Below are 110,066 nucleotides of genomic sequence, written 5' to 3' on the forward strand. Positions count from 1 at the left end.
GGTCAGCAGCCCGCCGCCGAGGAGGGAGCCCAGGTCGGCGGAGCGGGAGACCAGGAAGAGGCCCGCGCCGACGACGACCACGGCCAGGAGCGCGGAGGCGACGGTCAGCGGGACGTCGTAGCGGATCGACGCGCCCCGCACGTCGAAGCCCATCATCGCTATGAAGTGCATCACCCAGATGCCGGTCCCGCCGATGGACAGGGCCGCGCCGATGAGCCAGAGTGCGCGTGAGCCGCCTTGGGCCCCGCGCGCCCGCGCGGCGAGCAGCAGACCCAGCAGGGAGCCGATGCTCGACATGACGTACGAGGCGACCGGAGTGGCGAGCCCGTAGGCGAAATGGTCGATGGGGGACATGTCAGGCTCCTGGCGGAAGCGGAGGAATGGAACGTGCCAGAACAAGCCGGGATCGCCGGAGTTCGTGACGGCAGGGGAGATCGTTCGGCGGTGATTGACTGACCGGCCAATCACCGCGAGGGGTGCTCACCTTACAGTTGTCTCGTTCCGAAAGGCCATAATGGGGTTATTGCGAATGTCTTAACCGATCACTTCGAGTACGTTCCGTTCACCTCACGTGAGATCCACAGGAAGGAGGCGGGCCCGATGGCACCGCCCGTCGATCGAGGCCTGGAGGCGCTGCCCCCGATCTGGCCGGAAGACCGCTACGAGGTGGTCTGCGAACGCGACGACCCGCCCGGTGCCACCCGTGACCGCTACCGTTTCCCGCAGTACGCGGTGCGTTCGGCCCGCGAGCTGGAGACCGCCGGGCTCGCCCGGAGGGTGCGCGTGGTCAGGCTGACGGACGGGGTGGTGATCTACGACCGGGTCGAGGGCGTCGAGCTGTCCGCCGACCGCTGGTGACCGGCCGATCGGCCGTCCGCACGCCCGCCTGGCCCCGGAGGGCTGTCGAGCGGTCAGTCGCGGCGAGTACTGTCGGACGGTGATGAGTGATGACACTCGGCGGGTGGGCGTGGGAGCGGACGAATCGGTGACGAGCCCGGGGGGCACGGGGGGCACGGGGGGCGCGGGGGGCGGCGGGCCTTTCGAGGGACGGGCGAGGATGCTCGCCGGGCTGGTCGAGGCCAGCCACCTGAGCGCGCTGGAGCAACTGCCCGGCCTCATCGCGGAACACGCCGCCCACGCCGGCCTGCACGACGTGCTGATCTACCTGGCCGACCTCCAGCAGGACGTGCTCCGGCTGGTAACCGGCAAGGGGCTCGCCGCCGGTGCCGGCGCGGAGCCGGAGACGGCCGAGCTGCGGATCGACGGGACGCTGGCGGGACGCGCCTTCCAGGAGGTGCGCGTGCTGGCCGGCCCCGGCCCCGCCCCGGGAGGCGAGGAGTACCCGTGGTGGGTGCCGCTGCTGGACGGCACCGAACGCCTCGGGGTGCTGCGCGTCAGCGCCCGTCCCGGGAACGAGCACGCCCAGGAGGACATGCGGCACCTGGCGTCGATCTCCGCGCTGCTGCTGGCGAGCAAACGCCAGAACAGCGACTCCTACGCCCGGATGGTGCGGACCCGGCCGATGAACGTGGCCGCCGAGATGCAGTGGAACCTGCTGCCGGCGCCGATCTTCGCCAACGAGGACGTGGTGATCGGGGCCGCGCTGGAGCCGGCGTACGAGCTCGGTGGCGACGCCTTCGACTACGCGCTGGCCGGTGAGACCGTCCACCTGGCGGTCTTCGACGCGATGGGCCATGACGCCTCGGCCGGGCTGACCGCCAACCTCGCGGTGGCGGCCTGCCGCAACCACCGCCGCCAGGGGGCCGGCCTGGTCGAGGTCAGCATGGGGATCGAGAAGGTCCTGGTGGCCGAGTTCGGCGCGGCCAACCGCTTCGCCACGGCCGTCCTGGCCAACCTGAACCTGCGCACCGGCGTGTTCAGCTGGGTCAACCGCGGCCACCACCCGCCGGTGGTGATCAGGAACGGGCGCTGGGTCACCACCCTGCACTGCCCTCCCGCCCACCCGGTGGGCCTGGACCTGGACCTGCCCGTGACCCAGTGCAGGGAGCAGCTGGAGCCCGGCGACCGCGTCCTCATCTACACCGACGGTATGACCGAGGCCCGCAACCGGAAGGGCGAGGAGTTCGGCCTGGAGCGTTTCATCGACTTCATCATCCGCTACAACGCCGACGGCCTGCCGGTGCCCGAGACCCTGCGCCGCCTGGTGCGCAACATCCTCAAGTACCACGACGGCATGCTCCAGGACGACGCCACGGTGCTGCTGGTGGAGTGGCGCGGCGGGTCCCAGGACAGGCTGCACCTGTAGGGGCGAGGGGGTCCCACGTGCGGGGCCGGGCGTGTGAGGCCGAGCGTGCAGGGCCGCGGCGTCCCACGTGTGCCCGGGGCGGGGCCGGGTTCGGAGGGTCAGGCGTCCCACGTGTGCCCGGGGGGGCGGGGGGGGGGGGGGGGGGCCCCCCCCCCCCCCCGGGGGGGGGGGGGGGGGGGGGGGGGCGGCCGCGGGGCGCGCCGCCCCCCACCCGGGGGCGGGCGCGGGGCCCCGCAGCGGCCGGGGGGGGGGGGGGGGGGGGGGGCCGGGGGGGCCGGGCCGGGGGGGCCGGGGGGGGGGGGGGGGGGGGCGGGGCCCCGGACCACGCTCAGGGGGTGGCGGGCGGGTAGGGGCTCTCGCCGTCCCGGATCGCCGCGAACATCCGGTCCGCGTACGCGGACACGGCACGGTGCAGGCCGTGGCCGTAACTCACCCGGGCCACCCCGAGCTCCGCGAGCTCGGCGAGCGACGGCGTGCCGGGACGGAACAGGATGTTGACCGGCCCGTCGATCCGGCCGGTCAGCTCACGGATGATCCCGGCCTCGGACGCGAAGATCGGGTAGACGCAGTCGGCGCCGGCCTCCAGGTACAGGCGGCCCCGCCGTACCGCCTCGGCCAGGCGCTCCTCGTCGCTCCCGGTGCCGTTCATGAAGACGTCGACCCGCGCGTTGATCACCAGGTCCGTCCCGGCGTCCTCGGCCGCGGCCCGGACGGCACGCAGGAGGCCGGCCTGCTCGTCGGCGTCGATCGACGCGCCGGTGGCGGGGTCGGAGTCCTCCAGGTTGCATCCCGAGGCCCCGGCGGCGGCGAGCCGCCTCACCAGCTCGGCGGGCTCCAGCCGGTAGCCGCGCTCCACGTCGGCGGTGACGGGCAGGGACACCGCCCGGCTGATCCTGGCCACGGCGGCCAGCATCTCCTCGGGTGGCGCCTGCTCGCCGTCGTCGTACCCGAGCACCGGGGCGATCGCCGCGCTGCCGGTGGCGATCGCCGGAAAGCCCGCGGCCTCGACGGCGCGGGCCGACGCCGCGTCCCAGACGTTGGGCAGCACCAGGGGGCGGCCCGGCACGTGCAGCGCGCGCAGCGCGGCGGCCTTCCCGGCGGTCTTCGCGGCGGTCTTCGCGGCGGCGGCCGCCAGGGCCGGGCCGCCGGCCTCATCGTTGATCGAAACGGTCATGACGACGACCCTAGGGGAAGGAACGGGCCGGCCTGAGAGCCGATCCGGCACCTGCCGACCGGGCCATTTCCTACGGAGGACCGGACCGCTTCGCACAGGGAACGGGCTTGTCCACGGGGCCGGTCCACCCACGGGAGGGACCTGTTCGCGGGACCGGTCCACCCCGTCGTGCCGGAGCGGACCGGATCATGCGGCCGTGCCGTGCCGTGCGGTGCCATGCCGTGCCATGCCGTGCCGTGCGGTGCTGTGCCGTGCCGGACCGCTCGTGAGGCGGGGACGTCCGGCAGGTGACAGCGAAGGACCCTCCACCCCTGGGGGGATGAAGGGTTCCTTCGAGGCTCTCCGGGCTCTCCGGGCGGTCAGGCGCTCTTGCGGCGCTGGGCGCGCAGGATCGCCAGGCGCTCGTTGAGCACCTCTTCCAAATCCTCGATCGTGCGGCGCTCCAGCAGCATGTCCCAGTGCGTCCGCGGGGGCTTGGCCTTCTTGGCCTCCGGCAGCTCGCCGTCCACCCGCAGGGCGGTCGCGCCGCACATGCGGCACTCCCAGGTCGCCGGGATCTCGGCCTCGGCGGCGAGCGGAACGTCGAATCGATGGCCCTTCGGGCAGGTGTAGGACACCTCCTGGCGCGGAGCCAGATCGGTGTTGCGGTCGTTCTCGTAGCTGGTCGCTCCGAGCCGGGTCCCGCGTAGCGCACGCTCGCCCATGTCTGAATGCCTCCTGAGGGCCCCGTCGTAGGGGTTCGTCTCCCACGGCGTACAACGCTTGGTACCGTGTGTGGATTCCCACAGACGGGGTGATCCAATCGCACGTTCTTGACCCGGTCTGCGGAGGGGCCCTTTCCGAGGGTGTTCTCAGATGCGTTCCGGCACCTCGTTGCCGGCCGCCCGGATGGCCTTGGGCAGGTCGATGAGGGCGAGCAGCACCAGCCCGAGCACGAAGAAGATCACCAAAGAGATGATTCCCAGGCGGTAGCTGTCGGTCAGCTGGAGCGCCAGGCCGAGGGTGAACGAGCCGAGGAACGTCGCCCCCTTGTCGCTGATCTCGTACAGGCTGTAGTACTCCGCCTCCTTGCCCCTCGGGATCACGTGGGAGAACAGCGACCGCGACAGGGCCTGGGTGCCGCCCATCACGATCGCGATGGCGAAGCCCAGCCCGAAGAACGCCGCCGCCGACCCCCGGGGCAGGAAGTAGGCCACGGCCACCACGACGATCCAGGCCACCAGCGCCACCATCACGACCCGCTTGGCCCCGTAGGAGGCGGCGAGGCGGCCGAGCAGCAGCGCCCCGAAGAACGCCACGAACTGCACCATCAGGATCGCCGCGATCCGCACCGTCTGGTCGAGCCCGAGCTCCTTGTCGGCGTAGGTGGCGGAGAAGGAGATGACGGTCTGCACGCCGTCGTTGTAGATCAGGTACGCGACCAGGAAGCCCAGGGTCAGCGGGTAGCGCCGCAGCTCCCTGATCGTGCGGCCCAGCTCCCGGAGGCTGACCGCCACGGCCCGGCCGGCCGTCTCGGCGCCCGCGGGCGCGGCCCGCCGGTTGCGCAGCCGCAGCAGCGGGATGATCGTGAACCCGCCCCACCACAGGCCCGCGGACGACAGGGCGATGCGCACGGCGTCGCCCTCGGTGATGCCGAAGGACTCGTGGTAGAGGAACAGGCCCAGGTGGACGGCGAGCAGCAGGCCGCCGCCGAGGTAGCCGAACCCCCACCCCCTGGCGGAGACCCTGTCGCGCTCGTTCGCCGTGGCGATCTCCGGCAGGAACGAGTTGTAGATCACGAACGCGGCGGCGAAGGCGACGCTGGAGACGAGGAACAGCGCGCCGCCCAGCAGGTAGCGCCCGTCGGCGACGAACCAGAAGCACAGCGTGGCACCGGCGCCGAGGTAGGCGAACAGGCCCAGCAGCTCCTTCTTGCGGCCGGTGTGGTCGGCCAGCGCGCCCACGATCGGCATCAGGAGGATCTGCAGGATCGCCGCGACCCCCACCACGAAGGAGTAGTAGGCGCTGGGCCGCACGTCGAACCCGAGCACGTCCACGTACGGGCGTCCCTGGGCGGCGGTCTCGGCGATCGTCGTCAGGTACGGGCCGAGGAAGACCGTCAGGACGGTGGTCGGGAAGGCGGAGTTCGCCCAGTCGTAGAAGTACCAGCCGCGCTGCTCCCGGCGGCGGGAGGCCGGGCTCTCCTCGACGGCCTGTGCTGAGGTCATGGGGGGTCCTCGGTTCGCTGGCGGGGGACGGGACGGGGGTCGCACAAGAGGCGGGACGAGCGGCAGGAGCGGTGAGAGCGGGGGTGGGGAGGCCCGGGGGCGGGGTCGTTCACGCGGCGAGGCTGCCGGGATACCACTGGCCCCGGGAGGCCAGCACGTCGCGCAGCCCGGAGATGTCGTCGGTCATCAGGCCGTCCACCCCCAGGTCGAGCAGGCGCCGCATCGCCGTCGTGTCGTTGACGGTCCACACGTGGACCTGCATGCCGAGCGCGTGCGCCGTGCGGATCAGGGAGGGCGTGGTGATCCGCAGGCCGCGGAAGCCCACCGGGACCTGCGCGCACGGTATCCCGGCGCGGGTCAGGCGGGCGAGCAGGCGGCCGTACCCGGAGGTGGTGGCCGCGGCGCGCAGGGTCGCCACGCCGCGCGGCCCCAGCGCGGAGCACACGTCGCGGCCGATCGCGGCGCGGGCCCGCTGGAGGCGTTCCTCGGAGAAGGAGGTCAGGCAGATCCGGTCGTGGGAGGAGGTCCTGCGGATCGCCTCGGCGAGCGGGGCGACGGCCGCCGCCTCCTTGACGTCGATGTTGAAGCGCGCCTCGGGCCAGGCCCCCAGCAGGTCCTCCATCAGGGGAATCTCGTCCACGCCGCCGATCCGCGCCTGGCGCACCGCCCGGTACGGCAGCTCGGCGATCCGGCCCCGGCGGTCGGTCACCCGGTCCAGGGTGTGGTCGTGGAAGGCCAGGAGCACCCCGTCGGCGGTGGCGTGCGCGTCGGTCTCCAGGTACGTGTAACCGAGCCTGACGGCACGCTCGAAGGCGGCGAAGGTGTTCTCCCTGCCCTCGGAGGCGCCGCCCCGGTGGGCGAACGCCAGCGGGCCGGGATGGTCGAGGAAGGCGTAACGGCGCTGCACGTGCAGGAGTATGCCCCCTGCGGGCCGGGCACGTCATCGCGCCCAGGTGAACGTTTGGGTCACAAGCTCCGAAACACGACCTGGACGTTCCCTTTGCCCTGGCCTGTATGGGGCCGGGAATGATGAGAGGACCTGGGCGTCCACGGCGGGCTCCGCCGTGGGGCCGGTGCGGTTTTCCGGGGGCACGGCGACGCCGGGGCCGGGATCCGTGGGAACGGAGACCACGCATGAGCAGAGCACACGACCGGACGAGGCTGGCGAGCACGGCGGGCTACCTCGACGACCGCCTCGGCGCGGGCAACTTCGTCAAGCGGAACATCCGGAAGGTCTTCCCCGACCACTGGTCGTTCCTGCTGGGGGAGATCCCGCTCTACTCGTTCATCATCCTGCTGCTGACCGGGACGTTCCTGACGCTCTTCTTCAAGGCCAGCATGCTGGAGATCCCCTACCAGGGGGCCTACGAGCCGCTGCGGGGCGTCCTGATGTCGGAGGCGTACGCCTCGTCGCTGGAGATCAGCTTCAACGTGCGCGGCGGCCTGCTGATGCGCCAGATGCACCACTGGGCGGCCCTGATGTTCATCGGCGGCATGATGATCCACATGCTCCGGGTCTTCTTCACCGGCGCCTACCGCAAGCCGCGCGAGATCAACTGGCTGATCGGGGTGGCGCTGCTGGCGCTGTCGCTGTTCGAGGGCCTGACCGGCTACTCCCTGCTGGACGACCTGCTGTCGGGAGCGGGCCTGCGGATCACCGCGGGCGTGGCGCAGTCGCTGCCGCTGGTCGGCACCTGGCTCACGTTCTTCCTGATCGGCGGCGAGTACCCCGGGGACGACGTGATCGGCCGGTTCTACACGATCCACATCCTGCTCCTGCCGGGCGTCCTGCTGGCGCTGATCACCGCGCACATGATGCTGACCTGGGTGCTCAAGCACACCCAGATGCCGGGCAAGGGCCGCACCAACGACAACGTGGTGGGCGGGCCGTTCCACCCGTCCTTCCTCGGCAAGTCCGGCGCGTACTTCATGTTCACCTTCGGGATCATCGCGCTGCTGGGCACCTTCGCCCAGATCAACCCGGTCTGGCTGTTCGGCCCCTACACCCCCTCGGCCATCGGCGCCGGGTCCCAGCCCGACTTCTACCTGGCGTTCCTCGACGGGTCGCTCCGCCTGACGCCCGGCTGGGAGATCAACTTCCTGGGCTTCACGCTGCCGATGAGCGTGATCCTCCCGGCGCTCGCCCCGATGGGCATCATCCTGGCGGGCCTGGCCCTCTACCCCTACGCCGAACGCTGGGTCACCGGCGACAGCCGCGAGCACCACATCGCCGAGCGTCCCCGCGACAACCCGCACCGCACCGCGATCGGCATGTCGGCGGTCACCTTCTACGGCGTCCTGTGGCTGATGGCCTCCAACGACGTGATCTCCGCCTACTTCCGCCTCTCGCTGAACACGATGATCGTCATCGGCCGGGTGCTGGTCTTCGCAGGGCCCGCCCTGGCGTACTACGTCACCTACCGCATCTGCCTGGGCCTGCAGCGCAGGGACGCGGCGAACCTGAGCCACGGCGTGGAGACGGGCGTCATCCGGCGCCGGCCCACGGGCGAGTACATCGAGGTGCACGTCCCGCCCAACGAGTCCATCGAGGCCCACATCAGGGGCAAGCAGCCGGTGCCGATGCTCGCCGGGGTCTCCGAGGACGACGGCGGCGCCAGGGCCGCCGGCGACGGGGCAGGGGACGACGAGGGGCCCGGCGGCACGGGGGTGCCGTCAGGGCGGGGGCACGGCCGGATCGCCAGGCTCCGCGCCCTGATGAGCAGGACCTACGGCGGCGAGAAGGTGCCGCTGGACGGCGAGAACGGCCACTCAGGGAACGGCCACGGCGACCGTCCCGGGGAGGGGTACGTCTCCGGGGAGCCCGGCACGGAGGGGAGCGAGGGGCAGGCGGCCATCGGCTCCGGCACCGGGAAGAGGCGGCCCCCGATCGGCTGAGCGGTCATGGCCGGGTCCTCAAGCCGGGCTCCGGCAGTGCTCCGGCCGGGTCCTCAAGCCGGGCTCCGGCGGTGCTCCGGCGGTGCTCCGGCGGTGCTCCGTGGTGCCCCGGCGGTGCCCCGGCCGGCCTCACTCCGCCGGTGCCCCCTTGCCCGCCCACTCCTGGCGGCGGGCCTCCGCCACCGCGATCGCCGCCGCGACCGCGACGTTGAACGAGCCCACCCGGCCGACCTGCGGGATGTAGCAGACGCCGTCGGCGGCCTCCAGCAGCGCGGGGGAGCAGCCGTGGTCCTCGCTGCCGACCACCAGGCAGACGTCGCCCTCCAGCCGGGCCTGCGACAGCGGGACCGCGTCACCGGTCAGTTCCACCGCCACCACGGTGAACCCGTCCTCCTTGGCGGCCCGCAGGGCCTCCAGCACCGGGACCGGCTGCTCCCACGCCACCAGCCGGTCGGTGCCCAGCGCGGTCTTCTGCGCCTTGGGATTGGTCGGCGGGGTGGCGTTGCCCGCCAGCCAGATCCGCTCCACGCCGAAGGCCGCGGCCGTGCGGAAGATGGAGCCGATGTTGAACGGGCCGGTCACCGACTCCACGATCAGCGCCAGCCGCCCCTCGGTGTTCCTTCGCCAGCCGCGGTTGAGGCGCTTGACATCGGTCGGGCGCAGCTGCCTGCGCGGATTCGCCGTCATCGGTCGTTCACCGTTCCTCGCCGTTCGTCGTCGTTGCTCGTCGTTCACCGTCGTCGCGCGCGGCCGTCCCGGGGCGCCCACGGGGCCGTCCCGGGGCCGTGGTCACCGTTCCGCACCGGCCTCCACCCGCAGGACGCGGTACGACGAGCGGGAGGCCACCCGCTCGGCGGGCCAGCCCCGCTCGTTCAGCCAGCGCTGCAGCGAGTCCGACCCCAGGTGCTTCTGGACCACCAGGTGGGCGACGCCGTCCGGGGTCAGACGCGACAGCCAGCGGGTCAGCATCTCGTGCATGGCCGTCTTGCCGATCCGGATCGCCGGATTGGACCAGATGGCGGAGAAGCGCACCTGCGGAGGCACCTCGTCGACGTGCAGCGACCTTACTTTGTCAAGGCCGACGGCCCGCGCGTTGCGAGCACAGAGATCCACGGACCTGCGGTTGACGTCCACCGCCCAGACGGTCGCCCCGGGAGCGCGCGAGGCCATCGTCAGCGCGATCGGCCCGTAGCCGCAGCCCAGGTCGAGCAGGTCGCCGTCCGCCGGGGGCGCGGGGACGCTCTCCAGCAGGATCCGCGTGCCCTGGTCGACGCGCTCGGCGGAGAACACCCCGCTGTCGGTCTCCAGCCTCAGGTGAAGGTCGGGGAGCACGAGCGTGACCGAGCCGGGCCGGCCGGCCGTCTCGGGACGCTCCTCGAAGTAATGGGCCACGGCGTAGAACGTTACCAACGGCCGGGAGCGGCTCAGGGCAGCCGCGACCCCAGCAGCAGCGCCGCCCCCGCGGTCACCAGCCCGGCCAGGATCGCCGCCACCACGAACCACTGGGTGATCTCCTGGCTGACCGTCCGGTACCCCAGCGAGGTGCCGATCTGCTCGTAGACCTGCCGCAGCTGGCTGCCCGACTCCGCCTCGTAGGCCCGGCCGCCCGTCCCGTCCGACAGGCTCTGCAGGGTGGCCTTGTTCACCGGCACCTGCACGTCGCGTCCCTCGATCGAGACGGTCCCCTCCTGGGTCCCGTACGCGATCGTGGAGACCGGCACCCGCACGCTCTTCGCCGACTCGATGGCCTCGGTCACCGAACGGCCCGAGGTGTTGTCCCCGTCGGAGAGCAGCACGATCGCGGCGGGCGGCGGGTCGGTCACCGCCCGCTGGTCGAAGGAGCGCAGGGCCTCCAGGGAGCTGAACACCGCCTCGCCGATCGCGGTGCCCGCCCGGGTGGTCAGGGTGCCCAGGGAGGTCACCACGGCCTCGTGGTCGGTGGTGGGGGAGACCACGACCGAGGAGGAGCGGGCGAAGGCGACCAGTCCGACGTTGAAGCGCTCCGGCAGGTCGGAGACGAACTTCTGCGCCGCCTCCCTGGCGGCGGCGATCCGGTTCGGCCGTACGTCGTCGGCCTCCATGGACAGCGAGACGTCCAGCGCGATGATGATCGTCGCGCGGTCGCGGGGGACGCGCACCGAGTCGGCGGGACGGGCCGCGCCCACGATCAGCAGGATCATCATGACGAGGAACAGCGCGGGCGCCACGTGCCGCCTCCAGCCCGGCGCCGACGGCGTCACCAGGTCCAGCAGCGGCAGGTTGGTGAAGCGCAGCGCGTAGCGGCGCCGGGAGAACTGGGCCGCCACGTACCCCGCCACGAGCAGGGCCAGCGCGGCGAACAACCAGAGCCATACCGGAGAGAGAAAGGTCACCGTGTCGCTCCCGACCTCGGGGGCCGATGGGTCACGTGCGCCATGCGCCGCTGCCGAAGGACGAACTGGGCGATGTCGACGACCCAGTCGCGGTCGGTGCGCAGCACCAGGTGGGCCACCCCGCAGCGGCGCAGCGCCACCTGGTTGGCGTCCCGCTGCGCGGCGGCGGCCTCCGCGTACGCCCGGCGGATCCTGGGGGTGAGGTGCACCTGGCGGCTCCGCCCGGACTCCGGGTCGGTCAGGTTGACCAGGCCCACCGCCGGCAGCTCCAGCTCGCGAGGGTCGATCACCTCGACGGCCAGCACCTGGTGGTGGGCGGCGAGCCGCCGGATCGGCCGCTCCCAGGGTTTCTCCAGGCCCGCGTCCAGGGTCGGCGCGGCGTCGAGGAAGTCGGAGACGACCACCCGCAGGCCGCGCCGGCGCCGCGCCGAGGCCAGCACCTCGATCGCCTCCGCCAGATCGGGGGCGTCCGCGACGATCCGGCCCCTGGGGGCCTCCGTCAGGGAGTGCAGCAGGCCGTACAGGGCGGGCCGGCCGCCCCGGGCGGGCATCCGGTGGATGTACTCGTCGTGCAGCACGTAGGCGCCGAAGCGGTTGCCGATCCGGCCCGACAGGAAACCGATCGCCCCGACGGCGGCCACGACCAGGTCCCGCTTCTCCATGCCCGAGGTGCCGAAGTCCATGCTGGGCGACAGGTCCGCCAGGGCCCAGGTCTCCAGCTCCCGGTCGGCGATCAGGTCCCGTACGTGCGGGACGGTCGTGCGGGCGGTCACCGCCCAGTCCATCCGCCGGATGTCGTCCTCGCCGGGGACATACCCCCGGCTGTCGCCGAACTCGCTCCCGGGACCGGGCAGGAACCCCTGGTAGGAGCCCTGCATGAGGCCGTCCAGGCGGCGGACGATGGTGAGCTCGAGGCGGCGCAGCGCATGGATGGAGGTGTGGGGCGCGTTCCCGCGGTGGTGCTCGGGAGGGGTCACCGGGGGCCCTGGTTCCAGACGACCAGGGGCGGCGGCACGGCCGTCAGGATCTGGCGGACCACGTCCTCGGGGTCGATCCCGTCGGCCAGGGCGTCGAAGGTGAGCATCAGCCGGTGGGACATCACGTCCACCGCCACGTCGCGGATGTCGTCGGGGAGGAGGTAGTCGCGGCCGCGCAGCAGGGCCAGGCCGCGTCCCGCCGCGACCAGGCCGAGGGTGGCCCGGGGGCTGACGCCGATCTCGATGTTCTCCTCCAGGTCGGCCAGGCCGTACTCGGCGGGGGAGCGGGTGGCCATCACGAGCCTGACCACGTAGTCGGCGACGAGCTGGTGGACCGAGACCTGGTCGGCCATCGTCTGCAGCGCGGCCAGCCGCTCGGGATCGAGCACCGGGCGGGGGGTGGGCGGGGTCACGCTCATCCGGTGCAGGATCTCCAGCTCCTCGTGGGCGTTGGGGTGGGTGACGCGGACCTTGAACAGGAACCGGTCGCGCTGGACCTCCGGCAGGGGGTAGACGCCCTCGGACTCGATCGGGTTCTGGGTGGCCAGCACGATGAACGGCCTGGGCAGCGGATGGGTCTGCCCGGCGAGGGTCACCTGCCGCTCCGCCATCACCTCCAGCAGCGCCGACTGGACCTTGGCCGGGGCCCGGTTGATCTCGTCGGCGAGCAGGAAGTTCACGAACACCGGGCCGAGCTCGACGTCGAAGGCCTCGCGGGAGGGGTGGTAGACCCGGGTTCCCACGATGTCGCTGGGGACCAGGTCGGGGGTGAACTGGATGCGGGCGAACGCTCCGCCGACCACGGTGGCCAGCGTCGAGGCGGCCAGGGTCTTGGCGACCCCCGGAACGCCTTCCAGCAGGCAGTGCCCCCGGGCCAGGAGCGCGACGAGCAGACGCTCCACCATGTGGTCCTGCCCCACGATGACCCGCCGGACCTCGGTCAGGGCGTCGCGCAGCAGTCCGGTGTCGGTATCGCTCGGCAGTTCTTCGGCGACGGTCATGCCGGTATTCCATCAAATGAAATGACCGTTCGCACGGCGGCTCCGCCTGGCGTTCCCCGGCGGCGTGCCCGGCGCGTCCTCGGGGGGTCGCCGCGGGGCGGGGGGGCGGGCGGGGGCCGCCCGGCGCGGCCGTTCCCGCGCCGATCCGTGCCGTCGCGCCGGTGTGCTTTCATGTCAGACGTGGCCACTCCGCTGCAGTACGGCGACCCGCCCCGGCTGGGGCCCTTCCTCCTGCAGGCCCGGCTGCGCGTGGGACCGGCGGGGCTGGTCTACCTGGGGCTGGCGCCCGACGGCCGGGCGGTCTCGGTCGCGGTGCTGACCAGGGGGGCCGCGCTCGACCCGGCGGCCAGGGACCGCTTCGTCACCGGTGTCCGCGACGCGATGGCCAGCCGTTCGGGCGTGCGAGGCTGGGTGGCCAGGGCCGCGCGCGGGCGTACCGCGGTGGCCGACGCGTTGCCGCAGGTGCTGGCCATGGACGGCGGGAACGCCCCCTGGGTGGCCACCCCGTACGAGCCGGAGCGGGCGGGGGCCGAGTGGTTCCTGGAACCCGTGCTGGTCAGCGGCACGCTGATCGGGGAACGGCACGGACCGGACTTCGCCCCGCACTGGGTGGGCGACCGCTCGCCCGCGCTGCCACCGCCACCGCAGAGCGCGCCGCCCCCGACCGAGACGCGCCGGTCGGTGATCGTGGCCGCGGTGGCGCTGGCCGCGCTGCTGGTGCTGCTGGCCGTGATGATGTGGCTCCTGCTGCGCGGGGAGGAGGAGTTCGAGCAGCCGCCGAGGCCGTTGCCGCCCACCGTCTTCGTGCCGACCCCGCCGCCGGTGCCGTCGCAGACCCCGCCCGGCCGGCCCACCACGTCGCCGTCGCCCAGCCAGAGCGGGACCGGCACCCCGGGGCCGGACGACGGCGAGGGCGACGAGGAGGATCCCATCTAGGGTCGCGTTCCCGGTGATGCCGGGGCCGGTACGCCCCCCGAGGGCCGTGCTGGTTGTGCGGGCCGTGCGGGCCGTGAAGGCCCTGAGGGCAGCAGCAGTGCCGGCAGGGCGGCGAGGGCCAGCAGCGCGACGGCCCACCAGTAGGCGTGCCGGAACGCGCCGGCCCGCTCGGCGGCGCCCACCATGCCTGCCGCGCCTGCCGCGCCCGCCGCGTCTCCGGTGGCCGATGCCAGCACCACCGGCAGCAGCGCCGTGCCGAGCGAGACCCCGACCTGGGAGACGATGTTCAGCAGGGTGCTGCCGGAGGGCACGTCGTCGGCGGGCAGGTCGCGGGTCGCGGCCGTGCTGACCGGCATCATCACCATGCCGACCCCGGCCCCCATGACCAGCATCGCCCCGCACAGCGACCAGTAGGACGTGTCCGGTCCGAGCAGGGCGGTGAACGACGACAGGCCGAGCACGGCCAGCGCGACGCCGGAGACGACCACCAGCCGGGGGGAGACCCGGTCGACGCGCCGGGTGGCGATCTGCATGGAGAGGCCGACGGCGACGGCCAGCGGCACGCCCAGCAGGCCGGCCTGGGCGGCGCCGAGCTCCCGGACCGTCTGGTAGTACATCGGCGTCAGCAGCATCGACCCGAAGTAGCCGCAGGGGAAGAGGGTCATGGTGGCCAGGCCCGCGGCGAAGGTGCGCTCGCGAAACAGGCGCAGGCGCAGCAGCGGGTCGCGTGCGGTCAGGCCGCGGGCGACGAACCCGGCGCAGAGCAGCACTCCCGCGACGATCGGCGCCGACGCCCCGGGCGCGGTCAGGTCGCCGCGCTCGCCGCCGGTGGACAGGCCGTGGATGAGCAGGGCCAGCCCCGGCGAGAGCATCAGCAGGCCGGGCACGTCCAGCCTCCGGGTCCGCCGTGGCTCGCCGGGCGGCAGCAGGCGTACCGCGAGCAGCAGCGCCACCGCGCCGACGGGCAGGTTGACCAGGAAGATCCAGTGCCAGGAGGCGGCGTCGATGAGCCAGCCTCCCAGCACCGGCCCGCTCACCGGCCCGATCAGGACCGGGATGCCGAGCACGGCCATCGTCCTGCCCATCCGTTCCCGCTCGGAGGCGCGGATGACCATCGCCATGCCGACCGGCATCAGCAGGCCGCCGCCGAGTCCCTGCAGCACCCGGAACAGCACCAGGGTCTCGATGCTCCAGGCGAGCGAGGCCAGGGCCGAGCCGAGGGTGAACAGGACCAGCGCGGTGAGGTAGACGCCCTTGGCGCCGAAGCGGTCCATGCTCCAGGCCGCCGCGGGGACGACGGCGACGAGGGCGAGGGTGTAGCCGGTGGCCACCCACTGGACGGTGGCGAGCGATGCGCCGAACGCCGTCGCCAGCGGGTGCACGGCGACGTTGACGATGGTGATGTCCAGCACGGACATGATCGAGCCGACGACGACGACCAGCAGGGTCCCGGCCGGGCCCGGGGCGGTCGCGGCGCCCCGGGCCCGGCCGGCGGGCGCGCTCGTCCCGCCGTCATTCGCGGTACGGGCGCTCATCGGGCCGTCACTCGCCGTACGGGTGCTCGGCGCGGGCGGCGCGCAGGGCGCGCCCCCACCACAGGAGCTGGTCGAGCATGTTCTTGGCGGCGTCCTCGCACACGGCCGCGTCCAGCGGCCTGCCGTCCTCGCCCAGCCCGGACCAGGGCCCGTGCAGGCTGACCGAGTCGCGTACGGTCATGGCGTGCAGCTCGGCGAAGACCTGCCGGAGCTGTTCGACCGCGCGCAGCCCGCCGCCCACGCCGCCGTAGGAGACGAAGCCGATCGGCTTGGCCTGCCACTGGGTGAAGTGCCAGTCGACGAGGTTCTTCAGCGAGGCCGGGAAGCTGTGGTTGTACTCCGGGGTGACGATCACGAACGCCTCGGCGGCGGCCAGCCGGGGGGTGACCTCGGCCAGGGCGGCCTGGGTCGCGGGGGCCGGGTCGGGCAGGCCGTCCCAGTCGGGCATGGACACCGGAAGGTCCAGGGTGGCGACGTCGACGACGTCCAGGACGAGGTCGGTGCGCTGTTCCGCCTGGCGGACGAACCACTCGGCGACCGACGGGCCGACGCGGCCCCCTCGGGCGCTCCCGACGATGACGGCGACCCGCAGGGCGGCCTCACGGGTGGTCGCGGGTCCGGTGACGTGGGCGGTTTCGGACATGGGTGTCTCCCCGAATCTGGTGTGGTGATGCGGCCGTTCGCGGCGCGCTCCGCTAAGATACAACGATGGTTGCACTAATAACAACGTGCGTTGTAAAAAGCGGTGGCGTACGGGAAGGGGGGCGGGAACGATGACCGGCTCGGGGTCCAAGGAGTCCAAAGGGTCCAGGGGGTCTGCGGAGTCCACCGGGCCCACCGGACCCAAGGGGTCTGCGGGGTCTGCGGAGGCCGTGGGGTTCGCGGGGTCTGCGGCGGAGGCGGTGGGGGCGGCGGAGGCGGTGGTCCGGCCTCGGCGGGGCCGGGCGGACAAGGCGGCGGCGATCGTGCGGGCGGGATGCGAGGTCTTCGGGCGGGACGGCTACACCCGGGCCACCGTCGACGTGATCGCCGCGCAGGCCGGCGCCTCGACCCGTACCCTCTACAACCACTTCCCGGGAGGGAAGGAGGAGCTGTTCCGCTCGGTCATGCAGTGGAGCGCGAGCCGGGTCAGGGAGGAGCAGCTCGCGCGGCTGCGCAGGTACCTGGACCTGGAGCGCCCGCCCCGCCACGAGGACCTGGAACGCGACCTGCTCGCCCTGGCCCGTTCGTGGGTCGATCTGATGGCGGACTCCCGCGACCACTTCTCGCTGGTGCGGCACGTCTACGCGGAGGCCGGGCACATTCCGGCCGAGGCCCTGGAGGCCTGGCAGGAGGCCGGGCCCCGCCCGGTCATGCGCGGGGTGACCGAGGCCATGACCGCGCTGGCCGGGCACGGCCTGATCGACGCGCACGGCGACCCCGCCCAGGCCGGCGAGCACTTCATGGCGCTGGTCACGACCGACGTCGCGCCCCGGTCCTACTGGGGGCTGAGCCCGCTTCCGAGGGAGGAGACCGACCGGCTGACCGCCTCCGGGGTGCGGGCCTTCCTGCGGGCGTACGGCGCGACGAAGGGAGGCCTGCCGGCCTGAGCCCGGGACGGGCGCACCCTGTGACGAGGTCCCGCGAGGGTGCAGGGGGTGAAGGGGGTGCAGGGGGTGTCGTGGCGGTCCGGTCGCCGTCGCGCGGCCCGGTCCCGTGACGGCGGACGGGAGAGTTGTACCTACTGGTATGTACACTCGTCGTATGAGCGCGCCGGAGGACCTGATCGCCAGCACCCGCGAGCTGCTGTGGGAGCGCGGCTACGTGGGCACCAGCCCCCGGGCCATCCAGCAGCGGGCCGGGGTCGGCCAGGGCAGCATGTACCACCACTTCACCGGAAAGCCGGATCTGGCGCTGGCCGCGATCGGCCGTACCGCCGAGGAGCTGCGGGCCGCGGCCGAGGACCGGCTCGCCGGTCCAGGGACGGCGGTCGAGCGGATCACCGCGTATCTGCGGCGCGAGCGCGACGTCCTGCGGGGCTGCCCGATCGGCCGCCTCACCCAGGACCCGGACGTGGTCGCCGACCCGGCGCTGCGCCGCCCCGTCGAGGAGACCTTCGCCTGGCTGCGCGACCGGCTCGCCGGGATCCTGGCCGAGGGCCGGGACCGGGGCGAGCTGCCGGCCGGGCTCGATCCGGTCGCCACGGCCTGTGCCGTCGTGGCGGTGCTCCAGGGCGGCTACGTGCTGGCCCGCGCGGCCGACTCCGCCGAACCGTTCACCCAGGCCGTCGACGGCGTGCTGGGGCTGCTCGCCGCCCACACCCGTCCGGCCTGACCCTGTTCCGGGCGTGTCCCTGACCTGGGCCTGTTCTGGACCTTGGCCTGTTTCTGTCCCAGCCCCGGGCCGGGACATAGGCCTGGAACGGGAGCGGGCACACCCGTGCATCCCACCCCTCGCCCTCCGGCGACGAGACGAAGGCGGTCACGTTCCCATGTACGCCGAGCAGTACGAGATCACCCTGCCCGCCGACTACGACATGCGGATCATCCGCGAACGGGTCGCCCGCTCGGGCCACCTGCTGGACGACCGCGCGGGGCTGGGCCTGAAGGCCTACCTGATCCGCGAACGCGGCACCGACGGCTCCCCGGTCAACCAGTACACCCCCTTCTACCTGTGGAACGACGCGGCCGCGATGGCCCACTTCCTGGTCGGCGGCGGTGGCTTCCAGAACATCGTCCGAGACTTCGGCCGCCCGGCCGTCCACCACTGGACGGGCCTGGCCGCCGTGGCCGGGCCCGCCCGCGCCACGGTCCCGGCGGCCGCCTCGCGCCGCGTCACCGAGCTCCCGGCCGACCCCGACCCGGACGGTACCGGCCTGGGCCTGGCCGCCCGGATCGCCGGGGAGATCGAGCGGCTGGAGACCCTCGCGCGGCGCGAGGACGTGCACACCGCCGCCCTCGTCCTCGATCCCCGGGACTGGCGGCTGCTGCGGTTCACGCTGTGGCGGGACGCGGTGCCCGGCGACGAGGACGCCACCGAGCGGTACGAGGTGCTGCACCTGTCGGCACCCGGCCTGGCCGGCCTGGCCGGCCTGGCCGATAGGAGGCCTTTCACGGGGTAGAGGGGCGCCCGTGAGCGAACTGACGCAGAGCGACCCGGCCGAGCCCGGCATCGTGCGCCGGCGCCGGGGGAGGGGGTTCGGCTACCACCACCCCAACGGGACGAAGGTGCGCGACCGCCGTACCCTCGACCGGATCAGGGCTCTGGCCCTGCCGCCGGCCTGGACCGACGTGTGGATCTGCCGGTCGCGCGACGGCCACATCCAGGCGGTCGGCACCGACGCGGCCGGGCGCAGGCAGTACCGCTACCACGACCGGTGGCGCGAGGAGCAGGACCGGGCGAAGTTCGAACGGGTGCGGCGGATGGCCGAGCGGCTGCCCAAGTTCAGGGAGCGGGTGGCCGAGCACCTGGAGCAGGACGGGCCGACCCGCGAGCGGGTGCTCGCCGCCGCCGCGCGGATGCTCGACATCGGGTTCTTCCGGGTCGGCGGGGAGGCGTACGAGTCGTTCGGGCTGGCCACGCTCAGGATGGAGCACGTCACCTGCTCGGCGGGCCGCGTCTCGTGCGCCTACCCGGCCAAGAGCGGCAGGTTCCGTGAGGTGGAGATCGTCGACGCGGACGTGTGCGAGGTGATCACCGAGCTGCACGGCGCCGCGGAGGAGGGGGAGCTGCTGCGCTACCGGGACGGCTCCCGCTGGGTCGACGTGCGCAGCGACGACATCAACGCCTACCTGCGCGAGACGCTCGACGTCGAGACCTCCGCCAAGGACTTCAGGACCTGGCACGCCACGGTGCTGGCCGCCGTGGGCCTGGCCGTCTCGGTGCGGGCCCGCTCCAGGACGGGCAGGATACGCGCGGTCAACCGGGTGATCGCCGAGGTGGCCGGGTACCTGGGCAACACCCCGGCGGTGGCGCGCGCCTCCTACGTGGACCCGCGAGTGATCGAGGCCTACCACCGGGGCCGCACCGTCGCCCGGGCGCTGGGACGGCTGGGCGCCGAGAGCGGTTTCGGGCAGCTCGCCACGCACGGCGCCATGGAGCGGGCCGTGCTGTCCCTGCTGCGCGGGCGCTGAGCGCCCGTCCGGCGCACACGGACGCCGGGGCACGCGGGTGCCGGGAGCCCGGCCGGCGTCGCGCGGAGGCCGGGAGCATGATCGGCGATCGGGCGGGCATGAGGTCGCTGAGATCGTGACCCGCCACGAGAGAGGTGATCGGACGATGCCGGCACGTGAGGAGCTCCCGAGTACCCTGGAGCGGTCGCCGAAGAAGGCGCAGGAGACGTGGATCAAGGCCCATGACGCCGCGGTGGAGACCTACGGCGAGGGGGAGCGGGCCCACCGCACGGCGTTCTCGGCGCTCAAGCACTCCTTCGAGAAGATCGGCGACCACTGGGAGCCCAAGGAGAGCAAGGGCCCCTCGGACGCCCGCGCCGCCCAGACCAGGCCCACGTCGGGCAGGACCGCCGAGGGGGTGGACGCCAACGCCTCCAAACAGCACCTGTACGAGGTGGCCAGGCGCCTGGAGGTCAAGGGGCGCTCCACCATGACCAAGCAGGAGCTGGTCGCGGCCATCCAGAAGGCCAACCGGCGGGCCACGGCCAAGGCCCGCTGACGGTCGGGACGACCCGCCCGGCTCGCACATCCGGAGCCGGGCGGCCTTCCGGTTCGGGAGAAACCGTCGGTCAAGGCCGCCCGATTTTTCTTCAGAAAAGGTATGAATACGAATACAGCGGGCACGCGATCCTCAACCTGAGCCGTTGGTATTCGAGCCGTTCTCACCCAATTGGATCGCCATGCCTCTTAAGAGCAACGTCATCCCGATCATCCACTGGTCCCGCCGCTCGTCCTGCCTCAACGAGGATCCCGAGCTCTTCTTCCCCGTGTCCTACGAGGGACCCGGGCGGGAGCAGTACGAACGGGCCAGGGCCGTGTGCCGCCGTTGCCCGGTGCGGGGACGCTGCCTTGAGTACGCGATGAACACCCAGCAGATGGACGGCGTGTGGGGTGGTACCACTCCCGAGGAGCGCAGGACCGCCATGGCCGGGTCGAGGCGCCGGAGGGCCAGCAGGTAGTTCCCCGGTCCGCCGCCGACAGCGGCGCCGTGGCCTGCCGGTGGTCTCGCGCCATCGAGGGGCCGCGACCGGCTGATGCCGATCACGTCTCCTGCCACGCCTCACGGCATCGATCACGCGGTACACCGGGAGAAGGCGTCAGCCGATCTCCAGCGTCGTCTGCCCGTCCACCTCCGCGCCTGCCGTCCCCTTCGCGTCCTTCCCCGTGTCCCCTCCGCTCGTCGTGTCCTGCCCCTCCGCGTCCCACCCGGCCGGGCCGCCGACGAGTTCGCGGAACCGGGAGGCGTTGCGCTGGGAGTTGTCCGCGCAGCAGTTGTTGAACAGGACGTGGGTGACCTTCGCCCGGCCCGCGAGCTCCCCGACCCTGGCCGCCCACCGTTCGAGCTCGTCCTCGGAGTACAGGTACAGGAACCGCTCGTCGATGTTCTTGCTGGTCCACTTCTCGGAGTGCCCGTGCAGCCGTACCACGGCGAGATCGGAGGTCGCGGCGAGGACCGGCGGCATCGACGAGGCGTGCCCCTGCGGCATGTCGACCCCCACGTACGGGAGATCGTGCTCGGCCAGGAAGGCCAGGGTCTCCTCGCGGTTGTCCTCGTCCATCCAGGTGTGGTTGCGGAACTCCACGCTGATCCGCATCGGCGCGCAGCGCCGGGCGCACTCCAGGATGTAGCGCCTGGGGCCCTCGCCGACCGGGAACCACGGCGGGAACTGGAAGAGCACCGCTCCCAGCCTGCCCGAGGCGTGCAGCGGCTCCAGCGTCTCCAGGAAGCGCCGCCACACCTCCTCGGTGATCTCCGGCGGCACGTCCTTGAGGTAGAGGTTGCGCTGCGGGGGCGCCCCCAGCTTCTCCTTCAGGTCCTTGTAGAGCGCGGCCGGACGGGTGGGGTGCCCGGTGAGCAGGGAGAACGCCTTGATGTCGAAGGTGAATCCGGGAGGGGTGCGGTCCCGCCAGCCCCGCACGGTGCCCAGCGACGGCGGGTGGTAGTAGGTGGCGTCCACCTCGACCACCGGGAACCTCGACGCGTAGTAGGCCAGGCGTTTCGCCGGGTTCGAGGCGCCCTCGGGATACCAGCCCGACTCCAGCAGCGACCGGTGCGTCCACGAGGCCGTGCCCACGAGGATCCTGCCCATTCCCCGCCCTCCCTGCGAAGCCGGCGGCTCCGGCGTCCGGTGCGCACCCGATCCCGTACGGGAACGCTCCCGGACACCTCCTGCCCGCACAGGCCGCCTTCGATCGTCCCGGCGGGGTGTGGTCAGGTGGCCGTCTCCAGCTGTTCGGACAACCGCTCCAGGCCGTCCCTGATGAGCCTGCCGTACTCGTCGTCGCCCAGTGCGCCGATCTCGGACCGCGCCAGCTCGAGGTACTCGCGGGCACGGTCGAGATCGCCCAGTTTGCGGTAGCAGTCGCTCACGTTGAGGTGCAGCGACGGATACAGGCCGGCCACCGAGAGCGGCACCCCGGCCCGCGCCACCATCTCGTCGGTGACCAGATCGGCGGCGGCGAGCGCGCGCAGGTCCCACATCAGCTCCCGGCTCACGTCGTCCTGCACGTCGGCCATCGAGTGGGCGAGGACGCAGACGTGCAGCGGGTCGCCCTGCTCGCCGCCGATGTCATCCCAGATCTGCGCGAACAGGTCGCGGGCGGCCTCACGTTTCCCCTGGTGGTGGTGCAGCTCCACCCCCTGGCCGATCCGGGTCATCGTCGGGTCGGCGGTCATCGGCGGCTCCTTCACCGTCGAGGCTCCTTCACCGTCGCGGTCAGCCTACCCGCCCGGCGCGGCTTGACGATCTTCGATCGCGCCGCCGCGGCGGGCCGCGGGTCTCAGGGGCGCCCGCCGATGCCGGTGCGCAACTCGCCCAGGCGCGCCGGGCCGCCGGTGTGCGGCGCCAGCGGAGGGGTGTTCATCCCCTCGGGATGGCGCAGGCCCTCGAAGAGGTCCTCCATGGCCTCGACCGCCGTGTGGCGCGGCTCCCAGCCCAGCTCGGTGCGGGCACGTCCGACGTCCATGATCGGCATCCTGAGCACCAGGTCGACCAGGCCCGGAGAGGCGGGGACCAGCCGCAGGTGCCAGGCCGCCGCGACCGTGCTCCGCAGCGCCCATCCCGAGACCGGGACCAGCTTGGCGCCGAGCATCTCGGCCAGGACCGAGGGCTCGATCACCGGGTCCGCGGCGATGTTGAAGGCGCCCGACACCGGCCGGGTCACCGCCAGCCGGAACGCCTGGCCGATGTCGGCGCTGTGGACCACCTGGAAACGAAGCCCGGGGGTGTTCGGCACCACCGGGATCAGACCGGGGCGTACCAGCCGCTGCGGGATGAACGGCCCGCCGAACAGCCGGCGCTGCCCGACCGACGCCTCCCGCTTGAAGATGAAGCCCGGCCGCATCCGGACCACCCGCATACCGGGGTGATCGCGTTCGAGCACGTCGAGGACCCGTTCCAGGTACGCCTTCTCCCGGCCGTAGGAGGCGCCGGGCCAGCCGTGCGTCGGCCAGTCCTCGGTGACGGGACGGTCCTTGGGGGCCGAGGAGTAGGCGCCGACCGAGGAGGAGTACACCAGCGCCGGCACCCCCGCCCGCGCGGTGGCCTCGAAGACCCGGATGCCGCCCAGGACGTTGTTGCGCCAGGTGGTGATCGGGTCGCGGGTCGGCTGGAACAGCCACGCCAGGTGGACGACCGCGTCGGCGCCCTCCAGGTGCGGGGTCAGGTCGCCGGAGGTGGTGTCGACGGCCTGCCAGGTGGTCTTGGGCGGGTTCCAGTCCGGTGCCCTCCGGGCCAGGCCCACGATGGATGTGACGCTCTGATCGGCGGCGAGGGCCGAGACCACGCTCGTGCCCACGTTTCCCGTCGCGCCGACGACTACTACTCGCATGCCTACCGGGTGCCCCGGGAGGGAGCGGCGAATCCCCCCGGACGACGGCTTTGCCGGACGGTGAAAGCGGCATCCACCGCGCACACCTCCCGCGCGGCGCCGGGAGGACCGGCTCGTACGGCGCCGGGGAACCTCCTGTGCGGTGCGGAAGGACCGGCGCGGAGAACGTGCCACCCCGAGGGGTCCCGCGCGGCGCGGAGGGGTCAGCGCCGGGGGAACGGCCAGGGGTTGGGGCGGCAGCCGGACAGGGACTTGGTCTGCTGGAGCATCACCGGCGCCCGCCTGCCCGGTCCCGGGCAGGACACGTGCCCGTGCCCGAGGCCGTGGCCGACCTCGTGGCTGATGACGTACTCCCGGTAGGAGGCCACGTCCCGGCCGTAGCCCCGCGCGCCGGTGTTCCACCGGTCGGCGTTGATGACGGCGCGCTCGCCGTTCCAGCAGGACAGCACGGACACGACCCGCATCGGCAGGCACTCGCGGTCGGCGGTCCGGGGGCTGGTCAGCGAGACCTTCAGCTCGACGGGGCCGCGCGCCACCCGTGTGAACCGGTACCCCCACCCGCGCCGGTCGTTGAGGATGCGGTGCACCTCGGCGGCGAACTCGTCCACCTCGAAGGGCAGGCCGCGCTCGACCTCCACCGCGTACCGGACGACCCTGCCCTTGCGGCCGGGGGCGCGGGCCTCGCCGGGGGCGACGGCGTAGCGGCCCTTGGCCCTGCGGGGCACCTTCACCCGTAGCGGCTGCCTGCGGCCGTTGGCGAGCAGGAGCGGCCTCTCGGCCGGGGCGAGGGCGGGATCGGCGGCACCGGCCGGATCGGCGGTGGCGCCGGGACCGGCGGTGGCGTCGGCGGGGCCGGGTGTCGTGGACGGTCGCGGCGGCGGGGTCGGGATCGCGGTCACCGGCTCCGGCGGGAGGGCGGCGGCGGGCAGGGGGCCGCCCGGCACCGGGTCGAGGTGGCCGCTCAGCAGCAGGACGAATCCGGTCACGACGGTGGACACGATCCCGGCGGCGATGAGCCACAGAGCGCCCTCGGGCGCGCGTCGACCTTCGTTTCTGGACATAGACCGTAAACCTTATTGCCCCCGCGTCGGTACCCGATCAATCGGGGGAAAACCATCGTATGACGATCCCCCCGCGGGTCTCGGGGCGGGTACGCCGAACGGCGGCCGCGGATGCGGCCGCCGTCGGATCGGAAGGTCCCGCCGGGCGGTGGGCGGGTCTTCCGGGAGTACGGGTGCGCCGGGACGCGGTCCCCGTGGAGCACGGCCCTTCCGGGAGGGCGCTCCTCGCGGGAGCACCCTCCTTCGGGGAGCGCGGTCCGGCTAGGAGTGCGGGCAGGTGCCCTGGTAGGCGGAGATGGTCGTGCTGGTCGACGGCACCGGGCAGAGGAACTGGTCGTAGCGGACGTCGTCGTCGATGAAGCGCTTCATCCACGCGACGCTGTACTTGGCGATGGTGGTGTTGGAGCTGTTCGGCGCGGTGTGGCTGGCGTTGTTCAGCTCCAGGTAGGCCTTCTCCGCGGAGGCCGGGATGCTGTTGTAGAACGGCTTGGCGTGCGAGCTCACCGGGGCGACCGAGTCGTTCTCCGCGCCGATCACCATGGTCGGCACCCGGATGCCCGTCCAGCTCTTGGTGGTGTGCCAGGGGGTCAGCGGGACGGCCGCCTGGAGCGACGGGCGGCTGCTCGACGCCGACAGGCTGCCGCCGCCGCCCATGGAGTGCCCGGCCACGCCGAGCCGGCTGGCGTCGACGCGCGAGGCGACCGAGCTGCGCTGCGTCAGGTAGTCGAGCGCGGCCAGCAACTGCCGGCCGCGGCTGGCGGGCTGGTCGGAGCGGGTGATGGTGTCGATGCTGATGACCACGAACCCGTGGGAGGCCAGCCGCGAGGCGAACGCGGCCATGCTCGACCTGGCCGCGGTGAATCCGGGGGAGACGGCGACCCCGCCGAACGTCCCCTCGCTGGTGCTGGTCGGGTAGTAGATCGTCGCGCCGCCGAAGCCGCCGGCCGCCTGGACGGACGTGACGGTGGCCTGGGCGGTGGTGAACGGTCCCCTGGCCGCCTCGAGGATGGCGTTGGTGGGGTTGGGGCCACGGTCGTAGGGGCCCAGGGCGTTGGTCTGGGTGGCGGGAGCCGCGGCGGCCTGCGCGGCGGGGGCGAGGGTCCCGCCGGTGCCGAGCAGAGCGAGTGCGAGGGTCAGCGTGGCCGCCGCCGTCGCCCGGCGCGTACGCCTGGGCGCGGAGGCCTGGGGGGTGGTGCTGTACGACTGCACGTTGCTGTACTCCGTTCCTGTGGGGGAGACCACGGCGATACGGCGTCGGAGCCGACGGCCGTTCGTCGCGAGGCCGGTCCGTCGCCGACGGCGATACGGTCCGGCGCCACCGGGTGACCCCGCGGGTTTCTGACAGACGCCACTTTCTTCGTGTCAGTCCCGGCGTGCATCGGTGAAATCACCCGTGCTGCCCATACCGTTAAATCCCTCGTAGGGCGGTATATCAGGACATGAGGCGCACTAATTCCACCCGCGAGCGGATGTCAAGCCTGGCGAAGATGTTCCTCAGGTGGTGCTCGACTGTCCTTGGGCTCAGGTACAGCAGGGCGGCCACCTCCCGGTTGGTGGCGCCGTCCGCGACGATCCGCGCGATCTGGTACTGCTGCGCGGTGAGCCTCTCCGCCCCGCCCGGGCGGCGCGTGCCCACCGACTCGCCCGCCCCGCGCAGCTCGGCCCGCGCCTGCTCGGCCCAGCGCCGCGCGCCGAACCGCTCGAACGTCTCCAGCGCGCTGTGCAGGTGCTCCCTGGCCGCGCCGGGACGCCGGTTCCTGCGCAGCACGCTGCCGAAGAGCAACTGGGTACGGGCCGTCTCGAACTCGGAGATCCCCTGGCGGTGCTGTTCGAGGGCGGCCAGGTAGCGCTCCTCGGCGTCCTCGGGGGCGGCCAGCAGCGCGTGACAGCGGATCGCCACCGCGCGCCGGTCGGGACTGCGGGTGCTGCCCACCCAGCGGTCCAGCACCCGCAGCGCCTGCCGGGCCTCCTCCCGGTCGCCGGTGCGCACCGCGGCCTCGACGAAATGGGGCGTCGAGAGGACCTGCACCACGAGATGACCGCCGGCCCCGTCCCCCCGGGCCGTCGTGGCCCGCAACCGCTTGGCCGCGTCGGCGTGCCGCCCCGCCGCGAGGTCGGCATGGGCCAGCGCCCAGTTGCCCAGCGCCCCCGCCACCCCCAGGCCGTGCGCGCCCGCCAGCTCGATGGCGCCCGCCGCCCTGATCGCGCACGTCTCCTCGTCCCCCTCGACGGCCGCGGTGAGGGCCAGCCACCCCAGGTGCTGGCCGGCGCTGTTGAGCCGGCCGCACTCCTGGGCGAGCCGCAGCCCCTCGACCGCGTTGGCGGTGATGGAGGCGTAGCGGCCCGTCCAGATCTCGGCCTGGACCAGGAACTCCAGCACCTGCGGGACCGTGGAGACCGCCCCGCGGGCGCGTGCCGTCTCCACCGCCCGGTTGCACAATCGCACCGCCTGCACGTCGTCGCCGAGCAGCATGCCGGCCACGCCCGCCCAGATCAGCACCGACGGGGTACGCGCCAGGGGCGCCAGCTCCAGCACCCGGCGGAGCGGCCCCGCCGCCTGCCGGTGGCGGCCGTCGAACGTCGCCGCCGTACCGGCCAGGTACTCGAACATCAGCTGGACGGCCGCCGGGTCGTCCGGGCGGCGCAGGGCCTCGGCCCGCCGCGCTATGTCCAGGTAGCGAAGGTTGTCGCCGGCCAGGTAGCTCGCCTCGCCCGCGCGGATGAGGACCCGGACGGCCTGCTCGCGATCCCTGCCCGCCAGCGACTCCGCCGCCGCCATGAGGTCGTCCCCGGCGTTGCCGGTCTTCCCGCTGCGCAGCTCCAGGCTGCCGCGGATCAGCTCGGCCTGCCCGCGTACCTCCTCGGAGACCGTCAGCGAGTTCAGGCGGGACAGCAGCGAGCGGGCGCGCCGGGGCAGCCCGGCGTGCCAGGCGCGATGGGCGGCGGCGGCCAGCCGCGCGGCCTTGAGGTCACCGTGCGCGGTCAGCTCGGCCGCCCGCTCGAAGGCCAGGAAGGGCGCCGGGTGGCCTGTCCGGGACGCGGTCGCGGAACCGCCCTGGGAGCCGGCCGCGGAGGCGGCCGCGGCCAGCTCGTCGGCCAGCGGCCCGGCGGGACCGTCCAGGGCGGACGCCCGGTGCCAGGCCCGCCGCAGACGCTGGTGATCCTGGCCGAGCACGCCCGCGAGCAGGCGGTGCGCGGCGCGGCGCCGGGCCAGGGAGGCGTCGCCGTAGACCACCTCCCGCATCGCGGGCTCGCGGAAGTCGTAGCGGTCGCCGCCGGGCGCGGCCACGCGGACGATCACACCGGCCCGCTCCGCGGGTTCGAGCGCGCTCAGCGCGCACTCCGGCTCGGTGGCCGCGGCCAGGGTGGCCGTCTCCAGGTCCGGGTCGGCCGCGAGTAGCAGGAGCATGTCCGCGGTACCGGCCGGCAGCCGCGCCAGCCGGTCGGCGTAGGCGCGCCAGAGCCCGCCGTTCCTGGGCAGCGTCTCGGGCGGGGCGGCGACGCCGGACACCTGGTCGGGGGTGAGCGAGCGGGCGAGCTCCCCGAGCGCGAGCGGGTTACCGCGGGCGACCTCCAGCAGGGACGCCCGCACGTCGTCGGGCAGGCCCGGCACCAGGTCGCCGACCAGCCGCCTGGCGGCGCCGGGGTCCAGGGCGCCGAGCTCGAACACCGGGAGGTCGCCGGGGAGGGCGATGCCGTCGGCACGGCCATCGGCACCGCCGCCGCCACCGATGCCGGTTTTCCCGGCGGCGGCGTCGACCCCGAACAGCAGCACGACCGGCTCGCCCTCCAGCCGCCGGGCCGCGAAGAAGAGCGCCTCGCGACTGGGCGCGTCGAGATGATGGACGTCGTCGACGCAGGCCAGCACCGGGCCGCCGACGGCCGTCAGGAGGTTGAGCACCGCCGCCGGGAGCACCAGCCCGTCCCCGGCCACGCCCAGCTCCAGCGCCCCCTCCAGCGCCGCCGCCTGCGGGGCGGGCAGCTCCGGCAACCGGCCGGTGATCGGGCGGAGCAGGCCGTGCAGCCCGGCGTACGGCAGGCGTGACTCGGCCTCGGTGCCGCGGACCCTGAGCACGACGAAGCCGTCCCCGCGTCCGTTTCCGTCCTCGCGCCCGTCCCCCCGTACGTCTCCGTCTCTGTGCACGCCTCTGTTCGCATGTCCGCGGCCGTTCGCGCCGCCGGCGCCGGTACCGCCCGGGCGGCCTTTCGCGTGCTCCGCCGCGATGTCGAGCAGCGCGCTCTTCCCCGTTCCCCGTGCCCCCCGCAGAATCACGGATCCCCCGGATCCGCCGCGGGCGGCATCGAGTAATCGCAGCAGGGCGTCCTGTTCGGCGTCACGGCCGTACAGCGTCCGCGGCGGGGGAAACCGGGAGGGTGAGGGCATGCCCCAGTGTTACGCCCGTATGTTGTGGCTGGAAAGAGTGCGTGACGGGGTTCTGTGGTGTTCTGTATAGGTCTGTGCCCGTGCACTCTGATCCACGCGGCTGTGGGTGATTTCACCGATACGTTTCGGGGCCGGTGCACATTCGGTGGAGCCGCCGGGAGCTTTCCCCGCCGAAAACTCGATTCGGGCCGCGTCCAAGGGAACGGGTGCCGGGTTTCGGTCACCGGACCTCGGCCGTCGAGTCTCGGCCATCGAGTCTCAACCAGGGGACCTCGGCCACCGAGCCTCAACAATCGAGCTTCGACCGTCGGCTCTCGACCACGGGGCCTCGGCCGCCGGGTCTCAGTCGGGGAACGAGATGTGGGCGGGCGGCACGTGGGCGACCAGCCAGACGCCGTTGGCGCTCACCTGGAACGCGTGGCCGGCCCGGTGCATCTCCCCCGAGCGGACGACCAGCACGATCGCGCGGCCCCGGCGCGCGCCCACCCGGGTCGCGGTCTCCCGGTCGGGGGACAGGTGAACGGCGTGCCGGGCCATCGGCAGCAGGCCCTCCCGCCGGATGACGGCCATGTTCGCGCCGACCGTCCCGTGGAACAGGAACTCGGGCGGCTCGACGACGGGAAGGTCGAGGTCGACGTCGACCGTGTGTCCCTGGTTGGCGCGGATGCGGCCGCCCTCGACGGTGAAGCGACGCTTGTCGTTATCCTCCACCGCCCGCGTGAGCTCGTCACGGGTGATCGCGAACCCGTGCCGCGCGGCGGCGGCGAGCAGGGTCTCGACGTCCACCCAGCCCTGCGGGTCGAGGGTCAGGCCGATGTGCTCGGGCTGGTGCCTGAGGTGCTGGGAAAGATACTTGGAGACTCGAACGAGCCTTCTGTCGTCCATGGCACACCAGGATGCCGACCGGACGTGCCGTTCTCCATCGATTTGTGCCGGCGCGCGTCCAGGAGGGCGCGCTCAGCCGTCTGCGGCCCAGTTGTGGGTGCGCTTGAGCACGGCCGCGACCTCGGCGAAACGCGCGCCGTCGAGGACGGAGCCCTCGCGCCGGATGTCGTCCTCGTCCAGTACGAAGACCCGGTCCAGGCGCAGGTAGGAGACGCGGTTCTCCCGGTCCCAGGTCCCGGGGCCGATCTCCAGCCAGTCGTCGGGACGCCCGCCACCGGCTCGGCTGGAGAGCATCAGCGCGAGCAGGTCGCGTCCGTGGCGGCCGACGACCAGCAACGGCCGGTCCTTGCCCCGCGCCGGGTCCTCCTCGTAGGGGACCCACGCCCAGACGATCTCGCCGGGATCGGCGAGCCCGTCGAGGTCGGGGGAGTAGTGCAGGGTCGCGCTCCGGTCCACGCGGTGGATCTCACGGACCGCGCCACGGGCCGGCCGGGGGTCATCGCCAAGATCACGCACGCGGACAGCCTACACGGGCGTGTTCCCGAGCCCCTTCCCGGACCCCTTCCTGAACCCGCTCCCGGACCCCTTCCTGAACCCGCTCCAGGATCCGCGCGGGCCCGCTCCCGGGGCGGCCCTACGATCCGCTCGCGAGCCCGCTCCCGGACGTGCCGCCGGACGTGCTCGCGGACGCGTCCCCCGGCGGGACCGTGGCCGCCCAGGCGTCGACCTCGGCCAGGAGCGCCGAGGCGAGGTTCCGGGGGGCGAACGAGGCCTCGATCGAGGCGCGGGCCAGCCCGGCCAGGACGTCGTCGCCGTACCCGAAGACCTCGCGCAGCCGCGCGTACTCGTCGGCCAGGGCCGTCTCGCCGTCGGTGTTGACCGTGACCCTCAACCCGGCCGCGCGCAGGCGGGGCAGCGGGTGGTCGGCCAGCGAGGGGACGAGGCCGAGCAGGACGTTGGAGGTGGGGCAGACCTCCAGCGGGACGCCGCTCTCCCGCATCCGCGCCACCAGCGCGTCGTCGTCGAGCACCCGGATGCCGTGCCCGATCCGCTCGGCGTGCCCGAGGTCCAGCGCCTCGCGGACGTTGTCCGCGCCGGCCGTCTCCCCGGCGTGGTGCACCAGGTGCAGGCCGGCGTCCCTGGCCGCGTCGAACACCTCGGTGAACGGCGCCAGCGGATGGCTCTCGTCGCCCGCCAGCCCCAGGCCGATCACCTCGTCGTACCGGGTGGCCAGCTCGTACGTCCGCCACAGTCGCTCCACCGGCCGGCGCCGGGAGTGGTCGAGCAGCACCCGGCTCCGGAGGCCGAACCTGGCCTCGCCCTCGGCCAGCCCGTCGAGCACCGCCTCCAGCGGCATCTCCAGCCGTCCGACCCGTTCCCCGTGCGAGGCGGCGGTGAAGGTGACCTCGGCGTAGCGGGTGCCCTGGGCGGCCTCGTCCTCACAGAACTCCACCGCGATCCGGTGGAAGTGCCCGGGCGTGCGCAGCAGCTCGCGCACCCTGCCCCGCTGGTCGGCGAACGCGCGGAAACCCGTGAACGGGCCTTCGGGTTCCGGCGGGCCGCCCAGCTCACGCACGGTCTCCGGGCGTACGGTGCTCTCCAGGTGGACGTGCAGGTGAGCTTTCGGAAGCAGACGAAGATCTCTCACGCCGGAGAATGCTAGGGCCTCCCGGCGGGACGGCCACCGCCCGGACGGGACGGCCGTGACCCGGGCCGGGCGGATGCCCGGTCCCGGACCCCGGTTCACGAGACGAGCCGGAAGACCCCGTCCCCGGCCCGCGAGGCCCCGTCGCCGAAGAGCCCGATCCGGCTCCGGTTCCACGAAGCCTCACGGGGCTCCCCGTCGCCGAAGAGCCCCGTGATGTCCCCGTTCCCGAAGATCCCCGTCTTTGAAGATCCCTGATGCGAAAACTCCCGATCGGGGAAGCCCCGATCGGAAGAGCCCTCGATCCGGAAGGCGGCTCAGCCGCCGCTCTTGCGGCGGAAGGAGCGCTTGGCCGCAGCCGGGCCGTGGGCACCGTGGATCTTCGAGGAGTTCTTCCCCTTGCCCCCGGCGCTCGCGTCCGCCTGGGCGAGCTTCTTGCGCTCCAGGGCCTCGCGGAACTTGCGCTTGAGCTCGTCGTCGGAGCTCTCGTCGGAGCTCTCGGGCTCCGGTGTGACGTCAGACATCTACAGACCTCCTGATCTGGCGGGCGGTCCAACCCCGACCAACAGGATCATCATTCTCTCACCCGGACACCACCGGCGCGGCACCCCCGCTTCGGCTCTGAGAGGAAGACGGGCCGTCCTCGTCAGTGCAGGCCCAGGGCCATCAGCAGCAGCAGGCCGGCCAGATGGCCCACGACCACGAAGACGATCACGAAGACGAAGACGAACTTCGCCGGGCCGTGCTCGAAGTGGCGCCCCTCCTTCAGGGCCGAACGTCCGGCCTGGCGCTCGGCGATCCGTTCCTCGATCGGCTTCCTGTGAAACATGGGGGATCCTTTGCTCGCCGATGCTTGGGGCGATAATAGTTTGTGCGTTAAATATCCTACTATGTTCGGATGGGAGGTGAGGGAGGGACGTGATCGACGCTCTCAGCCTGGAGCGACAGGTCTGTTTCGCCCTGGCGGTCGCCTCGCGCGACGTCATCGGTCTCTACCGGCCGCTGCTGGAGCCGATGAGGCTGACCCACCCGCAGTATCTGGTCATGCTCGCCCTCTGGGAGCGGGCACCGCTCTCCGTCAAGGAGCTGAGCAAGCTACTGCACCTCGACCCCGGTACGCTGTCCCCGCTGCTGAAGCGTCTCGAGGCCGTCGGATACGTCCGGAGGCGACGGGACGGCCAGGACCAGCGTGTCCTGGCCGTCACGCTCACCCCGGAGGGCCGCCGGCTGCGGGACGAGGCGGAGAGGATCCCGCCGGCGATCGTCGAACGCCTGGGAATGGACCTGGAGGAGCTGCAGGAGCTCCACCGGTCGCTGACCCGGGTGATCGCCGCGGCCGGCGGCGCGCATCACTGACTCGTGTGGAGAGGAAAGGCTCATGGCCGGTAGTCACGGGGGAAGCCCCAAGTCCTGGCTCGCGGTGATCGTCATCCTGCTGGGATTCACCATCGGGGGCGTGGCGCTCTGCCTAGGCCCCAACTGGACGTTCTTCTGGATCGGCGCAGGAGTCGTCGCGGTCGGCGGCGTGATCGCCCTGGTGGTCGACATCTTCTCGGACGTCATCATCGACGCCCCCCGGGTGCCGATCGACCAGAGCGGAAGCTGATCCGCCGGAGCGTAACGCCTCCTCCACGGTGGCGAAGACCCCGAAGGACGACCGCAGCCCGGTGATGGTGAGAATCCGCTCCAGGACTCCGTGCAGGCCGACCAGGGCCAGGCCGAAGCCCTGGGAGCGGCTCCGCCGGAGCACCTGGACGAGCTGGGCGACCCCGGTGGAGTCGCAGAAGGTGATCTCGCCGACGTCGACCACGACCACCGTGGGCGTGCCGGCCGCCCACGCCCTCTCCATCTCTCCACGGAAGGCGGGGGCGTGCCGGTAGTCGAGCTCCCCGAGCACCCGGACGACCAGCGCCGTCCCGAGCAGGCTCGATGAGATCGTGAAAAAGGTCATGCTCAACTCCTTCGCCCGCGGGGGACAGGGCGGGCTGTCTTTTTCCTACCAGTTCCGGGGGCGCAATACCCCGGAGAACCGCTCTCAAGTGATCCCGTAGAGCAACCCGGGTCGCCCGGGGGCACCGTACCGAGGAACCGGTGGGGGGCTCCGCAGCCGGTCGGATGCCTCGGCCGACGTCCCCCCCGCCCCGAGGGGCGGGGATCCTCCTGACGGGCGAGCGCGGCAGACCGGCCCTGAACGGCATCGCGCACGTCCAGCGGCTCGTCTTCCGCGTCCTCGCCACGATCATGTGGGCCGCCCCGGCCGGGGCCTTCGGCGCGATGGCCGCGGTCGTCGGCGCCACCGGCACGGACGCGCTCAGGAGCCTGGGCGTCGTCATGCTCGCCTTCTACCTGACCTGCCTGCTCTTCGTGTTCGTGCTGCTCGGCCCACCAGATGTAGGACACCAGGACGGCGCGGGGTTCGACGAGGCGACCCTGATGGACGACGACACCCCGCCGCCCGCGACCCGCTCGGACGATACGGCGCTCTCGCCCGCGTAGGACCTGGCAGGACGGGTACGCTGCCCGCGGCGGCACCTCGCCACCGTGGCCGCTGTGGCCGCCGTGGCCGCCGTGGCCGGCGTGCCACGCCGGCGGCCCGCGAGCGGCGCGGGTGGGGTACCGCCGAGACGGCGGGCACGCGGGATGTGCGGGGCGTACGGGATGTGCGGGGCGTACGGGATGTGCGGGCGTGCCGGAGTGTCATGGGCGCCCCGGCGGTCCCGGCGCCACGCGGCGCGGTACCGATCGGCATTCGTGAGGAACGGGAAGGTCGCGATGAATCTCTCTGGTGTGGGCGTGTGGAGTACCCAGCTGCGGTACGGGGACCGGGCCGAGTCCGCCGAGGCGGCGGCCGAGCTGGAGGAGCTGGGGTTCGGCGCGCTGTGGATCCCCGACGTCGGGGGAGCGCTGTTCGAGTCCGTCGAGCACCTGCTGGCGTCGACCCGCAGGGCGGTCGTCGCGACCGGCATCCTGAACCTGTGGATGCACACCCCGGCGGACGCCGCGGCGTCGTACGCGTCGCTGACGTCCGCCCACGGTGACCGGTTCCTGATGGGTATCGGGGTGAGCCACGCCCCGCTGGTCGACCAGGCCGAGGCCGGCCGGTACCGGCGGCCGATGGCGGCGATGGAGGCGTTCCTCGACGGCCTGGACGCAGCCGAGCAGCCCGTGCCCGCCGGCAGGCGGGTCCTCGCCGCGCTCGGCCCGAAGATGCTCCGGCTCGCGGGGGAGCGGACCCGCGGGGTCCACCCCTACCTCGTCACCCCTGAGCACACGCGGATCGCCCGCGAGGCGCTGGGCGAGGGCCCGCTCGTGCTCCCGGAGCAGACGGTGATCCTGTGCTCCGGCGCCGACGAGGCGCGCGCGATCGGGACCGGCTGGCTGCGGGGCTATCTCGGCCTCCCGAACTACGCCAACAGCCTGCTGCGGCTGGGGTTCTCGCCCGAGGACCTGACGTCGGTCAGCGACCGCCTGTTCGACGCCCTGATCGCGTGGGGGGACGAGGAGGCGATCAGGCGCCGGGTGGAGGAGCACCGTGCCGCCGGCGCCGACCACGTCACCGTCCAGGTGCTCACGGAGAACCAGGAGGACTTCCCCCGCGAGCAGTGGCGCCGCCTCGGCGCCGCCCTGGTGTGAACACACCGGGCACCCCGGGCGTCCCGGGCGGGTGGTGAACCTTCCCGGACCGGCCCGGCGGCCGTTCCCGCTCCTGAAGAAGGGCCCTTCCATGACTCCTCGGCGTGTCCTGATCTCCGGGGCGAGCATCGCCGGCCTCAGCGCCGCCTACTGGCTCGACCGCGCCGGGTGGCGCGTCGAGATCGTCGAGCGCGCCCCGGCCTTCCGCGACGGCGGGCAGAACGTCGACGTCCGCGGCGTCGCACGCGAGGTCGTCGAACGGATGGGCCTGACCGGCACCGTGCGCGCGCTCACCACGACCGAGGAGGGCACCCGCTTCGTCGACGAGGCCGGCCGCGCGGCCGGCGAGTTCCCGGCCGAGCCGGGGCGGGACGGTCCGACCGCCGAGTTCGAGATCCTGCGCGGCGACCTCGCCGGCGCCGTCCGCGACCGGCTCGGGCCCGGCGTGGGCATCCGCTACGACGACTCGATCGGGCACATCGAGCAGGACGCCGCCGTCGCCCGCGTCGACTTCGCCTCCGGGCGGCACGAGGCGTACGACCTCGTCGTCGTCGCCGAGGGCGTGCGCTCCTCGACGCGCGAGCGGGTGTTCGGGAAGGACGTCGAGCACGTCCCCCTCGGCCTGGTGATGGTCTACGGCACCATCGAGCGCGAGCCCGCCGACGACCGCTGGTGGAACTGGTACACCGCCCCGGGCAGGCGCCAGGTCATGCTGCGACCCGACAACATGGGCACGACGCGGGCGATGCTCGCCTATCTCACGGAGACGGACGAGATCGTCGACGCCGATCGCGGCGAGCGGCTGGCCGTCCTGAACCGCGTCTTCGACGGCGCGGGGTGGCAGACCGAGCGCGTGCTGCGGGGCTTCGCCACGTCGGACGACGTCTACGTGGACTACCTGACGCAGATCAAGATGCCGCGATGGTCCGAGGCCGTGTCTGCGTACTCGGCGACGCCGCCTGGTGCGTGACGCCGCTGGGCGGCGGCGGCTCGTCGCTCGCCCTCGCCGGGGGTTACGTGCTCGCCGCGTACCTCAGCACCGGCGGTGACGACGTCGAAGGGGCGCTCCGGGACCACGAGGCGTGGATGCGGCCGCTCGTCGAGAAGACGCAGAAGCTGCCGCCGGGGGTGCCGCGCATCGCCTATCCCGAGTCGATGTTCGGGGTACGCGTGCAACGGGCCGGAACGGCCGTCGCCGGCAGTCCCCTCGTGCGGAGGTTCGCGGCGCGGGTCATGGGCGGCGTCGCGACCACCGAGCGGGCACTGCCACGCTTCGCCGAGCCGCACGGCACCACCGGTCCCGGACCGGTCACACCGCCGACCCCGGCCTGATCGCACCGTCTGCCCCGGACCGGTCGCACCACCGGCCTCGGGTCGATCGCACCGCCGGCCGGGGCGCGGCCGGGGCGGTGAGGTGTGCGCCCGGTGTGGCGGGGCATGACTCGGTCTCTCCCACCCGATCGCATCGATCTCACACGGGAGCCGCGACATGTCCGAAGGGGACGAGTCGAGCGTGTTGTTCATCGGCAACGCCACCACGCTCATCCGCTACAACGGATTCGCCATCCTCACCGACCCCAACTTCCTGCATCGCGGCCAGCGCGCCTACCTGGGGTACGGGCTGTCCACCAGGCGGCTGACCGAACCCGCGCTGAGCGTGGACCGCCTCCCGCCGCTGGACGCCGTCCTGCTCTCGCACATGCACGGCGATCACTGGGACCGGGTGGCCAGGAAGGGGCTGGACAAGGGCCTGCCGGTCGTCACCACGCCCCATGCCGCGCGGAAACTGAGGCGGCAGGGCTTCGGCGAGGCGATCGGCCTGACCACCTGGGACGAGCACGAGCTTCGGGGACCGGGCGGCTCGGTGAGGATCACCTCCCTGCCCGCCCGGCACGGCCCCGGCGTGATGAACGCCCTCATGCCGCCGGTCATGGGGAGCATGCTGGAGTTCACCGGCCCCGCCGGGCTCGTGCGCCTGCGCCTGCACGTCAGCGGCGACACGCTGATGGACAGGAGGCTGGACGCGATCCCCGGGCGCTTCCCCGACATCGACGTCGGCATCGTCCACCTGGGCGGCACGAGGCTGCTGGGAGTGGTGATGGTGACGATGGACGGCCGTCAGGGCGCCCAGTGGGTGAGCACGATCAACCCGCGCCGCGTCCTGCCCGTGCACCACGACGACTACGGCGTCTTCGGCTCCCCGCTGTCGGACTTCCGCGAGCAGGTCGAACGGGACGGCCACGGCGCCCGGGTCGTCTACCTGGACAGGGGCGACAGCCACCCGCTCCCCGCCTGACCACCGCCCGACTGATCACCACCCGCCTGACCCACAGCCCGCCTGACCCACAGCCCGGCCCGGCCGCCGCTCGGTCGCGGGTCGCGACGCCGCCCCGCGCGACCGCCGTCCCGTCCGACCGCCGTCCCGTCCGGCCGCCGTCCCACCCGCCCCCGGCGGGTGACCTGCACGTTGACGCCCTCGCGGGCACCCCCTACCGTGAACGGCCCCGAACGACCGATCGAAAAGGAGCGGCGGATGACCGTCGTCGACGCCCACCAGCACTTCTGGAACCTGGAGACGGGTTCCTACCCCTGGCTGACGCCGGAGGCCGGGCCCATCCACCGCACCTTCACGCCCGAGGAGCTTCTCCCGCAGCTCGCCGCCGCCGGGGTGGAGCGGACCGTGCTGGTCCAGGCCGCCGACACCTACGCCGACACCGACGCGATGCTGGCGCAGGCGGACGCGTTCGACGTCATCGCGGGCGTGGTCGGCTGGGTGCCGCTGCACCGCCCGGACGAGGCCGCCGAGGCGCTGGAACGCTACCGCGGGCACCCCGCGTTCGCCGGCGTCCGGCACCTGATCCACGACGACCCCGACCCCGACTGGGTGATCCGCGAACCGGTGGTCGAGAGCCTGGGCCTCCTCGCCGCGGCGGGGCTGCCGTTCGACGTGGTCGCGGTGCTGCCCAGGCACCTGGAGCACGTGCCGGTCCTCGCCGAGCGCGTCCCCGGGCTGCGGCTGGTCATCGACCACCTGGCCAAGCCGCCGATCAGGGAGAAGGGGTGGGAGCCGTGGGCGTCGCTGATCGCCCGCGCCGCCGAGCACCCGAACGTGTACGCCAAGGTGTCGGGCCTCAACACCGCGGCCGACGCCGGGACCTGGACGGCCGAGGACCTGCGCCCCTACGTGGACCACGCCCTGGAGGCGTTCGGGCCCGACCGGCTGATGTTCGGCAGCGACTGGCCGGTGGCCCTCCTCGCCGGGGACTACGCCCAGGTGTGGCGCGAGACCGGCGTGCTGCTCGCGGGCCTCACCGAGGCCGACCGTGCCGCCGTCCTCGGCGGCACGGCCACGCGGTTCTACGGGCTCGCGGACTGACGACCCCCGGCGGCCGTTCCTCCCGGCGGGCCGGGGTGCCCGGTGACGATCAGGACCGTTCGTCCACGGAGATCGCGCTGGTCGGGCAGACGGCGGCCGCCTCGCGGACGGCGGCGTGCAGCGACTCGGCCGGGGCGGGGTCGAGCAGGACGACGATGCCGTCGTCCTCGCCCTGGTCGAACACGCCGGGGGCGAGCAGTACGCACTGCCCGGCGCCGCAGCACAGGCCGGTGTCGACGGTGATGTTCACAGGTGATCTCCTCAGTCGTGCAGCGAGCCGCCGCCGTCGATGGACCAGGTCTGGCCGTTGACCCATTCTGCGTCGTCGGACAGCAGGAACGCGGCAGCGGCGGCCAGGTCGGACGGCCTGCCCAGGCGGGTGCTGCGCGAGCCGGCCAGACCGGCGGCCCTGAACTCCTCGCTCATCTGCGCCAGGCCGGTCTCCGACAGCACCATCCCGGGAGAGACGCCGTTGCAGCGGATGCCCTCCTTGCCCCAGCGCGAGGCGACATGCCGGGTGAGGGCGTTGATCCCCGCCTTGGAGGCGGCGTAGGCCGGGCGTACCGGCTCGCCGACGGAGGCGGCACCGGAGGAGGTGTTGACGATCGCGCCGCCTCCGGCGGCCAGCAGCAGCGGGATCGCGACGCGGCAGCTGTGGGCGTACCCGATGAGGTTGACCTCGAAGGTGCGCCGCCAGACGGCCGCGTCCATCTCCGACAGGTCGCCGTCGCGGCCGATCGTGTCCGGGGACAGGTCGGCGCCCACGTTGAACACGCCGTCCACGCCACCGAACTCGTTGACGGCCCGCCCGAACAGCGCCGCGACCGACGTCTCGTCGGCCAGGTCGAACCCGGCGGCGACCGCCGTGCCACCGGCGTCGGCGATGCGCCCCGCGGTGGCCTCGGCGCCGGCGACGTTGACGTCGCCGACCAGGACGCGCGCGCCCTCCTCGGCCAGCCGTTCGGCCGTGGCGGCGCCGATGCCGGTGGCGCCACCGGCCACGACGATCCTCTTGCCCCTCAGTCCGCGCATGGGGGTCCGTTCTCCTCGATGGGGTGGATGGGAGTGACGGGCGCCTGCCAGAGGCCGGTCAGGGCGTCGACGAGTCCGGCGGCGACGGCCTCCCAGCTCGGGTGGGCCGCCGGCCCGTCCTCGTGCCGGGCACGCTCGTGCTCGGCCAGGGTGTGCGCGAGGAGCAGGTAGGTCATGTCGCCGCGCGCGCGGTGCGTCTCCCCGGGCATGCCGGGCAGCAGGCGCAGCATGCCCTCCAGGGTGCGCCGCATCGACGGTGTCGCCACGGACTCCTCGGTGACGATCCGCCGCAGGGCGGGCACGGTGATCATCTGGACCAGGCAGCGGGCCCGCCGGCTCGGCACGCCCGGCGCGTCGAGGTGGTCGGTGGCGGGGCGTACCAGGCAGGAGATCCACGCGCGCAGGTCGGCGGAGCCGCCGATCGCCTCCAGCATGCGCAGCCGCCGGCTCTCGGTCTCGCGGGTGTAGCGGCGGACGATCGCCCGTACCAGGTCGGCCCTGGTGCCGAAGTGGTAGCCGACGGCGAAGTTGTTCGCCTGACCGGCGGCCTGGACGATCTGCCGGTTGGAGACCTCGCCGACCCCGTGCTCGGCGAACAGCCGCTCGGCGGCGTCCAGGATGGCCTCGCGGGTCTCCTGCGCCCGCTCGGTCCTGCCCGTCTCCGTCCTGCCCGTCTCCGTCCTGCCCGTCTCGGTCCTGCCCGGAACCGCTCCTGCGGGCGTGGTCACCATCGGACCGGGACCTTCTCCAGCCCGCCGACCACGAGACCCTCGCGCCGCCTGAGCTCCGTGGCCGGGACGACCAGCTCCAGCGTGGGCAGCCGCTCCAGCAGTACGTCGAGCACGGTCTGCATCTCGGTGCGGGCCAGCGCCTGCCCGAGGCAGGAGTGCGGGCCGGCGCCGAAGGCCACGTGCGGGTTGGGGGAGCGGTCCAGCCGCATCTCGTCGGCGCCCTCGAACTGCCGCTCGTCACGGTTGGCCGAGGCCATGCTGCACACGACCGTGGTGCCCGCCGGGAGGGTCCGCCCGGCCACCTCGATCTCCTCGCTGAGGTAGCGCGGCATGCCGAAGCCGGGGTTGGCGTCGAAGCGCAGCGCCTCCTCCACCGCCGGGCGGACCAGCGCGCGGTCGGCCAGCAGCGCCTCCCAGCGCGAACGGTCGGCCAGCAGCATCGACACCATCTTGCCGATCATGTTGGCGGTGGTCTCGTGCCCGGCCACCAGCAGGCCCTTGGCCGTCGTCGTCAGCAGTTGCTCGGTCAGCCGCCCGTCCAGCCCCTCCACCATCGAGGCCAGCTCGCTCAGCAGGTCGTCGCCCGGCTCGGCCCGCTTGGCCTCGACGTGGGCCATCAGGTAGGCGTCGAACTCCTTCTGGGCGGTGTCGATCTCGTCCTGGCCGAACCTGGTCATGCTGAGCATGGTGTCCGACCAGTACGCGAACCTGTCCCGGTCGGAGTCGGGCACCCCGAGCAGGTCGCAGATCGCCCACACCGGCAGCGGGAAGCCGACCGCGCTCACCAGGTCGGCGGGCTCGCCCTGGGAGATCATCAGCTCGACCAGGTGCTCGGCCATCGCCTGGATCCTGGGCCGCATCGCGGTGACCCGCCGGGCCGTGAAGGCCCGGCCCACCAGCTGCCGCCACGCCCGGTGCGTCTCGCCCGTCATGGCGTTGCCGCCGCCGTCACCGCTGTCACCGTCGCCACGACCGCCGAACACGCCGCCGGACTCGTTGGCCGTCACCCGCGCCGCGTCCTCGGCGTCGAGCTGACGGCTGAAACGCGGGTCCGACAGGATCTCCTTGACGTCCTGGTAGCGCGTCAGCAGCAGCGCGGTGTCACCGCTGGCCAGGCGGATCGGCGCGACCGGGCAGCCCTCGCGCAGCTCGGCCCACTCCGGAGGCGGCTCCAGCGCGCTGGGGTTGCGAAAGGGATACTCGGGCGCCTCGATGCTGGTCTCGCTCACGGTCACTCTTCCTTAGGGATCGCCGACAAGGCATTTAAGTCGCATCACTTAATGGCGTCAAGCGACGCGCCCGGCGCGTCCGGGATCGCTCGTGCGGGCCGGTGCCGAAGGGTGCCCGTTCCACGGCTCGGGACTCGCGTACGGGATCTGCGTGTGCCGATGTGCGGGGGGACTCACCCGGGGCGAGGGCGGAGGCGGCGGGCGAGGAGGTCGCGCATGGCGCCCGTGTGGCCGGCCGGCCGGTCGAGGGACGACAGCAGCTCGCCCGGCGCCGGGGTCGGCGGAACTTGACGTCACACCTCCCACGCGGGCGTGCCACGTCGTGCACCGGGTGCGCGCCGGGCGTGGCACGCCGTGCGCCCACCCCGGGTCCGGCCGCCGCGACGACACGCGCTAGCGTGCAGGGGTGGACAGGATCTTCACCGTCGATGAGGCGCGGGCCATCATGCCCGTGCTGCTGGAGCGGGCCGACGCGTTCGTGACGATGCGGGGCGAGATGGCCGAGCTCGCCCACGAGCTCCGCAGCACCGGTACCTCCGAGGCCGGTGGGCTGGCGGAGGCGAAGGCGTACGAGGCCAGGCTGGAGGAGATCCTCGGCTGGTTCGAGGAGCGGGGCATCGAGGTCAAGGGCATCGCGCCGCTGCTGGTCGACTTCCCCGCGGTGCTGGACGGGGCGCGGGTGCGGCTGTGCTGGCTCGAAGGAGACCGTGACCTGGCCTGGTACCACCACGACGAGCTGGGCTTCGCGGGGCGCAGGCCCCTTCCCTGACCGCCCCGCTCTCCTGACCGCTCCGCTCTCCCGGCCGCTCCGCGTTCCCGGACGCAGCGCCTTCCTGGCCGCTCCGCCCTCCAGACCGCTCCGCCGTCCCGCCTCCCCTGCCGTCCGGCCTTCCCGGCCGTCCCGCCTTCCCGGGCGCCGTGGCCGCGGGTCTCCTCCGCGCGGGACCTACTCGACGATCAGCTCGACCGGGATGTTGCCACGGGTGGCGTTCGAGTACGGGCAGACCTGGTGGGTCGCCTCCACGAGGGCGGTGCCGGTCTCGCCGTGCAGCTCGTCGGGGAGCTCGACCCTGAGCGTCACGACGAGCCCGAAGCCCTCGCCCTGCGGCACGAGGCTCACCTCGGCGGTCACCGAGGCATCGGAGACGTCGACCTTCTGCCTGCGGCCGACGAGCTGGAGCGCGCTGGCGAAGCAGGCGGCGTAACCGGCCGCGAACAGCTGCTCGGGATTGGTGCCCTCGCCCGAGCCGCCCATCTCCTTGGGCGGGGTGAGGGCCACGTCGAGGCGCTTGTCGGACGAGACCGCCCGCCCTTCCCGGCCGTTGGCGGTGGCGATGGCGGTGTAGAGCGTACTCATCGTGATCCCCTTCTCTGTTGCGGACAATCTGATTGTGCACAACTTAGTTGTATACAGTCAAATCCGGTACAATCGTCATCGTGAAACTCTCCGTCGAGAACCTGGTCTGCTTCGACGTCCACGCCGCCTCGCGGGCGCTGGACGCCGTCTACCGCGGGGTGCTGCGTGAGCTGGGCCTGACCTACCCGCAGTACCTGGTGATGCTGACCCTGTGGGAGCGCGGGCCGGTGACGGTCAAGGAGCTCGGTCTCGCGCTCAGGCTCGACTCGGGGACCCTGTCGCCGCTGCTGAAGAGGCTGGAGGCGGCCGGTCTGGTACGCCGCGAGCGCAGCGCCGCCGACGAGCGTTCCGTGCTGGTGGGCCTCACGGGCGAGGGCGAGGCCATGGAGGAGCGGGCCTGTGACGTCCCCGCCCGCATCTTCAGGGCCGCCGGGCTGGAACCCGCAGAGGTCCTCGAACTGCAGCGCACCCTGCGCCGTGTGGTCGCCTCCCTGGACGCGTCCTCACCCTGAGGCCCGGCCCCGTTCCCGGCCGCGTCGTGCGGGCGGCCGGGAACGGGGCCGAGGTGAAACAAGGGGAGCGGGCCGGGTCAGGCCCGTTTGGCGATGGCGGTGATGAAGGGCTGCACCAGCCGGGCGGCCAGCGGGCCGAAGGCCGCCAGGATGAGCACGTACGCGGCGGCCAGGGGGCCGAGGTCGGGGTGGACCCCGGCGGCCACCGCCAGACCGGCGATCACGATGTTGAACTCGCCCCGGGGGATGAGCGCGATACCGGCCCGCGCCTGCCCCGCCTTGGCGATTCCCGCCCGCCGGGCCGCGTAGGCGCCGGTGAGCAGCTTGGTGATCATGCTGATCAGTGCGAGCAGCGCGGCCAGCCCGGCGACGGGGAGGATCTTCGTCGGGTCGGTCTGCAGGCCGAAGAAGACGAAGAACACCGCGGCGAACAGGTCGCGGATCGGGGTGAGCAGCGCCTGGGCGTCCTCGGCCAGCTCGCCCGACAGGGCGATGCCCACCAGGAAGGCGCCGACCGCGGCCGAGACCTGGAGCTGCTGGGCCACCCCGGCGACCAGCAGCGCCAGCCCGATGACCTTCAGCAGCAGCACCTCGGAGTTGGGGCTGGAGACGAACGCCTCGATGACCCTGCCGTAGCGGAGCGCCACCAGCAGGACGACGCTGACCGCGGCCAGCGCGATCGCCACGGTGATCGCGCCGCCGGCGAGGCTCAGCCCGGCCAGCACCGCGGTCAGGACCGGCAGGTAGATCGCCATCGTGAGGTCCTCGAAGACCAGCAGCGACAGCACCACCGGTGTCTCGCGGTTACCGATCCAGCCCAGGTCGGACAGGACCTTGGCGGTGATGCCGGAGGAGGTCGCGTAGGTGACGCCGGCCATGGCGATGGCCGCCACCGGCCCCCAGCCCAGCAGCAGCGCGGCGATCGCGCCCGGCGCCGCGTTGAGGACCAGGTCGACGACGCCCGCGCGGGCGTTGCTCTTCAGGCTCGTCACGAGCTCGTCGGCGTTGTACTCCAGGCCGAGTGTGAGAAGCAGCAGGATGACGCCGAGCTCGGCGCCGACCGAGATGAACTCCTCGCTGGTGGCCAGGGGGAGGATGCCGCCGGTGCCGAAGGCCAGACCGGCGATGAGGTAGAGGGGGATGGGGGAGATGCCGGCCTTCAGGGCCAGGGCACCGAGAATGCCCAGGCCGAGGAGGACGGCGCCGAGCTCAAGAAAGAGAATCGCCGTGTGCACCCGGTGACCTACCCGCCGGAGAAGATGTCGGAGACGGCGGAGGTGCTCTCCGGGCTGCCCACCACGACCACCACGTCGGCATCGGCCAGCTCGAAGTCGGGGGCCGGGCTGGCGAACACCTGCCCCTCGCGCACCACGGCCACGATGGAGGCCCCGGTGCGGGTGCGCACGCGCGCGTCACCCATCGGGCGACCGGCGTACGGCGAGCCCGGCGCGATCGGAAGCTGCAGGCTGACCAGCCCCTCGACCTCGCGGTGCAGGTCGTTGAGGCGCTGCACGATGCGCGGCGCGCCGAGCAGCTCGGCGAGCGCGTCGGCCTCCTCGTCGTTCAGCTTGACGGTCTCGCACGCCCGGTCGGGATCGTCGCGGTCGTAGATCACCAGGTCGCGGCGGCCGTTGCGGTGCGAGACGAGTCCTATACGTCTGCCCGACCGGGTGGTGAACTCGTGCCGTAGTCCTATTCCGGGCAGTGCCGTCTGCTCGACCTCCACCGTGCCCGCCCTTCGCGCGCGTGTGTCCTCCGCCTGCCGGAGAACGACCTGCCAGAGAACCTAGCAACACCGGCCGTAAGGTGCGTTCCCGCCCGGCACCGCCGACCTCCTGGGCCTTCCGGCCCCTCCGGTCCCGGTGCCCCGGCGGGCGAGTGGCTAGGGTGGTCGTACGTGATCTCGAAACGAGGGGCCCGCGCGCATGGCTGACGACCGCCCGTACGACATCGTGCTGTTCGGCGCCACCGGCTTCACCGGGGGGCTCACCGCGCAGTACCTCGCGCGCGCCGCGGGCCCGGGTGTGCGCTGGGCCCTGGCCGGGCGCAACCGGGCCAGGCTCGAGGAGGTCAGGGAGCGGATCGGCCTGCCCGAGCTGCCGCTGCTGCACGCCGACGCGACCGATCCCGCCTCCCTCGCGGAGATCGCCCGGCAGGCCAGGGTCGTCGCGACCACCGTGGGCCCCTACCTCACCCACGGCGAGCCGCTCGTGGCCGCCTGCGCCGAGGCGGGCACCCACTACGCCGACATCACCGGCGAGCCCGAGTTCGTCGACCGGATGTTCATCCGGCACCACGACCAGGCCAGGCGGACCGGCGCCAAACTCGTGCACGCCTGCGGGTTCGACTCGATCCCGCACGATCTCGGCGCCTACTTCACGGTCGGGCAGCTGCCCGAGGGGGTGCCGCTGGAGGTCAGCGGGTTCGTCCGGGCCTCGGGCGCCGCCTCGAGCGGCACCGTGCACTCCGCCGTCCTGGTGGCGACCCGGCTCCGTGAGGCCGCCGAGGCCGCGCGGATCCGCGACGAGCTCGAACGCCGGAAGGAACCCCGGTTCGGGGCCAACCTCGAGCCGGGCCCCGCGACGGGCTTCGTGTCCGGCCCCGTGGCGGACTCCGCGCCCGGCCCCAGGGCGGATCTCGCCTCGGGCCCCGCGAGGCCGCCCGCCACCAGGAGGGTGCACGGCGGCCCCGGCTCCGTCCGGTACGTCGGAGGCTGGGCACTGCCGCTGCCCACGCTCGATCCGCAGATCGTCGCCCGTTCGGCCCGCGCGCTGGAGCGGTACGGCCCCGACTTCACCTACCGCCACCACTTCGCGATCAAGAGCCTGCCCGCCGCGCTCGGCATCGCCGCGGGAGCGGGCACGCTGGCCCTGCTCGCCCAGATCCCCGCGGCCCGGTCCCTGCTGCTGAGCCGCTTCCCGCAGGGCGGGGGGCCCACCCCGGAGCGCCGGGCCGGCAACTGGTTCAAGGTGACCTTCCTCGGCCTGGGCGGCGGGGAGCGGGTCGTCACCGAGGTCGCGGGCGGTGACCCCGGCTACACCGAGACCGCCACGATGCTCGGAGAGGCGGCGCTCTGCCTGGCGACCGACGACCTCCCGGACGTCTCGGGCCAGGTGACCACCGCCGTGGCGATGGGCGACGCGCTGATCGACCGGCTTCGGCGCGCCGGCATCACGTTCAGGGTGCTGAGCGACTCGCGCCGATAGGTCTTCGTGCTGAGCGGCTCGCGCCGGCAGGGCTTCGCGCTGAGCCACTCGCGCCGGCAGGGCTTCGCGCTGAGCCACTCGCGCCGGCAGGGCTTCGTGCTGGGCGGCTCGCGCCGGCAGGTCCGCTTCCTGCCCGGAAGGACCCCGGCCGCCCGTGGACGTCCTGGCCGCTCCGGGAGGAAGACTTGGAACGGGGATGAGCATGAGGGGCGTCCGGCCGAGGTATGAGACCAGGTAGCCGTGCCCATGAGCGGGCACGGACCGCGCCACGTCCGGCCGCGGACGTCGGGGCCCGTGATCGGGACACGACGGACGGGGCCGGGGGGCGGTAACACCAACCGGGACATGCCGGACCGCCGGACGGTATGCCGGGCGGACCACCGGGTGGCAGAGCCCGGGGCCGACCGGCCGGTCGGGACCGGTCCCAGCCTCAGGAGGCTCACCATGCAGATGCCCGAAGTCAACGAGTGTCAGGTCGACGCCTGCGCGTACAACACCGAGCATTCCTGCCACGCGCTGGCCATCACGGTCGGCAACAGCACCCACGCCGAGTGCGAGACCTTCTTCAAGGTCTCGACGAAGGGCGGTGACCCGGCCTCCACCGGCCACGTCGGCGCCTGCAAGATGTCCAACTGCCAGCACAACGTCCAGTTCTCGTGCCAGGCTTCCGGCATCACCGTGGGATACGCCCAGAAGGACATCGACTGCCTGACCTACGCGCCCGCCTGACGGAGCCGCGGGCCGGGTACGGCGCGGTGCGCTCACGGGGCGAGGGGCCCCGGGGCGGCGCCCTGCCGAGCCGGGTGCGCGACGGTGCCTCCGGAGGCGAAGGGCCTCAGGAGGCGCCCGGCCGGGCCCGCCGGTCGATGACCACGTCGGTGACGGCCACGGCCAGCGTCACCAGCATGAAGGCCACGGTGACCAGCAGCGAGTGCCGGAACGCCGTGGCGTAGTCACCTCCGGAGGAGGCGACCTCGGCGAAGAACACCGAGCCGATCGCCGCGATCCCGAGGGCCGACCCCATTCGCTGACCGGTCTGCAGCACCCCACCGGCGGCTCCCCCCATCGCGGGTGGCACCTCCGACAGCGTCAGCGTCTGGTTGGGGGAGATCACCAGCCCGCTGCCCAGGCCGGCGGCCAGCAGCGGCAGCGCGATCGCCCACGCCACGTGCTCGCCGGGGACCAGCCGTACCGCGAGCGCCGTGACGCACAGCGCGGCCGAGATCAGCAGCAGGCCCGCCACGACCAGCGGGCGGCCCAGCCGGGTGACGAGCCTGCCGCCCAGGGCGGCGGCCACGGCCGACCCGGCGGCGAACGGCGTGGTCGTCAGGCCCGCCTCCAGCGGCGAGTAGCCCAGCCCGTTCTGCAGGTACAGGGTGAGGACGAAGAAGATCGCGGTGAAGCCGGCGAAGTAGAGCGTCCCGAGCAGCGCGCCCAGCGCGTAGGAGCGCCTGCGGAACAGCGCCAGGTCGACGACCGGCGTCGAGTGCCGCCCGTAGCGGCGCTCCCAGGCCGCGAAGCCCGCGAGCACGACGAGCCCGGCCGCGGCCAGGGCCCACTTGCCTGCGCCGTGCCACTCCTGTCCCTCGACGAGCGGCAGGAGCACCAGCGTGATCCCGGTGGCCAGCAGCAGCACGCCCACCGGGTCGATGCTCTCCCGGACGCGCTCCGAGGCCTCGTGGGGACGGATGTAGCGGTACGCCAGCACCACCGCCAGGACGCCGATGGGCACGTTGACGTAGAAGACCAGGCGCCACCCGTCGGTACCGCCGCCGAGATGGATGAGCGCCCCGCCGAGCAGCGGGCCGATCGCGGTCGACACGCCGATGACGGTGCCCAGCATGCCGAACGCCCGGCCGCGCTCCGCCCCCCGGAAGAGCTGCTGGATCAGGCCGCTGACCTGCGGGTTGATCACCCCGCCCGCCACCCCCTGCACGAGCCTGGCGATCACCAGCCAGTTCGCGTCGCCGGCGATCCCCGCGACCGCGCTGGCCACGGTGAACAGGACGACGCCGAAGACGAACGCGTTGCGCCGGCCGTACATGTCGCCGAACCGCCCCGCGGGGATCAGCGCCAGCCCGAAGGTGAGCGCGTACCCCGACACCACCCACTGCAGGGCGCTCTGCGAGGCGTCCAGCCCGGTACGGACGGACGGCAGCGCCACGTTGACGATGCTGACGTCGAGCAGGGTCATGAACCCGGCCACCAGGCAGACGGTCAGGGCCTTCCAGCGGCGCGGGTCCGCTTCCTCCCGGTCGCGGGCGGCGGCCGTGCCGTCCGGTCCGCCGCTCATCCGGCCGCGCACGCGGGGGCGGCCCGGCCGGCGATCGCGGACGTCGCCCGGCGGGCCCGTCCGGTCGTGCGCGCGGGGACGGCCCGGGGCGGCACCGGCGGCGGTGACGATCGACCGGGAACCATCGTGACCACCTCGTTCTCCGTACCTTCGCCCGGCTCCGTGCCGGTCAGCCCTTCCTTACCCTTTCGGACGTCCGAACACGGGCGGACGCAGGAAAAAAGGCACGGCGGGCAAAAAGGTGCGGCGGGCGGACGCGGGCAAAAGACCCGGTGGGGGGACGGGAACAGAAAAGTACGGCGGGCGGCCACCTCGCCGCCCGCCGTACCGGTCCGCCCTGGATGCTCCCGCCCACGGTGCCAGGGCCTCTCCCGCCCCCGGGTCCCCGGCGCCGAGATCACTCTCGGCGCCGGGGAGGCCCGGGGGCCGGGGAGCCTGTGCCCCGGAGAATCTCAGGGCCGGGAACCTCCTGATGTCACGGGCACGACACCTCGCCGCTGGAGGCCGGGACGTTCACCGCGCTCCAGGCGGCCTTGACCGCGTTGACCTCGACACAGCTTCCGGGGAAGAGCGACTTGGCGGCGGCCACGGTGGCCCGGCGCGCCTTGGCGTGCGTCCACGGGGCCGTCTTGGTGTTCAGGCCGGACTGGAAGATCTGGCCGGCCTTCTGGATGCCGATGCCGGTCAGGCTCGTCGGACCGGAGCAGACCGTGCTGGCGGGCTTGCCGACCGGGTTGGTGCCCTCGGCGAGCAGGTAGAACCAGTGGTTCTGCGGGCCCGCGGCCGAGTGCACCGGGGTGGAGGGGATGGAGGAGCTGTAGCAGTTCGGGTGCCCCTTGGCGGAGGGGTTGTACATGTTGCGGATCTCACCCGAGCCGGACAGGTTGACCTCCTCGCCCACCAGGTAGTCCGGCGGGTCGAGGGTGGCGGGCTGGTTGGCGTAGTGCTCGGTCAGCGCGCCGTAGATGTCACCGGTCGACTCGTTCAGGCCGCCGGACTCGTTGCCGCTGCCGCCGCCGCCGCTTCCGGAGTTCTGGAAGATGGCGTGGCCGTACTCGTGACCGACCACGTCCATCGGGGTGGCCTGCCGGGTGTTGGCCGAGTTGCGGCCGAAGCTGGTGTAGCTGCCGTTCCAGTAGGCGTTGACCGCGGTCAGGCCGACCCGGGTCGGGTAGGTGCTGCCCGAGCCGGTGACACCGTTGCGGCCCAGCCAGTTGCGGAGCATGTCCCACTGCTTCTGCGCCGCGTACATGGCGTCGACGCAGGCGGTCTCCAGGTTGGTGCCGGACCCGTTGCCCCAGTTGTTGGTCGTCTTGGTGTAGACGGCGCCGTTCTGGCCGCCACAGCGCAGGCCGGGACGGGTGGTGTCGGTCATCGAGTACGAGCTGCCCGACCCCGAGGTCTGGATGGTCACCGGGTTGCCGTTGTAGTAGCTGTTGCCGGTGCCGGCGCGGACGTCGTCGTAGGACTCGATGATCGACCCGTCGAGCGCGTCCACGAAGACGTGCAGGACGCTCGGGGCCTCCTTGGTGGCGCCGTTGACGACGACCTCCCAGGCCAGCTTGGGCGTCTCGGTGGTCGCGTGCACGACCAGCTCCGCGGCGCCCACGCTCTCCACGGTCGGGAGCTGCGCGCGGGCGGTGGCCGTCGCGGTGGCGGCGTCCACCTTGCTGGTGACATCGATCGCGATCTTGCTCTGCAGGCCCGAGTTCACCGAGCCGACCTGCTCGCCGAAGCGGTCGGTGGACACGACCACCTCACCGCCGTGCACCCGCAGGCCGCGGTAGCTACGCGAGTAGGTCAGGTACTGCAGACCCTTGACGCCCGAGACGTTGGCGGCCAGGTTGAACTTCTCGTTCGCTCCCTTGAGAGTGAGGTCCGCCCTGGCGGCCAGGGTCGCGTTGGCGGTCGCGACCGCCTGGGCACGGGCCTCGGCGCTCGGCGGCGCGTACGCCGGCGGCTCCGCGGAGATGGTGCGTCCGGCGTTGTCCGCCGGTGCGGTGGCGGCGTTCACCGCGGAGGGGGTGGTCAGTGCGGCGATGGCCAGTACGGCCATCGCGCCGACCTTGAGCTTAGAGTTCACGCGAGGTGACTCCTCTCGATGTTCCCTTGGGGGGTAGGAGGGATACAAGGAGCCCTGCAGGTGGGGGCTACCCCCATAAGCTGGCATCGGAAGAGCCGGACGAACACCTAACAAAATCCCATAACGCCGTGCTATGGACGCTTGTTCGGAACCTCCGGACGGTGTGTGCCCAGGTCACGGCGATGGACGCCCCCGCGCCGGCCGCTTTTCCTGCGCTGTTTTTCCCGGCTTTCCCTCCGCGCCGCCTTCCCGTGAACGTGGCGTGCGGGAAGTTTTCCGCGTATCGCCCTCTTTGTGGCGGGTCGCGCGGGTGACGTCCGGCCCCGCCGCGACATTCACTCCGGCGCCATTCACGGACCGGATTCACGCATTTCCCGCGGACCGGATTCGCATATCGCGCACGGGCCGAATTCACATATCGCGCACGGGCCGGGTCCACGTGTCACGTACAGGCCGGGTCCGTGTGTCGTGCACGGGCCGGGTTCGTGTGTCGTGCACGGGTGTGCGGCGCGGATTCGCGTGACCGCTCACGGGCGGGTCGCCGCTCACGGGTCTGGAAGGACAGGCTTCGCAGGTTTCCGGACCTCTGCGGCCCGCACTCCTTGGCGTCCGCCCGGCCGGGCGGGACGGTTGTCCCATGAACGAGACAGCACCGATTCACGGACCGGGCGAGACGGCACGGGACGGAGGCCAGGCCGCGAAGGGGGGCCGCCCGGCGGACGGTCGCGTCCGGTGGGGCCGGTTCGCCCGGCACTACGTCGAGATGATCATCGCGATGTTCGTCGGCATGTTCGTCCTGGGCATGCTGCTGAGTGCCGTCGGCCTCGGTTTCTCCCACGACCGGCAGCCCGAGCTCGCCTACCTGCTGATGGCGTTCGACATGTCCGTCGGCATGGCGGTCTGGATGCGCTACCGGGGGCACGGCTGGATCCCCACGCTGGAGATGTGCGCCGCCATGTTCGTCCCGGTCGTGCCGCTCTTCCCGCTGCTGTGGGCGGGCATCATCGACTCCGGGGGCTTGATGATGCTCGCGCACGTGGCGATGTTCCCCCTGATGCTGGCCGCGATGCTGTGGCGCCGCGACGAGTACGCCGGCTGCGGGGACCGGCACCACGGCGGGACCTGAGCACCGGCCGGGACCCGGGGGTGCGTGACCCCGGCCGGGACCTGAGTCCCCGCCGGGGACCCGGGGGCGCGGTCCCGGCCGGAACCTGAGCTCCGGCCGGGACCGGGAGGCGTGTGGTCCTGGCGGGGCCCTGAGCCCTGGCCGGGACCGGGGGCGCGTGGCCCCGGTGGGGCGGAAGGCCCTACCATCCACATGTGCAGAACGATGTTCTACGGGCCGGTCCGCTCTCCCGCGCGGCGCTCGCCGCCTTCTGGGTCTGTTCCGCGGCCCATCTGGTGCTGCTCGCCGTCGGGGACGGCCCGCTGAACTCCGTGACGAAGGCACTGCTGATGCCTCTGCTGGCGGCCTGGGTGCTGGCCCGGCGGGGGCCGCTCCCGCTGGTGGCGGCGCTCCTGCTGTCCTGGGGCGGGGACGTGGCACTGGACGTGGACGGGCTCTTCCTCGCCGGGATGGCCCTGTTCGCCGCCGCGCACGTGTGTTACGTGACCTTCTTCGTCCGGCGGGGGGCGTTCGCCGCGCTGCGCCGCCGCCCGCTGATCCCGGTGCTCTACGCCGTCCTGTGGGCGGGCCTGGTGGCGCTCCTTTGGCCCGGTCTGGGGGACCTGCGGCTGCCGGTGGCCGCGTACTCGCTGCTGCTGACCGCGACCGCGGTCACCGCCGCCGGCCTCGGCCCGCGGATCGGGGCGGGTGGCGCGCTGTTCCTGGTCTCCGACGCGCTGATCGCCTTCGGCCTGGCGGACCTTCCCCGGCCCCCGTCGGCCGACCTTGTGATCATGGCCACCTACATCGCGGGCCAGTACCTCCTGGCCTCGGGAATCGTCGCGCGCGAGGCGGAGCCGCAGCCCCTCGCCACCGGGGTGCCGCCCCGCCCGTGACCGGGGGAGCCGGCCAGGGGCAGGTGGCCGGGACGGCCGGGGTCGGGAGGCGTGGCGAGGTTGGGCCTTCTCAAGTGTCCGCGCGCCGGGTTATCAAGGGCTGCGGAGCCCGTGAACTCCCGCCCTCACGTCAGGCCGCCGGGAATCGTCCCGGACGCCTGTGCCCATCCACCCCGGAGTGGACGACATGCGACACGTGCGGCAAGTGATCATGCGAGTCCTCTGTGTCACGGCCGTGCTCGCGGCCACGCTCGGTGCCGGGCCCGCCCCGGCGGCCGCGGGCAATCGGCCGGCCGTGAGCGGCCGGGCGGCCGGACCGCCGGGCCCGTGGGGGGTCGCGCTCGTCGTCAACAGCTCCTCCACCACGACCGTCCAGCGCCAGCGGGGTACGTGGCCGTCCGAGTACAGGGTCGAGTCGTCCTTCGGGGAGCCCGGCGAGGTGCTGGTGAGGTTCCCGCGGATCGGCCTCGCCTCCGGCGGGGTCGCGCACGTCACGGCGGTGTCGAACTCCCCGGACTGGTGCCAGGTCCGCGGGTGGCGGCAGTCCGGCCCCGACGAGATCGTGGCGGTGCGATGCCACCGCCACGGCGCGGGCCAGGTCCTCGTCCCGTTCTACGTCGTCTTCGGGCACAGCGCCCAGCTCGTGCCCGCACACCAGGCGGCGTACGCCTACGTGCACTGGGACGGCTCCGCCGTGGCCGGGCGGTTCAACTCCTCGGCGGCGACCGCCGTGAACTCCGTCGCGAGGTCGGCGACGTCCCCGGGCGTGTGGCAGGTCGTCCTGCCGGGCCTGGGCACGACGGGTCTCGCCGGAAACATCCAGGTCACGGCGGTCGACGCGGCCGTACCGGCCCGCTGCAAGGTGGGCGGATGGACGCCGGCGGCCGCCGAGCAGAAGATCGTGGTGAGGTGCTTCGACGCGGCCGACGTACCGCTCGACACCGGGTGGAGCCTGACCTACCACCGCGCGCAGGCCGTCGTCGCGACGTACCCCCTCCTCCGCTCCGCCTACACCTTCGACAACGCGCCCACCACGGCCGGCCCCTACGTGCCGTCCCCGCAGGCCGTCAACCACAACTCCACGGGCGGGGGCCTCCAGCTCAGCCGCCCGCAGGCCGGCCGCAAGCAGGTCGTCCTCGGGGAGGTCGGCGGGTACACGGACAACGTCCAGGTCACCGCCGCGGGCCCCGGTCCCGCGTTCTGCAACCTGACGCGTGCCGCGGAGTTCCCCACGCCCTCTCCCGCGCACGCCTACATCCGGTACGTCGCCTGCTACCAGGGCACCATTCCGGTCGACCAGCACTCGATGATCACCTACTTCGTCCCGTACAACTGACCGCGGGACCGCGCGCGGAGGGTGATCCGGCCCGCCAGGGGGCGAACCGCTCTCCCGGGAGGACGATCCCGGCCCGCCGGGAGAGCGACCGCTCGCCCTCCCGGCACGGTCACCGCCGAGGGTCGTTCACGGCGGCGCGTACGCCCCCTCGGGGACGGGTGGTGAGGTCGCCCGCCCCGGAAAGGTGCCGGTCAGAGCCTCCTGTAGTACACGGTGACGGGAAGCGCGGTGCACCCGAGCTTCTCGTAGAGGGCCCTGGCGGGTGCGTGGAAGGGGTCGCCCCCGGTGCCGATCTCGACCACCTCGGCCCCGAGGGCCCGCATCCGGTCGAAGGCGTGCTCGCACAGCGCGGTGCCCGCGTGGTGCCGGCGGTGCCCGGCCGAGACGGCGAGGTGCGAGACGGTCCCGTTCCGGCGGGCCGGGTCGACGCTCCAGGCCACGTAGCCGACGACGACGTCGCCGATCTCGGCGACCGCGACGTAGGTGTGCCGGTCCGGGGCGTGGAGCCCGGCGACCTCCCGCCGGTAGTCGCCGCGCCAGTCGCCGTGCCGGCTGGCGAAGACGACCTCGCCCACCAGCGGGCGGAAGGAGTCCTCGTAGAACGGCCGGAACGTCTCGATGGTCAGTTCGGTGAGCCGCGCCAGGTCATGCCGGGCGAACGGACGGATGAGCATGGGAATGCGCCTTTCAGACTGAGGGCTTGATACCTGGATGAAAAAGGCATCGGTCGACCCGCTCACGTCCTGATGCAGACGGCGAGCCGACCCTCAGTGGCGGGTACGCCAAGCGGCGAAGCATTCCATGCCGTCACGATAACGGCCCGCCGCACAACGCGGCCACCGCACCGTCCCGTCCCCGCCCGGCCCCGAGCGCCTCGACGGCACCACTCGGACGACAGGTACCGGATCGACGACGTGACGACCGGCCGGAGAGGATCCCTCAGGACGACGGAGAGCGTGTGCCGAGGCTCCGGGTGAGTACGCGCACCTCGTCATGGAGTGTGCGCAGTTCCTCGGCCGCCGGGCCGAGTTCGTAGTCGTGGTGGTGGCAGGCGGCGCTTACGGCCCGGGACTCGTCCAGTCGTCCGGGGTGCTTCACAGACCGGGAACGCGGGGGAGTTCCCGGTGCCGCCGACGATGCGCGAGCGCCACATCGAGCAGCTCGGTTCCAGCGGGAGTTCTGGCCGGTCAGGGCCAGCTCGACGGCCTCGGCGAAGCTGGACTTGCCCGAGCCGTCGCGTCCGGTGACGACGATGAGCCCATTGCCCCGGGTAAGCCGGAGCCGGGCGGGCCGACCGATGCCCCGGAAACCCGCGACGGTGATCGACTGCAGGTAGATGCCGGCGGGGGAGGCGGATCCCGCCGGCGATGGCTCGCCAAGGGCTGAGAGCACCGGTTTCTTGACCTCGGCCGACGGGCCGGAGGCGGCCGGCCGGGTCTGAACACTGTCGTGAAGCGGAGTGTGTGCCGGGGAAGTGGACACGGGGATCTCCTGCCGAAGCGAGGTAGGGGCGATCAAGTCGCTGCTCAGTGCGATCGAGAGGGACGGTCTCGTGTGCCCACCCGGGACCGAGTTTCGGTGGATGCCCGCGGAAGGGCGAACCGTAGGCCGCCGCGACAGGGCGATACTCGCGAATGCCGTCAAGTGTCGTCACGTTACGTTTCCGGGTTTCGTCACTCTCCGTCAGAAGGGTAATCGTTCTGGTGAAATTTAAGTCATCGGAGACGTCATGACCTGCGTGAGCGAGATGAGTTCCTTGTGGTTGACATCGGTGAGATTAAAGATCAAATCTTGTGTGACTTTCTTTGGTTCATTAATCTCCGACAAGGTTGCCGGCTTTCGTGACAACGTCAGAGTGAAATCCATTCGACTCGTCGGAAAGGAAACTCATGACCTTTGGACGTCGCATGTCTGTTCTTGCCGTATCGTTGGCGGCCACCTTGGTGGCGTCGACCGCACCCGCTTCGGCGGACCTGTGGCCATGGGTGCAGGGAATTCCTCCGGACAAGACCGTGCACACCTACTGCTACACAACGTCAGTGGGAAGTGGTCTCAAGTCATACATTCCTGGTGCCATGAACTATCTGGCGGACAACACCGATGTCGAGGGCACGTATCTGGAGTCTCCCTGCGATATTCAAAACTCCAACGGTCCCGGAGGGGATCCGGCGACGGACGCCGCCTGGTTCCAGGTCTGGGTGGATGACGCGTACGGCCAGGTGGAGTGCAAGGTGAGGACGGCATCCCAGCCGGGATGGTGTGACCAGTGGCATGTCAGGATCAACAACGAGACGATCGACGCCTCGGCCGATCCTCACCACCAGTACATCAAGACGGTCTGCCACGAACTCGGGCACTCGGTCGGACTCGCACACTACAATCCGACCCTCAATCCTCCGGATGTCCCGGGTGCGGTAGGTCAGCCTCATGACTGTCAGGCGAGTGGATCCGTGACGAGCGCAAACCTTCCCGGGGCCGCCGGGTCGTGGACATGGCAATACAACCAGCACCACAAAGACCACATCAACGCCTGGTTCTAGACCGAAGGGAAGGCAGCGATGAGAAAGCGTTCCGGCGTTACCGCCCTATTGGCAGCCGCTCTGCTGCTCACCGGGTGTGCGGTTCACGAGAACGAAGGAAAAATAGCCGAGGCGTCGCCCGGTCACGGTCACGAGGGTGACGCCGGGCAATCGATCCGAGGATCTCTGGACGTGTCCGTTCTCCGCGGGTCCGAAGCGGACTATGATTTCGCGCCCTCGCCGGAGGCTCTGGCCGGAAGGCGCCCCATTGTGGCGGCCGGAGTGGTGGAAGGCTGGCAGCAGGGGCCCGTACTGGAAACCTACAAGGGTGGTCCTCTCGATTATCGTGTGGTGCTGAAGGTCAGGGTGACGGACGCGCTCAAGGGCGTGAAGGGGCGGACGTCCATGCCCGCGAACCTGGCCTTCGTCGAGCTCGACCAGGGCGCGGTCATCCGGGATGACTCCCTCACACCCGAGAAGTGGAAGCCTGAAAGGTCGGTGCGGGACTTCGCGGCATCGATTCCGCCCGGGACGAAGGTCATGATCTTCCCGACGGAGCGGCCGGCGCACGAGCAGAAGGTTCTTGACGAGGGAGAACGGCTTCCGGCGCGTGCGCGCCTGATGAGCGTTCCACCACAGGGCCTGGTCTTCGAAGACCCTCTCCTGGCCCAGCAGAAGTCGGGTCGGTCCGCGCTCGTCGGTGGCAAGGAACCGCTGCAAGTCGCCGGGCGGTCACCGTGGCTGGAGCCGAAGAACATGAGCGAACTGGTCGACCGGCTGAGAAGCAAGGGCTTCTCGGAGTAGAGGAACAATCCGTCGGGTGTGATCGGCAGGCTTGTGGCCGGGCACACCCGACGGCATGCGCGGAGATCCGTTCGCTTCGCGGGCGAGGTGTGAGACCGGCCTGACGGGGCGACCCGGGGAGGAGCCGTACCTCCAACCGTCACAGAGGACGATCGGTGACACGGATCGCGTTCGTCCCGGTGCCGAGGCCGCCCCCGGCCTGAGAGGCAGGGAAGGGCGGACAGATGCTCGAGCGGGTGGGCAGAGCGAAGACGACGGCCTTGCCGGGGGTGCCGGTGCTGTGGGTCGCGGTGGGGTGGACGTGGCACCGCCCCCGGGAGAGCCGGTGGGCCAGGAGCAGGCCGCGGCCGTTCTCGGCGAGCAGGGGCAGGCCGATCTCCTCCACCGAATCGAGGAGATCGAGGATGATACGAACCTCGCGGAGGTCGGGGTCGCCGTCGACGACCTCGCACCAGGCGGGGACGCCGTCCAGGCTGACGACGCGCAGCTCGTACGGGGGACGGGCGTGCCTCTCGGCATTGGCGGCCAGCTCGGCCGCGACGACCTCCGCGTCGCCGACGGCCTCGTCGTCCAGCCCTGCCTCCCGGAGCACCTCCCGGACCACGGCGCGGGCGTGACGCGCGGCCGAGCCGGGCCGAAGAACCGTGACCAGCACGCGAACGTCGCCGTTTCTCACCGCGCCGGCGTCCCGTCCCGACGGCCCGGCGCTGCCTCCGTCCTGGGCTTCCGGGGAGATCCGATCCTCGGTGTGGTGGCCGTGAGCACCCTGGGGAATGCCGCCGGATGGCCGCATGAGCACGCTCCGTTCGCTGCCGGTGACCGTGGACAGCAGGAAACGCGACGGGCGCACAGCGGGGAACGCCGCGCCCCGCTCGTTCGGCGCGACCCCGGGAACGAGGTGTCCCGCATGGCCGGTCCCTGGTCGTTCTCCCAGGACAGGCGGTCACGCGAGGTCAAACGCGGTACGACCGGAACACGTGCGAACGTGGGGGGGAGGGCGAGTGGACGAGTACAGGGTCACGGCTCGGCGGTCGGGTGGCTGGTGGGCGCTTGAGGTCGAACGGCCGGGGTTGCGACGTCCCGCGCACACCCAGGTGCGTTTCTTCGATCGGGCCGAGGAGACGGTCCGGGATCTGCTCGCGCTTCACTTCGACACCGGGGTGAACGGCCGGCCCGCCGCCTCCTGGCGGATCGAGGTGGTCGATCCCTGGTCGTTTCCCGTTGCGGGGTGGTGAACGGCACCCTTCCGCGATCACAATGAGTGGTCGTTCGGCTACTACGGAGGGTGTCATGGGCGGGCAACGGAGCCGTAAGGAGCGTCCCGAGATCCTGGCCGGTCACGGGCTGTGGCGACGACTCCCCGGCGGCTACCGTGAGATCGGCCGCGCTTCTGTGGAGGTTGGAGATGGACCCGTCCCGGCGTCACCTGCTGGCCTCGCTGCCGTTCGTCCCCGGGGCCCTGGGCGAGTGGCTGGTCTCCTGGAGCTACGGCACCCCGGCCTCGTCAGCCTCCCGGGCGGGCGGGCGCGCGGTGGGCCTCGCCGACGTGGCGCGGATCAACGAGGCGCAGACGGTGTTCGGTCAGCTCGACCAGCGGTTCGGGGCCGGGCTGGTGCGCCCGGTGGTGGTCAAGTACCTGAACGAGAGCGTGACACCGCTGCTGCGGGGCCGCTACGACGAGCGGGTGGGCTCGGAGCTGATGACGGCCGCGGCCGGGATGACCTGGCTGGCGGGCTGGACGGCCTTCGACCTGAACCGGCACGGCCAGGCGCAGCAGCACTTCGGCCAGGCGCTGCGGCTGGCCAAGAACGCCGGCGACCCGCTGACCGGCGCCTGGGTGCTGGCGACGCTGACCCGGCAGGCGATCCACCTGGAGCAGGGGGCCTGGGCTGTGTGGCTGGCCCGAGCCGCCGTCGACACGGCCCGCCGGGCCGAGGCGCCCCCACATGTCATGGCGTTGACGCTGGTCCGAGAGGCCTGGGCGACGGCCTTGCGGGCGCGGTCGGCCGAGACTCCGGACCGGCACACCGTCAAGCAGATCGAACGGCTGATCACCGAGGCCGAGCGACTCTATGCCCGAGGGGTCAGCGATCGTGATCCTGAATGGATCGGCAGATACGAGGAAGCGGAGCTGAACGCCCAGGTGGGTCGCTGCTGGAGCATGCTCGGCGAACACCGGAGAGCGGTGGGCCCCGCCGAGGCGGCCGTGGTCGAGTTCGGTGAGCGGATTCCCCGGACCGCGCAGTTCAACCGGATACACGCCGCCGAGGCGTACCTCGGTATGGGGGAGCTGGAACAGGCCCTCGCCTCCGCCCGCGCCGCGATCCCGGCGACCAAGACGCTGACCTCCGCCCGCACGGTGGAGCTCGCCCGCCGGTTCGCCGGTCGGCTTGAGCCGTACGGGGACAGTGTGATGGTCCGGGAGTTCCGTGATCACCTGGACCGGGAGCTGGCCGCCTGACCAGGCGTGGACGTGAGACCGTCGTTCGTGGGCGGTGATCCGATCACTGGGAGTCGCCCTCCAGGGTGCTCATGGTGGACGCCACGGACGACCTCTCGACGGTGGAGCGGTCCTGGTCCCCGAGCCCGGCACGGTCACCGTCCAGGCCGACGACGTCGTGACCCCGCTGCCCCCCGCCGGCGGTCCGGCCGCGCGGGTGAGGGCCGATGACGGATCACGCGCGCGGCCGGGGACGTCTCCACGATCGGATCACCGGCCGGGTGGCGATACCTCGGCGGGGCGACCGCGGTGAGGGTGTCGCGCGGCGGTGGCGGGGTACCCCATTCAAGGGAAAAGCCCAGCTCACATACTTGATCCGCTCGGGAAGGACGTGGGCGATGCCGCTGAGACGGCCCGGTCGCACCGGGCGCGGAAGCAGGGACCTGGAGATCAATCCGATCTTCAGCCGGGAGCCTCTCAGGGTCCCGCGCCACGCCATGCCGGCCGGGGAGATGGAACCGGACACGGCCTACCAGCTGGTCCACGACGAGTTGATGCTGGACGGCAACGCGCGGCTGAACCTCGCGACGTTCGTGACCACCTGGGCGGAGCCGCAGGCGCTGAGGCTGATGGCCGAGTGCGTCGAGAAGAACATGATCGACAAGGACGAGTATCCGCAGACCGCCGAGCTGGAGACGCGGTGCGTGGACATCCTCGCCAGGCTCTGGCACGCCGAGGCCCCCCACCGCGCGACGGGCTGCTCGACGACCGGGTCGAGCGAGGCGGCCATGCTGGGCGGCCTGGCGCTCAAGCGGCGCTGGCGGCGACGGCGTCGCTCGGAGGGCCGCCCCGACGACCGGCCCAACCTCGTCATGGGCGTCAACGTGCAGATCTGCTGGGACAAGTTCGCCGACTACTTCGACGTCGAACCCCGCTACGTGCCCATGGAGGGCGATCGGTACCACCTGACCCCGCAGACCGCGGTCGAGTCGTGCGACGAGAACACCATCGGGGTCGTGGCCGTCCTGGGCTCCACCTACGACGGCAGCTACGAGCCCGTCGCGGACATCGCCGCGGCCCTGGACGACCTGCAGGCCCGCACCGGGCTCGACGTGCCGATCCACGTGGACGGCGCCTCCGGCGCGATGATCGCGCCCTTCCTCGACCCCGACCTGCTCTGGGACTTCCGGGTGCCGCGGGTGGCGTCGATCAACACGTCCGGGCACAAGTACGGGCTGGTGATGCCCGGGGTGGGCTGGGTGCTGTGGCGCGACTCCGAGGCGCTCCCCGACGACCTGGTCTTCCATGTCAACTACCTCGGCGGGGACATGCCGACCTTCGCGCTGAACTTCTCCCGGCCGGGCGCCCAGGTGGTCGCCCAGTACTACAACTTCCTGCGGCTGGGCTTCGACGGCTACCGCCGGGTGCAGCGGACCTGCCGGGACGTGGCGACCCGCCTGGCCGGGGAGATCGCCCGGCTGGGCCCCTTCGAGCCGATCACCGACGGCGGCCAGACCCCGGTGTTCGCCTTCCGGGTACGCGAGGGAGCCGACGACTTCACGGTCTTCGACGTCTCCGCCGCGCTGCGCGAGCGCGGATGGCTGGTGCCCGCCTACACCTTTCCCGAGAACCGCACGGACCTGGCGGTACTGCGCGTCGTCGTCCGCAACGGCTTCAGCCATGACCTGGCCGATCTGCTGATGGAGGACCTGCGCAGGGTCCTGCCCCGCCTGGAGGGCGGCCGGGGCGGCCCGCACCGCACCGCCGAGGACGCCGGAGGCTTCGCGCACGGCGCCGAGGCGCGGAGGTCGCGGCACCACGGCTGACGACTGACGCCTCCGGGCCGGGTACGGCCGCAGCGCAGGTGAGGAAGAGGGGGATCGAGATGTGCCGTCTGTTCGGCCTGAGCAGCGCGCCCCGGCGTACGCGTGCCACCTTCTGGCTGCTGGACGCCCCCGACAGCCTGGCCCGCCAGAGCCATCGCGACCCCGACGGGACCGGGCTGGGCCACTTCGACGCCGACGGCACCCCGCATGTGCACAAGGCTCCCATCGCGGCCTACGAGGACCGGCGTTTCGCCGAGGAGGCCAAGGAGGTGGAGTCCGCCACGTTCCTGGCGCACATCCGTTTCGCCTCCACCGGCGGCCTGGAGAGGCGCAACACGCATCCCTTCCTGCAGGACGGGCGGCTCTTCGCCCACAACGGGGTGATCGAGGGCCTGGACGACCTCGACGCGGAGCTGGGGAAGGACGGGGAACGGGTCCGGGGGGAGACCGACTCGGAGCGCTTCTTCGCGCTGATCACCCGTGAGATCAGGGCGCACGGCGGCGACGTCGCCGCCGGCATCGAGAGCGCCGCGCGCTGGGTCGCCGGGAACCTGCCCGTCTACGCGCTCAACCTGGTCCTCATCACGCCGCGGGACCTGTGGGCGCTGCGCTATCCCGACACCCACGAGCTCTACGTGCTCCGGCGTGCCGCCGGTGGGCAGCACGGCGTCCGGCACCTCGATCACAGTGGTGACGGCGACCGGATGCGCGTCCGATCCCGCGACCTGGCGGGCGCCTCCGCGTCCGTGGTCGCCAGTGAACGCATGGACGACCATCCCGGGTGGCGCCCGATGGAGCCCGGCGAGCTGTTCCACGTCGGGCCGGACCTCACCCCCGTCCGCCGGGTCGTGCTGCCGGAGGAGCCGGCCCACCGGCTGGGGCTCGCCGACCTGCGCCCGGAGGCCGCCGCCTCGCAGCGCACCGACTGAGCCCGACGCCGGTCGAGCCCGACGCCGGCCGGGTCCGACGCCGGCCGGGTCCGACGCGGGACCTACCCGGTGGACGGCTTCGCGCAGGACGAGCGCTGGATGAGCTGGGCGCCCACCCGGTAGGCCCGGCCCGTCCGCCCGGCCTGCACCAGGGCCGCCGACCGGCCGGTCCGTTCGATCTGCTGGAGCAGCAGGTTCATGGCGAGATCACCGAGCTCACCGGCCCCGTTGTCGACGACGGTGATGGGCGGCTGCCACCAGCGCAGCCAGGGGATGTCCTCGTAGCAGATCAGCGAGAGCTGCCGGGGGATGACGACGCCGGCGCCGACGAGGGTGGGCAGCATGCCGAACACGGCCTCGTGGTTGGCGGCGAACAGTGCCGTCATTCCCGGGTTGCGGCGCAGCAGCCGCTCCGTCGCCTCGGAGCCGAAGGCGGAGTCGAACGGCCCGCGCTCGACGAGGGAGTCCTCGACCTGACGGCCGCGTTCCCTCAGTGCCTGCTCGTAGCCGGCGAACCGCTCCAGGCCGGAGTTGGCGCTCATCAGGCCGCCGATGAAGCCGATCCGCTCGTGGCCCAGGTCGAGCAGGTGCGAGGTGGCCGCGTGGGCGCCCTCGCGGTCGGAGGCGAGGACCGACGGCGCGGCGCTCTCGGCGGCGGCGCGGATGACGTTGACGACGCCGATGCCCTCGGCGAGCAGCGCGTTGGCCATGGCCGTGTTCCTGCCCGTGCCCACCATGATCAGCCCGTCCACGCCGTGCGCGGCGAGGGTCCGCAGGAAGGACTCCTCCCGCCGCGGGTCCGCGTCGGTGATGCAGAGCATCACCTGGTAGCCCTCGGCCGCGGCGCGGCGCTGCACGACCTCGGCGATGGTGTGGAAGGAGGCGTTGATGAGGTTGTTCAGCACCAGCCCCACGACGTGGGACTGCTTGGAACGCAGTGCGCTGGCCGCCCGGTTGAGGCGGTAGCCCATCCGGTCCGCGATCTCCTTCACCGCCGCCCGGGTCTCCGAGGCGATCAGCGGTGAGCCGCTCAGGGCACGGGAGGCCGTGCTGCGTGACACCCCGGCCGCGGCGGCGACGTCCTTCAGCGTGATCGCCATCGTCCTTCTTTCTGGGATCGATCCCATCCAGAGGGAAATTTTGCCACAAGATCATGGCCTCTTGGTGGGGCGTCGCAGAATTCGTGCAGGTTAAAAACAGATTTTGGCCTTGACCTGAATCTCCCGGGTGCTGCAACCTAATGCAAGCGATCCCAAAAAATGACTACATCATTGATCTCCGGGAGCCCCATGGACCGCGACGACGTCACCTGGCACGGCTACTGGCCGGCCGCGCCCACCCCTTTCACCAGCGAAGGCGCGCTGGACGAGGACGCCTGGCGCGCGCTGCTCCGGCTCTACGCCGCCCAGGGCGTGCACGGGGTCCTGGTCAACGGCAGCACCGGTGAGTGGTTCAGCCAGAGCGCGGACGAACGCCGCCGGGTCGCCGAGATCGCGGTGTCCGAGCTCTCCGGCAGGGTCCCGGTGATCGTCGGTGTCACGGCCTACACCCCCGCGGAGGCCATCGGGTTCGCCAGGCACGCCGCCGAGGCGGGCGCGGACGGCGTGCTCGCCACGCCCCCGCCGTACGCGCACCCGGGGCCCGAGGACATCCTCGCCTTCTACCGGCAGGTCAGCTCCGCGACGGAACTGCCGTTCATGGTCTACAACTGGCCGCGCGGGGTGGCCGTCGACATCTCCGCCCACCCCGGGCTGATGTCCGCGCTGGCCGGCCTGGACAACGTGGTGGCCATCAAGGACAGCACCGGTGACTGGCTGCGGATGCTCGCCACCGTGGAGGAGGTCGCCGGCCGGGTCCGGGTGTTCGGCAGTTTCCTGCACCGGCGGGGCCTCGCCGTGCTGCTGGAGCTGGGCGGGGACGGGAACATCGACGGCGGTGGCATGGGCGCCCCGTTCGCCGTCCCCTACTATGAGGCGGTCGCGGCGGGGGACCGCGAGGCGGCGCGCGGCTGGGCCGACCGGTACGCGGGCCTGTCCACCCGGCTGATCAACCCCGACTACAGCGGCGTGTACGGCACGCCCATCGCCCAGCTCAAGGCCGCCATGGGGATGCTCGGCCAGCCGGGCGGGCACGTCCGGCCGCCGCTCCTGCCGATCACGGACCCGGCCAGGCTCGACGCCATCGGCGCCGTGCTGAAGGAGTCCGGCCTGGCAGGCGCCCTCACCGGCGACGACGCGGGCACCGTCCCGGGGCGGGCAGGGCGATGACGAGGGATCGCACCCCCGCCGACCGGCACGCCGGACCGGGCCGGCCCCCCCAGACGGAGATCGTCGTCGACGGCGATCCCGTACGGGCCGTCGACGGCGTCAGCCTCGCCGCGGTCCTCGTCGGCGAGCGGCGGTGGGGCCTGCGACGCAACCCGGTGGGCGGTGACCCGCGCGGCCCGTTCTGCGGGATGGGCGTGTGTTTCGAGTGCGAGGTGACCGTGGACGGCCGCCCGTGGGTCCGCGCCTGCATCACCAAGATCTACGCCGGAATGCGGGTCGAGACGACCGCGGGAGGAGAGGCGCCGCATGAACGCTGAGCGCGGAACGACCGGGTACGGCGAGGTCGTCGAACGGGACGTCGTGATCGTCGGCGGCGGTCCCGCCGGCCTCACCGCCGCGGCCCGGCTCGCCTCCGCCGGGCTGACCGTGACGATCCTCGACGAGCAGCCGGAGCTGGGCGGGCAGTACTACCGGCGGCCCGCGCCCGCGGTGGCCGGGCACTGGGGCGACCACCGGCCCGAGGGCGGCCGGCTGATCGCCCGGGTGCGCGCGGCCGGCGTCGAGTGCCGTACCGGTCACCTGGTCTGGGGGGTGGACGACGACGGGCGCACGCTGCTCGCCTCCGACGCCGCCGACCACCCGGTACGGTTGCGCGCCCGCCACCTCGTGCTGGCGACCGGCGCCTTCGAGCGGGTCTTCCCCTTCCCCGGCTGGCAGCTCCCCGGGGTGACCACCCCGGGTTTCGCCCAGCACCTGGCCGCGAGCGACCACACCACCGTCGGGGACCGGGTCGTCCTGGCCGGTTCCGGACCGTTCCTGCTGCCGGTCGCCTGCTCGCTGATCGAACTCGGCGTGAGCGTGGCGGGCATCGCCGAGGCGGGCAGGCCCTACCGGCCGAGCCCGCGGGCGCTGGGCACGCTCGGCCACCCCGCGCGACTGCGCGAGCTGGCCTCCTACGCCGCGCGGCTGGCCCGTGCCCGGGTGCCGATCTGGCAGGAGACCGTCGTGCTCCGCGCCGACGGCCGCGACCGGGTCTCCTCGGTGACCCTCGCCGCCGCGGCCAGGCCCGCGCACCCGGTCCGCACCGTCGAGGTGGACGCGCTCTGCGTCGGCTACGGCTTCCGCCCCCAGACCGACCTGGCCCGCATGCTGGGCTGCGAGGTACGGGTCGACGCGGCGAGCGGGGACGCGGTGCCGGTGACCGACGCGGCGGGGCGCGCCTCCCGGGCCGGCGTGTACGTGGTCGGCGAGGCCGCGGGAATCGGCGGGGTGCACGCGGCGAAGGCCCGGGGACTCGCCGCCGCGCACGACATCCTGGCCCGTGAGGGCCGCGCGACCGTAGCGGCGTCCGAGACCCGGCGAGTGGCGTCGGCCAGGCGCCGCCTGGAACGTTTCATCGCGCTGACCGACTCCCTCTACCCCGGCCCGCAGGCGCTGCTCACCACCCTGGCGCCCGCACTGCCCGCCGACACCGTGGTCTGCCGCTGCGAGTCGGTCCGCGCGCTGGAGATCCGCGCCGTCGCCCAGGGGAGCGCCGACGGCGACCTCAACGCGACCAAGGCCTGGACCCGCGCGGGAATGGGCCCCTGCCAGGGCCGGGAGTGCGGATTCGCGGTCGCGGGACTGGTCCGCTCCGTCACGTCCCACCGGGGCGCGGACGACGGCGGGTCCCGGGTGGAGATCTTCCCCTCCCGGCTGCCGGTGCGCCCCGTCCCCCTCGCCACGCTGCTGGAACTGGCCGGACCGGAATCGCAGAAAGGCGACGCATGAGCACGCGGACCGCGGACGCGGTGATCGTGGGAGCCGGGGTGCTCGGCGCCGCGGTGGCCAGCCACCTGGCCCGCAGCGGCCACCGGGTGCTCGTCCTCGAACGCGGGGCCCCCGGCAGGGAGGGCTCCGGCACCACCGCCGGCAACCTGCACATGCAGGCCGTCCACACCAGGCGCCCCGGCCAGATCGTCCCGCTGGACAGCGCGCGGTTCCTGCCGCTGCAGCGCGCCGCGAGCGACCGCTGGGAGACGCTGGAGGAGGAGCTGGAGACCTCGGTGGAACTGCGCCGCACCGGCGGCTTCACCGTCGCCGAGACCGAGGAGCAGTGCCGGGAACTGCGCGACAAGCACGGCTGGGAGGCCGCCGCCGGGATCCGCACCGAGATCCTCGACGGAGACGCCGCGCGGACCGCGCTGCCCCTGCTCGGCCCGACGGTGGCCGCCGCCACCTGGTGCGACCTGGACGGCTACGCCAACCCGCTGAAGGTCACCCCCGCCTACCTGGACTCGGCGGCCAGGCACGGCGGCCGGACCGTGGCGTTCGCGCCGGTCCGGCGGATCACCCGCACCGGCGACGGCTGGCGGGTGGCCGCCGGGCACGGCGCCACCGAGCTGGTGGTGGACACCCCCGTGGTGGTCGACGTCGCGGGACCCTGGCTGGCGGAGATCGCGGCCCTGGCCGGGATCGCGCTGCGGATGACCCCGGTGGCGATCCAGATGCACGCCACCGTGCGCTCCCCGGCCACCATGTCCCACCTGGTCCAGCACATCGGCGAGGGACTGTCGGTGAAGCAGGTCACCGCGGGCAACCTGCTGATCGGCGGCGGCTGGCCGGCCCTGGGCATGGACCTGGACGGCCGCAGCCCCACCAGCCTGGGCAGCCTGGTGGGCAACGTCGCGCTGGCGGTCCGGATCCTGCCGTTCATCCGGGACCTGCGGCTGCTGCGGATGTGGGCCGGGCCGCTCGCGGCCACGCCCGACGAGATGCCGGTGATCGGCGAGGTGCCCGGCGCCCCCGGGTTCTACGTGGCCGGAGGCACCTACGCCTTCAGTTTCGCCCCGCTGTGGGGGGAGACGCTGCGCTGCCTGATCGAGGGAAAACCGCCGCCGGTCGACGTCTCCGACCTCGGCCCGGACCGGCTGATGGGGCGGTGGGACCAGGAACACCACGGACCGGAGCAGGAAGACCACCAGGACAGAAGGAGCAAGCGGTGCTGACATCACCCCGGCTGCGGCCCACGCCGGAGCCCGAGACCCTCTGGCTGACCGGTGGGCACGTCGTGGACGTCCGAGCGGGACGGATCCGCGAGAACGTCAACGTGCTCGTCGCGGCCGGCCGCATCGAGAGGATCACGGCGGACGCCCCGCCCCCGGGAGCACGGACCGTCGAGCTGGGCGGCAGGTACCTGATGCCCGGCCTGATCTCGGTGCACACCCACCTGTCGGTGCTCTACCCCTTCTCCGCCACCGACGAGTCGGAGAGTCCCGGGCTGACCGCGCTGCGCGCGCTGTCGCGGGCACAGGACGCCCTCGTCGCGGGAGTCACCACGATCCGCTGCGTGCACGAGCAGAACCGCGCCGACCTGCTGGTGCGCACCGCCGCGGACCAGGGCTGGGTGGCCGCGCCGCGGATCGTCGGAGCGGGCCGGGCCATCTCCACCACCGGCGGCCACGGCAAGGGCGCCGACTGCTCCTACGCCGACGGGCACGACGGCTTCCTGCACGCGGCCCGGCAGGAACTGGACGCGGGCGCCGACCTGATCAAGATCTTCATCACCGGTGGCATCGCCCACCAGGGCGAGTCGTTCACCGGCGCGCAGATGACCGCCGAGGAGATGCGGGCCGTGGTCCGCGCCGCCGAGGAGCACGGCAGTTACGTGACCGCGCACGCCGGCGCCGCCTCGGCGATCCGCGAGGCGCTCGCCGCCGGAGTCCGCGGCTACGAGCACGCCTACGAGCTGGACGACGACACGGCCAGGCTGATGGCCGACCGGCGGGTGTTCCTCACCCCGACCCTGTGCGTCACCCGCTGCCCCGACTGGATGGCCGAGCACGACTTCACGCCCTGGCAGATCGAGCGGGCGGCGGAGGTCGGCCCCGGCCACCTGGCCAGCATCCGGCGGGCGGTCGCGGCCGGCATCGCCGACCCGGACGACCCCGGCGCGCCCGGCATCACCATGCTCGCCGGCACCGACTACCCGCCGGGCGAGCCCATCGAGGACACCGTCGTGGCGGTCCGCGAGATGGAGTTCCTCACCGACGCGGGCCTCAGCCCCCTCCAGGCGGTGCGGGCCGGCACGTCCGAGGCCGCGCGCCTGGTCGGGCTGGCCGGCCAGGCCGGCGCCGTCGAGGAGGGCTACCTCGCCGACCTCGTCGTCACCGAGCGCGACCCGCTGAGCGACGTCTCGGCGCTGCGCCGCATCCCCTTCGTCATGCAGGCCGGCCGGATCGTCCGCGACGACCTGCCGGTCGTCCCCGCCCCGCAGCAGATCCCTGGAGGCTCCCTGTGAACTCCCCCGGCACCCCGGCCGGCCGTACCCGCTTCGCCGTGGACATCGGCGGCACGTTCGTCGACGCGATCGCCTACGACGAGGAGACCGGGGAGATCCGGCTGCACAAGGCCTCGACCACCCCCGGTGCCCCCGAGCAGGGCGTCCTGGACGCCGTGGGAGGCCTCGCCACCCGGCTTGACGGGGTGGAGGCGTTCGTCCACGGCACCACGCTCGGCCTGAACGCGATCCTGCAGCGCCGCGGCGCGGAGCTGGGCATCATCACCAACGAGGGCTTCAGGGACCTGCTGGAGATCGCCCGGGCCAACGTCCCCGGCCAGTACATGTACGACTTCTCCTACGCCCCGCCGCCGCCCCTGGTGCCGCGCCGCCGGCGGATCGGCGTCCCGTGCCGGATCGACGCGCAGGGCGACGTGGTGCAGGAGCTGGACGAGGACGCCGTGCGCGAGGCCGGCCGGGTCCTGGTCGAGGAGCAGGGACTGGCCTCGCTGGCCATCTGCTTCCTGCACTCCTACGCCAACCCCGAGCACGAGCGGCGGGCCGCGCGCATCCTGCGCGAGCTCTACCCGGACGTGTCGATCTCGGTCTCCACCGACATCACCCGCGAGTACCGCGAGTACGAGCGGACCAGCACCGTCACCCTGGACGCCTACATCCGGCCGGTGCTGAGCGACTACATCGGCACCCTGGAGGCCAGGCTGACCGAGGCCGGGCTCACCCACCCGCTGCACATCATGCGCTCGGGCGGCGGCGCGATGACCGCGGAACTGGCCCGCCGCGCCCCGCTGATGACCGTGCTGTCCGGCCCGGCGGGGGGAGTGGTGGGCGCCTCCTTCCTGGCCCGCGAGCAGCGGCTGCCCAAGCTGATCTCCTTCGACGTCGGCGGCACCAGCGTGGACTGCTGCGTCATCGAGGACGGCGAGCCGGGCGAGGTGCACGAGGCCGGCATCGACGGCTTCCCGCTGCTCATCCCGATCTTCGACATCCGTACCGTGGGCGCGGGCGGCGGCTCGATCGCCTGGATCGACGAGGGACTGCTCAAGGTCGGCCCGCACAGCGCGGGCGCCGTGCCGGGGCCGGTGGCCTACGGCGCGGGCGGCACCGAGCCGACCCTCACCGACGCCGCGCTGGTGCTCGGCTACCTGGACCCCGCCGCGTTCCTCGGCGGCGACATGGCCATCGACGCGGAGGCGGCCCGCGCCGCGATCGAGGCCAGACTCGCCGTTCCCCTCGGGGTGGGCGTGGACCAGGCCGCGGCGAGCGTCTTCCGGGTGCTGCTGGCCCGGATGGTCGGCGCGCTGCGCGAGATCACCGTGGAGCGGGCGCTGGACCCGCGCGAGTTCGCGCTGCTGGCCATCGGCGGCGCCGGGCCGCTGCTCGGCCCGATGCTCGCCAGGGAGATGGGCATCGCCACCACGATCGTCCCGCAGGTGCCCGCCGCGTTCTCCGCCTTCGGCATGCTGATGTCCGACCTGGAGTACGAGTTCGCCGCCACCGTGCTGCGCTCCCTCGGTGACGACAGCCTGGCCGCCCTGGAGAGCGAGTTCACCGACCTGGAGGCACAGGGCGACGAGGTGCTGTCCGCGCAGGGCATCAAGCCCGAGGACCGCACCCTGATCCGCAGGCTGGACATCCGCTACCACGGCCAGGAGCACAGCCTCGGCATCGACCTGCGCCCCGGCGACACCGCCGCGGACGTGCTGGCCCGGTTCAACGCCCAGCACGAGGCGCGCTACGGCCACGCGATGGCCGACACCGGGCAGATCCTCACCCTGCGGGTGCGGGCGGTGGGACGGCTGGCCAAGCCGGCGCTGCGCGAGCCCGAGCCCGCAGGGCCCGGAGGGCCCGAGGCCGTCGGCGAGCGGCCCGCCTTCGACGTCGCCGGCGGCGGGACCGCCGTGTTCACGGTCTACGACCGGACCACCCTGGCGCCCGGCCACGAGGTGAGCGGCCCGGCGATCGTCGAGGAGGGCACCTCGACGACGGTGATCTTCGGTGATCAGCGGCTCACCGTCGACACCTACGGACAGCTGCTGGTGACCGGTACCGGAGGAACACCGTGAACGACCCTGTGAACAGTCCCGAGCCCCTGGACGGCGCAACCGTCGAGGTGATCCGCAACTACCTGGTCTCGGTGGGCGAGCAGATGCGCCGCACCCTGGTGCGGGCGGCCTTCAACCCGGTGATCTACGAGGTGCTCGACTTCGGCATCTCGATCTACAACGCCGACCTGGAGCTGACCGCCGAGGCCGCGGGGATCACCTCGTTCCTCGGGGCCAACGACCACGCCATCGTCAAGGGCGTGGAGTACGTCGGCCGGGAGAACGTCGCCCCCGGCGACGTCTACCTGCTGAACTACCCGTACTGGAGCGGCGCGCACTCCTACGACGCGATGCTCTTCGCGCCGGTCTTCCGCGACGGGCACGAGGGCCCCGCGGCCTTCCTCGCGGTGCGCGCGCACTGGATGGACCTCGGCGCCAAGTCCCCGGGATACGTCCTGGACTCCACCGACATGCACCAGGAAGGCCTCATCTTCCCCGGCACCAAGATCGTGAGCCGCGGGGAGGTGGTCCGCGACATCGTCGAGCTCATCCGGTTCAACTCCCGGCTGCCCGACCTGACCATCGGCGACTTCCACGCCCAGCTCGCCGCCCTGCGCACCGGCGAGAACCGGCTGGCGCAGGTCTGGGAGAAGTTCGGCGGCGAGACCGTCGACCAGGCAATCAAGCAGATCATCGAGCACGGCGAGCGGGTCGCCCGCAAGGCCATGGCCGCGCTGCCCAACGGCACCTGGACGGCCTTCGACTACTGCGACGACGACGGCATCACCGACGACCTGATCCGGATGGAGGTCAAGGTCACCATCGACGGCGACCGGATGGAGGTCGACTTCAACGGCTCCGACGGCGCGGTGGTCGGCCCGGTCAACCTGCCGATCGGCTCCACCGAGAGCCTGGGCAAGGCCATCTTCAAGGAACTGACCACGCCCAGGGAGCCCTCCAACGCCGGCCACTACCGGGCACTGGAGGTCAAGGCCGACCCCGGCAACTTCTTCCACGCCGTCTACCCGGTCGCGACCTTCACCCAGTGGAGCGCCATCGTCGCCTTCGAGCTGATCCACAAGGCCCTGGCCCAGGTGATGGACTCGATCCCGGCCTCCTCCGGCGGTGACGAGCCCGGCTTCATGGCGCTCGGCCGCGACCCGCGCACCGGCGCGGACTTCGTGATCAGCAACAACGAGGGCATCGGCTGGGGCGCGCTCAAGGACCGCGACGGCGCGAACGCCCAGCAGCACCCCTCCCAGAGCGTCGTCCGCAACACCCCCGTCGAGGTGCTGGAGCACAAGTCCACCGTGTTCCACGAGCGGCTGGAGCTGATCCCCGACTCCGGCGGCGCCGGCCGGTTCCGCGGTGGCGTCGGCGTGCTGCGGCAGGTCCGCTACCTCGCCGACGGCGAGGTGCTGTCGATGAAGAAGAAGAGCAAGACCCGGCCCTGGGCGCTGGACGGCGGCCAGGAACCCGAGCCCAGCGAGATGGTGCTGTGGCCGGGCACCGACGAGGCCAAGCGGGTCGGCATGTACCGGGCCGACATGAAGGCCGGTGACCGGTTCGTGAACCGGACCGCCGGGGGCGGCGGCTACGGCGACCCCCTCGACCGCGACCCGGCCGCCGTGGTGGCCGACGTGCTCAACGGCTACGTCAGCGCCGAGGCCGCGGAGCGGTCCTACGGCGTGATCGTGGACGACGACGGCTGGCGGCCCACGCCGGCCAGGGCCGCCCGACTCAAGAGCGAAGGATAGACGACATGCACCGACCCCCCGCCACCCCGGTGGCACGTGCCCGCAGGGGAACGCCGGCCCTGACCTCCGTACTGCTCGTCGGCGCGCTGGCCCTCGCGGCCTGCGGCCAGGGCGGCTCGGGCGGTGCCGGGGCCTCCGGCGGCTCCGGCGCCCGCACGCAGACACTGATCATCGCGGAGAACGAGCCGCCGGCCACCTTCGACCCGGTCCAGGCCGACAACTCGACCGTCGACGAGGTGTCCGTCCCCGCCTACGACACCCTGGTCGAGTACGCCAAGGGCGGCGTGCTCGCCCCCTCCGTGGCGACCGAGTGGAAATTCTCCAAGGACGGCACGACCCTCGACCTGACGCTCCGCGACGACGTGACCTTCCACGACGGCACCAAGCTGACCGCCGCCGACGTGAAGTACACGATGGACCGGATCGCCAAGCTGCAGATGGGCGTCGCGTCGCTGCTGACCGCCTACGACTCCGCGGAGGTCGTCGACGACACCCACCTGAAGGTCGTCCTGAAGCAGCCCTACGCGCCGTTCCTGGGCGCGCTGTCGCGGGTCTACCTGCTCAACTCCAAGCTCGTCCAGGCCAACGCCGACTCCGACGACGGCCGCCGGTGGCTGGCGTCCAACGACGCCGGGTCCGGGCCGTACAAGCTGGCCGGGTACACCCCCAACCAGGAGGCCAAGTTCACCCGGCACGACGCCTACTGGGGCGGCTTCACCAAGCAGGCCAAGGACGTGGTGATCCGCTACCTGCCGCAGGCGGCGACCCAGAAGACGGCGCTGAGCAACGGTGACGTGGACATCGCGATGGACATCGCCCCCAACGACTGGGCCGGTCTCGAGAGCGCCGGCCACGTCGTGAACAAGGCCGACACCAACGTGCAGCTCTACACCTTCTTCAAGATGAAGGACGCGCCGACGGCCGACAAGGCGCTGCGCGAGGCCCTCACCTACGCCTACGACTACGACCAGCACCAGTCGGCCATCCTCAAGGGCGCGGGCAAGAAGGCCGCCGGAGTGCTGGCGGGCACCATGGCCTGCGCCGACCCGACGGTCGCGCAGGCGGGCCACGACCTCCAGAAGGCCAAGGGCATCCTGGACGCCGCCGGCCTGAAGAACGTCACGCTGACGATGAGCTACCTCAAGGCCACCGCCGAGATGGAGCAGGCGGCCACGCTGCTCCAGTCCGACCTCGCCAAGATCGGTGTGAAGGTCGACCTGTCGGCGGTCACCTACCCGCAGTACGTCGAGATGCTCAAGAGCAACGAGACCACGCCCGACCTCGGAATGATCTACGGCTTCCCGCCCTACCCGGACCCGGACTCCGTGCTGCACCTGCAGTTCAACTCGACGTTCATCAACAACGGGCAGAACAGCGGCGGCTACGACAACCCGAAGGTCGACAAGCTGGTCGAGGACGCCCAGAGGCTGACCGATGAGGACGCCCGCTGCGCCCTCTACAAGGAGGCCCAGCAGACCATCGCGGCCGACCACCCCTCGATCAACATGTCCAACCCGCAGTACGTGACGGTCCACCGCAAGGGGATCACCGGCTACGCCTACGACCCCGCCCACCACCAGACCGTGGACGTCTACCAGGTGCAGGTCGGCTGACCCGCCGGACCCGGCGCGGAGCCTCCGCGCCGGGCCCGCCCATCATCGGAGATCACCACTGAGGGGAGGTACCCCATGGCTCGTTTCCTGCTCCGGCGGCTCGTGACCAGCGTCGTCGTCCTGGCGGGCCTGGCCGTCGTCACCTTTCTGATGACCCAGGTCCTGCCCGGCGACCCGGCCAGGACCGCCGCGGGGCGTAACGCCACCGCCGAACAGGTGGCACGGGCGCGGATCGAGCTCGGCCTCGACCGGCCCCTGTGGGAGCAGTTCACGGGGTACCTGGACCGGCTGCTCCACGGCGACCTGGGCGTCTCGGTGTTCACCCAGCGCCCGGTGCTCGACGACATCTCGGCCATGCTGCCCTCCTCGGTGGAACTCGTGCTCGCCGCCATGGCGATCAACATCGTGGTGGCGGTGCCGCTGGGCGTGTACGCCGCCTACCGCCGGGGCGGGCCGTCCGACGTCGCGGCCCGGCTCGTCGCCCTGCTGGGCGCGGCGGTCCCGGTCTTCTGGCTGGGCCTCATGCTCCAGCTCGTCTTCGCCGCGCAGCTCAGGCTGCTGCCGCTGACCGGCCAGCTCGCCTTCGGCCAGGACGTGCCGAGGATCACCGGGATGACCTCGCTGGACGCGCTGCTCGGCGGGAACCCGGCCGCCTTCGGCGACGCCCTGCTCCACCTGGTGCTTCCCGCGCTCACGCTGGCCGCCTCGTTCGTCGCGGTGGTGGCCCGCACGGTGCGCTCCTCGATGATCACCACGCTGGACTCCGACTACATCACGCTGGCCCGCGCGACCGGCGCCTCGGAGCTCCGCGTGGTGGTACGGCACGGCCTGCGCAACGCCATGGTCCCGGCCAGCACGATCCTCGGCATGCAACTCGGCTGGATGCTCGGCTCCACGGTCCTGGTGGAATCCATCTTCGGCAGGACGGGCATCGGCGCCCACGCCGTCGCCGCCGTCCTGCAGAACGACCTCTACACCGTGATCGGCACGGTTCTCGTGATCGGAGTGGTCTTCGTGGTGGCGAACATCGCCGTGGATCTGGTCCAGCTCTGGCTCAACCCACGGCTGCGCGGGACGAGGCGGCCCACGGGCGAGCCGGCCGTGCCCGCCCTCGCGCAGGTGAAGCCGTGAGCGCCGGCGCCAAGGAGGTCACCGGCGCGCGCCGCCGCGTCCTGCCCCGCGTCCCGGTCGTCGAGCGCGCCGCGGTGACGGTGGCCGTGGCGATGGTGCTCCTGGCCGCCGTCGGGCCGCTGATCGCGCCGCACGACCCCTACGCGGTCGACCTGTCCAGGTCCCTCCTGGCGCCCTCGGGCGACCACTGGTTCGGCACCGACGTCAGCGGCCGCGACGTGCTCAGCCGGGTGCTGTTCGGCGCGCGGATCACCCTGCCCGCCACGATGATCGTGATCGTCGCCGCGGCGCTGATCGGGACCGTGGTCGGCACGGTCGCGGCGCTCGGCGGGAAGGTCGTCGACGAGGTGCTGATGCGGATCACCGACATCGGCCTCTCGCTCCCGTCGATCATCCTGGCCCTCGGCCTGGCCGCCGCGCTCGGCTCCGGGCTGCGGTCCGCGGTGATCGCCCTCTCGCTCACCTGGTGGCCCGGCTACGCGCGGCTGGTGCGCACGCTGGTCCGCGACGTCAAGGACGCCGAGTACGTCGACGCCGCCAGGATGCTCGGGGTCTCCCGGACCCGTCTCGTCTTCCGGCACATCCTGCCCAACGCGCTGAACACCCTGTACGTGCAGACCACGCTGGACGTCGCCGCGGTGATGCTGGTCATCTCCGGCCTGTCCTTCGTCGGCGTCGGCGCGCAGGTGCCGTCCCCCGAATGGGGGGCGATGATCGCCGCGGCGGCCGGCGACCTCACCGGCGGCTGGTGGGCGGTGGCCTTCCCCGGCCTGGCCATCATGCTGACCGCGATCTCCTTCAACCTGGTGGGTGACTGGTTGCGGGTGCGCAACGACCCGACGATCCGCGAGGGGGCCGGCCGATGACGGACACACCACTGCTCGCCGTACGAGATCTGCGGGTGAGTTTTCCCGGGCCCGGGGGGCCGGTCGAGGTCGTGCACGGCGTCGACCTGGAACTGGCCCGCGGCGCGAAGGTCGCGCTGGTCGGTGAGTCCGGGTCCGGCAAGTCGGTCACCGCGCGAGCCGTGCTGCGGCTGGACGCCGACGCCACGCTGACCGGGCGGATCGAGCTGGACGGCACCGACCTGCTGACGCTGCCGCCGCGCCGGATGCGCGAGGTCCGGGGCTCGCGGGCCGGCCTGGTCTTCCAGGACCCGCTGGCCTCGCTCAACCCGGTGATGACGATCGGCTGGCAGATCACCCAGCCGCTGATCATCCGGGGGGTGTCCAGGAAGGTCGCCAGGCGGCGCGGTGTCGAGGTGCTCTCCCGGCTGGGGGTGCGCGACGCCGGGCGGCGCTTCGACGACTACCCCCACCAGTTCTCCGGCGGGATGCGGCAGCGGGTGGTGATCGCCATCGCGATCATCGCGGAACCCGCGCTGCTCATCGCCGACGAGCCGACCACCGCACTCGACGTGCGGGTCCAGGCACAGGTGCTGCGGCTGCTGCACGAGCTGGCCGACGAGCGGGACATGGCGGTCCTGCTGATCACCCACGACCTGGGCATCGTGGCCGGCTTCGCCGAACGGGTGGTGGTGATGCGCCACGGCCTGGCGGTGGAGAGCGGCCCGGTCGAGGACATCTACGCGGCGCCCCGGCACCCCTACACCAGGGCGCTGCTCGCGGCCGTGCCCCGGATCGGGGGAGACCTGTCCAGGCCGCTGGCCACCGTCGGCCCCGCGGTGGAGACGGCCGAGGAGGGAACGGTGGGACCGTCGTGAGCGAGCCCCTGCTGCGGGTGCGGAACCTGGTCAAGACGTTCGGGGGCGGGCGGGTGCTGGACGACGTCTCCTTCGACGTGATGCCGGGCGAGGTGCTCGGCCTGGTCGGGGAGTCGGGCTCCGGCAAGTCCACCACCGCGCGCTGCGTGACGCGGCTGACCGAACCCGACTCCGGCCGGGTGGAGCTCGGCGGGCGCGACGTACTGGCGGCCGGACGCCGGGACCTGCGCTCCCTCCGCCGCGAGATGCAGATGGTGTTCCAGGACCCGTACTCGTCGCTGAACCCCCGGATGACCGTGGCCGAGCTGCTGGAGGAGCCGCTCGCCGTGCACGGCCTCGAACCGGACCGGCGCCGGCGCAGGGAGCGCGCGGCGGCCCTGCTGGAGACGGTGAGCATGTCCGCCGAGCACCTGGACCGCCACCCCCGGTCGTTCTCGGGCGGCCAGCGCCAGCGCATCGCCATCGCCAGGGCCCTGGCGGTCGAGCCCCGGCTGCTCATCTGCGACGAGCCGATCTCCTCCCTGGACGTCTCGGTCCAGGCCCAGGTGCTCAACCTGCTCCGGGACCTGCGGCTGCGGCTGAACCTGTCGATCCTGTTCATCGCGCACGACCTGGCGGTCGTCTACTACCTCTGCGACCGGATCGCGGTCATGGAGCAGGGACGGATCGCCGAGATCGGCACCCGGGAGCAGGTGTACGGGGCGCCGGAGCACCCCTACACCCGGTCGCTGCTGGCGGCCGTCCCGATCCCCGACCCCGCCGCCGAGCGTGCCCGCCGCGCGGCCGAACCCCCGTACTGAAGGAGGACCCGTGGAGAGTCTGCGGATGTTCGTCAACGGCCAGGCGATGTCGGGCGGCAGCCTGAACACCGCGCTGAGCGGTGCCCGGTTCGTCGGCCCCGCCGAGACCGCCCCCCGCTACCGGTTCTACTCGGTGCGCGAGGAGTTCCCCGGCCTGTACCCGGCGGCCTCCGCCGGGCTCGCCGGGTACGCCGTGCCCGGCGAGCTGTACGAGGTGAGCTACCGGATCCTGCGCGAGCACCTGCTGCCGAACGAGCCCGAGGAACTGGAGCTGGGCGTGATCGAGCTCTCCGACGGCAGCGGATCGCTGTCCATGCGGATGCGCGACGCGTCGCTGACCCTGCCGGGGGTCGTCGACATCAGCGAGGCCGGCGGCTGGCGGGCCCACCTCGCGCGGAGCGCCCGGTGAGGGCCTCCCTGGTCGTACGCGGCGGCACCGTGGTGGAGGCGGGGTGGTCGGCCCCCGCCGACGTGTTCGTGGCGGACGGCGTCGTCGTCGCCCTGGCCGAGCCGGGCACGCCCGCCCCCCCGGGAGCGGTCGAGATCGACGCGGGCGGCGCGCTGGTGATGCCCGGAGGCGTCGACCCGCACTGCCACGTCGGCTTCACCTCCGGTGACTTCACCTCGCTGGACGACTACGCGCGGTGCACGACGGCGGCGGTGTTCGGCGGCACCACCACGATCGTGGACTTCGCGATCCCGCGCCCCGGCCAGGCACCCGCCGACGTGGCGTACGCGCAGCGGGCCAAGGCGTCGCAGGGGTTGTGCGACAGCGCCCTGCACGCCTGCGTGGTGGAGTGGGACGCCACCGTGCCCGGCCAGCTCGCCGCGCTGGTCGCCGACGGCATGCCCACGGTGAAGATGTTCACCACCTACCGCGGCGAGACCATGGCGAACGAGGACACGATCCTGCGGACCATGACGGTGCTGCGCGACCTGGGCGGCCTGGTGGTGATCCACTGCGAGGCCAACCACATCATCGAGGACACCCAGGAGCGCTGCGCGGCCTCGGGCCGGATCGGCGCCGAGCACATGGCCGCGACCCGGCCCGAACTGGCCGAGACCGCCTCGGTGGCCGAGGTGCTGGCCATCGCCGAGTCGCTGCGCGCCCCGGTCTACTTCGTCCACCAGTCGACCGCGGAGGCGGTGGAACTGGTGGCCGCGGCCAGGCGCCGCGGGGTCGCCGCCTTCACCGAGTCGGTCGCCCACCACCTGGTGCTGGACGACGGCCTCTACGGCGGCCCGGCCCCGGAGCGGTTCGTCTGCTGCCCCCCGCTGCGCCCGCGCGGCGCGGTCGACGCGCTGGCCCGTCACCTGTTCACCGGGGAGATCACCACGATCGGCAGCGACCACTGCTGCTACGACGTGGCGCAGAAGGAGTCGCGCCGCTCCGACGTGCGGGTCATGCCCAACGGGCTGCCCGGCGTGGAGACCAGACTCCCGGTGATCTTCTCCGAGTACGTCGCCGGGGCGGGACTGCCCGCCACCCGGTTCGTCGAGCTGACCGCCACCAACCCGGCCAGGACCAACGGCCTCTATCCCCGCAAGGGCACGCTGATGCCGGGCGCGGACGCCGACATCGCGATCTGGGACCCCTCGGCCCGCTGGACGGTCACCTCCGCCGACCTGCACATGGCGACCGACTACACGCCCTACGAGGGCATGACCCTCACCGGCAGGCCACGGACCGTGCTGGTGGGCGGGCGGGTCGTGGTCCACGACGGCGCCTTGGTCGATCCCGCTCCCCGGGGGCGGCACATCGCGGCCGGACCGATCACCCTGACCCCGGCACTGGGGCGCACGGCTCCGTGACGACGGCCGGAGGGCGTCGCCGCGGGAGCCGCCCGTGCGGGTCGCCGGGGGTGCCGGCGGTCGATGCGGGGATTTGCTCCCCGGTTGGAGATGTGCTCTACTAAGCGGGGAGCGAGTCCCCGTTACGAGTGGAGGTCGGGTGGACGGTGTCGTCACCGCGGACGGTGCCCAGGTCCGGCCTCGTCGTGCGGACGCGCAGCGCAACCGGGCGAGCATCCTGGAGGCCGCGCTGGCGGTGTTGATCGAGGACGGGCCCGACGCCCCCCTCGACAAGATCGCCCGACGGGCCGGGGTGGGCAACGCGACGGTCTACCGGCACTTCCTCGACCGGGACGAGCTCGTCCGCGCCGTGATCCTCGCGGTCGTGGAACGGAACGCGGCGACGGCCGAGGAGCTGCTGGCCACGGAGCCGGACCCGGTCGCGGCCCTGAGGGCGTTCATGCACCGCGGCGCGGACAGCCGGATCAGCGCGATCGGGACGGTGCTGAGCGAGTGGGTGGACAAGGAGGTCCCGAGGTTCGCCGAGGCCAACGACAGGATCCTGGCCGCGCTGCGCCGGATGATCTCCGACGGTCAGCGCCGGGGCCTGCTGCGTCCCGACATCGGTGTCGGTGACGTGTTCCTGGCGCTCTGCCAGCTCACGCGGCCGATGCCGGGCGTCGACGCCCGGCTGTCGTCCCCGTACGCGCATCGACATCTGGACCTGCTGGTCGACGGCCTGTGCACCTCGACCCCCACACCCCTGGTCGAGGCGGTCGACCTCGACCGGCTGCACGCCAGGAGCGGTCACGCCTGACCGGTCGCGCCCGGCCACGACGCCGTGGTCATGCATGATCGATCGGGTCCCGCCACGACGCCGTGGTCGTGCCTGGCCGGGTCCCGCCACGATGTCGTGGTCGTGCCTGGTCGATCGAGTCCGGCCACGACGCCGTGGTCACGCCCGATCGATCGCCTCCGGTCACGTCGTCGACGCCACCTTTGAACGGGCGCGCCCGATCACGTCGTCGACCTCACGTGTGATCGATCACTTCCGGCCACGTCGGAAGCCCGGGAACGTGCCGCGTCCCGGAGGGGGCGACGACGCTCCCTCGCCACCATGCCCGCAGAGCTCGACGGACCCGGCCCGGAGGCCGGACACCCCGTCCCACCCGTGCGATTCCAGGAGATGTCAACGTGTCCACTGCTCCCTCGTCCGCCGAGTCCGTGGCCGGCCCGCCCGTGGCCGCCCCGGCCGTCCCCGGGCCACCGGGCGGGTCCCGCACCTCCCTGGTGCTCGGGATCCTGGTCATGTCGGCCTTCGTCATGATCCTCAACGAGACGATCCTGAGTGTCGCGCTGCGCGACCTGGCCGGGGACCTGAAGGTGCCCACCACCACGGTGCAGTGGCTGACCAGCGGCTTCCTCCTCACGATGGCCGTGGTCATCCCCACCACGGGCTACCTGCTGGTGCGGTTCCAGCCCCGCCAGATCTTCACGGCCGCGATGACCCTGTTCAGCCTCGGCACCCTGCTGGGTGCGCTGGCCCCGGGCTTCGAGGTGCTGATGGCGGCCCGCGTCCTGCAGGCCGCCGGGACCGCCGTGATGATCCCGCTGCTGATGACCACGGTGATGCGCCTGGTCCCGGTGGAGCGCCGGGGCGCGACCATGGGCACCATCACGATCGTGATCGCCGTGGCGCCGGCGATCGGCCCGACCATCGGCGGGGCGGTGCTCGCCGCGCTCGACTGGCGGTGGATGTTCTGGCTGGTACTGCCGCTCGCGGTGGCGGCCCTGGTCCTCGGGACCAGCCTCCTGCGCCTGCCGACGGACACCCGGCGGGTGCCCCTGGACCTGCTCTCGATGCTGCTGTCCGCGGTCGGGTTCAGCGGCGTGCTGTACGGGCTGTCCACGATCGGCGAGTCGGGCGAGAACGGGCCCGTCGTCGCCTGGGCGTCGATCGCCGTCGGGCTCGTGGCGCTGGCGGTGTTCGCGTGGCGCCAGATCAGGCTGCAGCGCGGCGACCGCGCCCTGCTCGACCTGCGCCCGTTCGGGTACCGGGACTTCACCGTCGCCCTCGCGGTCTCCGCGCTGATCTTCATGTGCTTCCTGGGCGCCTCGGCGATGCTGCTCCCGCTGTACCTGCAGACCGTTCTGAAGACCGGCACCTTCGTCAGCGGCCTGGTCCTGCTGCCCGGCGGGCTGGTCCTGGGACTGCTCGGGCGGCCGGTGGGCGCCCTCTACGACCGGGTCGGCGCCCGGCGGCTCGTCATCCCCGGCGCGGCCGCGATCGCGGCGGCCCTGTGGCTGTTCGCCGCCCTCGGGGCGGGCTCGCCGCTGGCCCTGGTCGTCGGCATCCACATGCTGCTGATGGCCGGGCTCGGCCTGATGATCACTCCGCTGATGACCGACTCCCTCGGCGCCCTGCCCAGCCGGTTGTACTCCCACGGCAGCGCGATCCTGTCCACCCTCCAGCAGGTCGCGGGCGCGTTCGGCACCGCCGTGTTCGTCACCATCGCCGCGCACGGCAGCCTCGACCCCTCCGGGCTTCCCGACGCGGGCGGGCTGCGGCTGGCCTTCGCCGCCGCCGGATGCGTGGGCGTGCTGAGCCTGGTCGGCTCCCTGTTCATCCGCGGTTCCCGCGTCCGCGAGCCGTCCGGCCCGCCCGTGGACGTCGCCTGACAGGGCCGGTGCCTCTAGGTCCTGGTGAGCCAGGTGACCTGGGCGCCGTTGTCGAAGGACTCGCGCCGAGTGGGAGTGAACAGGGTGGGACGGAACTCTCCGGAGAACATCGGGATGCCCGCGCCCGCCACCACGGGGTAGCCCTTGACGATGATCTCGTCGATCTCGGGGAGCAGGGAGGCGGCGAGCTTGCCGCCGCCGCAGAGGTAGATGTCCATGCCGGTGTCCTCGGCCTTCAGCCGGCGGACGAGCTCGACCGGGTCGCCGGTCTCCACCTCGACCGCCGGGTCGTCGATCCTCAGCGTGCCGGAGACGACGTACTGGCGCAGGTGGGAGTAGGGGCTGGTGATGGAGGCGGACAGGGCGGGCTCGTAGGTGCCGCGGCCCATCACCAATGTGTCGAAGACCTTGTTGGGCACGTCGTCGAGGCCGATGTGCCTGCGGATGTGGGTGGGGACCGTCTCGGGATAGCGGTCGTTGATCCAGGCGGCCATCTCGTCCGACAGCGGATAGAAGTCGAACTCGGCGCCGGGGCCCGCGATGTAGCCGTCGATCGAGACACCGATGTAGTACACGAGCTTTCGCATATGAACCTGCCTCAGATGTAGTACTCTGCTTGAAGTGGTTTGAACGTAGTACTACATCTGGAGTGGCGTCAAGTGCGGAAGAATCCCGAACGACGGCAGGCGCTGATCGACGCGGCCATCGAGGTGCTGGCCAGGGAGGGGGCCCGGGGGCTGACCTTCCGTGCCGTGGACGCGGAGGCGGCCGTGCCCCCGGGGACGGCCTCCAACTACTTCGCCAACCGCGACGACCTGTTCACCCAGGTCGGCGGGCGCATCTACGAGCGGCTGCTGCCCGACGACGCCACGATCCTCCGCAGCCGGGAGGGTGTGCAGGACGAGGCCCGCTACGCCGAGCTCATGCACGAGCTGCTGGCCCGGGTCTCCGCCTTCGGCTCGGGCTACCTGGCCCTGCTGGAGCTCCGGCTGGAGTCCACCCGGCGCCCCGAGCTGCGCGCCGTGCTGACCAAACGGATCCGCGAGGACATCGACGCCAACATCGGCCACCACGCCGTCTCGGGACTGCCCGGCGACTCGACCTCGGTGGTGCTCCTCTATCTCGCGCTGAACTGGCTCATCCTGGAGCGGCTGACGCTGCCCGGCATCTTCACCGAGGAGGAGACCCGTGAGCTGGTGGACGCCGCGGTGCGGCGGATGATGAGCGCGGACCGGGCCGGGCAGGGCTGAGGGCGGCCGGCGCCGCTCGCCGGCCGGGGTCCGCGCCCCGGCGCCCCGGGGGAGATCGCGGGGTCCGGCTCAGCCCGCCGCGCCGGCGGCCGTGGAGGAGGCGGCCGTGAGGGACGCGGGCGTGAGGGACGTGGGCGTGAAGGACGCGGAGGGTGCGGACGGGGAGGGTGCGGACGGGGAGGGTGCGGACGGGGACGTGGGCGTGGCGGACGCCTCCTCGGGCAGGGGGATCCACCTGTGCGCCCAGGCGACCAGCTCGTCCAGCGCCGGGCGCAGCTCCCGGCCCATCCGGGTCAGGTGGTACTCGACCCGTACCGGTGACGTGGCCAGCACCCGCCGCTCGACGAGCCCGGCCTCCTCCAGCTCGCGCAGGCGCCGGGCCAGCATCGTGTCGTTGATGCCGGGAATGGCCGCCTTGAGGTCGGCGTACCGGTGGGCACCCTTGAAGATCATGTGAATGAGGGCCCCCGACCAGCGGGCGCCGATCAACTCCAGGGCGGTGTGGAAGCGGGCGCAGACGGACGTGAGGCTCACGGGTTCGATGCTAGCATTTGCTAAGGAAAGTTGAGTTACTCAATAATGTTGAGTAACCATCCGGTGAGCATCGTCAGGAGCCGTCATGGACAGGCCCGTTCTGCAGGTCATCGTCGCCAGCACCCGCCCGGGCCGCGTGGCGCGCCCCGTGGCCGACTGGTTCCACGGCAGGGCCGTGGAGTCGGGTGCCTTCCAGGTGGAGCTGATCGACCTGGCCGAGGTCGCGCTGCCGTTCCTGGACGAGCCCAACCACCCCAGGCTCAAGCAGTACGTGAACGCGCACACCAAGGAGTGGAGCGCCACCGTCGAGCGCGGCGACGCCTTCGTGTTCGTGACCCCCGAGTACAACCACAGCTTCACCGCCGTGCTGAAGAACGCCCTGGACTACCTGCACCACGAGTGGCAGCACAAGGCGGCCGGGTTCGTCAGCTACGGCGGCGTCTCCGGAGGCACCCGCGCCGTGAACGGCCTGCGCCAGGTCGTCAGCACGCTGAAGATGGTCCCGGTGCTGGAGGCGGTGAACATCCCGTTCTTCCCGCAGTTCCTCGGCGAGGACGGCACGCTGCACCCCAACGACGTGATGAACACCGCCGCCGACACCATGCTCGCCGAGCTGGCCAAACTCACCGGCGCCCTGCGCACCCTGCGCGAGGGCTGACCCCTCAGCCCTCCCGTACGCGGATCACGGGCAGGTGGGTGACGGGGAAGTTCAGCGAACGGGCGATGAAGCACAGCGCGTGGACGTCTCCGTGCAGCGCGCGGGCCTTCTCCGCCGTCGAGGGGTCGGCGACCGTCACCTCGGGGCGTAGCACGATCTCGGTGAACCGGCCGCCCCCGCCGCTCTCGTCCATCGTCATGACCCCGTGGGCGCGGTCCTGGTACTCGACGACCGTGACTCCACCGGCGGCGCACAGGTGCAGGTACCAGAGCATGTGGCACTGGGAGACGGAGGCCACGAGCAGTTCCTCGGGGTTCCAGCGCGCCGGGTCACCGCGGAAGGCGGGGTCGGAGGAGGCGGCGATCGCGGCCTTGCCGCCCGCCGTCACCTCGTGGTCGCGGCTGAAGGACCGGTAGCCGTCCGTGCCCGACCCCAGGTTCCCCGTCCACCCGACCGTGACGTCATAGGTGTGCGTCGTCGTCATGAGGCGAAGGTAACGCAACGGGGCCGCCGGTGAGGGACACGGCCGGGTGCGGGGCGGGGAGAGCCCCGGCGGTGTCCCGTACGCCGTGCTCGCGTGGGGCGAGGAGCACCCTCCCGCAGAAGGAGCGGGTCAGGAGGCGCGCCGGCCCGTCAGGGCCGCGAGGCCGGCGACCGCCTCGGCCACGGGGGTCTCGCCGGTGGTGAGCTCGACGATGACGTGGTTCAGGGCCGGCTCGTGCAGGGCCGCCTCGATGAACGCCGCCACGTCGTCGCGGGGCACGTCGCCGTACTCGACCGCCTGGCCGGCGCTGACGCGGCCGGTGCCGGGCTCGTCGAGGAGCGTTCCCGGGCGGACGATGAGCCAGTCGAGGCCGGTGCGGGTGAGGTGGACGTCGGCGGTCTTCTTGACCCTCATGTAGTGCTCGAAGCCCTCCACGGGCTCGCGGCCGCGTCCGGCGTCCGGGAACACCGACACGAGCACGAAACGCGGCACCCCGGCGCGGGCGGCCGCCTCGGCGGCCTTCTCCAGCCCCTCGCCGTCGATCGCCGTGGTCTTGTCCATACCGGTGCCGTGGGCCCCGGCCGAGAAGACCACGGCGTCGTGCCCCCGGAGCTTGCGCGCCAGCTCGTCCACGGAGTCCTCGACGAGGTCCCCGGCGAGCGGGGTCGCGCCGGTCGCGCGCACGGTCTCCGCCTGGGCGGGATCGCGGAGCATGCCGGTGACCTCGTCACCGCGGGCGGTGAGCAGGTGGGCGAGCCGGCGGCCCACACCTCCGGCGGCGCCGATCTGGAACACCCTCATGATCTCGACCTTCCTTCGGCGACCGGCCACCCGGGGGCGTCGCCGTCCCGCGCCCCCGCGATGCGGTCCTGCCCGGTCTCTTCCCCGAATGCCGCCGCAGGTCACCGCCGGTGACGCGGGACCTCGGGAAGGTAGCGCACTCCGCTCCGCCGCCGGAGGACTCCGCGGTCGTCGCCGAACCCGGGTGACTCGGGACCTCGGGAAGGCACCGCGCTCCGCTCGGCCGGTGGCGCGGGACGGTCCGGCGAGAGGCCCGGGACCCGGCCGGTGCGGGGGAGGCGGGGCCGTCCGGCGAAGGGACGCGGACCCGCCTCAGCCGGTGGCGTGCTCCCAGGAGGGGTCGCGGTAGAGCACGACCGTGGTGCCGCGGAGCAGCTCGTTCGGGGCGGAGAGCAGCACGAGCTCGCCCCTGGCCTCCAGGCCGCGCAGCACGTCGCGGACCCGTGGCCCGACCGGGAGGCGTCCCGTCGGCAGGCCGAGGGTGTCGCGTACCAGTTCGGCGACCTGGGAGAGCCGGAACGGCTCGGTGAAACGGGCGATCAGCCCGCGCACGAGCTCATCGGTGATCACGGTCTGGGCCTGCAGGTGGGCGAGCTGCCAGGTCAGCTGGACCCCGCGCCGGCCGGTCCCGGCGCAGGACGTGCACGGCTGGGAGAAGCCGGGCACGATGTCCTCGACGGTGCCGCCCAGGCAGGTGGTGCACCGGCCGGTCTCCGAGGCGTGCAGTTCGGCGGCGGCCCGGTCGGCCAGCCGCGTGCCGCACGGGCACCGGTAGACCCGGAACCCGCCGCGCACCACGGCGAGGTCGTCGGCGTCGTCGGGGACCTCTTCCCAGAGGCTGGTGATCGTGTGCTCTCTCATGGTCGTGCGACTCTACCCATTTCGGACGTCTTCAGTACGGCGGACGCGAAGCCCGCCGTGCTTCCGGTACGAACCCCGCCGTGCTCCGGGTGCGGGGCCCGGTCCGCTCCGGCCATGAGCCCGCCGCCTTCGGACACGAAGCCCGGTCCGCTCCGGGTCACGAGGCGAGCCGTCTCCCGGCACGAAGCCCGGCCTGCCCGGCCTGCCCGGCCTGCCCGGCCTGTCGCGGGGCTCGCCGGCTCAGGCCGGGGCGAAGGGGACGAGCCGCATCGGGGTGCTCCACAGCCACTCCTCGGTGATGTAGGTGGAGGTGAGCAGCGACATCAGGCCCAGGGCGCGTTCGGTCGGGGTGGAGGGGTGGGCCCCGCAGTCGCCGAAGCGGCACATCCACAGCTCCACGATGCTGTCGTCGGAGAGCTGCTCGTGCACCGAGGGCCGCCCGGTGTGGAAGCCGTCCCGCCAGATGTCGACCGACGGGCTGGCGAACGGGAAGGACCCGGCCAGCACCCCGCCGCCCGAGGTGACCGCCCGCCCGACCGCGTCGTGCACCGGCAGGATGCCGTCGGACTGGAAGAGCACCACCCCGCCACCCGGGGGACTGGCCACCCGCAGGGTCTCCACCGGGGCGTCCTGCTCGGCGCGCCACAGCTCGGCGAGCTCCATCGGCGGGTACAGCTCCGGCGCGACCCCCAGGCGGCGGACGACCTCCTCCTCGCTCACCTCGCCGACGAAGGCCACGCAGAGCCCCTCGTTGTAGTCCTCGTACGAGAACATCATCGCGTCGACGGTGTCCTGGAGATCGCGCAGCCGGGGGCTGACCCCCGGGGCGCCGGGCAGGCCGGCGAACAGGCCGGCCATCTCGGTGAGGAGCGCCTGGCCGCCGGGGGAGCGGCCCGCGATGCACCGCCGCCAGGGGTCGGCCCCCGCGGCGAGCAGGACGCTCGCGGCGTCGTCCCAGCCGTGGCGCACGGCCTCCCAGAGCGGGGTGGCGCCGTCGGGGTCGACGGGATCCACGTGCGCGCCCGAGGCCAGCAGCAGCTCGATCACCTGGACGGCGCCCTCCTTGGCCGCCTGGTGCATGGGCGTCGTGCCCAGCCACGGCAGCCGGCGGCCCGGGTCGAAACCGCGCGCCAGCCGCAGGCGGATCTGCGTCAGGTTGGTGTCACGCCAGGCGCCGGCGTCGTCGGCCCACTCGTCGTCGCTCATGTTCACCCCGTTTCCTCGTGCTGAGCGGATTCAACCAGCCCCGTACGACGGTTTTCGGCCAGCGTCCTGCGGGAGAGGCCGTCGGCGGCGCGGGTGGTCTCCGGCAGGCGGTGGCGGGGGGTCAGGTTCAGCACGTTGTGGCAGGCGGTGTCGAGGTCGACGCGGTGCCCCACCGAGACGAAGACGGGTTTGACCCCGTCCCTGGTGCGGAGCACGCGGCCGACGACGTCGCCGTCCAGCGTCAGGTCCGTCCAGGAGCCGCGGGCGGCCGCGGGGTCGGTGTGGACGCCGACGAAGGCGGTCTTGCCGACCCCGATGGTGGGCAGGCCGGTGAGCACGCCGAGGTGGCAGGCCAGGCCGAAACGGCGCGGGTGCGCCAGGCCGTACCCGTCGCAGACGACCAGGTCGGGGGCGGCCGACAGCCGGCCGAGGGCCTCCAGCAGGGAGGGCACCTCGCGGAAGGCGAGCAGCCCCGGGACGTAGTCGAAGGTCGTCCTCCCGCTGACGGCGACCTCCTCGACGATCTCCAGCGTCGTGCCGTCCAGTACGCTGACCGCGGCCGCGAGCCGGTCCCCGTCGTAGGCGACGTCCACCCCCGCCACCCTGGCCGGGGTCATGGGACCGGGACCGACCAGGTCGAGCAGGGGTCTCAGCTCGGCCTGGACGGCCTCGGCCTCCCTCACGCTGCGCGGCATTTGTCCTCTCATGACTTAATGATCGCTACTTTTAGCTTATGACGTCTTATTTTGGGACTGTCCGGCGGATCTTCCGGTGGCCGGTCAAGTCGTTGCGGGGCGAGGAACTCCGCGAGGGCGGCTTCGACGGACGGGGACTGATCGGCGACCGCGCCTACGCGCTCGTCGACGAGCGGGAGAGCCACGCGGGCAAGGTTCTGACCGTACGGCACCGTGCGGAGATGCTCCACTGGCGCGCCGCGTACGCGAACGGCCCCGGCCCCTCCGGAGGAGGAAACGCCCTTCCCGGGAGGGAAGGGGCGCCGACGCTGACCGCGCCGGACGGGACCGTCTGGACGTGGGAGGACCCCGGCCTGACGGACGCGCTGGCGGGGTCGCTGGACACACCCCTGAGCCTGCGCGCCGCCGACGGGCAGCACGACCGCGCCCTGACCGTGCTGGTCACCTTCGAGGCGTCCCTGGCCGCGCTGGGCGAGGAACTCGGCACGCCGGTGGAGGTGGAGAGATTCCGGCCCAACCTGCACCTCGGCCTCGACGCCCCGGCCTTCGCGGAGGAGGACTGGGGAATCGGCACCACGCTCTCGGCCGGGGAGGCCGAGCTCACGGTCGCCGGCGAGCGCGCGGGCCCCTGCGTCAGGTGCGTCGTGCCGAGCTGGGACCCGGCGGGCCGCGAGCGCCGGCCGGAGCTGCAGAAGTGGCTGATCGCCGAGCACCGCAACAGGTTCGGCGTGATCATGCGGGTCACCCGCCCCGGCGTCGTCCGCCTCGGGGACGGCGCCACGGCCGTCCCCGGTACCCCCGCGGACCGGTGATCGCGAAGCCCGGCCGCGGGGGAGCCGGACGCATGACCGTGCCCGAGGCGGTCCGGGCCGAACCCCTCGGGCTGCCGGGCGGCGCGACGTACCGGTTCCGGCACCGCGAGCCGCGGGACTTCCCGGCCGCGCCCGGCGGCGCCGACGACAGGTGAGCGGAGAACACGGAGGATCGGGTTAGGGTGCCCCGGGAAGGTCCCCGGATTCGGAAGAGGTGCGGCATGTCGGTGCTCGTGGCGTTCAGCGTGACCCCGATCGGGACGGGGGAGGACGTCGGGGAGCTGGTCTCCGAGGCGGTGCGCGTCGTGCGCGCCTCCGGTCTGCCGAACAGGACCGACGCCATGTTCACCACGATCGAGGGCGAGGACTGGGACGAGGTCATGGCCGTCGTCAGGGACGCGGTCGCGGCCGTGGAGGCCCGTGCCGGGCGGGTCAGCCTCGTCCTCAAGGCCGACATCCGCGCAGGGACGGCCGGACGGCTGGAGGCCAAGGTGGCCACCGTCGAACGCCACCTCGCCGGATGACGGCCAGGCGCCGGGTCTCGCCGAGAGCGTAACGGGAACACCCCACCGGACGGGATCGTTCAGCAGGAACGGACGATTCAGGAGCGTGGCGGCATGACGGGTGGCAGGACGAGCGGCGGATCGATCGGGCGTCTCCTCGCGGGCGGGGCGGCCTTGGCCGCCGCCGGGTGGGTGCTGAAGGACATCCCGGCCGAGCTCGGCGGCAGGCCCGAGGGTGAGCGCCTGGAGCGGATGCGCCGCTCGCCGCAGTTCCACGACGGCGTCTTCCGCAACTCCACGCCCGGCACCTTCGTGCCCTCCCCGCAGAGCGCGCGCCAGGTCTTCTGGAACATGTTCCTCAACCGCGCCGAGCGCCGCCCGGCGGCGCCGATCCCGGTGGTGACCACCCCGGCCGGAGGGCCGTCCGCCACCGGGCTGAGCGTCATCTGGTACGGCCACGCCACCGCGCTGCTGGAGATCGAGGGCCGCCGGGTGCTCCTGGACCCGGTGTGGAGCCGCAGGGCCTCGCCCTCCCAGCTGGTGGGCCCGCGCCGCCTGCACCCGGTGCCGACCTCGCTGGCCGGCCTCCCGCCGCTCGACGCGATCGTGATCTCGCACGACCACTACGACCACCTCGACCGCGCCACGGTCCGCCGCCTCACCGCCCTGCAGACCGCGCCGTTCCTGGTGCCGCTGGGGATCGGCGCCCATCTGGAGCGCTGGGGCGTGCCCGCCTCGCGGATCGTCGAGCTCGACTGGCAGGAGGAGGCCACCGTCGCGGGCCTGCGGTTCGTCGCCACCGCCGCCCGGCACTTCTCCGGCCGCACCCTCGACCGCAACGTCACCCTGTGGGGCTCCTGGGTGATCGCGGGAAGCGACAAGCGGGTCTTCTACGCGGGCGACTCCGGATACTTCGACGGCTACGCGGGCATCGGGGCCGCGCACGGCCCGTTCGATCTCACGCTGATACCGATCGGCGCCTACAACGCCGCCTGGCCCGACATCCACATGGACCCCGAGGAGGCGGTCAACGCCCACCTCGACCTGGGCGGCAGACTGCTCCTGCCGGTCCACTGGGCGACCTTCACCCTCGCCGCCCACCCCTGGGCCGAGCCGGTCGACCGGCTGTGGCACGAGGCCAAGGCCCGGGGCGTCCGCATCGCCGTCCCCCGGCCCGGCGAGCGCGTCGACACCGTCGACGTGCCCATGCTGGAGAGCTGGTGGGAGCTGCTGCACGGCGGCGGGGCGGGCAGGGGCTCCCTCCCGGTCAGGGAGCCCGGGAAGCCCGGGGACCCGGGGCCGGAGTCCCCCTCCCCGAGACTCTGACCCGCGAGCGCGTCCCCGCCCCGGTGACCGGGCCGGGGACCCGCGAGCGCGTCTCCCGCCCGGTCGCCGTGCCCGGCGTCAGGCGCGCGGGAACCCGGCCGACAGGCGGGTGCGGACGACGAGGTCGTGCACCGCGTCCGCCGCCGGCGCGGTCCCGGGGAGGGAGGAGGCGTCACGCGCCTCCTCAAGCCCGCGGGTCAGGCGGGCGACGTCGCCGGCCAGCCGCTCGGGGCCCGGCGCGTCCGCGGGCGGGCGGCCGTGCTCGGCGAGGCGCTTGGCGGCGACCAGGCCGGCCAGGTACGGCGGGCCGCCGGAGAGCCGGGTGAGATCGGCCTCCAGCTCCCCGGAGCGCATCAGGTGGATCCCGGTGAGCAGCACGCGGAAGGTGTAGAGCAGCGGCTTGAGCTCGCCGGAGCGCTCGAACAGCCGCCACTGGGTGCGGGCGAAGCCGAGATAGTGATCGGCGTGGTGGCGGGTGACGCAGCCCGGGGCGAGGTCGATCATCTCCCGGTGCGTCGGCGAGGTGGAGACCACCAGCGGGGAGAGCAACTGCTCCAGCACGTACCCGTTGCGGCGCAGCAGCAGGCGGCAGAACTTGGCCAGGTCGTGGGTGACCAGGTCCACCTCGACGCCGTCGCGCACCCAGGAGCGGGTGAGGGTCTCCCGGCCCGTACGCAGGCCGACGACCTCCTCCAGCGGCAGCAGGTGCACGCCGCGCAGGTCGACGTCGGAGTCGGCCGACGGGAAACCGTACAGGTGTGCCCCGCTGACCGTGGCGAAGGCGGCCGGGTGGGCCTGCCCGGCGGGGATCTCGGGCAGCCAGGAGGGCAGGACGACGGTCACAGCGCCGCCTCCCTCGTACGCGCCAGGAACTCCTCCACGCGTTCCCGGCCGGGCTCGGCGGGCAGCGTGCCCGCGCCGTCGAACCCCGCGACCAGCGCGGAGCGCCAGCGCAGGACCTCCTCCCAGGACAGCTCCCCCCGCCGCAGGGCGAGAAGCCGGTCGCGGTGGGCGTCCATCCGGACCAGCGGCTCACCGTGACGGACCAGGTGCAGGCCGCTGAGCAGCAGGCGGATCATGTGCATGGCCTGCTTCCACCGGGGGCGTTCGGGATCCAGGCGACGGAACTGGTCGTCGGCGTACCCGGCGAAGGTCCGGCCGGCGCGCGCGGAGACGAAGGCGTCCCGCAGGGCGAGCAACTCCTCGCCCACCGGGGTGGCGCGCTCGACGATCGGCGACCACAGGCACTCCAGGACCGTGGGGTTGGCCGCAAGCGCGAGCCCGCAGAACCGCTCGACCTCCCAGGAGAACTGCTCGGGCAGCGGCCCCTCGACGTGCGCCGGCGGCTTGTCCAGCCGCCAGAACAGCCGCGTCGGCGCCACGAAGACGCCACGCCGGTCGACGTCGGAACCGTCGCCCTCAAGCCCGTATGCCCGTGAACCGACCACCACCGACAGGACCAGGTGATCCGGGACGTATGCCACTTCCATCGGCGTAGCCTGCCAGCTCCGGGACCGGCACCGGTACGGGTTTTCCCAGGACGCGCGGCCACGCCTCCCGAGGGGTGGCGTGGATTCTCCCGGGAGGCGCCGTGCGGTTCCGGGGACGCGCGGCGGGCCTCCCGGGACGGGCCGGCGCGGGGGTGCCGCGTCAGTACAGGTTGTCGCGGGCGTCGATGCTCAGGTTGTCGTCGATCGCCCCGGCCGGGACGTCCAGGTTCAGCTGCTCCTTCATGATCTGGCCGAGGGTGGGCAACGCGTCGCGGTCCGGCCACCGTTCGGGCCGCCACAGCGACGAGCGCCGGAACGCCTTGGAGCAGTGGAAGAAGCACTCCCGCACCTCGACGCTGATCGCCAGCGTCGGGACCTTGCCCTTCACACCCAGCCGTTCCATGTACGGGGCCTGGCTGACCACCCGCGCGTGGCCGTTGACGCGCAGGGTCTCCTCGGTGCCCGGCACCATGAACAGCAGCCCGACGTTCGGGTTCCCGACGATGTTGCGCAGGCTGTCCATCCTGCGGTTGCCGGGCCGGTCGGGGATGACCAGCGTGTGGTCGTCGAGGACCAGCACCCCGCCGGGCTCCTCCCCGCGCGGGGAGACGTCGCAGGTGCCGTCGGGGGCGGAGGTGGCCAGCAGGACGAACGGCGAGGCGCCGACGAAGGCGCGCGCGTGCTCGTCGAGGCGGCCGATGTCCTTGCGCAGCACGAGCTCGGAGACGTCGCCGACGAGCCGGCGGAGTTCCTCCTGCGAGGTGACCGCGACGATCCGGCCGGGTTCGTGGATGGCGGGGGAGGTCATGGGGCAAGGCTAGTCCCACCCTCGCGCGGGGGCGTGTCCCCGTACCGGAACGTCCTCACACCCTCGCGCGCGGGCACCCGGGGCGGTGTCCCCGTCCCGGAGCGTTCCCGCGTCGTCGCGTGCCCGCGCCGCCGGGCCGCCGGTGTGCGCCGGCGGGGTGCTCGTCCCACCGCCCGAAGACCAGGCCGAAATATCCGTCATATCGCTCCAACGGGTCAGATCTTGCTTACCCGTCGGAATATGATGTGTCGCGATTTATTACCACGCGGGCCGTTGTTGACCTCCCCCTGCCGGGGAGCGGCCTACGCGATCTACCTGGGGGAACAGTGCTGGGCTTGCTTTCGCGTGCCGCGGGGTCGCTGGATCGATGAGCGCCCCCGCCGACGCCGCGAGAACCGTTCCCTACGACTACGAGAGGTTCAGCAGGCTCGCCGGGCCGGTGACCGAGCCGGAGCCCGGCACCCCCTACCGCGTGCGCTACCGCTCCCTGCTGGCCACCGAGCCGCACCGGGTGCGGGCGGTGCTGCTGATGGTCGCCGCGCTCCTGGTCGAGTTCACCCTGATGGTCTGGTTGCTGCTGCCCGGCCACTGGACCGTCCGGCCCGACCCCTACGGCGCGGTCCCGTGGTACCTGCCGGTGGCCGACCGGATCATGCTCGTGGCGATCGCGCTGATCGAGGTCTTCCGCCTGGTCAGCGTGGTCTCCAACGTGCACGCCATGCTCGCGGCACGCGACCCCGTGCCCGTCCCGCCCGAGCCGGGCAACCGGGTGGCCTTCATCACCACCTGCGTCCCCGGCAAGGAACCGCTGGAGATGGTCAGGCAGACCCTGTCCGCCGCGCTGAGGATCCGCTACGACGGGGTGTTCGACGTCTGGCTGCTGGACGAGGGCGACGACCCCGACGTCCACGAGCTCTGCGACTGGCTGGGCGTCCACCACTTCACCCGCAAGGGCGTGCCGCACTGGAACCGGCCCACGGGCTCGTTCCGGGCGAGGACCAAGCACGGCAACTACAACAGCTGGCTGGACGCGCACGGCGACGAGTACGACTTCTTCGTCTCGGTCGACACCGACCACGTCCCCCTCCCGGAGTTCTGCGACCGCATGCTCGGCTACTTCCGCGACCCGCGGGTGGCGTTCGTGGTCGGCCCCCAGGTGTACGGCAACTACCGGGCCGGGGTCACCAAGGCCGCCGAGAGCCAGCAGTTCCTGTTCCACTCGCTGATCCAGCGCGCCGGGAACCTGTACGGCGCGCCGATGTTCGTCGGCACCAACAACGCCGTGCGCATCCGCGCGCTCAAGCAGATCGGCGGCCTGTACGACTCGATCACCGAGGACATGGCCACCGGCATCGAGTTCCACCGCTCGCGCGACCCGGAGACCGGCGAGCGCTGGATGTCGGTCTACACCCCCGACGTGCTGGCCGTGGGGGAGGGGCCGTCGTCGTGGACCGACTTCTTCACCCAGCAGCTGCGCTGGAGCCGCGGCACCTACGAGACGCTGCTCACCCAGTTCTGGCGGGCCGCGCCCCGGCTGTCGCCCGGACGGTTCTTCAACTACGGCCTGATGGTGACCTTCTACCCGATGTCCGCGCTGAACTGGCTGCTGGCCGGGCTCAGCGCGACCCTGTTCATGGCCGTCGGCGGCTCGGGGGTGACCGTGCCCATGGACATGTGGCTCATGCTCTACGGCGACGCGGCGCTGCTGCAGGTCATGCTCTACACCTGGAACCGGCGCCACAACGTCAGCCCGCACGAGCCCGAGGGCTCCTCCGGGGTCGCCGGGATGGTCATGTCGGCGCTGTCGGCGCCCATCTACGTCACCTCGCTGCTGGGCGCCGCGCTGCGCAGGCCCAGCACGTTCGTGGTCACCCCCAAGGGCGACTCGGCCAGCCCCGACCAGGTCGCCACGTTCCGCATCCACCTGTGGTGGGCGGCGATCTTCGGCGGAGGGCTGCTGCTGACCGTGTTCTGGACCGGCCACGTCCACCTGGTGATGACCCTGTGGGCGGTCCTCGCCCTGGTCATCTGCACCGGGCCGCTCGTCATGTGGGCCTGGGGCCTGCGCGGCGCCCGTGCCGCCGCGCGGGCCGCAGGGGAGGTCCGCCCGTGAGCCGCCTGCGCAAGAACCTGGTCGGCCTGACGGTGGTGGCCGCGGTCCTCGCCGTCAACCTGCCCGCCGTCGCGGGGTTCGCCACCCGGCAGTGGCACGACTACAGCATCAACCGGCCGGACTACAAGGCCACCCACGGCCACTGGACCTTCCTCGACGTCCCGGAGAAGTTCAAGGTCAACGCCATCCACGCCGCGCTGCTGCACACCGGCAAGGTGCTCATCGTCGCCGGTTCCGGCAACAACGCCGCCAACTTCGACAAGGGCACCTTCAAGACCGTGCTCTGGGACCCGTCGAGACCCGGCCGGCCCGGGGAGTTCGAGCTCGTCGATACCCCCGTGGACTTCTTCTGCGCCGGCCACGTGATGCTGCCCGACGGCAAGCTCCTCATCGCGGGCGGCACCGGGCGCTTCGAGGTGCTGAAGTCCAAGGTCAAGCGGGCCGCGGGCGCCGTGGTCATCAAGAACGAGAACCCCGACGCCAGGCCCAGGGACTTCCACCCCGGCACGCTGCTGACCGCCCCGGGCGGTCAGGTGTACCGCATCGCCGACCACGTCACCGTGCCACCCGCCACGAAGATCGAGACCGGTGTGCCGGGCAGGGTGCGGATCAGGCCGAGCGAGACCAAGGTCTTCGCCGAGGCCGTGAACGAGGGCGCCGCCGGCCTGCTCACCGCGCAGCCCGGCTCGGTCAAGTACGAGATCCAGGGCCTGCGGGGCCGCCAGAAGCGCGACCTGTACGCCATGGGCGGCAGCATGACGCTGGAGAAGCAGGACTTCCAGGGCATCAAGGACGCCTACGAGTTCGACCCCGTGACCGAGCGCTACACCAAGGTCCAGGACATGGCCGAGGGACGCTGGTACCCGACCATGACCCAGCTGCCCGACGGCAGGGTGATGACCGTCTCCGGCCTGGACACGGTGGGGCAGATCACCCGGGACAACGAGATCTACGACCCCGGGACCAAAACCTGGCGGCCCGGACCCAAGCGGTTCTTCCCCACCTACCCCGCGCTGTTCCTGCTGGAGGACGACATGCTGTTCTTCTCCGGGATGAGCGCCGGGTACGGCCCCGGGCAGCTCGCGCTGCGCCCGCCCGGCATCTGGGACTACCGGCGCGACACCGACCGCCTGGTCACGACGCCCGGCGGGGTGGGCGGCCTGGCGCCGGACGAGACGGAGGCCTTCACCCCCGTCCCCGGCCTGCCGCAGCCCGAGCTGAACGAGACCGGCGCCTCGGTGCTGCTGCCGCCCGCCCAGGACCAGCGGGTCATGGTGATGGGCGGCGGCCCGGTCGGGGAACGCCAGCCGGGCCTGCCCGACTCCACCGCCAGGACCGCCGTCGTCGACCTCAACGAGGCCAGCCCCCGCTACGTGCGCGGCCCCGACCTGTCGCACCCGGTGCGCTACCCGTCGGCCGTGCTGCTGCCCGACGACACCGTGCTCTCCTTCAACGGCTCCGGCGACTACCGGGGCCGCGGCGCCAGCGACGTGCTGCGCGCGGAGGTCTACCGCCCGGCGACCAACGGCTTCCACGAGGCCGCCTCTCCCGCGGTGGGCCGCAACTACCACGCCGAGGGCCTGCTGCTGCCCGACGGCCGGGTGCTCAGCATGGGCTCCGACCCGCTCTTCGCCGACGCGATCGGCTCGCTGCCGGGCACCTTCGACCAGCGGATCGAGATCTACACCCCCACCTACCTGCACAACGGCGAGAAGGCGCCGGTGTTCACCGGCGGGCGCGAGAGCGTGGCCCTGGGCCGCAGGGCCGGGTTCCCGACCCCCGACGCCGAACGTGTCCGCGAGGTGCGGCTGATGCGCCCGAGTGCCGTCACCCACGTCACCGACGTGGAGCAGCGCTCGATCAGGCTGGACTTCATCCGGGTGAAGAGCGGGATCATCGTGACGATCCCCTCCAACCCCGCCCTGGTCCCCCCGGGCTGGTACATGCTCTTCGGTGTCACCGAGCGGGGCACGCCGTCCCAGGGCCGCTGGGTCCGTGTCCAGGGGGAGCCGCGCCGGCGCCAGGGCACCGTACGACGTCCCGCCACGTCCTCTCCCCAGGAACGATCCCGGGGTCCGCACGACGGAGGTACTCGATGAACAGGTACGGCCCCGCCGTCGCGCTGGCCCTCGCGCTCGCGCTCGCCACCACGGCCTGCGCGGCCGACCCGGGACCGCCCCCCGGGCCCGGCACGTCCGGATCGGGCACGCCCGGGGGCGCCTCCTCCGCGGCGCCGGCGGGGACGGGCTTCTACGTCGACCCCGACGGGGCCGCCGCCCAGGAGGCCCGCAGGCTCCAGGCGGAGGGCAGGAGCGAGGACGCCGGGCTGATCCGCAGGATCGCCGACCGGCCCAACGCGATCTGGATCGGCGACCAGGACCCGCAGGGCAGGGTCGCCGACATCACGACCAGGGCCGCGAAGGCTGGCCGGACACCGGTCCTGGTGGCGTACCACATCCCCGACCGCGACTGCGGGAGGTTCTCCGCGGGCGGCGCGGCCGGCGCGGAGGAGTACCGCGCCTGGATCGGCAGGTTCGCCGCGGGCATCGGCGACCGGCCCGCCTGGGTGATCGTCGAACCCGACGCGCTGGCCCACATCCTGGACAACTGCACCCGGGGCGGCCAGGCCGGCGAGCGCCTGGACCTGCTCCGCACGGCGGTGGAGACCCTCAAGAGGCAGCCCGCCACCACGGTGTACGTGGACGCCGGGAACGCCGGCTGGATCCGGAACCCGGACGAGTGGGCCGAGCCCATGCGCAGGGCCGGGGTGCCCCAGGCCGACGGCTTCGCCTTCAACGTCAGCAACTTCTTCACCGTCGAGGAGAGCGTCGCCGTCGCCCGGCGGCTCTCCGACGGGCTGGACGGGGCCCACTACGTCATCGACACCTCCCGCAACGGCAACGGCCCCCTGCGCGGCGCCCGGGGCGACGACGCCTGGTGCAACCCCAAGGGCCGCGCGCTGGGCGCCGAGCCGACCACCGAGACCGGTCAGGAGCGGGTGGACGCCTTCCTGTGGATCAAGCGGCCGGGGGAGTCGGACGGCGAGTGCCACCGCGGAGAGCCCAGGGCGGGCGACTGGTTCCCCGAATACGCGCTGGAACTCGCGCGTAACGCGAGATAGCCGCTCATTCGTTATATCTTCGATCTTGCAGGTCAAGATTGCTTCGAAGGAGATTGACCGGAGTAGTCAGACTTCCAGCTACCTTCTCGGAGCCTTCCTGATGAACAGATGGAAGACGATCGTCGTCGCGACGGTGGCGGCCCTGCCGCTCGCGATGTTCCCGGTCGTCGCGTCGCCCGCCGTCGCGTCACCCGCCGACCCCCCGCCCGCCGTCGCGTCGCCGGCCGATCCGCCGCCCGCCGTTCCGCCACCCGCGGCGACGTCGTCCGCGGCCGCGCCCCCCGCGAACGCGCCGGCCGGCACGGCGTCCCCGGTCCGTGACGGGGAGACCCAGCCGGTCTACTCGCGCGCCGACGCGCTGACCGAGACGGTGTTCGTGGAGGTCGCCGGGGTCGACAGCGACGCCGACGGGCTGCCCGACCGGGTGGCGGTCGACATCATGCGGCCCAAGGAGACCGCCTCCGGCCTCAAGGTCCCCGTCGTCATGGAGGCGAGCCCCTACTACGCGGGCGGCAACGACGTGCCCAACCACGTCGTCGACCTCGACGGCTCCGACCCCGCGGGCATGGAGTACCGGCGCAACAAGTTCAACGACCTGCGCGACGAGATGTTCGGCGTCGACGGCCTCGACGTGGCCCGCGCCGAGGCGCCGCCCTTCCGGGGCTACTACGACAACTACTTCGTGCCGCGCGGCTACGCGGTCGCGCTGGTGGAGAACCTCGGCTCGGGACGGGCGACCGGCTGCCCCACGACCGGCCTGCCGAACGAGACCGCGGGCCCCAAGGCCGCGATCGACTGGCTCAACGGCCGCGCCCGCGCCTTCGACGCGACCGGCAAGGAGGTCAAGGCCGGCTGGTCCACCGGGAACGTCGGCATGATCGGCGTCTCCTACAACGGCACGCTGCCCAACGCGGTCGCCGCCACCGGCGTCAAGGGCCTCAAGGCGATCGTGCCGATCGCCGCCATCTCCTCCTGGTACGACTACTACCGCGCGGGCGGCGGCGTGCTGGCCCCCGGCGGCTACCAGGGCGAGGACGCCGACGTGCTGGCCCGCTACGTACTGACCCGCGCGGACGCGCAGAAGGCCTGCGGCGCGACCGTCGACGCGATCGAACGCGACCAGGACCGCGTCACCGGCGACTACTCCGACTTCTGGGACCGGCGCAACTACCTGGGCGACGTGCGCAAGGTCCGCGCGGCCGTCTTCCTGGTGCACGGCCTCAACGACTGGAACGTCAAGACCAAGCAGGCCGTGCAGTGGTGGGACGCCCTGGCGAAGCGGAACGTGCCCCGCAAGATCTGGCTCCACCAGGGCGGCCACTTCAACCCGTTCTCCTACGCCGGGCGCAACGCCGAGTGGCTGCGCCAGTTGCACCGATGGTTCGACTTCCACCTGTACGGCCTGCGCAACGGCATCATGAACGAGCCGCAGGCCGACGTGGAGTCCGGGCCGGGCCAGTGGTCGCAGCACGCCTCCTGGCCGCTGCCCGGCACCCGGGACGTCCGGCTCCACCTGGCACCCGGCTCCGGCGGCCGCAACGGCACCCTGGGCCCGCGCCGCTCCTCCGACCGCGCCGCCGAGTCCTTCGTCGACCAGAGCACCCGTACCGCCGAGCAGCTCGCCGAGAACGCCGAGGCCGTCGATCCCAACCGCCTGGCCTACCTCTCGGCCCCGCTGGCCAGGGACACGCGCCTGTCGGGCACGCCCGAGATCTCGGTCCGGGCCGCGTTCAAGGGCGGGCGCTCGCCCTACCTGACGGCACTGCTGGTGGACTACGGCACCGACGCCCGCGCGTACGGCGACGTCGTCTACGGCGACACCCCGGTCTGCTACGGCCAGGGCGTGACCGGCGACACCGGGTGCGCGCGGCTGGCCGAGCACGTCACGGTGACCGCCCCCTACAAGATCATCACAAGGGGCTGGATCGACGTCCGCAACCGCCACTCCGCCGCCCGCACCGAGCTGCTGAACGAGGGCCGCTTCTACGACTTCCGCCTCGACCTCCAGCCGAACGACCACGTGTTCAAGGCCGGTCACCGCATCGGCGTCGTGCTGCTCTCCACCGACCGGGACTTCACTCTGCGGCTGCCCCCGGGCACCGGCGTCTCGGTCGAGCCCGGCCGGAGCTCGGTGCGGCTGCCGCTCGTCGGCGGCCGGCCGGACCTCGGCTGAGGATCGCCCGGCCGAGGATCGGAGCCCGGCCGGGGTCCCCGACCGGCGGCCGGACCCCGGCCGGTGGTCGGTCCGTGGCCGGAGTCCGGTCCGTGGCCGGAGTCCGGCCGTCCGGCGGGCCCGGGGCCCCTCTGAGGGAGAACCCTGGCTTGTCCCTGACATCGGCGCCGGGCCCTGCCGCCGGACGGCGGCGGGGCCTAGCGTGGAGTGCATGGGACGAATTCTGTTGATCGTGGCGGCCGTGGTGATCGCCTTTTTCCTGCTGGGCTCGGTTCTGGGCTTCCTGTTCACGCTCCTCAAGTGGGCGCTGATCATCGGCCTGGTGGGCGTGGTGGTGATGTTCGTGAGCCGGCTCTTCAGCTCCTCGAACACGCGCCACTGACCGGCACGCCCGGGTGACCGGCGCCGTGCCCGGGCGGGTGTGACCGGCCCCGGGCCTCGGTCCCGGGCTCCGGTCCCGCGCGCCCGAAGTGACCGTTCACCGCCCGGCATGCCTCCGCGCCTGCCGGGCCGTGGCGTTTCGGCCCGGGGGCCGGGGCCCCGGTCGTCCAAGAACCCCGGTGTCCCGGGCGCCGTCGTCCGGAACCCTGTCGTGCGAGGTCCCGCACGGTCCCGCCCGGTCCCGGTCAGTTGCGGTCAGTCCCGGGAGACCTGCTTCAGCCGCAGGTCGCCGAGGAGGGTCCTGGTGGCGGCGGCCACCTCCTCCACGGCTCTGTCGAAGGCCTCGGCGTTGCGCGCCGACGGGGCACGGAACCCCGAGATCTTCCGGACGTACTGGAGCGCCGCGGCTCGCACGTCGTCCTCGGTCACGTCGCTGATGTAGGGCTCACGAAGGGTCTTGATACTCCGGCACATGCCAGGACCGTACTGCGCGCCACCGACGATCCGCCCGCCACCTTGCCCTGGCGTGCGGGCTTCCGCCCCGGCCCCCGGCCCCCGGCCGCCCCGATCCCCGGATTCCCCCGGTCTCCCCGGTGTCCTTCACGGCCGGTCCGAACCGGGTGTCGGCGTCGTCATCGCCCGGCCGTGAAGTCGAACCGGCCCTGCGACGGAGTAATGGTGTATCCGAAAGAAGGGACACCATGCGGATGACCGCTCCCCCCGATTCGCCGGGGAGACTTGACGACGCCGTGCTCATCGAGCAGTCGCGGCATCGGCCCGAGTCCTTCGCCGCGCTGTACGACCGCTACTTCGGCGACATCTACCGTTATGTCGCCGCGCGGGTCGGACCGCACGCCGCCGACGATCTGGCCTCCGAGACCTTCCTGGTCGCGTTCCGCAAGCGGCACGGCTTCGATCCCGATCGTGGCGTGGTACGCCACTGGTTGTACGGAATCGCCACCAACCTTCTCGCGGACCACCGCCGCGGCGAGACCCGGAGGCTGGAGGCGCTGGCCAGGGTGCCGGTGGAGGACCCCGCCGAGGGCGAGCACGCCGACCGGGTGGCCGCGCGGGTGAGCGCCGCGGCCGCACGGCGTCACCTCGCCACGGAGCTCGGCCGGCTCCCCGCCGGTGACCGGGACGTGCTGTTTCTCGTCGCGTACGGGGACCTCAGCTACGAGGAGATCGCGCGGACACTGGAGATCCCCTCGGGGACCGTGGCCTCCCGGCTCAACCGGGTGCGCAGAAAGCTGCGCGCGGCGCTGGACGACATCGACATCACCGCTGAATCTGGAGGATCCGATGGATGAGCCGAACGACGACCGGGACTTCCGGCATCCGGTCGAGCCGCGCCACGTGACCGCCGTACGCGACCTGCTGGGATCTCACGAACCCTCGCTCGGCACGGTCGTGGAGGGCCGCGCCCGGCTGCTCGCCGAAGTGGCCGCGAGCACCACGGCCGGCGGCCCGGCCGACAGTACGGCCGACGCTACGGCCGACAGCCCGCACCTCGTGCCGAGGAGGCGGCGCGGCCGGAGGAACAGGCTGGTCGGCGCCGGGCTGGGCCTGGCCGCGGCCGCCGCGGTGGCGGTCGCCGCCCCCGCGATCCTGCCCGGCGACACGACCCTCCTCGTACCCCGGCCGGGCACGTCGGTCTCCGCGACGGCCGGACCGACCGCCCAGAAGATCCTGCTCGCCGCCGCCGCCGCCGTCGCCACGGAGCGGACCCGTTCGGACGGTGACTACTGGCGTATCGAGACGGCCGGACGGTCGATGCTGACCGACCCCACCCGCGGCTATGTGATCGAGAAAAGCGTTTCCGGGGAGCTGTGGCTGGCCAAACGGCCGGATCTGCAGAGCTGGCGCACCCGGCGGTATCTCGGCGCCAGGCCCGCGACCCCGCAGGACGAGGCGGCCTGGCGGGCCGCGGGCTCGCCCGACAGCTGGAGCTACCCCGACCCGAACCTCGGGGGGGAGCTGTTCAGCGTCCCGAGAGAGCCACTGAAGGCGACGGCGGGCGAGCCGGTCGCCGAGCGGCTTCGCGGCGCGTGGAAGGGCGTGGCCGGCGACCTGGCGACGGGACCGATCACCTGGAAGGAGGTGCGCGCGATCCCGGGCGAGCCCGTCAGGCTCCGGGCCTACCTGGAGGAGCGCATCACCCGGCGGCTGACGGCGGACCCGGATGTCGCGCCGGGCTGGGAGAAGGACATGGACCGCCTCGTGCGAGCGGCCTGCATGAACATCATCGGCACCCTGCCGGTGTCACCCGAGGCTCGTGCCTCCGCCTACCGGGTCCTCGCGTCCCTGCCCGGCATGCGGGCCGAGGGGGAGGTCACGGACCCGCTGGGCCGGCGCGGGCAGGCGCTCGGCTACCGGGCCGAGGTGGGGCCCGGCGTGTTCAGCGATTTCCGTTTCGTGGTCGATCCCGGCACCGGCCTGCCCCTCGCCGACATACAGACGTACGTGACCAGCCTCGCGGACGGGCGGCAGGTGGAGATCAGCCACTCCACCTCGTACCGGACGATCGGCTGGACCGACGAGCGGCCGGGGCCGTTCGCGCGGACGGACTGAGCCGCTCACCGATCCGTGCCGAGGGGATCGGTGGCGCGCGGGCCGCCCTCTCGGTGGTCTCCGGATCACGGCGGTACCGGCCGGACAGGCGCCGGAAGCCCCGGCCGGGGTCACGCGGGGGAGCGCGCGGGCCGGTCCTCGCGCTCGTGCCGGGCCGCGTCGGCGGTCAGGATCGCATCCAGCAGGCCGGGAAAGAGCGCGGCCAGGTCGCGGCGGCGCAGCGCGTTCATCTTGGCGGTGCCGCGATAGACCTGACTGATCACGCCGGCTTCGCGCAGCACCCGGTAGTGATGGGTGGTGGTCGACTTGGTGATCTCCAGTTCGATCGCCGAGCAGGGGGCGCCCTCGTTCTCCTCCAGCGGCCACAGGAAACGCACGATACGCAGGCGCGTCGGGTCGGACAGGGCGTGCAGCACGCCCTCCAGCGTGATCTCCTCGGGGGCGGGGTGTTCCAGGGCTCTGACGGGGGCGGTCGGCACGCGGTCTCCCTCATCTCGTTCGTGATCCCGATTGTACGAGAACGATCGTAGTTTGACATCTATCGTAGTACGTCGTTTATCGTATGAGTGTGAGCCGGGGCGCCCGCCCCCACCACCTCGCATCGCCCCGACGCCCCCGCGTGAGAAGGAGTACGGCCGTGAGCGCCCTGTTCGAGCCCCTGACGTTGCGCAGCCTCACCGTCCCCAACCGGATCTGGATGTCCCCGATGTGCCAGTACTGCGCGGCGGAGGAAGGACCGGAGCAGGGAGCGCCGACCGACTGGCACCTGGTCCACCTGGGCGCCCGCGCGGTGGGCGGCGCCGGGCTCGTCATGACCGAGGCCACCGCGGTGACGCCGGAGGGCCGCATCAGCCCGGCCGACCTCGGCCTGTGGAACGACCGCCAGCAGGAGGCGTTCGCCCGCGTCGCCCGTTTCCTGACCGAGTACGGCGCCGTTCCCGCCGTCCAGCTCGCGCACGCCGGGCGCAAGGCGTCGACCCGCAGCCCCTGGCAGGGCGGCGGGCCCACCGGTGCGGGCGAGAACGGCTGGCAGCCGGTCGCGCCGAGCCCGATCCCCTTCGCCGACGGCCACCACCTCCCCGCGGAGCTGGACGCCGACGGCATCGACCGCCTCGTGGAGTCCTTCGCCGCCGCCGCGCGGCGGGCCCTGGCCGCGGGCTTCCGGGTGGCCGAGATCCACGGCGCGCACGGCTACCTGATCGGCCAGTTCCTCTCACCGTTCAGCAACCACCGGACCGACGCCTACGGGGGCTCCTACGAGAACCGCACGCGGTTCGCGCTCCGGGTCGTCGACGCGGTACGCGCGGTCTGGCCCGAGGAGCTTCCCGTCCTCTTCCGCGTGTCGGCCACCGACTGGCTGGCCGAGAACCCCGCCGACGAGCGCGAGGGCTGGAGCGTCGACGACACCGTCCGCCTCGCCAAGGACCTGCTCGCCCACGGCGTCGACCTCCTCGACGTCTCCTCCGGAGGCAACGTCCCCAAGGTGCGCATCACCACCGGCCCCGGCTACCAGGTGCCGTTCGCGGCCCGCGTGAAGGCCGAGACGGATCTGCCGGTCGCGGCCGTCGGGGAGATCACCGACCCCCGGCAGGCCGAGGAGATCATCGCCTCCGGCCGGGCCGACGCCGTCCTGCTCGGCCGCGAGCTGCTGCGCAACCCCTACTGGCCCAACCTCGCCGCCCGCGAGCTGGCCCCGGCCGCCGTACGCCGGCCCGACCAGTACCACCGGGCGTTCTGACCCGTCCCGCCCTCCCGCGGCCGGGGCAGGGGGAGCGGACCGGCCCGTCAGGGGGACGCGGGCCGGTCCGCCGCGCGGGGAACGACGGGCCGGCCCGTCACGGGGGCGGGGCCGGTCCGCCGTCCCGGGGAACGGCGGGGGAAGTCGGACCGGCCCGCCGGGAGGCGGGCCTCCGGGGGTCGAGCGGGCCGGTCCGGGATCAGGGGGTGGCGTGGCGCAGGGCGATCGCGTCCCGGAGCACCAGGGAGGGCGCCTGGCCGTCGATCAGCAGGCGGCGCATCAGGGCCGCGACCGCGCCCATGGAGTCCGGGCGGAAACCGCGCCGGGTCACCTCCTGGGTGCCGATCCGCAGGCCCCGCATGGGCTCGGTACGAGGCTGGCCGGGCAGGCCGATGCCGCTGAGGTAGACGCCGCCCTCGGCCAGCAGCCTGGCGGCCGCGTCCCCGCCGCCGAACGCGGCGGCGTCCACCGCCACGTGGTGCGAGGCGGTCCAGCCCCGCCCGGCGGCGAAGACGCCGAAGCCCTCCGCCTCCAGCGCCGAGGCCAGCGCCAGGGCGTTGGCGAGGCAGCGGTCGGCGTAGACGGGACCGCCCGCGGCGTGCTCGGCGGCCACGACGGCCAGCGGCGCGAGACGGGAGGCGTCGTAGTTGGCGGTCAGGCCCGGGTAGGCCGCCGCCGACACCCGGCTGGCGAGCCCCTCGTCGCGCGTCACCACGGCCGCCCCCGGCGGGCCGCCGAAGGAGGTGTAGGTGGACATGGTCAGCAGGTGCGCGCCCTCCGCGAGCGGGCGCTGGAACCGGCCGCCCGCGATCAGGCCCGCCACGTGCGAGGCGTCGTACACCAGCAGGGCGCCGACCTCGTCGCAGGCCGCCCGGATCCGCCCGACGTCGTACGGGAACAGCATCAGGCCCGCCCCGACCACCACCAGCGCGGGCCGGTGCTCGCGCAGGAAGGTCGGCAGCGCGTCGTGGTCGACGTCGAGCCGCGCGGCGTCGTAGGGCAGGTCGGCGGTCCGCAGCCCCCGGATGCCGGCGACGGCCCGCGCGTGCTGGACGGCGTGGCCCCCGGCGTCCTCGGGCAGCACCGCGATCGTGTCGCCGGGGGAGGTGAACGCGCTGTAGCAGGCCAGGTTGGCCAGGGTGGCGCTCTGCAGCCGCACCTCGGCGAACTCGCCGCCCATCAGCGCGGCGACCTGCAGCGGGACGAGCACCTCCAGCACGTCCAGCTCGTCCAGGCCGGTCTGGTACTTGTCACCGGGCCAGCCCATCGACGGGCGGCATCCCATGGAGATCTCGTGGGCGGCCCTGGCCCGCTCGCTCATCGTGTTGGTGCCCGCGTACAGGACCACGCCGTCCTCGTCGAGGCGGCCCCGGTGCTCGGCCAGCACCGCGTCGACCAGCCGGTTCACCGCGTCCAGGCCCAGCCCGGACACCTCCGACTCCAGCTCGGCCAGGCGCAGCTGCGCCCGGGGCGGGGCCCACGGGGCGACGCGGCTGCGCTCCACCAAGGGGGTCTCCTCCCACCGGGCCGCCGGGCGGCTCTCACGGACGCGCCTCCGGGCCCTCGCGGTACGGCTTCCGGAAACGAATACTGTGACGCTACGGTGCATGCGGTGGACAGTCATCGTCGCGTCGGTGGAGATCCTTCCTACATCTGTAGGATAAAAGCATGATCGCGGACGATGTTCAGGACCTGCTGGAGTCGCTGGCGGCCGCGGTGGGCCGGGGCATGTCCGTGGACGACCTGGAGGGCCGCGTCGTCGCGCACAGCGCCCACCACGGCGACGCCGACCCGGTCAGGGCACACGCCATCCTGTCGCGGTCGGTCCCGGCGGAGGTGAACGCCTGGCAGGAGGCGCACGGCGTGATCGGGGCACGCGAGCCGGTCCGCGTCCCGGAGAACGCCGCCCTGGGCATGGTGGGCCGGCTCTGCGTGCCGCTGCTGCACCAGGAGCGGCGGGTCGGCTACCTGTGGGTCATCGAGGGCGACGGCCCGCTGAGCCCGCAGGAACGCGCCAGGACCGTCCGCGACGCCGCCGCGATCGCCGCCCTGCTCGACGACGGCGGCAGCTCGCACACCCTGGCCCACCTCATCACCGGCGAGATCGGCGTGCGGCGCGCGGCCGGCGTCCTGGGTGAGGGGCCGCTGCGCGTCCTGGTGCTCCGGGGGGAGCCGGTGGGCCTGCGCGAGGCGGTGAGCGCGGAGCTGGCCAGGACGCTCCGCCCGCCCGCGTTCACGATGCTGGACCGGCACGCCGTGCTGCTGCTCAACCGGGGAGAGGACGCGGTGGCGCTGGGGGAGCGGCTGGTGGTGCGGACCGGCGCGGGCGCCGGGATCAGCGCACCCCACCCCGGGCTGGACCGGACCGCCCGCGCGCACCGCGAGGCGCTCGTCGCGGCCAGGGCCGCCGCGGCCGAACCGGCGCTGGGGCCCGTGGCCCGCTGGCCGGACCTGGGCGTGTACCGGCTGCTGTCCGACCCGCCGACCGACCCGCAGGACCGGCCCGGCGGCCCGCTGGAGGCGCTGCGCGAGCACCCCGGGCTCGTCGTCACGCTGGAGACCTACCTCGACAGCGGGGGAGACGCCCAGGAGACCGCCCGGCTGCTCCACCTGCACCGCACCAGCCTCTACTACCGGCTCGCCAGGATCGAGCAACTGGCCGACCGCGACCTCAAGAACGGAACCCACAGGTTAGAACTCCATCTCGCGCTGAAGCTCGGGCGCTGGAACGCGGTGTAGCGACAGGCCGATCCGGGCAGGGCTCCCCGGTGTCGCAGTTGATCAATGAGATCATGACCGTTCTCGTCGTGTTCGCTCTCATCCCTCTGTCGCTGGTCACGGTTTCGGTGCTCGTGCTCGTCGCGCTCGCCGGACTGGCCCTGACGACCTCGCGGGAGCACGATGGGAGGACGACTTCCCGGAGGTAGACGGTGCGGCAGCTCAACGCGGTGGACACGCAGTTCCTGAATTTCGAGACCTCGACGAACGTCGCGAACATCGGGGGACTGGCGATCCTGTCGGGCGGGCTGTCGCGCGACGACCTGGTGGCGCTGCTGGCCCGCAGGCTCCACCTGGCGGCGCCCTTCCGGATGCGCCTGGTGCCCGTCCCGCTCGGCCTGGACCACCCCTACTGGACCGACGAGCCCGCGGTCGACCTGGACTACCACGTGCGCGAGCTCGCGCTGCCCGCGCCGGGCAGCGACGAGCAGCTCGGGGAGCAGGTGGCCAGGCTGCACGCCCGCCGGCTGGACCGGCGGCTGCCGTTGTGGGAGATGTACCTGATCCACGGCCTGTCCGGGGACCGTACGGCCCTGTACATGAAGGTCCACCACGCCGCGGTCGACGGCGTCACCGGCGCCGACGTGCTGGCCGGCCTGCTGGACACCTCCCCCGAGCCCGCCGAGCCCGAGCCGCCGGCGCCGGGCGAGGACGAGGGGGAGGTGGAGGAGACGATCGACACGCGGGAGATGCTCGCCCGGGGCATCGCCAAGGCCGTGGTCAACCCGGCCAACACGGTGCGCTTCCTGGCGGACGCGATCCCGCACCTGGACGAGATCCCCCTGGTCTCCCAGATGCCCGGCGCCCGGACGATCTCGCGGGTCACCCGCCACCTGGTCGGCCTGGTGGCCGGCGCCACCGAGGTGCCCGCGATGCCCCGCATGGTCGTCCCCCGGACCCCGTTCAGCGGCAGGATCAGCGCGCACCGCCGGTTCGCCTTCACCACCCTGCCGCTGGAGGACGTCAAGCTCGTCAAGAACGCCCTCGGCGTCACCGTGAACGACGTGGTGATGGCCCTGTGCGCCGGAGCGCTGCGCCAGTGGCTGCTCAAGCG

General features: G+C 72.7%; 112 protein-coding genes and 1 pseudogene (2 of these 113 running past the window's edge). 63 read left to right on the forward strand and 50 right to left on the reverse strand.

What is annotated here, in order from left to right; all coding sequences use genetic code 11:
- Positions 1–354, reverse strand: partial view of an MHYT domain-containing protein gene (locus ACLQ2R_RS15940; protein WP_425960265.1) — the start only. 531 nt of this gene lie to the left of the window's left edge; only the first 354 of its 885 coding nucleotides appear in the window; the start codon lies at positions 352–354; its stop codon lies beyond the left edge, outside the window.
- Between the two features lie 246 nt (positions 355–600).
- Here ACLQ2R_RS15940 and ACLQ2R_RS15945 point away from each other — a divergent pair, with 246 nt between their 5' ends.
- Positions 601–858, forward strand: coding sequence for a hypothetical protein (locus ACLQ2R_RS15945; RefSeq protein ID WP_386233504.1), 258 nt, complete (start codon positions 601–603; stop codon positions 856–858).
- Between the two features lie 199 nt (positions 859–1,057).
- Positions 1,058–2,266: a PP2C family protein-serine/threonine phosphatase gene (locus ACLQ2R_RS15950; RefSeq protein ID WP_425960266.1), complete on the forward strand. Its 1,209-nt coding sequence runs from the start codon at positions 1,058–1,060 to the stop codon at positions 2,264–2,266.
- 328 nt (positions 2,267–2,594) lie between these two features.
- On the opposite strand, the gene ACLQ2R_RS15955 is transcribed toward ACLQ2R_RS15950, so the two are convergent.
- The 4 genes from ACLQ2R_RS15955 to ACLQ2R_RS15970 all read right to left on the reverse strand — a co-directional run bounded on the left by ACLQ2R_RS15955 (position 2,595) and on the right by ACLQ2R_RS15970 (position 6,554).
- On the reverse strand, positions 2,595–3,440 hold the full coding sequence (locus ACLQ2R_RS15955) for an isocitrate lyase/PEP mutase family protein (protein ID WP_425960267.1): 846 nt from the start codon (positions 3,438–3,440) through the stop codon (positions 2,595–2,597).
- Between the two features lie 359 nt (positions 3,441–3,799).
- Positions 3,800–4,144 carry an RNA polymerase-binding protein RbpA gene (locus tag ACLQ2R_RS15960; RefSeq protein ID WP_089205581.1) on the reverse strand — a complete coding sequence of 115 codons (345 nt, stop codon included), beginning with the start codon at positions 4,142–4,144 and terminating at the stop codon, positions 3,800–3,802.
- 147 nt (positions 4,145–4,291) lie between these two features.
- Entirely contained in the window at positions 4,292–5,647 is a 1,356-nt protein-coding gene (locus tag ACLQ2R_RS15965) for an MFS transporter (RefSeq protein WP_425960268.1), read from the reverse strand.
- 109 nt (positions 5,648–5,756) lie between these two features.
- Positions 5,757–6,554 (reverse strand): glycerophosphodiester phosphodiesterase family protein, encoded by a 798-nt coding sequence (locus ACLQ2R_RS15970; protein WP_425960269.1) that lies wholly within the window; start codon positions 6,552–6,554, stop codon positions 5,757–5,759.
- Between the two features lie 227 nt (positions 6,555–6,781).
- Between ACLQ2R_RS15970 and ACLQ2R_RS15975 the strand changes: the two genes are divergently transcribed.
- Positions 6,782–8,542, forward strand: coding sequence for a cytochrome b (locus tag ACLQ2R_RS15975; protein ID WP_425960270.1), 1,761 nt, complete (start codon positions 6,782–6,784; stop codon positions 8,540–8,542).
- Between the two features lie 129 nt (positions 8,543–8,671).
- On the opposite strand, the gene ACLQ2R_RS15980 is transcribed toward ACLQ2R_RS15975, so the two are convergent.
- The 5 genes from ACLQ2R_RS15980 to ACLQ2R_RS16000 all read right to left on the reverse strand — a co-directional run bounded on the left by ACLQ2R_RS15980 (position 8,672) and on the right by ACLQ2R_RS16000 (position 12,892).
- Complete coding sequence (locus ACLQ2R_RS15980; protein WP_425960271.1) at positions 8,672–9,229, reverse strand: TrmH family RNA methyltransferase; 558 nt, start codon at positions 9,227–9,229, stop codon at positions 8,672–8,674.
- Positions 9,230–9,331: 102 nt separating this feature from the next.
- Positions 9,332–9,934 (reverse strand): class I SAM-dependent methyltransferase, encoded by a 603-nt coding sequence (locus ACLQ2R_RS15985; protein ID WP_425960272.1) that lies wholly within the window; start codon positions 9,932–9,934, stop codon positions 9,332–9,334.
- A gap of 32 nt (positions 9,935–9,966) precedes the next feature.
- A complete protein-coding gene (locus ACLQ2R_RS15990; protein ID WP_425960273.1) occupies positions 9,967–10,914 on the reverse strand; it encodes a VWA domain-containing protein in 948 nt (315 codons plus the stop codon).
- Positions 10,911–11,891, reverse strand: coding sequence for a DUF58 domain-containing protein (locus ACLQ2R_RS15995; protein WP_425960274.1), 981 nt, complete (start codon positions 11,889–11,891; stop codon positions 10,911–10,913). The genes ACLQ2R_RS15990 and ACLQ2R_RS15995 overlap by 4 nt, the downstream gene beginning before the upstream one ends.
- Positions 11,888–12,892 carry an AAA family ATPase gene (locus tag ACLQ2R_RS16000; RefSeq protein WP_425960275.1) on the reverse strand — a complete coding sequence of 335 codons (1,005 nt, stop codon included), beginning with the start codon at positions 12,890–12,892 and terminating at the stop codon, positions 11,888–11,890. Before ACLQ2R_RS16000 ends, ACLQ2R_RS15995 begins: the two co-directional genes overlap by 4 nt.
- 171 nt (positions 12,893–13,063) lie before the next feature.
- Here ACLQ2R_RS16000 and ACLQ2R_RS16005 point away from each other — a divergent pair, with 171 nt between their 5' ends.
- A complete protein-coding gene (locus ACLQ2R_RS16005) occupies positions 13,064–13,828 on the forward strand; it encodes a hypothetical protein (protein ID WP_425960276.1) in 765 nt (254 codons plus the stop codon).
- Here the strand turns inward: ACLQ2R_RS16005 and ACLQ2R_RS16010 are convergent.
- Both ACLQ2R_RS16010 and ACLQ2R_RS16015 read right to left on the reverse strand, forming a co-directional pair.
- Positions 13,825–15,363 carry a DHA2 family efflux MFS transporter permease subunit gene (locus ACLQ2R_RS16010; protein WP_425960277.1) on the reverse strand — a complete coding sequence of 513 codons (1,539 nt, stop codon included), beginning with the start codon at positions 15,361–15,363 and terminating at the stop codon, positions 13,825–13,827. The two genes, ACLQ2R_RS16005 and ACLQ2R_RS16010, sit on opposite strands and share 4 nt — an antisense overlap.
- Before the next feature lie 7 nt (positions 15,364–15,370).
- Entirely contained in the window at positions 15,371–16,006 is a 636-nt protein-coding gene (locus ACLQ2R_RS16015) for an NADPH-dependent FMN reductase (protein WP_425960278.1), read from the reverse strand.
- A gap of 277 nt (positions 16,007–16,283) precedes the next feature.
- Between ACLQ2R_RS16015 and ACLQ2R_RS16020 the strand changes: the two genes are divergently transcribed.
- The 6 genes from ACLQ2R_RS16020 to ACLQ2R_RS16045 all read left to right on the forward strand — a co-directional run bounded on the left by ACLQ2R_RS16020 (position 16,284) and on the right by ACLQ2R_RS16045 (position 20,473).
- Positions 16,284–16,952 carry a TetR/AcrR family transcriptional regulator gene (locus ACLQ2R_RS16020; RefSeq protein WP_425960279.1) on the forward strand — a complete coding sequence of 223 codons (669 nt, stop codon included), beginning with the start codon at positions 16,284–16,286 and terminating at the stop codon, positions 16,950–16,952.
- Positions 16,953–17,106: 154 nt separating this feature from the next.
- Positions 17,107–17,676: a TetR/AcrR family transcriptional regulator gene (locus tag ACLQ2R_RS16025; RefSeq protein ID WP_425960280.1), complete on the forward strand. Its 570-nt coding sequence runs from the start codon at positions 17,107–17,109 to the stop codon at positions 17,674–17,676.
- Between the two features lie 157 nt (positions 17,677–17,833).
- Positions 17,834–18,463 carry a DUF4865 family protein gene (locus ACLQ2R_RS16030; RefSeq protein ID WP_425960281.1) on the forward strand — a complete coding sequence of 210 codons (630 nt, stop codon included), beginning with the start codon at positions 17,834–17,836 and terminating at the stop codon, positions 18,461–18,463.
- A 10-nt stretch (positions 18,464–18,473) separates the two neighbouring features.
- Positions 18,474–19,475, forward strand: coding sequence for a DNA topoisomerase IB (locus ACLQ2R_RS16035; RefSeq protein ID WP_425960282.1), 1,002 nt, complete (start codon positions 18,474–18,476; stop codon positions 19,473–19,475).
- Between the two features lie 145 nt (positions 19,476–19,620).
- Positions 19,621–20,013, forward strand: coding sequence for a ChaB family protein (locus ACLQ2R_RS16040; protein WP_425960283.1), 393 nt, complete (start codon positions 19,621–19,623; stop codon positions 20,011–20,013).
- Between the two features lie 181 nt (positions 20,014–20,194).
- Entirely contained in the window at positions 20,195–20,473 is a 279-nt protein-coding gene (locus ACLQ2R_RS16045) for a WhiB family transcriptional regulator (protein WP_425960284.1), read from the forward strand.
- A gap of 138 nt (positions 20,474–20,611) precedes the next feature.
- On the opposite strand, the gene ACLQ2R_RS16050 is transcribed toward ACLQ2R_RS16045, so the two are convergent.
- The 11 genes from ACLQ2R_RS16050 to ACLQ2R_RS16100 all read right to left on the reverse strand — a co-directional run bounded on the left by ACLQ2R_RS16050 (position 20,612) and on the right by ACLQ2R_RS16100 (position 32,149).
- The gene (locus ACLQ2R_RS16050; RefSeq protein WP_425960285.1) at positions 20,612–21,604 is read right to left on the reverse strand and encodes a DUF72 domain-containing protein; all 993 of its coding nucleotides are present in this window, start codon (positions 21,602–21,604) and stop codon (positions 20,612–20,614) included.
- A gap of 122 nt (positions 21,605–21,726) precedes the next feature.
- On the reverse strand, positions 21,727–22,191 hold the full coding sequence (locus ACLQ2R_RS16055) for a hypothetical protein (RefSeq protein WP_425960286.1): 465 nt from the start codon (positions 22,189–22,191) through the stop codon (positions 21,727–21,729).
- A gap of 104 nt (positions 22,192–22,295) precedes the next feature.
- Complete coding sequence (locus ACLQ2R_RS16060) at positions 22,296–23,345, reverse strand: NAD-dependent epimerase/dehydratase family protein (RefSeq protein ID WP_425960287.1); 1,050 nt, start codon at positions 23,343–23,345, stop codon at positions 22,296–22,298.
- A 203-nt stretch (positions 23,346–23,548) separates the two neighbouring features.
- Complete coding sequence (locus ACLQ2R_RS16065) at positions 23,549–24,406, reverse strand: DUF3152 domain-containing protein (RefSeq protein WP_425960288.1); 858 nt, start codon at positions 24,404–24,406, stop codon at positions 23,549–23,551.
- 261 nt (positions 24,407–24,667) lie between these two features.
- Positions 24,668–25,615 (reverse strand): dienelactone hydrolase family protein, encoded by a 948-nt coding sequence (locus tag ACLQ2R_RS16070; protein WP_425960289.1) that lies wholly within the window; start codon positions 25,613–25,615, stop codon positions 24,668–24,670.
- 223 nt (positions 25,616–25,838) lie between these two features.
- A complete protein-coding gene (locus ACLQ2R_RS16075) occupies positions 25,839–28,790 on the reverse strand; it encodes an AAA family ATPase (protein ID WP_425960290.1) in 2,952 nt (983 codons plus the stop codon).
- Positions 28,791–29,132: 342 nt separating this feature from the next.
- Entirely contained in the window at positions 29,133–29,675 is a 543-nt protein-coding gene (locus ACLQ2R_RS16080; protein ID WP_425960291.1) for an RNA 2'-phosphotransferase, read from the reverse strand.
- A 72-nt stretch (positions 29,676–29,747) separates the two neighbouring features.
- Entirely contained in the window at positions 29,748–30,191 is a 444-nt protein-coding gene (locus ACLQ2R_RS16085) for a type II toxin-antitoxin system PemK/MazF family toxin (protein ID WP_425960292.1), read from the reverse strand.
- 118 nt (positions 30,192–30,309) lie between these two features.
- Complete coding sequence (gene add, locus ACLQ2R_RS16090; protein ID WP_425960293.1) at positions 30,310–31,323, reverse strand: adenosine deaminase; 1,014 nt, start codon at positions 31,321–31,323, stop codon at positions 30,310–30,312.
- Positions 31,324–31,637: 314 nt separating this feature from the next.
- A complete protein-coding gene (locus ACLQ2R_RS16095) occupies positions 31,638–31,844 on the reverse strand; it encodes a DUF5302 domain-containing protein (protein WP_386233415.1) in 207 nt (68 codons plus the stop codon).
- A gap of 122 nt (positions 31,845–31,966) precedes the next feature.
- Positions 31,967–32,149, reverse strand: coding sequence for a hypothetical protein (locus tag ACLQ2R_RS16100; RefSeq protein WP_362806490.1), 183 nt, complete (start codon positions 32,147–32,149; stop codon positions 31,967–31,969).
- 89 nt (positions 32,150–32,238) lie between these two features.
- Between ACLQ2R_RS16100 and ACLQ2R_RS16105 the strand changes: the two genes are divergently transcribed.
- Both ACLQ2R_RS16105 and ACLQ2R_RS16110 read left to right on the forward strand, forming a co-directional pair.
- Positions 32,239–32,676: a MarR family winged helix-turn-helix transcriptional regulator gene (locus tag ACLQ2R_RS16105; RefSeq protein ID WP_386233412.1), complete on the forward strand. Its 438-nt coding sequence runs from the start codon at positions 32,239–32,241 to the stop codon at positions 32,674–32,676.
- Positions 32,677–32,698: 22 nt separating this feature from the next.
- On the forward strand, positions 32,699–32,926 hold the full coding sequence (locus ACLQ2R_RS16110; RefSeq protein WP_425960294.1) for an HGxxPAAW family protein: 228 nt from the start codon (positions 32,699–32,701) through the stop codon (positions 32,924–32,926).
- A 27-nt stretch (positions 32,927–32,953) separates the two neighbouring features.
- On the opposite strand, the pseudogene ACLQ2R_RS16115 reads toward ACLQ2R_RS16110, so the two are convergent.
- Positions 32,954–33,271, reverse strand: a pseudogene (locus tag ACLQ2R_RS16115) (STAS domain-containing protein); the annotation flags it as partial.
- A 164-nt stretch (positions 33,272–33,435) separates the two neighbouring features.
- Here ACLQ2R_RS16115 and ACLQ2R_RS16120 point away from each other — a divergent pair.
- The 6 genes from ACLQ2R_RS16120 to ACLQ2R_RS16145 all read left to right on the forward strand — a co-directional run bounded on the left by ACLQ2R_RS16120 (position 33,436) and on the right by ACLQ2R_RS16145 (position 38,329).
- Positions 33,436–33,816, forward strand: coding sequence for a cation:dicarboxylate symporter family transporter (locus ACLQ2R_RS16120; RefSeq protein ID WP_425960295.1), 381 nt, complete (start codon positions 33,436–33,438; stop codon positions 33,814–33,816).
- Between the two features lie 276 nt (positions 33,817–34,092).
- Positions 34,093–34,953 (forward strand): LLM class F420-dependent oxidoreductase, encoded by an 861-nt coding sequence (locus ACLQ2R_RS16125; RefSeq protein ID WP_425960296.1) that lies wholly within the window; start codon positions 34,093–34,095, stop codon positions 34,951–34,953.
- A gap of 91 nt (positions 34,954–35,044) precedes the next feature.
- On the forward strand, positions 35,045–35,923 hold the full coding sequence (locus tag ACLQ2R_RS16130) for an FAD-dependent monooxygenase (protein WP_425960297.1): 879 nt from the start codon (positions 35,045–35,047) through the stop codon (positions 35,921–35,923).
- Positions 35,875–36,285, forward strand: a complete 411-nt coding sequence (locus ACLQ2R_RS16135; protein ID WP_425960298.1) for a hypothetical protein — start codon at positions 35,875–35,877, stop codon at positions 36,283–36,285. Before ACLQ2R_RS16130 ends, ACLQ2R_RS16135 begins: the two co-directional genes overlap by 49 nt.
- A 157-nt stretch (positions 36,286–36,442) precedes the next feature.
- Entirely contained in the window at positions 36,443–37,249 is an 807-nt protein-coding gene (locus ACLQ2R_RS16140) for an MBL fold metallo-hydrolase (protein ID WP_425960299.1), read from the forward strand.
- Between the two features lie 237 nt (positions 37,250–37,486).
- On the forward strand, positions 37,487–38,329 hold the full coding sequence (locus ACLQ2R_RS16145; RefSeq protein WP_425960301.1) for an amidohydrolase family protein: 843 nt from the start codon (positions 37,487–37,489) through the stop codon (positions 38,327–38,329).
- Positions 38,330–38,378: 49 nt separating this feature from the next.
- Here ACLQ2R_RS16145 and ACLQ2R_RS16150 read toward each other — a convergent pair whose 3' ends face one another.
- Genes ACLQ2R_RS16150 through ACLQ2R_RS16165 form a run of 4 tightly spaced genes read right to left on the reverse strand, consistent with a single transcriptional unit; the run spans position 38,379 to position 41,321 of the window.
- Positions 38,379–38,579, reverse strand: a complete 201-nt coding sequence (locus ACLQ2R_RS16150) for a ferredoxin (protein ID WP_425960303.1) — start codon at positions 38,577–38,579, stop codon at positions 38,379–38,381.
- Between the two features lie 11 nt (positions 38,580–38,590).
- Complete coding sequence (locus tag ACLQ2R_RS16155; RefSeq protein ID WP_425960305.1) at positions 38,591–39,361, reverse strand: SDR family NAD(P)-dependent oxidoreductase; 771 nt, start codon at positions 39,359–39,361, stop codon at positions 38,591–38,593.
- Positions 39,349–40,092, reverse strand: coding sequence for a TetR/AcrR family transcriptional regulator (locus tag ACLQ2R_RS16160; RefSeq protein ID WP_425960307.1), 744 nt, complete (start codon positions 40,090–40,092; stop codon positions 39,349–39,351). The genes ACLQ2R_RS16155 and ACLQ2R_RS16160 overlap by 13 nt, the downstream gene beginning before the upstream one ends.
- Positions 40,086–41,321, reverse strand: coding sequence for a cytochrome P450 (locus ACLQ2R_RS16165; protein WP_425960309.1), 1,236 nt, complete (start codon positions 41,319–41,321; stop codon positions 40,086–40,088). The genes ACLQ2R_RS16160 and ACLQ2R_RS16165 overlap by 7 nt, the downstream gene beginning before the upstream one ends.
- A 406-nt stretch (positions 41,322–41,727) precedes the next feature.
- Here ACLQ2R_RS16165 and ACLQ2R_RS16170 point away from each other — a divergent pair, with 406 nt between their 5' ends.
- On the forward strand, positions 41,728–42,090 hold the full coding sequence (locus ACLQ2R_RS16170; protein ID WP_386233374.1) for a DUF2203 domain-containing protein: 363 nt from the start codon (positions 41,728–41,730) through the stop codon (positions 42,088–42,090).
- Between the two features lie 177 nt (positions 42,091–42,267).
- Here ACLQ2R_RS16170 and ACLQ2R_RS16175 read toward each other — a convergent pair whose 3' ends face one another.
- On the reverse strand, positions 42,268–42,678 hold the full coding sequence (locus tag ACLQ2R_RS16175) for an organic hydroperoxide resistance protein (protein WP_425960311.1): 411 nt from the start codon (positions 42,676–42,678) through the stop codon (positions 42,268–42,270).
- 80 nt (positions 42,679–42,758) lie between these two features.
- On the opposite strand from ACLQ2R_RS16175, the gene ACLQ2R_RS16180 reads away from it, so the two are divergent.
- A complete protein-coding gene (locus ACLQ2R_RS16180) occupies positions 42,759–43,190 on the forward strand; it encodes a MarR family winged helix-turn-helix transcriptional regulator (RefSeq protein ID WP_425960313.1) in 432 nt (143 codons plus the stop codon).
- 77 nt (positions 43,191–43,267) lie between these two features.
- Here ACLQ2R_RS16180 and ACLQ2R_RS16185 read toward each other — a convergent pair whose 3' ends face one another.
- Together ACLQ2R_RS16185 and ACLQ2R_RS16190 are read right to left on the reverse strand one after the other, a co-directional pair.
- Positions 43,268–44,425, reverse strand: a complete 1,158-nt coding sequence (locus ACLQ2R_RS16185; protein WP_425960315.1) for a cation:proton antiporter — start codon at positions 44,423–44,425, stop codon at positions 43,268–43,270.
- Between the two features lie 8 nt (positions 44,426–44,433).
- Positions 44,434–44,916, reverse strand: coding sequence for a cation:proton antiporter regulatory subunit (locus ACLQ2R_RS16190; protein WP_425960317.1), 483 nt, complete (start codon positions 44,914–44,916; stop codon positions 44,434–44,436).
- Positions 44,917–45,115: 199 nt separating this feature from the next.
- On the opposite strand from ACLQ2R_RS16190, the gene ACLQ2R_RS16195 reads away from it, so the two are divergent.
- Both ACLQ2R_RS16195 and ACLQ2R_RS16200 read left to right on the forward strand, forming a co-directional pair.
- Positions 45,116–46,396, forward strand: coding sequence for a saccharopine dehydrogenase family protein (locus ACLQ2R_RS16195; protein WP_425960318.1), 1,281 nt, complete (start codon positions 45,116–45,118; stop codon positions 46,394–46,396).
- A gap of 444 nt (positions 46,397–46,840) precedes the next feature.
- The gene (locus ACLQ2R_RS16200; protein WP_425960320.1) at positions 46,841–47,125 is read left to right on the forward strand and encodes a DUF1540 domain-containing protein; all 285 of its coding nucleotides are present in this window, start codon (positions 46,841–46,843) and stop codon (positions 47,123–47,125) included.
- Positions 47,126–47,231: 106 nt separating this feature from the next.
- Here ACLQ2R_RS16200 and ACLQ2R_RS16205 read toward each other — a convergent pair whose 3' ends face one another.
- On the reverse strand, positions 47,232–48,689 hold the full coding sequence (locus ACLQ2R_RS16205) for an MFS transporter (protein ID WP_425960322.1): 1,458 nt from the start codon (positions 48,687–48,689) through the stop codon (positions 47,232–47,234).
- Between the two features lie 475 nt (positions 48,690–49,164).
- A complete protein-coding gene (locus tag ACLQ2R_RS16210; protein WP_425960324.1) occupies positions 49,165–50,772 on the reverse strand; it encodes a M4 family metallopeptidase in 1,608 nt (535 codons plus the stop codon).
- A gap of 637 nt (positions 50,773–51,409) precedes the next feature.
- On the opposite strand from ACLQ2R_RS16210, the gene ACLQ2R_RS16215 reads away from it, so the two are divergent.
- From ACLQ2R_RS16215 to ACLQ2R_RS16225, 3 genes are all read left to right on the forward strand, one after another.
- Positions 51,410–51,898 (forward strand): hypothetical protein, encoded by a 489-nt coding sequence (locus tag ACLQ2R_RS16215; protein WP_425960326.1) that lies wholly within the window; start codon positions 51,410–51,412, stop codon positions 51,896–51,898.
- 194 nt (positions 51,899–52,092) lie between these two features.
- Positions 52,093–52,773, forward strand: coding sequence for a lysoplasmalogenase (locus ACLQ2R_RS16220; protein ID WP_425960327.1), 681 nt, complete (start codon positions 52,093–52,095; stop codon positions 52,771–52,773).
- A gap of 211 nt (positions 52,774–52,984) precedes the next feature.
- The gene (locus tag ACLQ2R_RS16225) at positions 52,985–54,109 is read left to right on the forward strand and encodes a hypothetical protein (protein ID WP_425960328.1); all 1,125 of its coding nucleotides are present in this window, start codon (positions 52,985–52,987) and stop codon (positions 54,107–54,109) included.
- A 191-nt stretch (positions 54,110–54,300) separates the two neighbouring features.
- Here the strand turns inward: ACLQ2R_RS16225 and ACLQ2R_RS16230 are convergent, their stop codons facing one another.
- Together ACLQ2R_RS16230 and ACLQ2R_RS16235 are read right to left on the reverse strand one after the other, a co-directional pair.
- The gene (locus ACLQ2R_RS16230; protein WP_425960329.1) at positions 54,301–54,783 is read right to left on the reverse strand and encodes a GNAT family N-acetyltransferase; all 483 of its coding nucleotides are present in this window, start codon (positions 54,781–54,783) and stop codon (positions 54,301–54,303) included.
- A gap of 265 nt (positions 54,784–55,048) precedes the next feature.
- The gene (locus tag ACLQ2R_RS16235) at positions 55,049–55,591 is read right to left on the reverse strand and encodes an AAA family ATPase (protein WP_425960331.1); all 543 of its coding nucleotides are present in this window, start codon (positions 55,589–55,591) and stop codon (positions 55,049–55,051) included.
- Between the two features lie 407 nt (positions 55,592–55,998).
- Here ACLQ2R_RS16235 and ACLQ2R_RS16240 point away from each other — a divergent pair, with 407 nt between their 5' ends.
- Positions 55,999–56,649 carry a hypothetical protein gene (locus tag ACLQ2R_RS16240; protein WP_425960333.1) on the forward strand — a complete coding sequence of 217 codons (651 nt, stop codon included), beginning with the start codon at positions 55,999–56,001 and terminating at the stop codon, positions 56,647–56,649.
- Positions 56,650–56,667: 18 nt separating this feature from the next.
- The gene (locus ACLQ2R_RS16245; RefSeq protein WP_425960334.1) at positions 56,668–57,432 is read left to right on the forward strand and encodes a hypothetical protein; all 765 of its coding nucleotides are present in this window, start codon (positions 56,668–56,670) and stop codon (positions 57,430–57,432) included.
- Positions 57,433–57,571: 139 nt separating this feature from the next.
- Here the strand turns inward: ACLQ2R_RS16245 and ACLQ2R_RS16250 are convergent, their stop codons facing one another.
- Entirely contained in the window at positions 57,572–58,282 is a 711-nt protein-coding gene (locus tag ACLQ2R_RS16250) for an ATP-binding protein (protein ID WP_425960335.1), read from the reverse strand.
- A gap of 151 nt (positions 58,283–58,433) precedes the next feature.
- On the opposite strand from ACLQ2R_RS16250, the gene ACLQ2R_RS16255 reads away from it, so the two are divergent.
- The 4 genes from ACLQ2R_RS16255 to ACLQ2R_RS16270 all read left to right on the forward strand — a co-directional run bounded on the left by ACLQ2R_RS16255 (position 58,434) and on the right by ACLQ2R_RS16270 (position 62,627).
- Positions 58,434–58,667: a hypothetical protein gene (locus ACLQ2R_RS16255; RefSeq protein WP_425960337.1), complete on the forward strand. Its 234-nt coding sequence runs from the start codon at positions 58,434–58,436 to the stop codon at positions 58,665–58,667.
- Positions 58,668–58,837: 170 nt separating this feature from the next.
- Positions 58,838–59,893: a hypothetical protein gene (locus ACLQ2R_RS16260; protein WP_425960338.1), complete on the forward strand. Its 1,056-nt coding sequence runs from the start codon at positions 58,838–58,840 to the stop codon at positions 59,891–59,893.
- A 377-nt stretch (positions 59,894–60,270) separates the two neighbouring features.
- Positions 60,271–61,698, forward strand: a complete 1,428-nt coding sequence (locus ACLQ2R_RS16265; RefSeq protein ID WP_425960340.1) for a glutamate decarboxylase — start codon at positions 60,271–60,273, stop codon at positions 61,696–61,698.
- Between the two features lie 59 nt (positions 61,699–61,757).
- A complete protein-coding gene (locus ACLQ2R_RS16270) occupies positions 61,758–62,627 on the forward strand; it encodes a class II glutamine amidotransferase (protein WP_425960342.1) in 870 nt (289 codons plus the stop codon).
- A 62-nt stretch (positions 62,628–62,689) separates the two neighbouring features.
- Here the strand turns inward: ACLQ2R_RS16270 and ACLQ2R_RS16275 are convergent, their stop codons facing one another.
- Complete coding sequence (locus tag ACLQ2R_RS16275) at positions 62,690–63,727, reverse strand: LacI family DNA-binding transcriptional regulator (RefSeq protein WP_425960343.1); 1,038 nt, start codon at positions 63,725–63,727, stop codon at positions 62,690–62,692.
- A gap of 189 nt (positions 63,728–63,916) precedes the next feature.
- Between ACLQ2R_RS16275 and ACLQ2R_RS16280 the strand changes: the two genes are divergently transcribed.
- The 16 genes from ACLQ2R_RS16280 (at position 63,917) to ACLQ2R_RS16355 (ending at position 82,709) form a co-directional block, all read left to right on the forward strand.
- Complete coding sequence (locus ACLQ2R_RS16280) at positions 63,917–64,894, forward strand: dihydrodipicolinate synthase family protein (RefSeq protein WP_425960344.1); 978 nt, start codon at positions 63,917–63,919, stop codon at positions 64,892–64,894.
- On the forward strand, positions 64,891–65,211 hold the full coding sequence (locus ACLQ2R_RS16285; protein ID WP_425960346.1) for a (2Fe-2S)-binding protein: 321 nt from the start codon (positions 64,891–64,893) through the stop codon (positions 65,209–65,211). The genes ACLQ2R_RS16280 and ACLQ2R_RS16285 overlap by 4 nt, the downstream gene beginning before the upstream one ends.
- The gene (locus ACLQ2R_RS16290) at positions 65,201–66,664 is read left to right on the forward strand and encodes an FAD-dependent oxidoreductase (RefSeq protein ID WP_425960348.1); all 1,464 of its coding nucleotides are present in this window, start codon (positions 65,201–65,203) and stop codon (positions 66,662–66,664) included. The genes ACLQ2R_RS16285 and ACLQ2R_RS16290 overlap by 11 nt, the downstream gene beginning before the upstream one ends.
- Positions 66,661–67,881: an NAD(P)/FAD-dependent oxidoreductase gene (locus tag ACLQ2R_RS16295; RefSeq protein WP_425960350.1), complete on the forward strand. Its 1,221-nt coding sequence runs from the start codon at positions 66,661–66,663 to the stop codon at positions 67,879–67,881. The genes ACLQ2R_RS16290 and ACLQ2R_RS16295 overlap by 4 nt, the downstream gene beginning before the upstream one ends.
- Entirely contained in the window at positions 67,875–69,173 is a 1,299-nt protein-coding gene (locus tag ACLQ2R_RS16300; protein ID WP_425960352.1) for an amidohydrolase family protein, read from the forward strand. Before ACLQ2R_RS16295 ends, ACLQ2R_RS16300 begins: the two co-directional genes overlap by 7 nt.
- The gene (locus ACLQ2R_RS16305; protein WP_425960354.1) at positions 69,170–71,236 is read left to right on the forward strand and encodes a hydantoinase/oxoprolinase family protein; all 2,067 of its coding nucleotides are present in this window, start codon (positions 69,170–69,172) and stop codon (positions 71,234–71,236) included. Before ACLQ2R_RS16300 ends, ACLQ2R_RS16305 begins: the two co-directional genes overlap by 4 nt.
- On the forward strand, positions 71,233–72,972 hold the full coding sequence (locus ACLQ2R_RS16310) for a hydantoinase B/oxoprolinase family protein (protein ID WP_425960355.1): 1,740 nt from the start codon (positions 71,233–71,235) through the stop codon (positions 72,970–72,972). The genes ACLQ2R_RS16305 and ACLQ2R_RS16310 overlap by 4 nt, the downstream gene beginning before the upstream one ends.
- 5 nt (positions 72,973–72,977) lie before the next feature.
- Positions 72,978–74,585, forward strand: a complete 1,608-nt coding sequence (locus tag ACLQ2R_RS16315) for an ABC transporter substrate-binding protein (RefSeq protein ID WP_425960357.1) — start codon at positions 72,978–72,980, stop codon at positions 74,583–74,585.
- A 75-nt stretch (positions 74,586–74,660) separates the two neighbouring features.
- A complete protein-coding gene (locus tag ACLQ2R_RS16320; RefSeq protein ID WP_425960359.1) occupies positions 74,661–75,716 on the forward strand; it encodes an ABC transporter permease in 1,056 nt (351 codons plus the stop codon).
- Positions 75,713–76,582: an ABC transporter permease gene (locus tag ACLQ2R_RS16325; protein ID WP_425960361.1), complete on the forward strand. Its 870-nt coding sequence runs from the start codon at positions 75,713–75,715 to the stop codon at positions 76,580–76,582. The genes ACLQ2R_RS16320 and ACLQ2R_RS16325 overlap by 4 nt, the downstream gene beginning before the upstream one ends.
- Positions 76,579–77,439: an ATP-binding cassette domain-containing protein gene (locus ACLQ2R_RS16330; RefSeq protein WP_425960363.1), complete on the forward strand. Its 861-nt coding sequence runs from the start codon at positions 76,579–76,581 to the stop codon at positions 77,437–77,439. Before ACLQ2R_RS16325 ends, ACLQ2R_RS16330 begins: the two co-directional genes overlap by 4 nt.
- Entirely contained in the window at positions 77,436–78,239 is an 804-nt protein-coding gene (locus ACLQ2R_RS16335; protein ID WP_425960365.1) for an ATP-binding cassette domain-containing protein, read from the forward strand. Before ACLQ2R_RS16330 ends, ACLQ2R_RS16335 begins: the two co-directional genes overlap by 4 nt.
- A 10-nt stretch (positions 78,240–78,249) precedes the next feature.
- Positions 78,250–78,648, forward strand: a complete 399-nt coding sequence (locus ACLQ2R_RS16340; RefSeq protein ID WP_425960367.1) for an allophanate hydrolase-related protein — start codon at positions 78,250–78,252, stop codon at positions 78,646–78,648.
- Entirely contained in the window at positions 78,645–80,051 is a 1,407-nt protein-coding gene (gene hydA / locus ACLQ2R_RS16345; protein ID WP_425960369.1) for a dihydropyrimidinase, read from the forward strand. Before ACLQ2R_RS16340 ends, hydA begins: the two co-directional genes overlap by 4 nt.
- 139 nt (positions 80,052–80,190) lie before the next feature.
- Complete coding sequence (locus ACLQ2R_RS16350) at positions 80,191–80,847, forward strand: TetR/AcrR family transcriptional regulator (RefSeq protein ID WP_425960371.1); 657 nt, start codon at positions 80,191–80,193, stop codon at positions 80,845–80,847.
- A gap of 377 nt (positions 80,848–81,224) precedes the next feature.
- Complete coding sequence (locus tag ACLQ2R_RS16355; protein WP_425960373.1) at positions 81,225–82,709, forward strand: DHA2 family efflux MFS transporter permease subunit; 1,485 nt, start codon at positions 81,225–81,227, stop codon at positions 82,707–82,709.
- A gap of 14 nt (positions 82,710–82,723) precedes the next feature.
- Here the strand turns inward: ACLQ2R_RS16355 and ACLQ2R_RS16360 are convergent, their stop codons facing one another.
- Positions 82,724–83,296: a dihydrofolate reductase family protein gene (locus ACLQ2R_RS16360; protein WP_425960375.1), complete on the reverse strand. Its 573-nt coding sequence runs from the start codon at positions 83,294–83,296 to the stop codon at positions 82,724–82,726.
- A 72-nt stretch (positions 83,297–83,368) separates the two neighbouring features.
- Between ACLQ2R_RS16360 and ACLQ2R_RS16365 the strand changes: the two genes are divergently transcribed.
- On the forward strand, positions 83,369–83,959 hold the full coding sequence (locus ACLQ2R_RS16365) for a TetR/AcrR family transcriptional regulator (protein ID WP_425960377.1): 591 nt from the start codon (positions 83,369–83,371) through the stop codon (positions 83,957–83,959).
- Positions 83,960–84,028: 69 nt separating this feature from the next.
- Here the strand turns inward: ACLQ2R_RS16365 and ACLQ2R_RS16370 are convergent, their stop codons facing one another.
- Positions 84,029–84,493 carry a winged helix-turn-helix transcriptional regulator gene (locus tag ACLQ2R_RS16370; RefSeq protein WP_425960379.1) on the reverse strand — a complete coding sequence of 155 codons (465 nt, stop codon included), beginning with the start codon at positions 84,491–84,493 and terminating at the stop codon, positions 84,029–84,031.
- Positions 84,494–84,578: 85 nt separating this feature from the next.
- Between ACLQ2R_RS16370 and ACLQ2R_RS16375 the strand changes: the two genes are divergently transcribed.
- A complete protein-coding gene (locus tag ACLQ2R_RS16375) occupies positions 84,579–85,151 on the forward strand; it encodes an NADPH-dependent FMN reductase (protein ID WP_425960381.1) in 573 nt (190 codons plus the stop codon).
- A 4-nt stretch (positions 85,152–85,155) separates the two neighbouring features.
- Here the strand turns inward: ACLQ2R_RS16375 and ACLQ2R_RS16380 are convergent, their stop codons facing one another.
- The 5 genes from ACLQ2R_RS16380 to ACLQ2R_RS16400 form a co-directional block, all read right to left on the reverse strand.
- Complete coding sequence (locus ACLQ2R_RS16380; RefSeq protein ID WP_425960383.1) at positions 85,156–85,635, reverse strand: OsmC family protein; 480 nt, start codon at positions 85,633–85,635, stop codon at positions 85,156–85,158.
- 129 nt (positions 85,636–85,764) lie between these two features.
- The gene (locus ACLQ2R_RS16385) at positions 85,765–86,436 is read right to left on the reverse strand and encodes an SDR family oxidoreductase (RefSeq protein WP_425960385.1); all 672 of its coding nucleotides are present in this window, start codon (positions 86,434–86,436) and stop codon (positions 85,765–85,767) included.
- Positions 86,437–86,748: 312 nt separating this feature from the next.
- A complete protein-coding gene (locus tag ACLQ2R_RS16390; RefSeq protein ID WP_425960387.1) occupies positions 86,749–87,297 on the reverse strand; it encodes a hypothetical protein in 549 nt (182 codons plus the stop codon).
- Between the two features lie 240 nt (positions 87,298–87,537).
- Complete coding sequence (locus ACLQ2R_RS16395) at positions 87,538–88,503, reverse strand: ankyrin repeat domain-containing protein (RefSeq protein WP_425960389.1); 966 nt, start codon at positions 88,501–88,503, stop codon at positions 87,538–87,540.
- Between the two features lie 2 nt (positions 88,504–88,505).
- Positions 88,506–89,210 (reverse strand): endonuclease V, encoded by a 705-nt coding sequence (locus ACLQ2R_RS16400; protein WP_425960391.1) that lies wholly within the window; start codon positions 89,208–89,210, stop codon positions 88,506–88,508.
- Between the two features lie 26 nt (positions 89,211–89,236).
- Here ACLQ2R_RS16400 and ACLQ2R_RS16405 point away from each other — a divergent pair, with 26 nt between their 5' ends.
- The 4 genes from ACLQ2R_RS16405 (at position 89,237) to ACLQ2R_RS16420 (ending at position 91,839) form a co-directional block, all read left to right on the forward strand.
- The gene (locus tag ACLQ2R_RS16405; RefSeq protein WP_425960393.1) at positions 89,237–90,010 is read left to right on the forward strand and encodes an MOSC domain-containing protein; all 774 of its coding nucleotides are present in this window, start codon (positions 89,237–89,239) and stop codon (positions 90,008–90,010) included.
- A 32-nt stretch (positions 90,011–90,042) separates the two neighbouring features.
- A complete protein-coding gene (locus tag ACLQ2R_RS16410; RefSeq protein WP_425960395.1) occupies positions 90,043–90,165 on the forward strand; it encodes a hypothetical protein in 123 nt (40 codons plus the stop codon).
- 66 nt (positions 90,166–90,231) lie between these two features.
- Entirely contained in the window at positions 90,232–90,534 is a 303-nt protein-coding gene (locus ACLQ2R_RS16415; RefSeq protein WP_425960396.1) for a thiamine-binding protein, read from the forward strand.
- A 93-nt stretch (positions 90,535–90,627) separates the two neighbouring features.
- Positions 90,628–91,839, forward strand: a complete 1,212-nt coding sequence (locus ACLQ2R_RS16420) for an MBL fold metallo-hydrolase (protein ID WP_425960398.1) — start codon at positions 90,628–90,630, stop codon at positions 91,837–91,839.
- A gap of 78 nt (positions 91,840–91,917) precedes the next feature.
- Here the strand turns inward: ACLQ2R_RS16420 and ACLQ2R_RS16425 are convergent, their stop codons facing one another.
- The 3 genes from ACLQ2R_RS16425 to ACLQ2R_RS16435 all read right to left on the reverse strand — a co-directional run bounded on the left by ACLQ2R_RS16425 (position 91,918) and on the right by ACLQ2R_RS16435 (position 94,137).
- Positions 91,918–92,682: a nucleotidyltransferase domain-containing protein gene (locus ACLQ2R_RS16425; RefSeq protein WP_425960399.1), complete on the reverse strand. Its 765-nt coding sequence runs from the start codon at positions 92,680–92,682 to the stop codon at positions 91,918–91,920.
- Positions 92,679–93,329 (reverse strand): nucleotidyltransferase domain-containing protein, encoded by a 651-nt coding sequence (locus tag ACLQ2R_RS16430; RefSeq protein ID WP_425960400.1) that lies wholly within the window; start codon positions 93,327–93,329, stop codon positions 92,679–92,681. The genes ACLQ2R_RS16425 and ACLQ2R_RS16430 overlap by 4 nt, the downstream gene beginning before the upstream one ends.
- 160 nt (positions 93,330–93,489) lie before the next feature.
- Positions 93,490–94,137 (reverse strand): pyridoxamine 5'-phosphate oxidase family protein, encoded by a 648-nt coding sequence (locus tag ACLQ2R_RS16435; protein WP_425960401.1) that lies wholly within the window; start codon positions 94,135–94,137, stop codon positions 93,490–93,492.
- Between the two features lie 367 nt (positions 94,138–94,504).
- Between ACLQ2R_RS16435 and ACLQ2R_RS16440 the strand changes: the two genes are divergently transcribed.
- From ACLQ2R_RS16440 to ACLQ2R_RS16460, 5 genes are all read left to right on the forward strand, one after another.
- A complete protein-coding gene (locus ACLQ2R_RS16440; RefSeq protein ID WP_425960403.1) occupies positions 94,505–96,250 on the forward strand; it encodes a glycosyltransferase family 2 protein in 1,746 nt (581 codons plus the stop codon).
- Positions 96,247–98,349, forward strand: a complete 2,103-nt coding sequence (locus tag ACLQ2R_RS16445) for a galactose oxidase-like domain-containing protein (protein ID WP_425960405.1) — start codon at positions 96,247–96,249, stop codon at positions 98,347–98,349. Before ACLQ2R_RS16440 ends, ACLQ2R_RS16445 begins: the two co-directional genes overlap by 4 nt.
- Complete coding sequence (locus tag ACLQ2R_RS16450; protein ID WP_425960407.1) at positions 98,346–99,371, forward strand: glycoside hydrolase family 6 protein; 1,026 nt, start codon at positions 98,346–98,348, stop codon at positions 99,369–99,371. Before ACLQ2R_RS16445 ends, ACLQ2R_RS16450 begins: the two co-directional genes overlap by 4 nt.
- A 100-nt stretch (positions 99,372–99,471) precedes the next feature.
- Positions 99,472–101,544: a Xaa-Pro dipeptidyl-peptidase gene (locus ACLQ2R_RS16455; protein WP_425960409.1), complete on the forward strand. Its 2,073-nt coding sequence runs from the start codon at positions 99,472–99,474 to the stop codon at positions 101,542–101,544.
- Positions 101,545–101,755: 211 nt separating this feature from the next.
- Positions 101,756–101,926, forward strand: a complete 171-nt coding sequence (locus ACLQ2R_RS16460; RefSeq protein WP_425960411.1) for a hypothetical protein — start codon at positions 101,756–101,758, stop codon at positions 101,924–101,926.
- Positions 101,927–102,180: 254 nt separating this feature from the next.
- Here the strand turns inward: ACLQ2R_RS16460 and ACLQ2R_RS16465 are convergent, their stop codons facing one another.
- Positions 102,181–102,399 (reverse strand): DUF2277 domain-containing protein, encoded by a 219-nt coding sequence (locus ACLQ2R_RS16465; RefSeq protein WP_425960412.1) that lies wholly within the window; start codon positions 102,397–102,399, stop codon positions 102,181–102,183.
- Between the two features lie 233 nt (positions 102,400–102,632).
- Between ACLQ2R_RS16465 and ACLQ2R_RS16470 the strand changes: the two genes are divergently transcribed.
- Together ACLQ2R_RS16470 and ACLQ2R_RS16475 are read left to right on the forward strand one after the other, a co-directional pair.
- Positions 102,633–103,235, forward strand: a complete 603-nt coding sequence (locus ACLQ2R_RS16470; protein WP_425960414.1) for an RNA polymerase sigma factor — start codon at positions 102,633–102,635, stop codon at positions 103,233–103,235.
- The gene (locus ACLQ2R_RS16475) at positions 103,228–104,496 is read left to right on the forward strand and encodes a CU044_5270 family protein (RefSeq protein WP_425960416.1); all 1,269 of its coding nucleotides are present in this window, start codon (positions 103,228–103,230) and stop codon (positions 104,494–104,496) included. Before ACLQ2R_RS16470 ends, ACLQ2R_RS16475 begins: the two co-directional genes overlap by 8 nt.
- Before the next feature lie 110 nt (positions 104,497–104,606).
- Here ACLQ2R_RS16475 and ACLQ2R_RS16480 read toward each other — a convergent pair whose 3' ends face one another.
- The gene (locus tag ACLQ2R_RS16480) at positions 104,607–104,975 is read right to left on the reverse strand and encodes an ArsR/SmtB family transcription factor (RefSeq protein WP_425960418.1); all 369 of its coding nucleotides are present in this window, start codon (positions 104,973–104,975) and stop codon (positions 104,607–104,609) included.
- 158 nt (positions 104,976–105,133) lie between these two features.
- On the opposite strand from ACLQ2R_RS16480, the gene ACLQ2R_RS16485 reads away from it, so the two are divergent.
- Positions 105,134–106,234 carry an NADH:flavin oxidoreductase/NADH oxidase gene (locus tag ACLQ2R_RS16485; protein ID WP_425960420.1) on the forward strand — a complete coding sequence of 367 codons (1,101 nt, stop codon included), beginning with the start codon at positions 105,134–105,136 and terminating at the stop codon, positions 106,232–106,234.
- A gap of 199 nt (positions 106,235–106,433) precedes the next feature.
- Here the strand turns inward: ACLQ2R_RS16485 and ACLQ2R_RS16490 are convergent, their stop codons facing one another.
- Complete coding sequence (locus ACLQ2R_RS16490; protein WP_425960475.1) at positions 106,434–107,738, reverse strand: serine hydroxymethyltransferase; 1,305 nt, start codon at positions 107,736–107,738, stop codon at positions 106,434–106,436.
- 164 nt (positions 107,739–107,902) lie between these two features.
- On the opposite strand from ACLQ2R_RS16490, the gene ACLQ2R_RS16495 reads away from it, so the two are divergent.
- Complete coding sequence (locus ACLQ2R_RS16495) at positions 107,903–108,973, forward strand: PucR family transcriptional regulator (RefSeq protein ID WP_425960422.1); 1,071 nt, start codon at positions 107,903–107,905, stop codon at positions 108,971–108,973.
- A 191-nt stretch (positions 108,974–109,164) separates the two neighbouring features.
- Positions 109,165–110,066, forward strand: partial view of a WS/DGAT/MGAT family O-acyltransferase gene (locus ACLQ2R_RS16500; RefSeq protein WP_425960424.1) — the 5' portion only. Its footprint extends 547 nt past the window's final position; the window shows 902 of its 1,449 coding nt (coding positions 1–902); it begins with the start codon at positions 109,165–109,167; its stop codon lies off the right edge, out of view.

The sequence above is a fragment of the Streptosporangium sp. DT93 genome (assembly GCF_049844535.1).
Lineage (GTDB): Bacteria > Actinomycetota > Actinomycetes > Streptosporangiales > Streptosporangiaceae > Streptosporangium.

Bases quoted from the DNA above. Each gene is read 5' to 3' on its own strand.
- ACLQ2R_RS15945 (WP_386233504.1), top strand. From the start codon at position 601: ATGGCACCGCCCGTCGATCGAGGCCTGGAGGCGCTGCCCCCGATCTGG.
- ACLQ2R_RS15950 (WP_425960266.1), top strand. From the start codon at position 1,058: ATGCTCGCCGGGCTGGTCGAGGCCAGCCACCTGAGCGCGCTGGAGCAA.
- ACLQ2R_RS15955 (WP_425960267.1), bottom strand. From the start codon at position 3,440: ATGACCGTTTCGATCAACGATGAGGCCGGCGGCCCGGCCCTGGCGGCC.
- ACLQ2R_RS15960 (WP_089205581.1), bottom strand. From the start codon at position 4,144: ATGGGCGAGCGTGCGCTACGCGGGACCCGGCTCGGAGCGACCAGCTAC.
- ACLQ2R_RS15965 (WP_425960268.1), bottom strand. From the start codon at position 5,647: ATGACCTCAGCACAGGCCGTCGAGGAGAGCCCGGCCTCCCGCCGCCGG.
- ACLQ2R_RS15975 (WP_425960270.1), top strand. From the start codon at position 6,782: ATGAGCAGAGCACACGACCGGACGAGGCTGGCGAGCACGGCGGGCTAC.
- ACLQ2R_RS15980 (WP_425960271.1), bottom strand. From the start codon at position 9,229: ATGACGGCGAATCCGCGCAGGCAGCTGCGCCCGACCGATGTCAAGCGC.
- ACLQ2R_RS16000 (WP_425960275.1), bottom strand. From the start codon at position 12,892: ATGACCGTCGCCGAAGAACTGCCGAGCGATACCGACACCGGACTGCTG.
- ACLQ2R_RS16005 (WP_425960276.1), top strand. From the start codon at position 13,064: ATGTCAGACGTGGCCACTCCGCTGCAGTACGGCGACCCGCCCCGGCTG.
- ACLQ2R_RS16010 (WP_425960277.1), bottom strand. From the start codon at position 15,363: ATGAGCGCCCGTACCGCGAATGACGGCGGGACGAGCGCGCCCGCCGGC.
- ACLQ2R_RS16015 (WP_425960278.1), bottom strand. From the start codon at position 16,006: ATGTCCGAAACCGCCCACGTCACCGGACCCGCGACCACCCGTGAGGCC.
- ACLQ2R_RS16025 (WP_425960280.1), top strand. From the start codon at position 17,107: ATGAGCGCGCCGGAGGACCTGATCGCCAGCACCCGCGAGCTGCTGTGG.
- ACLQ2R_RS16030 (WP_425960281.1), top strand. From the start codon at position 17,834: ATGTACGCCGAGCAGTACGAGATCACCCTGCCCGCCGACTACGACATG.
- ACLQ2R_RS16040 (WP_425960283.1), top strand. From the start codon at position 19,621: ATGCCGGCACGTGAGGAGCTCCCGAGTACCCTGGAGCGGTCGCCGAAG.
- ACLQ2R_RS16045 (WP_425960284.1), top strand. From the start codon at position 20,195: ATGCCTCTTAAGAGCAACGTCATCCCGATCATCCACTGGTCCCGCCGC.
- ACLQ2R_RS16050 (WP_425960285.1), bottom strand. From the start codon at position 21,604: ATGGGCAGGATCCTCGTGGGCACGGCCTCGTGGACGCACCGGTCGCTG.
- ACLQ2R_RS16055 (WP_425960286.1), bottom strand. From the start codon at position 22,191: ATGACCGCCGACCCGACGATGACCCGGATCGGCCAGGGGGTGGAGCTG.
- ACLQ2R_RS16060 (WP_425960287.1), bottom strand. From the start codon at position 23,345: ATGCGAGTAGTAGTCGTCGGCGCGACGGGAAACGTGGGCACGAGCGTG.
- ACLQ2R_RS16065 (WP_425960288.1), bottom strand. From the start codon at position 24,406: ATGTCCAGAAACGAAGGTCGACGCGCGCCCGAGGGCGCTCTGTGGCTC.
- ACLQ2R_RS16075 (WP_425960290.1), bottom strand. From the start codon at position 28,790: ATGCCCTCACCCTCCCGGTTTCCCCCGCCGCGGACGCTGTACGGCCGT.
- ACLQ2R_RS16080 (WP_425960291.1), bottom strand. From the start codon at position 29,675: ATGGACGACAGAAGGCTCGTTCGAGTCTCCAAGTATCTTTCCCAGCAC.
- ACLQ2R_RS16095 (WP_386233415.1), bottom strand. From the start codon at position 31,844: ATGTCTGACGTCACACCGGAGCCCGAGAGCTCCGACGAGAGCTCCGAC.
- ACLQ2R_RS16100 (WP_362806490.1), bottom strand. From the start codon at position 32,149: ATGTTTCACAGGAAGCCGATCGAGGAACGGATCGCCGAGCGCCAGGCC.
- ACLQ2R_RS16110 (WP_425960294.1), top strand. From the start codon at position 32,699: ATGGCCGGTAGTCACGGGGGAAGCCCCAAGTCCTGGCTCGCGGTGATC.
- ACLQ2R_RS16120 (WP_425960295.1), top strand. From the start codon at position 33,436: ATGCCTCGGCCGACGTCCCCCCCGCCCCGAGGGGCGGGGATCCTCCTG.
- ACLQ2R_RS16125 (WP_425960296.1), top strand. From the start codon at position 34,093: ATGAATCTCTCTGGTGTGGGCGTGTGGAGTACCCAGCTGCGGTACGGG.
- ACLQ2R_RS16130 (WP_425960297.1), top strand. From the start codon at position 35,045: ATGACTCCTCGGCGTGTCCTGATCTCCGGGGCGAGCATCGCCGGCCTC.
- ACLQ2R_RS16135 (WP_425960298.1), top strand. From the start codon at position 35,875: ATGGTCCGAGGCCGTGTCTGCGTACTCGGCGACGCCGCCTGGTGCGTG.
- ACLQ2R_RS16140 (WP_425960299.1), top strand. From the start codon at position 36,443: ATGTCCGAAGGGGACGAGTCGAGCGTGTTGTTCATCGGCAACGCCACC.
- ACLQ2R_RS16145 (WP_425960301.1), top strand. From the start codon at position 37,487: ATGACCGTCGTCGACGCCCACCAGCACTTCTGGAACCTGGAGACGGGT.
- ACLQ2R_RS16155 (WP_425960305.1), bottom strand. From the start codon at position 39,361: ATGCGCGGACTGAGGGGCAAGAGGATCGTCGTGGCCGGTGGCGCCACC.
- ACLQ2R_RS16160 (WP_425960307.1), bottom strand. From the start codon at position 40,092: ATGGTGACCACGCCCGCAGGAGCGGTTCCGGGCAGGACCGAGACGGGC.
- ACLQ2R_RS16175 (WP_425960311.1), bottom strand. From the start codon at position 42,678: ATGAGTACGCTCTACACCGCCATCGCCACCGCCAACGGCCGGGAAGGG.
- ACLQ2R_RS16195 (WP_425960318.1), top strand. From the start codon at position 45,116: ATGGCTGACGACCGCCCGTACGACATCGTGCTGTTCGGCGCCACCGGC.
- ACLQ2R_RS16200 (WP_425960320.1), top strand. From the start codon at position 46,841: ATGCAGATGCCCGAAGTCAACGAGTGTCAGGTCGACGCCTGCGCGTAC.
- ACLQ2R_RS16205 (WP_425960322.1), bottom strand. From the start codon at position 48,689: ATGAGCGGCGGACCGGACGGCACGGCCGCCGCCCGCGACCGGGAGGAA.
- ACLQ2R_RS16215 (WP_425960326.1), top strand. From the start codon at position 51,410: ATGAACGAGACAGCACCGATTCACGGACCGGGCGAGACGGCACGGGAC.
- ACLQ2R_RS16225 (WP_425960328.1), top strand. From the start codon at position 52,985: ATGCGAGTCCTCTGTGTCACGGCCGTGCTCGCGGCCACGCTCGGTGCC.
- ACLQ2R_RS16230 (WP_425960329.1), bottom strand. From the start codon at position 54,783: ATGCTCATCCGTCCGTTCGCCCGGCATGACCTGGCGCGGCTCACCGAA.
- ACLQ2R_RS16240 (WP_425960333.1), top strand. From the start codon at position 55,999: ATGACCTTTGGACGTCGCATGTCTGTTCTTGCCGTATCGTTGGCGGCC.
- ACLQ2R_RS16245 (WP_425960334.1), top strand. From the start codon at position 56,668: ATGAGAAAGCGTTCCGGCGTTACCGCCCTATTGGCAGCCGCTCTGCTG.
- ACLQ2R_RS16260 (WP_425960338.1), top strand. From the start codon at position 58,838: ATGGACCCGTCCCGGCGTCACCTGCTGGCCTCGCTGCCGTTCGTCCCC.
- ACLQ2R_RS16265 (WP_425960340.1), top strand. From the start codon at position 60,271: ATGCCGCTGAGACGGCCCGGTCGCACCGGGCGCGGAAGCAGGGACCTG.
- ACLQ2R_RS16270 (WP_425960342.1), top strand. From the start codon at position 61,758: ATGTGCCGTCTGTTCGGCCTGAGCAGCGCGCCCCGGCGTACGCGTGCC.
- ACLQ2R_RS16275 (WP_425960343.1), bottom strand. From the start codon at position 63,727: ATGGCGATCACGCTGAAGGACGTCGCCGCCGCGGCCGGGGTGTCACGC.
- ACLQ2R_RS16280 (WP_425960344.1), top strand. From the start codon at position 63,917: ATGGACCGCGACGACGTCACCTGGCACGGCTACTGGCCGGCCGCGCCC.
- ACLQ2R_RS16285 (WP_425960346.1), top strand. From the start codon at position 64,891: ATGACGAGGGATCGCACCCCCGCCGACCGGCACGCCGGACCGGGCCGG.
- ACLQ2R_RS16290 (WP_425960348.1), top strand. From the start codon at position 65,201: ATGAACGCTGAGCGCGGAACGACCGGGTACGGCGAGGTCGTCGAACGG.
- ACLQ2R_RS16295 (WP_425960350.1), top strand. From the start codon at position 66,661: ATGAGCACGCGGACCGCGGACGCGGTGATCGTGGGAGCCGGGGTGCTC.
- ACLQ2R_RS16315 (WP_425960357.1), top strand. From the start codon at position 72,978: ATGCACCGACCCCCCGCCACCCCGGTGGCACGTGCCCGCAGGGGAACG.
- ACLQ2R_RS16320 (WP_425960359.1), top strand. From the start codon at position 74,661: ATGGCTCGTTTCCTGCTCCGGCGGCTCGTGACCAGCGTCGTCGTCCTG.
- ACLQ2R_RS16330 (WP_425960363.1), top strand. From the start codon at position 76,579: ATGACGGACACACCACTGCTCGCCGTACGAGATCTGCGGGTGAGTTTT.
- ACLQ2R_RS16360 (WP_425960375.1), bottom strand. From the start codon at position 83,296: ATGCGAAAGCTCGTGTACTACATCGGTGTCTCGATCGACGGCTACATC.
- ACLQ2R_RS16375 (WP_425960381.1), top strand. From the start codon at position 84,579: ATGGACAGGCCCGTTCTGCAGGTCATCGTCGCCAGCACCCGCCCGGGC.
- ACLQ2R_RS16380 (WP_425960383.1), bottom strand. From the start codon at position 85,635: ATGACGACGACGCACACCTATGACGTCACGGTCGGGTGGACGGGGAAC.
- ACLQ2R_RS16385 (WP_425960385.1), bottom strand. From the start codon at position 86,436: ATGAGGGTGTTCCAGATCGGCGCCGCCGGAGGTGTGGGCCGCCGGCTC.
- ACLQ2R_RS16390 (WP_425960387.1), bottom strand. From the start codon at position 87,297: ATGAGAGAGCACACGATCACCAGCCTCTGGGAAGAGGTCCCCGACGAC.
- ACLQ2R_RS16395 (WP_425960389.1), bottom strand. From the start codon at position 88,503: ATGAGCGACGACGAGTGGGCCGACGACGCCGGCGCCTGGCGTGACACC.
- ACLQ2R_RS16400 (WP_425960391.1), bottom strand. From the start codon at position 89,210: ATGAGAGGACAAATGCCGCGCAGCGTGAGGGAGGCCGAGGCCGTCCAG.
- ACLQ2R_RS16405 (WP_425960393.1), top strand. From the start codon at position 89,237: ATGACGTCTTATTTTGGGACTGTCCGGCGGATCTTCCGGTGGCCGGTC.
- ACLQ2R_RS16410 (WP_425960395.1), top strand. From the start codon at position 90,043: ATGACCGTGCCCGAGGCGGTCCGGGCCGAACCCCTCGGGCTGCCGGGC.
- ACLQ2R_RS16415 (WP_425960396.1), top strand. From the start codon at position 90,232: ATGTCGGTGCTCGTGGCGTTCAGCGTGACCCCGATCGGGACGGGGGAG.
- ACLQ2R_RS16420 (WP_425960398.1), top strand. From the start codon at position 90,628: ATGACGGGTGGCAGGACGAGCGGCGGATCGATCGGGCGTCTCCTCGCG.
- ACLQ2R_RS16430 (WP_425960400.1), bottom strand. From the start codon at position 93,329: ATGGAAGTGGCATACGTCCCGGATCACCTGGTCCTGTCGGTGGTGGTC.
- ACLQ2R_RS16435 (WP_425960401.1), bottom strand. From the start codon at position 94,137: ATGACCTCCCCCGCCATCCACGAACCCGGCCGGATCGTCGCGGTCACC.
- ACLQ2R_RS16440 (WP_425960403.1), top strand. From the start codon at position 94,505: ATGAGCGCCCCCGCCGACGCCGCGAGAACCGTTCCCTACGACTACGAG.
- ACLQ2R_RS16450 (WP_425960407.1), top strand. From the start codon at position 98,346: ATGAACAGGTACGGCCCCGCCGTCGCGCTGGCCCTCGCGCTCGCGCTC.
- ACLQ2R_RS16455 (WP_425960409.1), top strand. From the start codon at position 99,472: ATGAACAGATGGAAGACGATCGTCGTCGCGACGGTGGCGGCCCTGCCG.
- ACLQ2R_RS16460 (WP_425960411.1), top strand. From the start codon at position 101,756: ATGGGACGAATTCTGTTGATCGTGGCGGCCGTGGTGATCGCCTTTTTC.
- ACLQ2R_RS16465 (WP_425960412.1), bottom strand. From the start codon at position 102,399: ATGTGCCGGAGTATCAAGACCCTTCGTGAGCCCTACATCAGCGACGTG.
- ACLQ2R_RS16470 (WP_425960414.1), top strand. From the start codon at position 102,633: ATGACCGCTCCCCCCGATTCGCCGGGGAGACTTGACGACGCCGTGCTC.
- ACLQ2R_RS16475 (WP_425960416.1), top strand. From the start codon at position 103,228: ATGGATGAGCCGAACGACGACCGGGACTTCCGGCATCCGGTCGAGCCG.
- ACLQ2R_RS16495 (WP_425960422.1), top strand. From the start codon at position 107,903: ATGATCGCGGACGATGTTCAGGACCTGCTGGAGTCGCTGGCGGCCGCG.